This window comes from Marinobacter sp. LM1, from assembly GCF_042763285.1.
Classification (GTDB): Bacteria; Pseudomonadota; Gammaproteobacteria; order Pseudomonadales; family Oleiphilaceae; genus Marinobacter; species Marinobacter nauticus.
This window is the reverse complement of sequence record NZ_CP114373.1, coordinates 345683-459675: the sequence shown is the minus strand read 5'-3', so window position 1 is coordinate 459675 and position 113993 is coordinate 345683. Positions and strand designations below refer to the sequence as shown.

Sequence of the window (113993 nt, the reverse complement as noted above, 5' to 3'; positions counted from 1 at the left end):
AAGCCGTCCAGCCCGGTACAGCCAGGGGACGAGGTAGCCTTCTTCCCACCGGTCACCGGAGGTTAAGATGATTTCAATCCAGACCGACGATTTCGATGCGGGTGCGGAATATGAGGCGCTCCGGTTGACCGGGCCGGGCACCGGGGCCATTGTCACCTTCTCGGGCCTGGTACGGGATTCCGGGGATCTGTCCGGGGTGACGGGGCTGTTTCTGGAGCATTATCCGGGGATGACCGAGCAGGTGATTCAGGGGCTGATTGATGAGGCTGGGCGGCGCTGGGATGTGCAGCGGGCCCGGGTGATTCACCGGATCGGACGCTTGGCGCTGGCCGACCAGATTGTATTTGTGGGGGTGTGCAGTGCCCACCGGGGCGATGCGTTTGCGGCCTGTGAGTTCATTATGGACGCGTTGAAGACGTCGGCGCCGTTCTGGAAAAAGGAGATTACCCGCGAGGGAGAGCATTGGGTGGAGCAGAAAGAGTCTGATGTTGCCCGGAGTCGGAACTGGGAGTGAGGCGCTTATTGGAGTTTGCCGCCCGGCCACTGGTCTGGTGGGGCCTCCGAAAACCGCTGTGAATACGTCCCTGTACGCTTGCTCTCCGCCATCCATGGCTCCGAGCATTTTCGGAGGCCCCACCAGACCAGCGCCCTACGTATGCAGTCAGTTGATCCTGCAGCGATCGGATTAGCGTTCCAAATCCCTAAAATTGTTGCGATTCTTGAACACTTCGTCAGCTTCCGGACAATCTACCGCCACCGCCCCCACCGATTCGGCAAATCCCATCACCCGGCGATTGTCCGACGCCAGCCAGCGGTCCAGCTCCACCATTACATTTACAGGATACACACCGTGCAACGGGTGCAGGCGGCCGTTATGTTCGGCAATAGCCGGGCGGTCGGGCTGGGTTTGCCAGGCAGTGACCAGGGCGCTGAGGGTTCCCGGGGTGATTCCCGGGGTATCACAGGGGCAAACCAGCACAGCTTCGGCACCCTGGGCTTCCGCGGCTTTCAGGCCCGTGAGCAGGCCCGCCAGAGGACCCTGGTCGCGTAGTTCAGGAGGATCCTGCAGGATGCGGCCGGGCGCCAGGCGTTCGTAGTCCGGCAGCGAGCGGTTGGCGCTGATGAAGACGGCCGGGGTGATGGTCCTCAGGGCCTGCAGCACCCATTCGGCCATGGCTCTGCCTTGCCAGGGTACGAGGCCTTTGTCCTGGCCGCCCATGCGGGTGCCTTTGCCGCCTGCCAGGAGCAGGCCGATGATTCTGTCGGGTCGGGTCATGGCATAAAAAAACCGCCCGTGAAGCGTTGTTCAGGGGCGGTTTCCTTCAACAGCGGATCAGAGGTTGCTGTCGAGGAAGGCGGCCAGCTGCGATTTGGACAGCGCGCCTACTTTGGTGGCATCCACGTTGCCGTTCTTGAACAGCATCAGGGTCGGGATACCACGGATGTTGAACTTGGGCGGGGTCTGTTCGTTTTCGTCGATGTTGAGTTTGCAGACCTTAAGCTTGCCTTCGTATTCGTCAGCGATTTCTTCCAGAACCGGAGCAATCATTTTGCACGGGCCACACCACTCGGCCCAGTAGTCTACCAGTACCGGAACGTCGGACTTCAGTACATCCTGCTCGAAGGAAGCGTCGGTGACATTAACGATATTTCCGCTCATTACCTTTTCCTGATTCAGGCGCTCCGGGGCTTGGATTCCGGCCCTTCGGGAGTCGCTGTTGACTGTAGTGGACGGTGTTCTCTTTACGGACCGGCCGCCCACCCGGATTAAGACAGACTATTACTTTACGCGATTGCCCGCCCTGATGTGAAGCCGGTTGTATCTACCCCCGGGTTGATCCGTGTCAGTAATGTCCGCAGCCAATTACTGACACGGCCGGGAAGTTTCACTTATAGTACGGCCAAGTTCATATCACACAGGACGCCTATCAACGTGACGGCCGCATCCCCTGCCGAGAAGCCTGAAACCTCCCCGGACATGCTGGCAGCCATCGATATGGGCTCCAACAGTTTTCATATGGTCGTCGCCCGTCTGGTGCATGGCGAAATCCGCACGGTTGAGAAGATGGGCGAGAAAGTCCAGCTTGGCGCGGGGCTGGATCAGTACAATCGGCTGACCGAAGAAACCCAGCTGCGGGCCCTCGAATGTCTGAGCCGGTTTGCCCAGCGCCTTCAGGGCATGCCCCGGGAAGCCGTCCAGATCGTCGGCACCAATGCCCTCCGGGTCGCCCGCAATGCTCACGATTTCATTGCCCGTGCCGAGGAAGTGCTGGGCTATCCGGTAGAAATCATCGCCGGGCGTGAGGAAGCGCGGTTAATCTATCTCGGTGTCTCCCATACCCTGTCGGACGATTCCGGCCGGCGGCTGGTGATTGATATTGGCGGCGGCAGCACGGAATTCATCATCGGGCAGCGTTTCGAACCCCAGGAGCTGGAAAGCCTGCACATGGGGTGCGTCTCGTTCCGCAACCGCTACTTTCCCGATGGCAAGATTACCCGGCGCCAGATGGACAAGGCCATTACCCACGCCGAGCAGGAACTGCTGAATATCCGTCAGCACTATCGTTCAGTGGGGTGGCAGAGCGCGGTGGGCTCTTCCGGCTCGATCAAGGCGATTGCCAACGTGCTGGCAACCCTGAAGATTACCGACGGCTCCATTAACCGCGACGGCATGGAAGAGCTGCGCAAGCGCCTGGTGAGCATGGGCAAGGTGGAGAAACTGGCCGAACTGGGGGTAAGGGAAGATCGCCAGAGCATTTTCCCCGCCGGCTTTGCCATTCTGATGGCGGCGTTCCGTTCACTCGACATCCAGACCATGACCTTTGCCGACGGCGCCCTGCGTGAAGGCCTGCTGTACGACATTGTCGGACGCATCCAGCACGAGGACGTTCGTGAACGCACGATTGCGGCGCTGCAGGAGCGTTACCACGTAGACCAGGCTCACGGCGCAGCGGTCGAGAACACCGCAATTGCCGCCTGGGAACAGGTGGCGGGGCAATGGGGCCTGCGCACCGCCGCCGATGAAGACGTGCTGCGCTGGGCCTGCCGGCTGCACGAGATCGGCCTGACCATTTCCCACAGCCAGTACCACAAGCACGGCGCCTACCTGTTGCGTTATTCCGATTTACCCGGCTTCAGTCAGCCGTTCCAGAAGGATCTGGCCACTCTGGTCCGGGGCCATCGCCGGAAGTTCTCGTCGGCGGTTTTCGAGGGTATCGAGCCCGAGGACAAACCCCGCCTGACCTACCTTTGCGTGCTGGTGCGGCTGGCGGTGCTGATCCAACACCCACGCAACCTGGAAGAACCCCCCGCCTTCACCCTTCACGGCCACGATAACCGCCTGGTGATCGAGTTCCCCGAGGGCTGGCTGGACAACCGCCCGCTGACCCTCGCAGACCTGGAGAACGAACGGGACTACCTGGCACGCCAGGACTTTACCCTGGAGATCTCGGGCCGGTAACGCCGGCTCAGTTCAGCCGGCCAGTTCCGCCTCCAGATTCTCCACGGTTTCGCTGACCTCCAACCACTCGGCTTCAACGTCTTCCAGCTCTCGCTTCAGTTCGGTCTGCTCCGCCAGCAGTTCCTTGAGTCGAACCTTTTGCTGGTCATCGTAAAGCCCTGGGTCGGCCAGGTTTTGCTCCATCGTGGCGAGCTTTTGCTGCAACTGCTCCATACGGGTCTCAAGCGTTCCCTGTTTTTTCCGCCACGGGCTGAGTTTCTGTCGCAGTTCAGCTTCCTGGCGCTTGCGGGCCTTGCGTTCATCCGCCGTCAGGGTCGCGGCTCCGGCGGTATTCACCGACTTTTCCTGACCCTCGGCCACTTCACGCCGGGGTGGCGATTCCTCATCTTTCCGACGTTCCGCCAACCAGCGTTCGTAATCCTCCAGGTCGCCCTCGTACTCGCCAACAGCGCCATCGCATACCAACCAGAACTCATCCACCGTGTTGCGCAGCAAGTGGCGGTCGTGGGATACCACCACGATGGCGCCCTCGAAGTTCTGGAGCGCCATGGTCAGGGCCTGTCGCATTTCCAGGTCCAGATGGTTCGTGGGCTCATCCAGCAACAGCAGATTGGGTTTCTGCCAGGCGATAACGGCAAGCGCTACCCGGGCCTTCTCACCGCCCGAAAACGAGCGAATGGGCGCAAGTGCTTCGTCGCCGTGAAAATCGAAGCCGCCCAGGAAGTCCCGGACTTTCTGCTCCGATGCGGTTGGCGCCAGACGCTGCAGGTGCAGGAACGGACTGGCGTCGAGATCCAGGGACTCCAGCTGATGCTGGGCGAAATAGCCGATGGCCAGGTGTTCGCCACAGGTGCGCTCACCACTGAGCAGGGTTCCGGTGCCGCGAAGGGCATCCATAAAGGTGGACTTACCGGCCCCGTTCGGCCCCAGCAAACCAACCCGGGTGCCGGGCAACAGGGTGACATTGATGTTCTTCAGAATGGGCACATCCCCATGGCCCGCGACCCCGTGGCGAATGGACAGCAATGGATTGGAGACCTTGTCCGCGACCGGGAACTCGAAACTGAAGGGTGAGTCCACGTGCGCGGGCGCAATCTTTTCCATCCGCTCCAGTGCCTTGACGCGGCTCTGGGCCTGCCGGGCTTTGGTGGCTTTGGCCTTGAAGCGATCAATAAAGCGCTGGATTTCGGCAATTCTGGCTTGCTGGCGTTCGAAACTGGCCTGCTGCTGGGCCAGTCGCTCGGCGCGCTGACGCTCGAAGGCTGAGTAATTTCCCGTATACAGCACCAATTGCTTCTGATCGAAATGCACCAGATGAGTAGCCACCCGGTCCATGAAGTCCCTGTCGTGAGAAATAAACAGCAAGGTACCCGGATACTTTCTGAGCCAGTTCTCCAGCCACAGACAGGCATCCAGGTCCAGGTGGTTGGTGGGCTCATCCAGCAACAGGAGATCGGATGGACGCATCAGTGCCTGGGCCAGGTTCAGTCGAATACGCCAGCCACCGGAAAATGCGGAAACCGGGCGCTCGGCATCGCTGTCGGCGAAGCCCAGGCCCCTGAGCAGTGTCTCTGCCCGGCGCGGTGCGGACCAGGCTTCGTGAATATCCAGCTCCCCGTGCAGACGGGCAATGGCATGGTCATCACCACCCGCTTCCGCCTCGGCCAGCGCCCGCTCCATTCGCCGCAACTCGGTGTCGCCATCCAGCACAAAATCCCGGGCCGAACGGGACGAAGCGGCCACTTCCTGAGCCATATGGGCAATCCGGCAGCCGCCAGGCAACGCCACACTGCCCTGCTCGGGCGCAAGCTGCCCCAGCAAGAGCTGGAAAAGACTGGACTTTCCGGCACCATTGGCACCGACAATGGCAACGCGCTGCCCCGGTTGCACGGTCAGGTTCACGTTTTCTAGCAACCAGACGCCGCCCCGTTGTAAACTGAGATCGGTTATCGTTAACATAGATTTAATCTATCCATGGATTACTGCCAGGGAAGCGCCATCATGACCGTTCAACAAGCGGAGCCGCTGGAACTTCCAGAACACATGGAACCAGACAATCCGTTATGGCGTTATGCCCTCGCTCAATGGCAGGATCCGCAAGTGGCTGAGGCCTGTCTTGAGCTGCAGTCCGAGGGATGGAGCGTAAGCCGCATCCTCTGTGCCGGCTGGCTGGCCACGCACGGTCAGTCGTTCTCTGGCGTTGAGGACGCTAAGGTAACAGAGTGGCGAAGCCGTGTAACCGGTTGCCTTCGCTCCGCCCGCAAGTCTGTTCCCCGGGCCAATGATCATGGCCGGGAGCTACGGGACACTCTGGCCAGGGCAGAACTGCTAGCCGAACAGCTGGAGCTGGCTCTGGCCTGGCAAACGTTGAAAGAATCCGAAGCGGAGCGCGGAAACATGCAGAAATCAGGCACCATCATCGAGCAGAATCTTGTCGCTGCCGCGCCGTCCCGCGACATACCCGTGCGGGTAAAACCTCACCTTGAACTTCTGGCCCGCCGGCTTGCTGGCCAGACCACCAGAGGCGGCCCATCATGTTCATGAAATGGCTGATCCGGCTTTCATTTCCGGCGCTCGGCCTTTTGCTGCTGCTGATTTTCTTCGGCCTTGGCGATCCTGACCAGGTCTCGGAACCGGTGAAAACCGAGCAGACGACGACGATTCCCTCATTCGAGGGTTTGCTGCCGTCGCCAATCCCCACCGAGGGCCCGGACATCGTGTTCAAATGGCAGGACACCGATGGCAACTGGCATTATGCTGATCAGCCCCCGGCTCAGGGTCCCTGGAATGCCCTGGCCATTGAGCGCCCAGACCCCGTGCCCCGGAAGCCGCAGACCATCAGCCCGGAAGATGACTGGCAGTCCCCCTACCAGGCCCCCTATTCGCTCAATGGCTCACCCGCCAGCGGTTCCTGACGCGGGTTGCGCATTGCCGCGAAATGAGTCTCTGATTAACACATGTTCAGTGGCATCCCGCTGCTGAACCCGTTACCTTGTTCACTTTCAGAATCCAGGGTCAGAGAGCCCAGAAACACGTGAAAAGGATGAAATGATGAAGAAAACGCTTTTGGCTATCGCCGTTACCGGCCTGATTGCCGGTTGCTCAACAGCCCAGGAGCCGGCAAATGACCCGGCCCTTGAAACCACCCCTGAGAAAGTCAGCTATGGCATGGGATTGGTGCTGGGTGAGCGCATGAGCAATGACTTGCCGGATCTCCAGATGGACCAGTTCCTTCAGGGCATCCAGCATGGCCATGCCGGTGACGAAGACAGCAAGCGACTGACCCGCGAGCAGATCCAGGAAGCGCTGATGGCCTACCAGCAGGAGCTCCAGCAAAAGCAGGAGCAGCAACTGGAAGAACTCGCGCAGAAGAACAAGGATGCCGGCGAGGCTTTCCTGGCAGAAAACGCCGAACGTGAAGGCGTTGAGACCACAGAATCCGGTCTCCAGTACGAAGTGATTGAAGAAGGTAACGGTGAGCGCCCAACCGCCGAAGATCAGGTGGAAGTCCACTACACCGGCGAACTGATCAACGGTGAGGTATTCGACAGCTCCCGTGAGCGCGGGCAAACCGTGACCTTTGGCCTGAACCAGGTGATTCCTGGCTGGACAGAAGGCCTGCAGCTGATGAGCGAAGGTGCTCGTTACAAGCTTTATATCCCGTCTGACCTGGCCTACGGCCCGGGCGGCAACCAGGCTATTGGCCCCAACGAGACCCTGGTATTTGATGTCGAGCTGATCGCCGTGAATCCGGGGCAGGACGACGCTGGTTCAGACGAATAAGCTCTGGCCAGCACTCCGGCAGGCAATAAAAAACCGGCGCCATTTCTGGGGCCGGTTTTTTATTGCGGGTAATGCGGTTCCGGGTAGAGGCAATCAGGCCGAAGCCACCTTGCCCGCATGGGCGTTATGCAGATTCTCAATCAGGAAATCTTCCATCTCAAAGCGCGACTCCAGCACTTCTCCAAGCCGTGACAGCTCGTTGAACAATTCCCTGACGTCGACCTCGGACAGCTCCCGGCCATCCAGACGATCATTAAAGTTCAATGCCACTTCCGTGGTTTGCTCGATCCGGGGATAGAGCTTTGCTGCCAGTTCGAGGCCGCCGTCGTTGAACTCACGGGCCTCCTGAATCAGCTGTTCGTAGACTTCAAAGTGACCGGCCGAAACATAATCCACCAGCACTTCGCACAGGCGGACAAATTTTTCGCGGAGGGCATCAGTCTGGGAAAAATCGCTTTCTCCAGACAACTCGCAATACTGAACCAGAAGCTCCTGGCGCTCTTTCAGCCAGCGATCAATCAGCTCGCTGACACCACCCCAACGTTCCCTGGCATTCCGGCAATTCTCCAACATGACGCCTGTCTCCCCTCGGTCAATCCGCCAGCTCTCTGGATCTAGTCTTGATAATTATTATGTTGGATTCAAGTTACCCCATGGTCATGGTCAGCCGCAACTGTTTCAGCTCTGCAACCAGTCCCGGGGAGAATAGCGTCGCAGCATCACAAACAGCCCCAGCACAATCAGCAGGCTGAAAAAGACCGCGGTCCATCCGGGGATACTCAGACCGAGAAAACGCCAGACCACTTCGGCGCAATCACCAGTGCCTTTCAATGCGGTTTGCAGCACTTCAAACCAGGGTAGTACCTCGAGCATGTAATCAACCGAAGGGCCACAGGCAGGCACCTGGTCCGCCGGCAGACTCTGTAACCATAGCTGACGCCCCGCCACCGCCAGACCAGCGCCAGCGGCAACAATCAGTAACAGCCCGTAGACCCGGTTGCCGAACCCGCGGGGTCCGTGCAGAAACGCCAACAGACTGACCAGCCCCGCACCCATAAATCCGAAACGCTGCAACCAGCACAACGGGCAAGGCTCCAGACCCATCACGTGCTCCATGTAAAAGGCCACCGCCAGCAACCCGGCGCACACCAGAAATACCAACCCGAATATCCATCTGCTTGTCAAAACGCTACCCCGGAATCATGATGTGGACTGCACAAGCTTCCATGGCCTGATATTCTCAGAGAAAAACCAGCGTGCCATGAAACACTGAACCAATCCTAACCCATGACTAACGCCAAGCCTATGACCATTCTCAGAAAACTGACGCCGGCCCTGTTACTGACCCTGTGCGCACTGATGCCTTCCCTGCCCACCATGGCCGAGGAAGCTGATGAAGAAACCGAAGTGAAGGGGGTAACCGACTATATCGCCATGGAACCGGCATTCGTCACCCATGTCGGCAAACCGGATGCGAAAGTGGCCTATCTCAAAGCCTCCGTAACCATTCGGGCCTCCCGCGAAACCACCCGGCCGGCGGTAGAAGCGCACATGCCCAGATTACGGCACGAACTGGTGATGCTGTTTGGTGAGCAGACGGATCTTGACCAATTGTCTTCCATGGACGGCCAGCAGGCGCTGCGGGAAGAAGCAACCAAACGGATAAACGGAGTGCTGGAGGAGCAGCAAACCGGTGAGACCATTACCGGAGTGCTGTTTACCGAGTTTGTGGTTCAGCGCTAGTTGCCGCATCCACCGGGCGGTGGCACCGGATCAGGCGATGCGTGAGAACAGATCATCATCCTGTTGCGGGCGCTGTTTCCGGGCCTGACCGGCATCATCCCAACCGGCTTCCCAGGCGGCAATAATGACCTCACCACGGTATGGACAGCGGGTTTTGTCCATGCCCATCTCTCCGGCCATGTATCCCTGCCGGTAGGCCTTGTTCAATGCTTCTACATCCCAGCCGAGCTTGATATCCGTTGCCATGGGCCACCTCCTTACCTGATGTAATAGAAAGTAACAGCAGGTAACAGATCCAGCAAACCGGACAGCCGGTTCTGTGCGTCACGTCCCTTTCCGGACGTGACGCAAGCGGCGTCAGGATTTCAGGTAGGCCTCCAGAAACTCCGGAAATGGCTGACTGTCCGCAGCTTCCTGCTCTTTCTGCTCGACCAGGGACTGCGCACTCATGGCACGGAAGTCCGCCAGCACCTCCGGTGCCAGTGGCTCCGAATTCAGGGTTTGCTGGTGTTCACGGGATATCGCCTGTACCCAGTCGCGATGGCCCAGGCCTGACTGCCCCATGGCCTCAAGCACTCGGGCGGAAGGCACCGCCCAATCATTGCCCTCGAGTTTCGACCGTTGAGCCGCCAGCGCCGACCTGTAGGTATCGCTATGATTCCAGCCATCCAGCAGCTCTGCTAGGGGCTGCAAGCGCTCCAGCCATTCAATGGCGGCCTCGCCCACAGGCACACGCTGTCCACCCCGGCACAGACTGAGTGAATGCAGGCGACCGCTGGCGACGACGTCCTTGTAATTGTCATCAAGCCGTTCGCACTCATCGTCTTCAATACGGGGAGAATCGGTGAGCAGGCAATCCAGCAGGAACAGGTCGAGGAAATCGATCTGCTCGCGGTTCACGCCCACCGGCGAGAACGGATCCAGGTCCAGACAACGCACCTCAATGTATTCCACACCCCGGGCATCCAGAGCCTGGATCGGCTTTTCACCCCGCTCGGTGGTGCGCTTGGGACGTACCGCGCTGTAGTACTCGTTCTCAATCTGAAGCACATTGGTATTGATCTGGACAAACTCGCCATTGCGCCGGGTGCCAATGGCTTCATACGCTGGCCAGTTGGTGTGGATGGCGCGATCCAGTGTCCGGGTATAAGTGCTCAGCTCATTGAAGCAGATATTCAGCGAGGCCTGGGCATTGTTGTGGTAACCCAGATCCCCCATGCGCAGAGACGTGGCGTGCTGGCCAAACCAGGTGCGATCATCGAACCGTGCCAGGTCGTGCCGGACGCCGGCCACAAAACTGGCATCCAGTGCCGGCGAGGCGCCAAACAGCAGCATCAGCAACCAGCTGCGGCGGCGGAAATTCCGGATCAGCCAGAAGTACTGGTCTGATTTGAAATCCCTGAGGCTATCCTTGTTGCCCACCAGTTCCTGCCATTTGCGCCAGAAACTGTCCGGCAGGGAAAGATTGTAATGGGCGCCGGCAATACTCTGCATAATCCGGCCATAACGCACCGCCAGACCCTGACGATACACATGCTTGAGCCGGCCAGTGTTGGAGCTGCCGTACTCGGCAATGGGAATGCTGGCATCGCCGTCAATCTCGCAGGGCATGCTCGCGGCCCAGAACACTTCGTTATCCAGGTTCTGCTGGACGAACCGATGTATATCCCGCAACGAGGCCAGCATAGCTTCAGTATTGTCGAAGACCGGCGTGATCAGTTCCAGCAGGGCTTCCGAGTAGTCGGTCGTGATACGGGGGTGGGTCAGTGCGGAGCCCAGGGCTTCCGGATGTGGTGTCTGGGCAATGAAGCCATTGGCATCGACGCGCAGGCCTTCCTTTTCGACCCCTTTGAGGAAACCGTCCCAGTCACTGGCGGCAAACTGTTGGAACAGGGAGTGGCGGGATTGTGCCATGTTGAGCTCCTGTTGCAGCCGTTACGCCCTTGTGAGACGTAACGGCTGTGAATCAGTGGAAGGGGTTAACGGCCGTTCTTACGGGCAGAGGCCATAGCCTGGGCCAGAGCGCCAGCCATGGCACCTTGAGGTGCGCCCTGGCCGGCCTGAGGTTTGCGCCCTGCACTGCGGCCAGAGTTCCGGTCTGCGCCCCGGGCTGGCTTGTTGTCCGCCCCCGGCTGGTCATCCATACGCATGGACAGGCCAATCCGCTTACGGGGAATGTCCACTTCCATCACTTTGACCTTGACGATGTCACCGGCCTTGACCACTTCTCTCGGATCTTTCACGAAAGTATGGGACAAGGCCGAGATGTGCACCAGGCCATCCTGGTGAACGCCGATATCCACAAAGGCACCGAAGTTGGTGACGTTGGTTACCGAGCCCTCCAGCACCATACCGGGTTTGAGGTCGTTGAGGGTTTCCACCCCTTCCTCGAAATGGGCAAAGCGGAATTCCGGTCGCGGGTCCCGGCCCGGTTTTTCCAGCTCGGAGATAATGTCCTTGATGGTCGGCAGGCCGAACTGCTCGGTTACGTAGTCCTGTGGGTTAAGACTGCGCAGGAACGCGGAATCGCCAAGGATATCCTCCACCCTCTTGCCATTTCGCTCAGCAATGGCCTCAACCACACCGTAGGCTTCCGGATGCACGGATGACCGGTCCAGAGGGTTTTCGCCCCCGGCGATACGCAGGAAGCCCGCAGCCTGTTCAAAGGTGCGATCACCCAATCGAGACACCTTCAGCAGCTGTTTGCGACTGGTGAACTTGCCGTTCTGGTTCCGGAAATCCACGATGTTCTGGGCAATGCTCGGATTCAGGCCAGACACCCGGGTGAGCAGCGGTACCGACGCGGTATTCAGATCCACGCCCACGCCGTTTACACAGTCCTCAACGACCGCATCCAGGCTACGGGACAGCTGTACCTGGGACACATCGTGCTGGTACTGCCCCACGCCGATAGACTTGGGCTCGATTTTCACCAGCTCGGCCAGCGGATCCTGCAAACGGCGGGCAATGGACACCGCACCACGGATGGTGACATCCAGATCCGGCAGTTCCCGGGAGGCAAATTCCGAGGCGGAATAGATTGATGCCCCGGACTCATTCACCACAATGCGGGCCAGCTTCAGTTCGGGGTAACGTTTGCAGAGGTCGCCCACCAGTTTCTCGGTTTCCCGGGAGGCGGTACCGTTGCCGATAGCCACCAGTTCAATTTTGTACTTCTGACACCAGGCTGCCATCTGGGCAATGGACTGATCCCATTTGTTCTGGGGCGCATGGGGAAAAATGGCGCCGTGATCCACTACCTGGCCGGTGCCGTCGATTACCGCCACCTTGACCCCGGTACGCAGGCCGGGATCGAGCCCCAGCGTTGGCCGCGGACCTGCCGGAGCGAGCAGGAGCAGATCTTTCAGGTTGGCAGCAAAAACGTTGATGGCTTCGGTTTCAGCCGCTTCACGCACCTGGGCGATCAGATCGGTTTCAATCTGTGTCGACAACTTCACGCGCCAGGTCCAGCGCACCACATCCGACAACCATTTGTCGGCGGCCCGGCCGTTATCCCGAATGCGCCAGTGGGCGGCAATTCGCTGCTCGGCGGGATGGGGCTGACGGCGATCCTCCTCAGCATCGCCCATAACAATCGAATAGGCCAGAATGCCCTCATTGCGGCCCCGAAGAATGGCCAGCGCCCGGTGCGACGGAACCTTTCTCAGCGGTTCAACGTGGTCGAAGTAATCCCGGAACTTGGCGCCTTCATTTTCCTTGCCTTCTACCACAGTGACTTTCAGCTGGCCTTCCTGCCAGACGAAATCCCGCAGGGCGCCAAGCAATTCAGCATCTTCGGCAAAACGCTCCATCAGAATGTAGCGGGCACCGTCCAGAGCGGCTTTGATATCCTCAACGCCGACTTCCGGGTTGAGGTAACCGGCAGCGACGGTTTCCGGATCCTGGTCGGGATCGTCGTAGAGGGTATCGGCCAGCGGCTCCAGACCTGCTTCCCGGGCAATCTGCGCCTTGGTGCGGCGCTTGGGCTTGTAGGGCAGGTAAAGATCTTCCAGGCGGTTCTTGGTGTCGGCAGCTTCGATGGAGGCCCGCAGCTCGTCGGTCAGCTTGCCCTGCTCCTCAATACTGTTGAGGATGGTGCCCCGGCGGTCTTCCAGTTCGCGCAGGTAGCGCAACCGCTCTTCCAGGGTCCGCAGCTGGCTATCGTCCAGGGAACCCGTTACTTCTTTTCGGTAGCGAGCAATAAAGGGAACGGTAGCGCCTTCATCAAGAAGGGTAACGGTGGCATTAACCTGCTGTTCACGTACGCCGAGCTCTTCGGCAATGCGCCGGGAAATACTGTTCATGCTGCCTCGATCTTGTATCGCATTCGGAATTAATGCGCAAAGGTACAGCGGCTTACTTCTGCAGGCAAGCGGACTGGTTCTGGCGGTTCATGAATTTCACCAGATCGTTCCAGGGCATCGGGCGGGCGTAATAGTAGCCCTGGATTTCGTCGCAGTGTTGCTGGCGCAGGAATTCCAGCTGGCCTTCGGTTTCCACCCCTTCGGCCACCACGCTGATCTGCAGGCTGTGAGCCAGACTGATAATGGCACGGATAATATGCTCGGCATCGGCAGACTGGCCCAGTTCCTGGACGAAGGACTTGTCGATCTTCACCAGCGAGATTGGCAGGTGCTGCAGATTGCTCAGGGAGGAAAAGCCGGTGCCGAAATCGTCCAGCGCAAAACTGATACCCAGTTGGTTGAGCTCCCGCAGGCAGCGCTGGGCGTATTCCGGGTCGTGCATCATGGCACTTTCGGTCAGCTCCAGTTCCAGCAGGCTGGTATCGACGTTGGCGTTGAAGATGATACGGAAGATGGTTTCGGTCATCTTGCGATCATGGAACTGCCGGAACGACAGGTTGACCGCAAATACCAGCCCGGGGAAACCCAGCTCAGTAGACTCCTGCAACCGCTTGCAGGCCTGCTCGATAACCCAGTAGCCGATGGGCACAATCAGGCCACTGCGCTCGGCCACCGGGATAAACTCGTCGGGGCCCACCAGGCCTCGCTCCGGGTGATTCCAGCGCAACAGGCACTCGACCCCGCGCACCTCCTCGGTCGCCAGGTCAATCCGTGGCTGATAATACAGCTCCAGTTCCTTGCCCCGCAGGGCATTGCGAAGGTCGGCTTCGAGCCGGAGCTGATAGCCCGCGGAAATGTGCAGCTGCCGGTCGTAAAACCGGTAACTGGTACCCGGATCGCGTTTGGCTTCGAACATCGCCCGGTTGGCCCGCCGGAGCAGCTCTTCCGGGCTGTCACCGGCCTCCGGATAGGTGGCCACGCCCAGGCTGGCGCTGACTACCACATTCTGGCCATCCACCATCACCGGCTCATCCAGCGCCGAGACCACCTTGCGAATGATCTGGGTGATATCCAGCGAGTCTTCCACCTTCTCGACAATGATGGCCAGTTCGTCACCACCGATGCGCATTAACGAGTCCACCCGTCGCAACGTTTGTCGCAGCCGCTCCGCCAGCCGAAGCATGAGCTGATCACTCTTCTGGTAACCAAAGGATTCGTTGATGTTACGGAAATCATCGATATTCAGGTGCAACAGAGCCAGGCGATGATTCGCCCGCTCGGCCCTCAGCACCGCCTGCTGTAGCCGATCGAAGAACAGGTCCCGATTGATGAAGCCGGTGGCCACTTCACGGCCAAGCTGGCCATTTGTCGACTGCGTGAGCTGGGAGCGGTACCACAGGCATTTGATGGAGCGTCGGAAATTCCAGGGATCTAACTCACGGCGGCTCAGATAGTCCGATGCACCATTTTCAACCAGGTACCGGGCTTTTTCTCCGCAGGATTCGGCGCTCATGGCCAGAATGGGCTTGTCCTCACTGGATACCGACAGGTATTGCAGAAACGACGCTTCCGAGCCGCCATGGAACACGCAGTCCCACACGATCACATCAAAGCTGGCGTTGGAAATCAGATCATCACAGTCCACCAGATCCGGACACCAGGTGGCGTCGCTGCAGATTTCGGAATCATCCGCGAGCATGGCGCTGAACCAGAGATAGTCGGCGTATTCCGGTGTCAGCACCAGAAGGCGCAAACAATCAGGCCTGGTGTCGGTGGGCAGTGTCATCTGGCGAGATCCATATGTCGGTACAGAACAGCGTAGTCCATTACATAAAGAATAGCTGATAGATCGGCAAGGTACAGCATGCCGGCCTGGTGTAGAATAGCCAGACGCTAAAAATCCATGCCCCGTTCCCCTTTGGCATCAACACTGTGAACAAGCTCAACCCCAGACAACATGAAGCGGTACGCTACGCTGACGGCCCCCTGCTGGTGCTGGCCGGTGCCGGTAGCGGCAAAACCAGCGTGATTACCCGCAAGATTGCCTATCTGATTGAGGAACTGGGCATTCCGGGGCGCCACATTGCCGCCGTCACCTTTACCAACAAAGCCGCCCGGGAGATGAAAGAGCGTGTGGGCCGCATTGTTGACCGGGGCAAAACCCGGGGCCTGATCGTATCAACATTTCACAATCTTGGCCTGAACATGATCCGGGAGGAGCACACCCACCTGGGCTACCATCCCGGCTTCTCCATTTTCGACGCCGAAGATGCCAAGGCGTTGCTGCAGGATCTGATGATGCGCGAAGCCAGCGCCGAAGCCGGCGACGAGCTGAACGATGTGCAGATGACCATCTCGTCCTGGAAAAACGCCATGCGCAGCCCTGCGGAGGCCTACAGCAAAGCGGCAGACGAGCGTGAGCAGCGCATTGCCATCGTTTACAAGCACTACAACGAATACCTGAAAGCCTACAACGCGGTGGATTTCGACGACCTGATTCTGCTGCCGGTGCAGCTGTTCCGGGACAACCCGGAAGTGCTTGCCAAGTGGCGCCGGAAAATCCGCTACATGCTGGTGGACGAGTACCAAGACACCAACGTGTGCCAGTACGAGCTCGTAAAACAGCTGGTGGCCGAGCGGGCGGCGTTTACCGTGGTGGGCGATGACGACCAGTCCATCTACGCCTGGCGCGGCGCCCGGCCGGAGAACCTGGCCCAGTTGAAAGATGACTTCCCGAGCCTGAAAATTGTCAAACTGGAGCAGAACTACCGCTCCACCAGCCGGATCCTGCGCTGCGCCAACACGGTGATCGCCAACAACCCCCACGTGTTCGAGAAGGCGCTGTGGAGTGACCACACCATTGGCGAGGAAATCCGCATCATCCGCTGCCGCAACGAAGATGCCGAAACCGAGCGGGTGGCCACCGAGATCCTCGATCAGAAGCTGAAAAACGGCCTCGACTTCAGGGACTTCGCAGTCCTTTACCGGGGCAACCACCAGGCACGGCTGCTGGAAATGAAACTGCAGGCCTACCAGATTCCCTACCGCATCTCCGGCGGTCAGTCGTTTTTCTCCAAGAACGAGATCAAGGATGCGATGTCGTACCTGCGGCTGATGATCAACCCGGACGACGATGCGGCCTTCCTGCGGGTGGTGAACGTGCCGCGCCGGGAGATTGGCCCACGCACGCTGGAACAGCTCAGTCACTATGCCCGGTCGCGCAATGTCAGCCTGTTCAAGGCCCTGGGGGATATGGGGGCGGAAACCCACGTCACCGAGAAAGGTCTGGACCGACTGAGACGGTTCGCCCACTGGGTCGACAAAACCTGCGAGCGCCTGTTCTCGGAAGACCCGATCCCGGTCATCAAACAGTTATTCACAGACATCGAGTACGAAGAGTGGCTGCACCAGCATTCCGGTAGCCCGAAACAGGCCGAACGCCGGATGGAGAACATCTGGTACCTGGTGGAGTCGATCCAGCGCATGCTGGACGACGGCAAGGGCACCGCCGACGAAATCGGCATTGAGGACGCCATCGCCAAGCTGGTACTGCGGGACATGATGGAGCAGCGGGAAGAGGAAGACGACAGCGACAAGGTTCAGTTGCTGACTCTGCACGCTTCCAAGGGGCTGGAGTTTCCCCATGTGTTCATTATGGGCCTGGAGGAAGAGATTCTGCCGCACCGCAGCAGCATCGAGGAAGGCAACATTGAGGAAGAGCGCCGCCTGATGTACGTGGGCATTACACGGGCCAGGGAAACCCTGGCGCTGACTTACGCGGCCTCCCGAAAACAGTACGGGGAAAAACTGGAGACCATTCCCAGCCGCTTTCTGGATGAGTTGCCGGAAGAGGATGTGAAATGGGAGGGACTGGGCGACCAGGACAAAGAAGCGAACCAGAAAAAGGGCAAGGCGACTCTCAGCGCCCTGATTGGCGATCTGGGCCTGTAGAAACAACAAACCCCGCTCGGGGCGGGGTTTGTCCGGTCGTTACAGATTGCTTACTTGCTCTGCTCAACCATATGCTCAACGGCAGCGGTGATTTCCTCATCCGGGCAGTTGGAGCAGCCACCTTTGGCCGGCATGGCGTTGAAGCCATTGATGGCGTGATCAATCAGGGTATCGATACCCTTCTCAATGCGCGGAGCCCAGGCAGCGGTATCACCGATCTTGGGAGCGCCGGCTGCGCCGGTGGTATGACACGCCATGCACACGGCGTCGTAGACTTCACTGCCAGAACGCGGGCCGGAGCTGGCTGTCTCAGCAGGTGCAGCAGCCTCGCCACACTCTTCACCCTGCAGACACACTTCGCCCACCGGCTTGATGCGCTCGCGGATTTCGTCTTCAACACTTGCCACTGCGGCGCCGGCGGCCAGGCCAAAACCAAGCAGAACAACAGCCAGGACTCTCTTCATCTTCACAATGCACCTCGCATTTGAGCGTTATAATCTTTCAGTCGCCGCATTATAGCGATTGAGCCTCCGCAAAAAAACCAGAGAGCAAAATCAGAATTTGATTTCAACCATTTTAATGACAGTTTCGTAGGTTGTAGCTCCTTTGCCATGGATTCCGGTTACCATAGCGTTCATTCACTCAAACCCAGAGTCGCCGTATGAACCAACAGCAACAGACGACCCCGGACAAGCGCCGAAAAACCTTACTGATCCTGGAGTTTTCCAGCCTGGCGGTACTGCTGATCTCGATGGCCTGGTTCAGCAACCAGTCAAGCGATGGCACCCCACTTTCTGCCGGCTGGCTGCTGATTCCGGCGTTTGCCAGCCTGGGCGTTTTTCTGAGTTTTATCGGGTTGATGTATCTACGCTGGGTCGCCTCGGCGAACGACCAGCGCCGCCCCCGCCATCGCACGATCTTCGCCCTGCTGACCCTCACCCTGCTTGGGGTCTGGATTTACGGCATTGCCAATACCTGGATAAGCCTGAGTACCGCCCAATAAGGAGCCCCTATGACCCCCAGCTTCAAGCTGCTACCCCTGATTCTGTTGGGCACGGCCAATCTGGTTGTTGCCCAGGATCGGCCAGAGGAACCCGATGTTAACTGCGCGCTGATCAAGGAAGGTGTGCAACGGCTGGCCTGCTATGACGCCAAGTATAACCCTCAGGCCGAGCGGGACCGGGCCAGCGAGGAGCAGCTGGAAGAGGCCGAGGCGGATGCAGAGGAGCTGGTGGCGGACAAGAAAACCCGGGAGAAGATCGTGGGCAATGCCCTGGAAGACGATCCTGATGACGGGGTGATGGCCGCGCTGGTGGACAACTATCTTTCTGCCGAGCGGGCGATCTTCTCGTTTACCGGCAGTTTCGTGACTCATCAGCCCAATTACATTCTGCCGATCACCTGGGTGGACGACCCCAATGCCTTGCCCTCAAGCCCGCGACTGGGGGCTATCGATTATGACTACAACCTGGAAAACGAGGAAGCCAAGTACCAGATCAGCTTCAAGGTTCCGTTGCTGACGGGCATTTTCGACGACCGCACAACCTTCTGGTTTGGCTACACCCAGAAATCCTTCTGGCAGGTCTACAACCAGGATGAATCGGCGCCTTTCCGGGAGACCAACTATGAGCCGGAGCTGTTTTTCCGGCACGCCCTGAACTGGGATCTCGGTCCCGGCACGCTCAGTGCGGTGTCGGTGGGCTTTAATCACCAGTCAAACGGACAGCCTGACCCCCGGTCCCGGAGCTGGAACCGGATTATGGGTTCCGTTGCCTATAGTGTGGATCGCTGGCTGTTTATGGTTCAGCCCTGGTATCGCTTGCCGGAAAACAGCAGCAGCGACGACAACGAAGACATAGAGAGCTATCTGGGCCACGCCAGTTATCACGCAGTTTACAAGCTGACGGAAGATCGGACGTTTTCATTGAAGCTGATGAACAATCTGCGGTCGGATAACCGGACGTCGGTGGAGTTCGGGTACAGCTTTCCCATGGGGGATACGCTGAAGGGGTTCTTCCAGTATTACAACGGGTATGGGGAGAGCCTGATTGACTATAACGAGCGAATTGAGCGGGTCGGGTTTGGCATTATGCTGAATGACTGGCTCTAGGCGCTGGTGCAAGACCAGGATGGCGGTACCCCCTTCTGAAACACGCTCCTTCGGCACATCCTTGTGACGCTTGAGCTCCGCCATCCCTGGCTCCGCACAGTTCCAGAAGGGGGTACCGCCACCCTGGCCCCACAAACTTCAGGGGCCTTCTAACACTGCCAGCCTTTTAAACGTTCAGCCTTTTCATTTCTTCCAGCAGTTCTTCAGTTTTCGCTTCCATCAACGCTTTATCTCCACGGGCCTCAACATTCAGGCGAACCACCGGTTCAGTGTTGGACATGCGCAGGTTGAAGCGCCAGTTGTCGAATTCCACGCTCAGGCCGTCGACATGGCTGACGGATTTCGCGCCCACGCCGTACTTGGCTTCGATGGCGGCGATGACTTTCGGGGGATCGCTGATGGTGCGGTTGATTTCACCGCTGGCCGGGTAGGCTTCGATGCGGGCGTCGATCAGGGATGACAGGGTCTGGCCGCTCTGGCACAGGCGTTCGGCCACGAGCAGCCAGGGAATCATGCCGCTGTCGCAGTAGGCGAAGTCGCGGAAGTAGTGGTGGGCGCTCATTTCGCCGCCGTATACGGCGTCTTCGTCGCGCATTCTTTGTTTGATGAAGGCGTGGCCGGTTTTGCTTTCGATGGCTTCGCCGCCGGCGGCTTCTACCAGGTCCAGGGTGTTCCAGGTGAGGCGGGGGTCGTGGATGACTTTTCCGCCGCCGGTTTTTCTGAGGAACTGGTCCGCCAGCAGGCCGACGATGTAGTAGCCTTCGATAAAACGGCCGGTTTCGTCGAAGAAGAAGCAGCGGTCGTAGTCGCCGTCCCAGGCAATGCCCATGGCGGCGCCATTCTGGAGTACGGCATCGGCAGTCGCGGAACGGTTTTCCGGCAGGATCGGGTTGGGCACACCATTCGGGAAGTGGCCATCGGCTTCGTGATGAACCTTGGTGAAGTCGAACGGCAGATGCTGCTCCAGTTCGTCGATCACCAGGCCAGCACCACCGTTGCCGGCATTGCAGACGATGGTCATGGGCTTCAGTGAGCCAGCATCAATATAGCCCAGCAGATGGTCAACGTACGCGCTCATTACTTCCAGGGTTTCGTATTTGCCCTGCTCTGCGGCGTCAGAGAACGGCTCCAGCACCCGGTCCCGGATGTCGTTCAGGCCGTTGTCCGAACTGATCGGCCGGGATTCCGGGCCCACCATTTTCATGCCGTTGTGGTCTTTGGGGTTGTGGCTGGCCGTCACCATGATACCGCCGTCCATCTGGTAGTGACTGGTGGCAAAGTACACCTGTTCGGTGCCGCACAGGCCAATATCAAACACATCGGCGCCGGCCGCCATCAGGCCGGAGCTCAACGCTTCTGCTATTTCAGGGCTGGACAGCCGGATGTCGTAACCGACGATGACTTTTTTGGCGCCGGTGATTTCAACGTAGGCGCGGCCGATTTTCTCAGCCAGGATTGGGTTTAGCTGGTCAGGTACTCGGCCACGCAGGTCGTAGGCTTTGAAGCAGGACAGGTCCATTTCAGTCTCCGGAGTGGTTTATTAACCGCGTTGGGCCAGAATATCTGGCCGATCTGGGCGACTATTCTACCTGTTTCGACAGGCAATCGGGGAAGCACCCGGAAAAAGGCAGGGGGAACAGAGTGAGAGAGCGCGCCACCGGCCCGCAGAGTGCGCCGGTGGCCGGAAAGCCGGGGAGTTTACTCAGCAGCCGCGGACTGCAGCTGGATATAGTTCTGGATGCCCATCTGGGAAATCATTTCCAGCTGGGTTTCGAGCCAGTCGATGTGTTCTTCCTCGCTGTCGAGGATGCTCCGGAACAGTTCACGGCTGGTAAAGTCCTGAACCTGCTCGCAGTAGATGATGGCTTCTTTCAGGTCTGTATGCGCGGTGTGCTCGAGCTTGAGATCGCACTCGATCATTTCCTGAACATTCTCGCCAATCAGCAATTTGTTCAGATCCTGCAGATTTGGCAGGCCCTCAAGGAAGAGAATTCGCTCGATCAGCTGATCGGCGTGTTTCATTTCATCGATGGATTCTTCGTATTCTTTCGCCGCGAGCTTGGTGATACCCCAGTCTTTGTACATTCTCGAATGCAGGAAGTACTGGTTAATGGCCGTCAGCTCGTTGGCGAGGACCTTGTTCAGATGCTGGATGACTTTTTTGTCGCCTTTCATAACCGGATTCCTTGTGTCGCGAAAGCGTTAACTCACAAGGATAGTCGGTTTAACGGCAATAAAAAATCACGGATGTGAAAGAGGTGCAATTGCAATATGTGGACAGGCCCGCCTGGTCAGGCGGGTTGCGCCAGCATGTTGGCGAGCGCCATATAATCCGGTGACCGGGACTCTTTCAGAATTTCCCGGGCAGTGCAGGCGCAACGACCACACTGACGGCCGACGCCAAGTTCCTTGCCGAGCTGGCGCATGGAACTGACACCGCTTTCAGCGGCTTCGCGGATTTCTCTGTCTGTTACCCCGTAACACAGGCAAACGTACATAGGGCGCTCTCACTAACAGCACTAAAGTTAGTGATAATTATTGTTATTAACAAACAGGATTGCAACCCTTTTGCAGTCAGTTTTTGTAGTAAAAAGTGACTATTCGCATTCTCGCGTTAAGTTCCGGGCCCCGGCCGCTGTGACCACCACATTATCTTCAATCCGGATTCCACCACAGCTCTTCAGTTCATCAATCAGCGCCCGGTTCAGATACTGGGCTTCAGGCCCGTTCAGCAAAGGCTCCAGCAGCGATGGAATAAAATAGAGCCCCGGCTCGATGGTGACCACCATGCCGGCTTCCAGGGTGCGGGTCAGGCGCAGGAACGGCGCATCTTCCGGGGACGGCGTCGGTTTGCCGGCGACATCGTGCACCTGAATGCCCAGAAAATGCCCTATGCCATGGGGAAAGAACGCCCGGGTAATGCCCTGCTCCACCATGGCTTCATCCGCTAAACCGGACACCAGCCCCGAAGCTGATAGCAGGGCCGCAATGCCCAGGTGAGCCTTGCGGTGAATGTCCACGTAGTCCACGCCGGGCGACACCATCTCGCATAGCCGCAGCTGCAGTTTCTCCAGCCCGTGAACCAGCGCGGTGAATCTCGGCTCATCCGGCCCGGCGGTGGTGCGGGTTATATCTGAACAGTAGCCACGGTAGCGCACCCCGGCATCAATCAGCAGACTGCGGGGCCCGCGGGGTGGCTGCAGGTCGTAGTACTGGTAGTGCAGTGTGCCGGCATGTTCGTTCAAACCGATGATGCTGTGATAGGGTGCCTCCACTTCCCGCTGGCCGGTGGCCTGCTGGTAGGCGAGACTGATACCGAATTCGCTGTCGCCGGCCAGAAACGCCTCTCTGGCCGCCCTGTGACCGGCCAGGGCAATCCGGTTAGCGTGTGCCAGGCATTCAATTTCGTACGGAGTTTTGTGCACGCGGGTTTCTTCCACGGCTGCCACCAGTGCCGCCGGGTTATGATCTCCCGGCACGCCTTCTAGCACCAGCGGATCACCGATTATCGCCAGCCTCCCCGGGCTATCTAGCTCCGGGGCGCCAGCCTGCTGCCGGCTGCGAACGTCTACAACCTCCAGCCAGGGCTCTTCAGCCATCACCGGGTTGGCGTGCCAGAAGTCCACCGGCTGGTATAGCCAGAGCACCGGTTTCTGGCCGGGCCGAACCAACAGCCAGCTGTGCTCCTGGCCAGCCAGCCCGGTCCAGTGCAGAAACGGGCCGAAGCCCTGGAATACATAGGCCTGATCATCCCGATACCGGTAGGGCGCCGCGCCCGAGGCAATCAGCAGGCTGTCATAACCGTGGTCAGCCATGGCCCGTTCGTACCGGTTCTGCAGCTCACGGATGTGGGCAGGCTGCAGGTCGAGGATGTCGTGATTTGGCATATCAGGTTTCCAGTTGTTTCCAGAGATTCAGTATGTCGTCTGAGCGGGCGTCACTCAGGCGGATCAAACGTATTTCCAGCGGTACGTCCCAGCGCTCATCACCAGCCCGTACCAGGCGACCGAACTGTTCGCTTTTTTCCGTCATCCGCTTGGGCAGCCAGCCCATGCCGAAGCCCTGTTTGACCAGGGCTTTGATACTCGCGGACTGGGTATTCTCGTTCAGTGGCAAAAGATTCGCCGGCAGCTTGCCGCGTTGCAGATGCCCGTCGATAGCCGACTGCAAAAAACCACGGCTGTGGTAGGCAATCAGGGGCACAGGCTGTTCATCGGTGCCCGGCAACCGGTAACGGGGCTCGCCCTGTTCGTTGGCGATACTTACCGGTACCAGCGTCTCCTGGCCGATGGTCTGCCAATGGAACTTGTCACCGGTCAGGCGCTCGGCAATGCCCATCTCCGTCGCCCAACCCTGATAGAAATGCGAAAACAGCCCCTGGGTAGAACCAACGCTGATGCGGGCAGACGCTTCCGCATCCAGAGCGGCTATCCGGTCCCGGGTGTCCCGGACATCCCGGGTGATGCGTTCACACAGTTCCTGAAACACTTCTCCGGCCGGGGTCAGGGACAATGGCAGAGTCTGCCGATTGATCAGGGTGGTGCCCATGGATTCCTCCAGCAGCTTGATGCGCCGGCTGAACGTAGGCTGGCTCACGTGCTGCTGTTCGGCAGCCCGTGAGAAGTGGCGCGTGCGGGCAAGCGCCAGAAAGTCTTCCAGCCAGCGTATTTCCATGGGAACCCCTGAGGTTTGGCAATGATCACAACCGGTACGTTGCTGCAGGCATGATAGCCTATGCGCGCCCGGCTGTTACAAACGCCCTTCCTCAACGGCGTGACAGGCCACCTGCGCCCCGCCGTCGGTGGCGATCAGCTGTGGAACTTCCTGCCGGCAACGCTCATTGGCATAGGGGCAGCGACCGTGGAACACGCACCCCGAGGGCAGATTCACCGGCGTGGGCACCTCGCCCTGAAGGCGAATGTGATTGGGCCGGTCATCCTCGAGTTTCGGGATGGCCGACAGCAACGCCTGGGTATAGGGATGCCGGGGCGTGGCGAACAGGGTTTTGGTGTCTGCCAGCTCACACACCCGGCCCAGGTACATGACGGCCACCCGGGTACCGAAGTGTTCTACCACCGCGAGATCGTGGGTAATGAACAGGTAGGTCAGACCGCGGCTTTCCTGGGCATCCATCAACAGATTCAGCACCTGGGCCTGGATAGACACATCCAGGGCCGAGATGGGCTCATCGGCAACGATAAATTCAGGGTCCACCGCCAGGGCGCGGGCAATGGCAATCCGTTGGCGCTGACCACCGGAAAACTCGTGGCCAAAGCGACTGCCCCAGTCCGGGTCGATACCCACCGAATGCATGACTTCGTGAATCTTGTCCCGTACCTGAACCGGTGACCAGTCCGGATGGTGGAACCGGATCGGCTCTTCCAGGGTCTGCTGAATCGTCATTCGCGGGTTCAGGGAGGCATAGGGATTCTGGAAGATCATCTGCATCTTGCGGCGGTAGGGCAGCGCAGCCTTACCTTCCAGATTATCAATCCGCTGGCCGCCATAGTGGATCTCTCCGGCGCTCGGCGAGAGCAACCCCATTACGGTGCGGGCGACGGTGGATTTGCCACAACCGGACTCGCCGACCACACACAGGGCCTCGCCCTTCTGCACCTCCAGGTTCACACCGTTGATGGCGTGCACCGCTTCCTGTTTGCGGCGCAAACGCCCACCTTCAAACCGGAGCTGTTCAAGGAAGCTGCCAGAGAGGTCAAAACGTTTTTCCAGACCGCGGATACTTACCAGAGGGGAGGTCATGATTCGGCCTCCTGCATGCGTTTCTCCTGCTCAATCAGGTTGGCAACTTCGTAACAGGCGACATCAACGTTGCCGGAACGCACATATTCCGGCATGGCGCGCTTGCACTGGTCGGTGGCGAAGTTGCAGCGGGGATGGAACGGGCAACCCGAAGGCACATTCTTCAGGGATGGCATGGAGCCCGGTATCTGGAACAGCCGCGCTCCCGGTTCACCCATCTGGGGCAGCGCGTTGATCAGCCCCTGGGTGTAGGGATGCTGGGCATCGTTGATGATTTCCCGGGTCGGGCCCTGTTCGATGGTCCGGCCGGAGTACATGACCAGCATGCGCTGGGTCACCTGCGAGACCACACCCAGATCGTGGGTAATCAGCATCAGCGCCACGTTTTCCTGCTCACACAGGTTCAGTAGCAGGTCCATGATCTCGGCCTGGATGGTCACATCCAGGGCGGTCGTGGGTTCATCGGCAATAATGATTTCCGGGTCCAACAGCAGGGCGATGGCAATGATCACCCGCTGGCGCATGCCCCCTGACAATTCATGGGGATACTGGTCCAGCCGCTTTTCCGGCGAGGGAATCTGCACTTTCTGCAGGCGATCCAGGGCAATGGCTCTCGCCTCTTTCTTGCTGATCTTCCGGTGTGCCAGGATCGCCTCCACCATCTGGGTGCCGATGGTGAGCACCGGGTTCAGGGTCATCATCGGATCCTGGAAAATCATGGCGATGCGGTTGCCACGGATTTTGCGCAGCTCCCGCTCGCTCATGGCGGCCAGGTCTTTGCCTTCAAACAGAATCTGGCCACCGGCGATATAACCGGGCTTGGCAATCAGGTTCAGGATAGAGAAGGCCGCCACTGATTTGCCCGCACCGGATTCACCCACCAGGCCCAGCCGCTCGCCCTTGTCCAGGCTGAAACTGATACGACGCAGGGCGGTCAGATCGCCACCGCGCACCGCGAAACGTACATCCAGGTTTTTCACTTCCAACAGTGCCATGGTGTTACCCCTTGTACAGCCGTGGGTTCATCACATCCCGCAACCAGTCACCCAACAGATTGATGACCAGCACGAGCACCACCAGCACCAGGCCGGGGATCAGGGTGATCCACCAGGAACCGCTCTGGATGTAGTCAAAACCGGACTTGATCAACGAACCCAGTGACGGCTGGGTTTCCGGCATGCCAAGGCCGAGGAACGACAGCGCCGCTTCGGAGATAATGGCATTGGCAATCTGTACCGTGGCAATCACAAAAATGGGCGACAGGGTATTGGGCAGGATGTGCCGGAACATGATGCGTGGCGTACCGAACCCCATCACCTTGGCCGCGTCCACATACTCCTTTTTCTTCTCCGCCAGCACCGAGGCCCGCACGGTACGGGCAATCTGCGGCCATTCCGCCACGCCGATGATGAAGATCAGCATGTAGATGGCAATCTCACCGAACATCAGGTTGCCAAAACTGGCCTTGAACACCGCGCCGACAATGATCGCCACCATCAGGGTAGAGAACGACAGCTGCACGTCGGCAATGCGCATCAGGATGGCATCGACCTTACCGCCCAGATAGCCGGCCAGCAGGCCAAACAGGATACCCAGCGCCGCCTGCAACACCACGGCACCAAAGCCAATCATCAGCGACACCCGGGTGCCGTAAAGTATGGTGGAGAGCAGATCCCGGCCCTGGGCATCCGTTCCCAGCGGGAACGCGGGATCAGCTCCGTCCAGGCCCACCGGTGGAAGCTCGGAGTTCATGATGTTGATCTGCGCCAGATCATAGGGATCGGCGGGCGCCAGCCAGGGCGCAAACACCGCCGCCAGCACCATGGCCAGCAGCACCAGAAAGCTCGCAATCGCTACCTTGTCGCGTTTGAAGCTGTACCAGAAAAAGGACTCGCGGAAGCGGTCCCAGCGGGAAACCGTTGCCGTTGTCATGCTTTCTTACCTGTCAGTTTGACGGTGGGATTGACCAGTCCGTAGATCAGGTCCACCAGTGTGTTGGTCACCACGAAGATCAGGCCCACTACCATCAGGTAAGCCACAATCAGGGGAATATCGCTGCGGGTGATGGCCTCCAGGAACATCAGGCCCAGGCCCGGCCACTGAAACACCGTCTCGGTCAGGATGGTGTAGGCCACCATGATGCCGATCTGTACGCCACCCACGGTAATCACCGGCAGCATGGTGTTCTTCAGGGCATGCAGGAAATTGATACGGCCCGCGCTCAAACCCTTGGCCCGGGCATAGCGGATGTAATCGCTTTGCAGAACCTCCATCATCTCTGCCCGGATCAGGCGAATAAACAGAGGCAGCATAATGGACGCCAGCGACACGCAGGGCAGCACCAGATGGGCCAGGCCTTCGCTGGTAAACAGGCCGGATTCCCAGGTGCCGAACAGGTGCACCAGGTCATCACCACGGCCATAGGACGGCAGCCCACCTTCGGTGGTAAAGAAATCGTTGAGCCACTGGCCCCAACCGGTATCGGCCGGAAACCAGTTGACCGTCACACCAATGGAGAACAACTGAATCAGAACAATGGCCGTGAGAAACACCGGTATGGAAATACCGACCGTACTCACGCCCATGAAGAATTTGGACAGCCAGGCCTGGGGTCGGATGGCGGCATACACGCCAATGGGTACCGACAGGAAGATGATGATCAGGCTCGCGCCGATCACCAGCTCCAGGGTCGCTGGCAGATGTTCGGCAATCACTTCCAGCGCCGGCTTGCTGTAAAAATAGGAATTGCCCAGGTCGCCCTGTATGGCATTACCCGCAAACCGCAGGTACTGGACCAGGAAGGGGTCGTTCAGCCCCAGCTCCTCGCGAATGGCTTCCCGCTCTTCGGCAGAGACGGACATGCCCACCATTTCCTGAAGCGGGTCCCCTAGGCCATCCTGAATGGCAAAGGCGATGATGCTGATCACAAACATGACCAGCAGCGCCTGGGATATCCGCTGAACCAAAAACGCTAGCATGAAGGATTTACCGTTGATGAATACGTGAAAGCCTCTCTCCCGCACCGGGAGAGAGGTTGGGTCTCAGGGAGCACGCTCCCCTTATTCGATAACCAGATCGCCCAGGTAGGGGAAGTTCATGACATTGAGCACCGGCTCGATGTTCACGCCCTTGCGAGAGGCCCAAGCCAGGTCCTGCCAGTGCAGCGGTACAAAGGCTGCGTCGTCGTACAGACGCTGTTCCACTTCCTGCAGCATGGCCGCACGCTTGTCCAGGTCGGTCTCCACGTTGGCTTTTTCCACCAGGGCATCGATTTCCGGGTTGCAGTAGTTGCCGGCGTTGTACTGACCATCACCGCTGTCAGCATCCGGGCAGAAGGTGAGGAATTCGTAGAAGTTGGCCGAATCCTCGGTGTCTGCGTGCCAGCCAATCAGCATCATATCGGCGGCACGGTTGTCATACTCCGGCCAGTACTGGGCTTTCGGCAGGGTTTTCAGATCCACCTTGATGTTGATGCGCGCCAGCATGGCCGCCGCTGCCTGTGCGATCTTGTCGTCGTTCACGTAGCGGTTGTTGGGGGCCATCATGGTGATGGTAAAGCCGTCTTCATAGCCGGCTTCTTTCATCAGCTGCTTGGCTTTCTCAACATCGAAGCGAGGCTTCAGGTTTTCGTTATGGCCCTGGTAACCCGCTGGCGACATCTGTGCTGCCGGCGTGGCAAAGCCTTTCATGATCTTGGCAGCAATACCTTCCTGGTTGATGGCGTAGGCGATCGCCTGGCGAACTTTCGGATTCTTGAAGGCTTCCACCCGCTCCTGATTCATATGGAACAGGATGATACGGGTGCCGCTCATGGTCACCAGTTCGCTGTTGCGGTCGCGCTTGATGCGGTCCAGATCATTGGGCGGAACCGGAGCGATGAAGTCGACACCACCGGAGAGCAGAGCGGATACCCGGGTAGCGTTTTCCTTGATGGGAGTCAGCACGATCTTGCCCACGTTGCCCGGAGACTCAGTATCCCAGTAATCATCGAAACGCTCGAACTCGACACGCACGCCCTGTTTACGCTCGGTTACCGTGTAAGGACCGGTGCCGGACAGGTTCTCGGAAGCGAAGGAGTTGCCGTGCTTGAGGATGGCGTCCTTATCTTTGCCATCTTCGGTCTGGCCGGAATAGAACTCACTGTCCAGCGGGAAAATGTAGGTGGCGGTGTTCAGCAGCAGAGGGTAAGGCTCGCTGGTGACCAGCTCGAAGGTGTAATCGTCGATCACATTGATGGCGCTGAAGGGTTTGAAAATCGCCTTGAAGTCCTGGCTTTCCTTCAGTCGCTCAAAGGTGAACTTCACATCGGCCGTGGTCAGTTCGTTACCGGAATGGAACTTCACACCCTCGCGCAGCTTGAAGCGCATGGTTTTGTCGTCCACACGCTCCCAGCTTTCTGCCAGGCGCGGCTCGAAACCCAGATCTTTGGTCCAGCGCAACAGCGGATCAAAGGTCATGTGGGACAACTGCAGAATGCCGCCAGACAACTGCTCATGAATATCGAGGGTTACGGGATCGGCGTCATACGCCATTTTCAGTTCTTTGGTCGCGTCGGCTGCCAGGGCCAGAGGCGCAGACGCCAGGGCCATGGAGCCAACAAAAGCTGCCAGTATCTTTTTCATCGCGTTTTCCGTCGCTGTTTTAGGAATTTTCACGGAACATCGGTGCAGGACGGCACCGATTGCCTGGCAAACAAGCTAGTCTCGGAAAACCCTTACGGCAATCGAAATTGCAACATGGACCTATTCGTATGGTGAATGACCCAAAAAGCAGCAGCCTCAGAACGGAAAGACAAAAGGCAAAAACAGCGCCGTAAACACACCCGTCAATCCCATCCCCAGGGAGGCAAAAGCGCCCGCCGTGGGGCTGATCTCAAATGCCCGGGCAGTGCCAATGGCATGGCCATTAAGCCCCAGGGCAAAACCCACCATCCGGTCATCGGAGATCTTCATCCATTTGGCACCCCAGTCCACAAATACCGAGGCCAGTACGCCTGTAATCAGCAGACCGCCGAGGGTGAGCGCAACCGAGCCACCCAGCTGTTCTGCAATACCCATGGCAATGGGCGCGGTAACCGACTTCGGCGCCAGCGACGCCAGTATGGAAAGCGGAGCGTCCATCAGCCAGGCAATACCCACCGCATAGACAGCTGCCAGACTGGCCGCCAGTGGCAAGGTGCACAGAATTGGCCGCCAGAGCGCGCGAATATGGTGCATCTGCTGATACAAAGGCACACCCAGGGCCACGGTCGCCGGCCCCAACAATACCGTTAACCAGCGCGCCCCCTGCTGATAGGTTTCATAGCCAATGCCACTGGCCGCCACCGCCGCCGCCAGAATCACCGCTGCCATCAGCACCGGCGGCATCCACAGGGGCCGCCCCACCCTCGCAAACAGCCAGTTTGCCGCCATAAACGCCGCCAGCGTCAGGGCTATGGAAAGCATCGGGCCTGCGGTCCAGACCAACAGCAATTCCTGCATTCGTCCGTCGAACTCAGTCATGACTGTGCCCCCGGGTGCGATCTCCCGCCGTTTTCTTCATCAGCCACAGCGTGGTCACAGAACTCAGCAAGGTACCCGCAACCAAAGCCACCACAACGGAAAGCCAATGGCCCGCAAAGCGATCAGCAATAAAGAAGACACCGACGACACCCGGCGAAATCAGCAGCACCAGCACCGAGATCAACCCGCGACTGGCTTCCGCCAACTGATCACTGACCCGCCCCCGCAGCATCAGAGTGGCCGTGACCATCACCATCCCCAGCACGCCACCACTGATGGGCAGGCCGACCAGTACCCGCAGTGCCTCACCCAGCAGAAAAAACACCACCAGAACCAGAAAACCCCGCAACAACACCATGCTGCTATGCCCCGCCACGCTCAATATGCTCTACACTAACGCCCTGACCCGCCCAAAGACCACAGGACTATTCATTCAATGGCACTGAAAGCCACCATCTTCAAAGCCACCCTCCATATCGCCGATATGGACCGGCACTACTACGCCGACCACCATCTGACCGTTGCCCGCCATCCCTCTGAAACTGACGAGCGGATGATGATCCGGCTGCTGGCCTTCGCCCTCAACGCCGACGATAACCTGGAATTTACCAAAGGCCTGAGCACAGACGACGAGCCGGAACTCTGGCAAAAATCCCTGACCGGAGACATTGAACTCTGGGTGGAACTGGGCCTGCCCGAGGAAGACCGCCTGCGCAAAGCCTGCAACAAGGCCAACCAGGTCATTCTCTATACCTACGGCGGGCGTGCGGTGCCGGTGTGGTGGGACAAGCACCATAACAAGCTGGAACGATTTAGCAACCTTACTATTGTCGACCTTCCGGCAGAAGGAACAGCCGCACTGGCGGCCCTGGCAGAACGGTCCATGACCTTGCAGGTAAGCATCCAGGATGGCGAAGTGACCATCAGCAACGAGCAAAATCTGGTCAACCTGACGCCAGACCAGCGGCTACCTCGAATTTGAACGAAACGCTTGATGGCCGGGGCTGGACAGAAGCCGCCGGCACACGTAAGATTGCGCACTCGAAATTGACGAGCACTCGTTATTTCGAATGCGCCCGTAGCTCAGCTGGATAGAGCGTTGCCCTCCGGAGGCAAAGGTCATAGGTTCGAATCCTATCGGGCGCGCCATGAATATCAAGGACTTGCGTGAGAGCGCAGGTCCTTTTTTTTTGGTTTGTGCCCAAATGGTGCCCTGACAGTGCTCGGCGTTCACTGGCTGATCAGTAAATTGGCGGGCACAACGACGCTCACCAGCTGTTAACGCGTCTTTCAAGGTACCGGATTGAATCGATAATTTCCCCAAAGCTCGGAGGTGTTGAGTACATCATGCCCGCACCCACCATTTTTTCATAATCAGCACGCAAGCTTTCCAGAGTATCCGTCTCCGGCAATAGCTTCAGCCGCCCATCCAGACATGCGTCATAGTTCGCGTAGCCCGTATGAAAGAAAACTTTCTTGTGTCGGACAACCTCCTCAAACAGTTCCCGGTTTTCAACGGCTGACTGACCGGCAGGATGTGCTGAAAGCATGACCAAGTCGTACCAATGCCTGGAAAGCCTTTCAGCACTCTCCCTAAGCTTGCCCCTGTTGCATTCGACATGTATGAGCGTGGCTTTCTCCCAGAAGGTCCGTTCCGGAGATAGAACCACGACCTCACTGCTCGGATAGACCAGGCCTTGCGTTAGCTCGGCGATGTACGGGGAGACTATATGAGTTTCGTTGGGATCGATAACGTTCCTGCCACCCAGCTCAATGAGTACCTGGGAACGGATGTATTCGTCCGTACCCTCTACAACCGATGGGTAAGTGACCCAGATCTTTTCACCGCCATCGTCTAACTCAACGGTATGCTGCTCAGCCGTTGGCAATTTGGCCAGCTCACTTTCGAGGTATGGAACAACCACTTCGGTCGCATAGGCCAAGACATAACTTTTCAGTCGGTCACTGAACTGCTTGGTTTTGGTCCGACTCACCCCCTCCGCGAAAGGATCAAAGCCCTCATCGAAGGCCCGGTAATCCAACGTGATATCAACGTCCTCGGAAAAGCGATCAATGACACCGTATACCTTGGAGAGTGATGTACCTCCTTTGAAAGCCATCGGATGCGTTCCAGGCATGGAGAACAGAGCCTGCAAGGTCCAGCAGACCCATATATCCTTCTCCAGCACCGAGGCTCCGCGAGCCAGTTGAGGCGCAACAGTTTGAAGGATATCGCTTTGTTCTTCTGCGGACAGGTCCCCCTCTGTCAGCCTAGTTGTCCAGTTGGCGATTTAGCCTGAATTTCACTAGTCGGGGCGGCATGGGAGCATTCATGCCACGTTATTCCGAAGAACGTAAAGCGGCCGTTTTGAATAAGTTGTTACCTCCGCAAAACCGAAGTGTTGTGTCGGTGGCAGCAGAGGAAGGCATATCCGATGTGACTCTGTATAGTTGGTTGAAACAGTGTCGACAACAAGGAATGCCCGTGCCAGGTAATCGTACCGGGGAAGATTGGTCCCCCGAAGCCAAACTGGCCGTTGTAGTAGAAACGGCCTCTATGTCTGAAGCCGAACTCAGTGCCTATTGCCGCGAGAAAGGCTTGTATCCGGAGCAAGTACAGCGCTGGAAGGAAGCCTGCCTTCAGGGTGCCGGCATGCAGGGTGAGCGTCAGAAAGCGGCTCAGAAGCAACAGCGAGACGCCCGTAAAACAATCAAGAAGCTGAAGTCGGAAGTTCGCCGTAAAGACAGGGCGCTGGCTGAGACCACGTCACTTCTGGTGCTGTCAAAAAAGCTCGAAGCCTTGTACGGCGAGGATCCGGACAGCAGCGAGGACGACTGACGCCGCTGGACGAACGTGCAAGGCTCCTGGAGCTATTTGATGAAGCCGTTGCCGGTGGTGCTGCTCGATACAAGGTGGCAGAGATAATCGATATCAGCGAGCGCACATTGAAGCGCTGGCGATGCTCTGATGGCCAGGTTGCTGAAGATCAGCGCCCTGAGGCAGAGCCAGTCGAACAGCCCCACAAACTCACACAGGCCGAGGAGCTGGCCATTCTGAGCGCATGTAATCAACCTGAATACCGGAGTTCGCCACCGTCGCAGATCGTGCCGTCACTGGCTGACAAGGGCCTTTATCTGGCCTCGGAATCGTCGTTCTACCGAGTGTTGAAGAAGCACCAGCAACAGAATCACAGAGGGCGCATGAAGCCGCCACGCAAGGTGCCAGAGCCGACTAGCTTCACCGCGACAGGCCCGAACCAGGTGTGGAGTTGGGACATCAGCTATTGCCCGTCAGCGGTGCGTGGCCAGCATTGGTATCTGTACCTGATCATGGACATCTACAGTCGCAAGATCGTTGCCTGGGAAGTCCATGAGGCGGAGTCTGGCGAGCTGGCCCGGAAACTGGTTGAACGCGCCCTGTTACGAGAGGGCTGCTGGCATAATCCGCCGGTTCTGCACTCTGACAACGGAGCGCCGATGACCTCTTATCTGCTCAAGGCCCGACTGGCTGAGCTGGGCATGTTGATGTCTCACAGCCGGCCTAGAGTCAGCAACGATAATCCTTACTCGGAATCATTGTTCCGGACAGTCAAATACTGCCCGGAGTGGCCGTCAAAGGGCTTTGAATCGCTCACGGCGGTGCGTGACTGGATGCTGGCGTTCGAGTACGCCTACAACGAACAGCACCTGCACAGCGGCATCCGGTTCGTGACACCGGCTGACCGACATCGTGGTGTTGATCACGAGCGCCTGGCGCACCGGAAACTGGTTTATGAAAGAGCAAAACGCCAGAATCCACGGCGCTGGTCTGGCAATACCCGGAACTGGGAAGTAACCGGACCGGTATCGCTCAACCCTGGCAAATTGCAGGAAATAGAGCGCAATAAATTGGCCGCTTAAACGCGGTCATTTGGACAACTGGGTTGAAAATCGCCGAGGTCGAGAAACACCTGCTCAGCCACGGGCACGCCCTGTCTCATATTGCCTGAACGCCTCGCTCATCCACGCTGGCATACGTGAGGAAAGCAGCGTCTCGAACTCTTCTTCGCTCAGTCTTTCCTGGATCCGCTTCACTACCTCGGTGCTGATATTGTTTTTACCCAGGTACCAAAGCGCGGAGAGGGCCAAACCAGGCCTCTTGCCTGCATGCTGAAGCTTCCTCTGACTGCTGGTGTGCATGAGCTTCACCTTAAGATTCCCGATGCGAATTTCACGGGTAGGTCCATTGGTGTAGTAGACCGGCGTCGTTGGCATTTGCGTACTTAGCTTGAAACGGCGAGCCGCTTCGGCCCCATGGACCTGTATGGTTTCTCCATGATCCCTAGCGATCACCTCGACCACACGTGAAACATCCGGCATGACATTGCCGACGAACCGGCTTTGTTTGGGACGGACGAAAACACCCCGTGCGACCCGTTGGATAGCGCCTTCTTCTACGAGCCTGGACAGGGCTTTGTCGACAGCAGCACGCGACCCCAGCCTCAGGAAACGGCTGTTGGTAAAAGGTTCACCTTGCGGAACTTTGGCGATCTGACGCTGAATAGACTCTGTAACGGACATGGCATTCACCTTTAAACAGATGTCAGAAAAACTACCATTTTTTCTGACATAGTTCAAAATATAATCGGCGCTTGCCTACAACGACTGCGACACGACATGCGCATTAGCTTGATGACGATATCTTGCTGTGTTCTTGAGCTCATAGTTTAGCCGGCCGTTGGTGCTGAAGAGTGCCCACCTTCTTTGCTAGGTAGTACTGACACCATCGGGAATTCCGGCTGGCTTCCGGGCTAAAAGAACGTGTCGAACTCAAGCAGCATAACTATGGAGTGGGCGGCCCAGCGATTGGCGGAGGTACAAACGCAAGCTATGGTCGCAAAGCGAACATTCGGATTTGGGGATAACTCCCGGCTCACTCGCTACCTCCACGCCTATTCCAGACAGATTCGCGCCGTGCATTTCGTCGTTGACGTATGGCTACACAATAAAAATATGGCGAAAGCACCTCATTTTTCGTAACACTTCCACGAATACGGTAATAATTTAATCCGCGTCGTTACCACCGAAACAAAAATGTCACACCGCTGACATATTTCAGGACGACTCTATTACTGTATGGAATTTAGTCAGCCTCGCATCGAAAACATTCCGCGCATGAAGCTTCATGCAGCAGGGGAGGCCAGAAATGGACGAAATAACTCCGAGAGCCCTCACTGCATCAGAGATTGAGTACATGGGTGAGCTACTGGAAGATCTCACCAATCTTCGAGATCGCCTTTGCTCTATGGCTGCCCAACCCCCATTTAGCCTCAACGAACTCGACTCTGGCTATCGTATAAGCGCCGAAAACCTTCTGCACTACCTCGCGTTGCGCCGACAGGATATCCGACTGCTCCAGCAGCGCCTTGTTACGCTTGGATTTTCCTCATTGGGTCGTTCGGAATCCTGCGTACTGCCGACACTAGACATCATCATCCGCACACTTTCCTTACTACTCGGACAGCCACTAAAAGCAGATTGCGGCGAAACCTCCACGATCACGATTCAGGATGGCCCCCTGTTACTGCTGCAGCATTCGAAAGAACTACTTGGGGCCACGCCCGAAGCTAGAAATGTACGGATCATGGTCACCATGCCAACGGAATCGGCACAAGATCCCTCAATCATTCGCGATTTGCTGAAAGTCGGGATGAATTGCATGCGCATAAATTGCGCCCATGATGACCCAGAAACCTGGCTGAAGATGATCAATAATCTGCAAACTGCAAAAGAGGAGTTCGGACAGAGTTGTCAGGTTTTTATGGATTTGGGTGGGCCGAAGATACGCACGGGTGAGATCGAACCCGGACCGCACGTTGTGCATGTACACCCCAAACGTAATGAATACGGAATCACCGTTTTCCCTGCGCGCATACTGCTGGTGCCGGAGGGAAGTTCAGCACCGGAAATTAGCAATAACCAGACTGTTTTCGGTGTTCCCAAGAGTTTTCTACAAAAGCTCAAGAGATTTGATGAGATCCGGCTCCTTGATGCACGCCACAAGTCCCGGAAATGGACCGTTGTTGAAGTTAGCGACTTTGGATGCCGGGTTGAGAGCATCAAAACCTGTTACGTAGTGCCCGGAACGCCCCTTCAGCTGAAAGAAAAACAACGCCCGAAAATCACAGCCAAGATTACCAGTGTCCCCAAGCAACCCGGGTTTATAGTCCTCCGCCAAGGCGATTGTCTTGTAGTTACGGCCGACTCGAATGCCGGACATTCCAAGCATTTAGACACCCAGGGAAATCTTGTTACTCCCGCTACGATAAGCTGCACGATGCCCGAGGTCGTTTCTCAAGTTCATCCGGGCGAGAGCGTCTGGTTTGACGACGGGAAAATTGGTGGTGTCATTGAAAAAGTAGAGACAGACCGATTCTGGGTAAAAATCCAACACGCTCGCCCAGAAGGCAGCAAACTCAGAGCCGGTAAAGGCATGAACCTTCCGGATAGCCAGCTTAACGTCAGCTCTCTGACGCCGACCGACATCAGCCACCTGACATTCATCGCTAAGCATGCAGATGCCGTCCAGATGTCATTTGTAAACTCCGCACATGACGTCACATTGCTTGACGAAGCACTGTCCCGGGTAAAGGGGGATCACTTAGGCATCGTCCTCAAGATCGAAACCCGAAGAGGATTTGAGAATTTGCCCTCTATGCTGCTGACCGCTATGCGCCGACCCAAGGTGGGCGTCATGATTGCAAGGGGCGATCTTGCTGTTGAGTGTGGATATGAGCGACTGGCAGAAGTCCAGGAAGAGATATTGTCAGTGTGTGAAGCCGCCCATGTACCCGTTATCTGGGCAACTCAAGTACTAGAAAACCTGGCTCAGAAAGGCATGCCCTCTCGCGCAGAGATTTCAGATGCAGTCATGGCGCACCGTGCAGAGTGTGTCATGCTGAACAAAGGGCCGCACGTTATCGAAGCGCTTGGTGTGCTCGACAGCATTCTCAAGCGCATGGAACAGCATCAAACCAAAAAACGGGCACTACTCAGGGCACTGAGATTGGCCCAGAACGGACGGTAACAAGTGGATACCGATGAAGGATTGCTAGCCAGCTATCTAAAACGGAAGTTGTCTGCCCATGAAGCGGTCGAGACCATTTCAGGCTGCAGAAACCTGATTCTCGGAATGAGCGCCGCGCAACCGCCGGCATTGATGGCAGCCACTGCAGATGCCCTCAGAGATCGATTGATTGGTCCGTTAAACGTCTATTATCTGCATGGTACGGAACATCTTCAGCAAACTCTTTTAGCTCCAGATCTCATTGATCTCGTAACACCCCGTCCACTCTTTCTAAGCCATTCAGACAGGGCTGCCATTGCACAATCTCACTCTACAAACTGGATTGAATTCGTACCCGCAATGCTTCACCAGGCCGGCCGCCTGCTGACAGAGCACATAGATCCGGAATGTTTTTTTGTGACCGTATCGCCGATGGATCGCCATGGATATTTCAGCCTCGGCACCAACGCTGATTACGGTGCGTCGGTGATCCGAAAAGCAAGGAAAGTCATTGTCGAGGTCAACCGGTATATGCCTCGAACCTTTGGTGAATGTTCCGTCCATATTTCAGAAATAGACCACATCATTGAGCACGATCAACCGCTGGTAGAGGCAATCCCCAAGGCGCCCACAGAGGTCGATAGAAAGATTGCGCAGCAGATCATCGAACGGATTAACGATGGGGACACCTTACAGATCGGAGTGGGCGGAGTACCAAATGCCGTGCTCTCGGGGTTGAAGCAGCACAAAGATCTGGGGCTACACAGCGAACTGTTCTCCCCGGCAATGGTTCCCCTGATTCAGGCCGGGATCTTGAATGGTCGACGCAAGACATGGATGCAACACAAGCACATTTTCACCTTCGCTCTCGGAGACCGTGCGCTCTACGAGTTCCTTGACGATAACCCTGCTATCGTTGGATACCCTGCGTCCTGGGTAAACAATCCAGACATCATTCGGCTTAACGACAACATGGTGTCTGTAAATTCAGCACTCGAAATAGATCTGACTGGCCAGATCAATTCTGAACAAATTGGCGATCGCCCCTTTTCAGGCACCGGTGGCCAACTCGATTTTGTTCGTGGTGCTTACGCTGCAAGAAACGGCCGCTCTTTCATTGCATTAAGGTCAACCGCTCAATCGGGCTCTGTCAGCCGTATCGTCCCGCGTCTACTCAGCGGTGCCGTCACAGACCCCCGGAATGATGTGCAATTCGTAGTGACGGAATATGGCTGTGTTAACCTCAAAGGCCTTTCTATTCCTCAAAGAGCCAAGGCTCTCATACAACTTGCATGCCCCGAATTTCGCGAGCAACTTGAGCGAGAGGCAACATCACTTGGATGGATATAGGCACTATAGATCGGACCACTGAAATCAGAGCGCTGGATAATACCAAGCTAGTTGTTTAGAACGGCCTCAATCGCCCGGTAATCATCATATGTCACGAGGTTTATTCCCACCGCTCGCTGAGTATTCAGGTATTCCGAGAGCATTGGCGAAGGCGTTGTCAGTAGATTAATGACCCGGCTCCGAACGTCCTCGCAAATTCCACTGCGGAATACAAAAGGGTCATAGTGTAACGGTACCGAACGCCAGAGAACCGTTAGGGTGTCCTCCGCAATCATGCCGCGCCTGAGCGCTTCATCTGCTCTTGAGCTGGAGACAAAGGCAGCCTCCGCCTTGTTGTCCAGCAACGCCATCAATGCCTTGTCATGGCTACCCGCGTATATGTTGGCTCCAAAGAAATCGGAGAATGGCTCGCCGATCGTGGTTGCAAACTCGTTTTTGGGAATGAGAGCCCCTGATGTACTGGAAGGATCTGTCAGCAGTATCCTGGTATTTCTCAGGTCCTCAATGCTGTTTATCCCCGCTGCCGTTGGAACTACCAGTAACGAATAATAGAAACTCCCCTCGGGTGTAAAGAGCCCGGCCTCGGTGGTTAGAGAAGCGAAGGCATCCAGCCCCGGGTCTGTTCGATGGGCGATAACATAGGATGCCGGCCCCATAACGGCCAGGTCGACACCGCCCGAGAGTACACCGTCCATCACGCTCTCGTAAGAGGTGGCTCTAACCAGTTCTACCGGCATCCCAAGCCCCTGCTCTAGCAGCGTAATCAACGGCTGATATTCAGAGGCCTGCTGGTCGATATCTTTTTTTGGGATCATCGTGAAGGTCAATCTGTTCATGTTGCAGTTTTTGACCTCTCGGACGGCTCCCGAACTATAAAACGATGCAAAGGCGAGCGATGCGAACGCGAGAATTAACGTCAGCAACCTCATGCTCTGACTTCCTCTTCTGCGAAGGTTCTCAGGAACTCAGGAATCTTCTCCGCTGGCATGGGGCGCCCCAGGTGATAGCCCTGTGCAATGTCACAGCCGGCGACTTTCAGGTGAACCAGCTGCTCACGGGTTTCCACGCCCTCGGCCACCACTTTGAGCGCCATGCGCTTGGCCAGAATAATGGTAGAGGACACGATCGGACTGTCATCATGGCTGTTTGAGATGCGGTTAATCAGGCTTCGGTCAATCTTGAGCTTGTCTACCGGTACCGCCTCCAGGTGGGCAAACCCCGCGTAACCGGTGCCGAAATCGTCAAGACTGAGGCGGATACCTGCCGCCTTGAGGCAATGCAGGCTCTCAACTGCCCGGCCTTCCAGCATAGCAGTTTCCGTGATTTCCAGTTCCAGCAAGTCGGTGGTCAAACCGTAGTCCGCCAACGTCGCCAGAACGTCTTTGCAGAAACCCGGCTGAGCAAGCTGTATCGGAGAAACATTGACTGCGACTGGCTTCGAAATCCCATGTTTCTGTTGCCAGTCGGATATCTGGGCACAGGCCAGTCGAACCACTTCCATGCCCAGGGCCACGACAAAGCCGGTTTTCTCGGCCACCGGAATAAATCGGTCTGGATACAGCAGGCCGAAGCCCGGATGTTGCCATCGAACCAGAGCCTCATACCCAATAATTTCCATAGCCTCCAGGCAAACCTGGGGTTGGTAATGCAGAACAAACTCCCGGTTTTTGAGGGCCTCTACAAAGGCTTGTTCCAGGTGAAATTCTTCCACATCACTCACATTCAGTGACTGGTCGAAAAACCGGTACTGGCCACGGCCAGCTTTCTTGGCCGAATACATCGCGGCATCAGCACATTTGGTCAGTTCATCAATACTCTGGCCGTCCCGAGGGCTGATGGCGATACCAATGCTAGGACTGGTATTCAGCTCTGTTCCTTCCAACATGTAGGGGGCGGACAAATGCGCGGTTAAAGCTGCGGCCCACTGCTCGATGTCGGCCTCACTGCGATCACCCACCAACAGCACCACAAATTCATCACCGCCGAAACGAGCGGCAATATCACCTTTACCCAGCATGCGTTGAATGCGACCGGCTACGGCCTGCAGTAGCAGGTCACCGATGTGGTGGCCAAGAGAATCATTAATGGATTTAAAGCGATCCAGATCGATAAACAGCATGGTTGACAGCTTCCGCTGTCGACGCTGTTCCAGTACCAGCGAATCTGCCACATCGAGAAACTGGCGACGGTTGAACAGACCACTGAGATGATCAATCGAAGCGGCACGGCTACTGCGGGCATGTTCGGTTTCAAGGCGCTCAATCAGTTGCTGGTTGTTCCGCTCCGACAACCGCAATGCCTCCAACACTCTTTGCTGTCCGGTCAGGCTCCGGATCAGCCAGAACACGATACCGAAAACCAGTAAGGTCATTACGCTGTTGGCAATCAGTTGCTTATTCTGGCCAGGCGTAAGCGGTGCAAAGATCTCGTAGTAAGGCTGGGCCACACTGACTGTAAAACCATTCGCTGGACGGGTCACGAAAACATATTGGTATTGCTCGCCCGCCAACTCCATCGTGGCTTCGCCGGTCACAACACGGCCTTCAGCCGCAATCTGCACTTTTGGCACCTGAGGCCCTCCAACCACAATGCCGCTTTCATTGGCCCGCATCCACTCATCCCCCCTGGAATCCAGAATCTGAATAAAGCCCGAGCCCAGCTCAACATTCTGTAGAAGCCCAGCCAGGTAGGCGATGTCCAGCTCAATCAAGATCAATCTTGAGGAGCGAGACAAATCTGCCAGTCTGAGTGGAACCAGGAATGGCAATCGCCAGGCAGGCTCTGCGGGTACGTATGCCGGATCCGCAACTCGTTCGGGAAGCACTGGCACAAATCCAGTTCCTGCAAAGTGGTCCTCAGTTCCAGACAACCAACTACCGAGCTTTGAGCGTGCCGAACCCAAATGACTGGTGTAAATCAGATCTCCAGACAAATTGTAAACACTGAGCCGGTTGAAAACGGGGTCTTCTGCCAGAAGCGTCAAGAGCCTGGTTTCTGCTTCTTGATGTGCGATGACATCGTCACTCACCAGGCTACCCATGGCTTTGGCTCGATCAGTCATCTGCTTGAGGCTCTCCGACACAATCAACGCCAGATTGCGGTTCTCGAAGAGTCTTGCATTGAGGGTTTCCGCCCTCGTTGCAGATGCCTGCCAAAGGAATAACACCCATAGGAACAAAACGATAACAACCCCGAGTGCCAGCATGGTTAGCTGAACGCTATTCAAGGGAGTATCAGACTTCGCTGTCATCAAGCTAGAACCTGGAGAAAAGGGATAGGTAAAAGTCAGCCTCTCCAGTGGCCGGATAAATCCTGTGAATCGGGTGAGGCATTTCGCCAGCAAAACCCAGATCCTTCGAAGCCTAGACGTCAATTATGGCAGTTACATGACAGGCCGAAATTGTTAACGGGCTCACACTTTTGAAACAGGAACTTCATTTCTCAATGTTAAGTGTACGGCTCCCATCCATAACGGAGCAGCAGTAATGTCCGGTCAATCATCCCTTCTGGTAGAAAAGCTCTGGCGCCTTAAACGCCGCATCGACAAAGGCCAATGCCCCGGTGTCGACTTTATTCATCTGAACGTCCTGCTTAGAGAGCCTGCTTATCGGGCCGATGTTCTCAGGCGGGTAGAAACAAACGGCTCGCCCGAACTCCAGGCGCTTGCCCGGGAAATTATGGCAAACGATCCCGGTGAGCCGCTGATGGCGAAGTCTCCAACGGAAACACTGGCGAAAACGTCAGCTGACAAGGCGCAACGACGTAGCTGGCTTACTCGCAATAGTATCGTCGTCATCCCGATATCGGCGGCCTTTGTGGCAGCGATTGCCGGTTTTACCGCTTTTGAGAATCGAGCTGTCCGTGTTACTGACGATATTGTCTCTGATACCGTCTGGCAAAGTGGCCGTCGCTACATTCTGGATGACGTTATCTATGTGGATAGCGCCAGGCTCACCATAGAACCGGGCGCAACCATCGAAGGCGAACGCGGTTCTGCTCTCATCGTCACCAAGGACGGCCGACTCTTCGCCCGGGGAACCCGGGAACAGCCCGTTGTGTTTACCAGCCACCAACCCGTGGGCCAGAGAACCCGAGGCGACTGGGGCGGCCTGGTTCTGCTCGGCAAAGCGCCGGTTAATCAGCCCGCCGCAGCCATAGAAGGTGTAACGGAGGCGGATCTCCGTGGCCAGTTTGGCGGTACCGACCACAGCCACAGTTGTGGCGTACTGCAATTTACCCGCGTCGAATTCGCCGGCTTTGAGGTCTACAAAGACAACGAACTGAATGGTCTTACGCTGGGTGGTTGCGGCTCAGACACCATTGTCGAAAACGTGCAGGTACATCGCGCGCTGGACGATGGCATTGAGATGTTCGGTGGTACCGTAGACCTGAAAAACATTCTGGTAACCGGCGCCGCTGATGACAGCATCGATTGGGATTGGGGTTGGACCGGTAACGTCCAGTTCGCGGTCATCCAGCAATATGGTGATGTGGGTGACAATGGTTTCGAGGGCGACAGCAATGGTTCTGACCACAACGCCTTACCTCGATCAGAGCCCACCTTCTACAACGTAACGATGTACGGCGCCGGCCGTTCCGCTAAACAGCACCGTGCCATGCTTCTGAGAGAAGGTTCTGGTGGCCATTTCCACAACATGATCATCGACAGCTTTGCCATAGAGGCCCTCGATACACGGGATGAGGTCAGGCCACTCGTGGCAATGGAAAAACTCACCTTTAGCCACAACCTTATCGCCAACAATGGCCGTCTCGGCAATCTGACAACAGAACCTGAGGCTGACGACGATGATTTTGGCTTTCAGGAGGAGGTGTGGATTCAGGACCCGGCCAACCGCAATCATCAGCTGGCGGAAAGTGGCTTGCAGCCAACCGTGACAAGCACGACTTCACCGAATTTCCGATCCAGAGGCCTTATTCGAAATATGGAAGCAACACGACCACCCAAGTCGGAGTTTTTCGACGAATCTGCTGACTACCTGGGCGCTATTAATCCTCGCTCCAGTGACACCTGGCTGGATGGCTGGACCGCGTTTCCGGAGTCATAAAGCAAAGTCGTCCGTGCGTCTATGGTTAGCCAAGGTATAGCCTGCCCTAAAATCGTCAGAAATGTGGACGAGATAGTAGCAGGGCGAGCGTGGGCTGAGCGGTACAAGGACTCCCGGTTCCGCCTCTGCAATGGTTGTCACAAAAATATCATCAAATAAGCTTACCGTGGCAACCGGCGAGTCTGTTCAAGTCTGGAGCCGCAAAACGCGCAGCGAACTCGGCGGACGGGCACATCCAGCCAGACACGATATTGGAATAGGTCTAGTTCGCAAACCAGCGATGAACCATAAAAAAGCCCTACACGGAGGCAGGGCTTCTTTACGTATAGCTAGCAACAAAGTATCCGGACTCTTACCGGATACGGCGCGCTATATGGCAGTTTATGCCGCTTTCTTGAGCTTCTTTTTCAAGCTCTTCAGCTTGCCTTCCTGCTTGGCGATCTTCGCCTTACGGGCTTTGATTTCTTTTTTCAGGCTGGTTACTTTCTTCGTAGTTTTCTTGGCCATGATTCACTCCTGGTGTGTGATTGCTCGATTACCGCCCTCAGTCGTCCTTATGGGTTCGCACGAAGTTGCGTATGAACTTTCGTACCTCTCTGGCGGCACTGGTATCCAGCTCTTCACACAATGAAATGAATTCATCGCGCTCTGCACTGTTGATCCGAATCAGTAGCTGAGAGTCTTTTTTCCCTGCCTTTTTCTTGCGTGGCTTCAACTGCTTTTCGGAAATACTATCGGCTGCCATGGGTCATCCACTCACTGAGAACACTTTTAGTATATACACTGTATATAGAAAAGATAGACTCAGGCGCCCAAGTTGTCGCAGTCAGATGTCGTGTTGCTTTCGAAAGCTGTTGATCTCTTCCACGACTTTGCGGGCGACTGTGTAGTGATCCAGGCGATCAAAAAGCCTTCTAAGAATTTCCTTTTCTTTGTCGTCGACTACGCCGTCTTCCAAAGCTAATCGCTCGATCATGGCGAGCTCTTTCTCGTCTATGGTGTCGTCGTTGGCGAAGACCACCAGGAAGGAATACCCCACCAGTTCTTTTGCCCGTGATTTCTCTGTCATAACGTCACCCTATCTGATGCATCATAAATGCCCAGCAGGCAACGCCAAGAGCATTTCCAGGTATCGCCTGGCTGCATATTCGCTTTCCGATTGATACAGCGGTTCCTCACCAGGTATGCGCACCTCGTATCGAAACGGCCGGCAAAAGCCGCTCGGCTCTTTGAAGCTTAGCTCAAGAAGTTCAACCGGTAGTTCTTCACAGGACCAGCAACAACGAATTTCAACGGCTTGGATAGCCTTACTCATACCAGACACATATGCCCCCAGGTGGATCAGTTGCACTACAAAAGCAACAGAGGGCTCATCCTGAGCAGTACACGCGGATTGCGTTCCGCCTCATCTAGGCGATGACAGAATTAAAGCAAGGTGATGTTGCGGTGGCGTGACGGGGATAAAAAAACCGAGCCCCGGGACAGGGACTCGGCAAACAATCATGATCCTAATCCTGATTGGCCGACAATCGTAACCTTCAGCTGTTTCAATTTCATTTCAGGAGAACAGGGTTCATTCACCAATCCTGTTTCTGCTTGAGGAGCTCATTGTTGTAGGGACCAATGGTTTCAAGCAAAACGGATGATCTTGAGAACTGGCCTCGACCCCAGGCAATGTCATTTTGCCATTCGTCCTTCAACGCCGATTCAATGGTCCACTGCTTCAGGGATGAATAAACAAGCCGCGCCTGAGCCGTAACACGGCTTTCTGTCAGGTTCTGGAATGGGAAGAATTCAAACTTGTCGCACTGAACCAGAAGGGTCGTCTCAAGAGTACCCGCTGCCAAAAACGACGCATCATAGAGTAGCTGGAAAATGATGGACTCTTTCACTGTGCCCAATGGAGAGCAGGAAAAGGCGTTGAGACGGACGGACAGGGAACACTGGCTATCTTCCAGTTCAATGTGCGGCCTAATCCATGGGCCTACGAACGTAGATCTGTGAAACGCCAATAGGGCTCGGTAGTGGTCCTCTCTGGGGTTCATTTCATTAACCTCAGATCGGGACTGTCAACGTCCTTTTGAACAGACCTTGGGGGAGAAAAAACGCCGGGGTTGAACCCCCGGCAATGCGAGAGCACCTGGTACTTATCGTACTTCAGGAACCCTCACTATAGGGTTCTAACGTTACAAACGAATTTCAGGCTACGTTCCCTAAGAGACCTTGCGCCTTTCCCTCATGACCTTCCAGTCAATGACGTTTCCCGCAGAGTCGAAATGGACATAGCCAGCATAACCATCCGATTCTTCCCAGGTTTTGATAAAGCCAACAACCTCGCCGTTCTCTGTGCACATTTCGTAGGACGTTTTACTAGGGTCTATCTGGCGCGATTCATCGACTTCAGGCTCGACCTCCCGGAGTATCTGGTCTTTTTTGAGAGACAAGGTGGTTTCAATCCAATCGGAACTCATGGGGCACCTCTTTACTGGGTAAGGGACAGCACTTATCTGGCTGTTTATTCTATGCTCAATTTAATCGGCTATTTTGATGTGTCTCAAGTTGATTTTGGTCTTAAAAATTGATCTGAAATAGCCTGCATTCGGTTGCCTAGTAGCCCAGATAACCGTAGCCGACCGTATCCCGATATTTTTCAATGTGTCGTACGTTGATTGCTCGGACAACGCCTTCTGCTTCAAGCTCACTGAAGCACGCATTGAATGCATCACGGTGTTCTTTTTTACGAAACGAGGCTCTATAGGGCGTCGGGGCAAAAATCGGAATGAACATCACTTTCTGGTGCAAATCAGCCTTATCCGCATAGGTTCGGTCCGCGCGCAAACGGTGGTTAATCTCCGCAAAGATAAGACCATCCGCAAGCACCACATCCACGCGATTCAGAAAGAGCATTCGCGAGTGGATGCGCTGGTCTGCAAACTCGGAATATGAGGCAAAAGACTCAATGTGAGATTCAATACCCAGCAATTGGGACGCACCGGCAAAGGAAACAACACGCAGCCCTTTTAAATAGCGAAGATGGTAAGGCTTGATGTTCGTGGACTCCAAAACGGCGGCGCCATTCTGATAATACACGTAGGGAGTGCTTTCAAAACTTGGCGTGTCCATATCGGGAGGCACGGTCATTACCGCATCGCCCAGCCCCTCATGAGTGAAATTCCGGAGGTGCCGTTTGAAGGGGTAGAAATGAAAGTGAACATCTATGTCACATCGATCCATGACTGCAGCGAATATCTCGATATCGCGCCCAGCCGGCCCCTGTTCTGATGTTGCCGGGAGGTAGGGAGCTAGTACGAGAAGTGGCTCTGGCTCTGATGCTGCATTGGCCTGAGTGGCCAAAGTGCCAATAGCGAACGCCAGAAGTAACCATTTCATTTAGATGCCACGTGATTATCGAGAAACTACAACTACTTCCCTGCACCTAAACTCAAGGTTACCGCTAATTCCATTTTCAGAATCACGATATTACTACATTAGTGTTTCAGCTCTGTGACAGTGACGCGCTCGCCTTGTTTACCACACTGATGAATACCTGGCTGGTCACGGTTCTTATCGATTCGTTCCGCAAATCGCCGGCCCCAACGTGTCCACAAAGTGTCAGCCGTGTTTAGCGTAGAGACTCTGGAAGAAAGCCCTGTTTCGAATGTTCGCTTTTGTTTAGGTGCTGGTCGCAAAGCGAACATTCTGGGGTCAGTTCACGAAACGGAAAAAATTGTACGCTAAGCCTTTGGCATCAATGATATCGACACCATTTTTTCCACAATTCATAAAGTTGCGCAGTAATTAGTCGACGACTGGCCCTTGCTAAATAATTTTCATTTCAGCATGAGTTGTGCTTTAAAAATTCAATTCTGCAACTACACTCATTGGGCGAACAGAGCGAGAAATCCGCCGTTAATTCCAATAGCGGGTACGCGAATGAATATCAGCTCTTAGGGGAATATTATGTTAAATTGTCTATTCACCGCTGAAGAACTAACCCCCCAATAACCCCTGCGCAAAATGCCCAGTAGCAAACGCCAGCCCCGCTGCGGCCGTACCCATGATCAAAGTCCGGAGTCCTGATCGCATTGCTGGTAAGCCATAGACGATACTTTTAAGCATTCCGATACCCAAGAAGACGACGCCTGCCAAACCAAGACTCGTCAGGAACTGAATCTGACTCTCCATACCCGGGATGGCATAAGGCAGTAAAGGTAAAGCACCAACCGACAAAAATGCGGCGAAGGTAGTCAACGCGGCTCGGCGTGGGCTGAGTCCGGCACCCGAGAGTCCGTACTCTTCTCGCAACATGGTTGCTACCCACACATCGGGATTACGACTGATAGCCTCCACTACTTGCTCCAGCAATTCGCCGTCGAATCCCTTCGCCTGAAACAGCTGGCGAATTTCCTCACGTTCACCTTCTGGCACAGCACGGATATGTTCACGTTCTGTGCGTTCAGCAAATTTGATCTGATTCAACTGCGCCTGGCCCGCTTCGTAATTACTTACCGCCATGCTGAAGCCGTCTGCAATCAGGTTTGCAAAGCCGAGTACCAACGCAACCTGTGGCGAGAAACCTGCGCCGAACGCACCCGATACAACCGCAAACGTTGTAACGCAGCCATCGATGCCGCCAAGCACAGCATCTGGTAGCGTCGAGGCCTTAACGGGACCAGCAAGCCGTGCACGAACGGCATTAGGCTGGTGCTCGCTGAGCAGTCTTTCATTTTCTGTGGATGGCATCTTTCAGCTTCCTGTTCAGGACGCGATTTGGTGCTTTGGGATTATAGGCTCAGTTCGACCTTGTCACTTTATCTGTCAATATACATCTTCAAGATAACGTCCCTGGCCTCTCAGAGTTTCAATATCGATGTGCAAGGGTTTGATAATGTCTTCTATAACCTGCCGCACAGCCGCCGCCATATCCCGGCCACCACAGACCAGTATCTGCGCACCGGTGTTAACCATCTGTCGCACGGCTAATTCATCCTGTTTGAGCTTATCCTGCACGTAGGCGCGCTCGTCTGTTCTTGAGAAGGCTGTGTTCAGCCCGCTCAGTCGATGATCCTCAAGATAGCGCCCAAGCTCAGGTTGGTAGAGAAAATCTGACCTGGCATCGCGACCGCCCCAGTACAGATACATAGGGTTGCAACTGGTATTGTTTCTGATGAAACCGGTTAACGGACCAATCCCGGCACCTGCACCGACAAGAATCACTGGTCGGTTACCGGTAGCTGGCCGAAAGCCTGGATTGGGGCGGATGAAGCCATCGATACAATCACCCGGCTTGAGGTCATGCAAATAACCGGAGCAAAGACCGCCGGCCTGCTTACGGACGCATATCTCAACAATTTCGTCATTTGCCGAGGACGCGAGCGAGTAGAACCGCGGGGGTTGACCGTGTGGGGGAATAACCCCCAAAAGGTCTCCCGCCTCGAACGGTGGCAGCGCTTTAAATCTTCTTGGAGAAGCCGTTAGCCATCCGCCCTGCTCCGCCGGTTTGAACCGGAAGATACTGGTGGGCGCCTGAACCGCAATCCCGTAATCCGCCCTTTCTACCAGTTCCAGTTTGACCGTTGCTGGCTGCAATGCACAGTAGTTCAAGAAAAGCGGAGTACCGATAACCTCACCAACCCGGTTTCCCCACTCACTGAATTGCGAGGCAGAACACCGATCAATCAGTTCAATGGCGTGCAAACGGCTGACGCCTTTACCGGCGAGCGCAGCATCCACCGACAAGGCAAACTGACAGAAGTTCGGAAACTGCCGGTCACCAAAACCCAGTACCGTGTATCGCAGGTTCTTCTCAGCCCGGAATTCTTTGAGCCTGGCCATAAACTGCCGGGCCGATGCGGGTGCATCACCATCACCGTATGTCGAAGTCAGCACGAACAGCCTGGAAGCCTGCGGATACTGCTTAGCCAGGGCATTCATCTCGCTGCAATGCACGCGGAAACCGGCCTTATTCAGGCTGCTATGGAGTTCCTGGGCAAATCCCCAGGTGGCATTACCTTCGGAGCCGACCAGAATAATTGTATCCGCCTGAGCGGCATCGGCGTTGTCAGGAAGCTGCCCTGAAGACCGGCGACGCTGCCACCAGATGGTTGCACCTGTTATCGAGAGAGCTGGCACAGTCAGTGCCGCAGCGCCAAGAATCAGGCCAAGCCACCATAGGCCTTCACCGGTGTGCAAACGTACAATCCAGTCCTGCAATACGCCGCTGTCAGAGCGCGGCTGGAACTGCAGCAACTCGCCCGTAGCCTGGTCCACGAATCCGGAGCCGCCGGCGGTTGACAGCGAATAGACGTCCTGCGGATCACCGGGATAGGGAAACACCAGTTCCCGGAGTTCGCCAAGATCGAAATTGCCTAGCGCTTTTAAGGTGCCCACAGGCGATGGTTGCCCGCCCGAGACCTCAGCCGGAAACCCTGGCCCTGTGTCAGGCGCTTCCGGCAGCAAACCAAAGCGCTGTGCCGACATATAGCTACCGGTCAGTGCGGATAACAGTAGGCCGAGCACGGCAAACCGGGCCAGCTCGGCATGGATTCGTTTCCCGCCTGAGCCGGAAAGCGGTCTTAGTATATTCTTCCAACCCCCGGTACGCCGGGCTATCAACAATATTCCCGAAAGACACAGAAGTACCATCAAAGCAGCTAATACGCCGGCCAGCGCTCTACCGGCATCATCCAGCATAAACGCACGGTGCAGGTCCTTGACCCAGCCAAAAAATGCGGAAGGTTCGTAGGGTGCGGTGCCCTCACCTGTTACCGGATTCACCAGATCCGCACCGGCCTGGCCGTCACGGCTGTAATAGACAATGACCTTGCCAGAAGGCTCTCGCACGATCTGCTCAGTCCCGGGATAGTGAGCAACGACCCGGTCTGCCAGCTCGGCAATACTGACTTCACCGGAAGCCGGAATGACCGCTGACACTCTATCCAGCGTCGGAGCCAAAGCCAACACAGCTCCCGTGACCGAGAGAACGATCAGGAACACGCCTGCAAGCAAACCCGGTAAACTGTGGAACTTGCGCAACATAATAGTCGATGCTCCTGGTGAATTATTGAAGCTCGTAGGTCAGAGCGCGCACGTAACCACGTCCTGAAACCGGCTTTCCGGACCCTTCGGTGGTCAGGGGGGCTATCACATCGGCTCTGATATCGCGCATATCTTCAACAGCAGAGTCGACTCGAACCTCATAGCCGTTGTCGATCAGCGAATCATCGAGGTTCAGAGTCACTTTCAGCGTGCGGCCACTGGTAACACTGGCGCCAGTCAAGCCGTCATACTCTGCAGGATCAAGCCCACTGCCCCGGGCCCAGCCTCCCAGGTGTTTGTAGTATTTAGATTTCTTCCCGGAAACCCAAAGGGTACCCTGATACTCTCCGGCGGCATCGGTAAGATACAGCGCCAGATAGGCTCCATCGCCGCCGTAATTCTGTAGTTCCGTAGTGAAGGTCACGTCACGGGCCTGGGCGAATACCGGTAAAGCCAAGGCGGCGAAAAGGCTGCAAGTGAGAACAAACGTTTTCATAAATGGTCTCCAAAAACCTGATGAACGTTAAAGGAACAGGGCAAATTCGCTGAGTTACTCAACGGTAACCGTGGGACGCCCCTTGACGATGCCGTTGCGTGGCGCCTGACTTTTGGGATTGTCCTGTCCATTTTTCCTGTTGCCGCGGTCCCTCTCCTCATCGTCACTGTCTTCACGCTCCCATTTCATCATGGTCAATGAAGCGGGCGCGAAAGAGGCTTCTGCCCTGACCCCATCGGCATCGAGGCCCCGGACTTCATAACAACCGTCGTCAACCTTTATTCGGTGAACTGTCCAGCCTTCGGCTTCCAGCTTTTCACGCAGATTTTCACGGGGCTGCCAACTCGCCACCGGATCATCGCAGTCGTCATCGGCCACTGCGGTACCGCTCAGAAGTAACAAAGACAGGCTCAGAATAATGGGTTTGGTCTTCATGGTGTCTCTCCTGCTGGTTGTGTTAAATCCACTCTAAGGCGCTAACCTGACAACGACCTGAACAAACGAGGCCATTTCAGCGGAACTGAAAAGCTTCTTTATGGAAGCGAGTCAGGCGGAAGGGTGCTGCCCGCAAGCCGTTTCTAATGGCTTCCCCCAGCCCTGCCGGGCCGCAGAACCAGACCTCTGCGCCTGCTGCCGAGCGTCCGTTGGTAGACAACGTCTCGGCAGACAACCTCTGCCCCTTGCTGCTGTCATGAATCTCGAGGTGTATCCCGGGAAAGCCATCGCAAAGCGCCCGAAGTCGATCCACCATGGGATCCTGGCCGGCGTTGCGCGTGCAGTAATGCAGATCGGCTTCAGGCACGGTGGCGTCGGTGGCGCTGCTTAGAGCTTCGAGCCAGGCCAGAAACGGCGTGATCCCGATGCCACCGGCTATCCAGATCTGGTGGGATTTGCGGTTGCGGCGATCGAAGTTAAAACAGCCGTAAGGGCCTTCTATATTTACGGTTTGCCCCACGCTGATTTTTTGGCTCAGATTGCGGGTGAAGTCGCCGAGCGATTTAATGATGAACGTAACCGTGCCATTTTCCCTATCGGCACTGGCAATCGTGAACGGGTGCGCGCCCTCTAGTCGGTCGAAGGTCACAAAGGCGAATTGCCCCGCACGGTGACCGGGCCATGCCGGCCCCATGTGGCAGGTAACTTCGGTGACGTCCCGGTCTGGTGTTTTGATCGCGGTGACCATGCCGCGAACCTGGCGACGACGACCAACTCTGCCGGTCAGGGATAGCCCGCTGGCGATGCTGCCGCCAAAGAGCAAAATGGCCATCAGCACACCGATTGGCTGCTGCCACCATTGCAGCGGAGTAAGCCACGCCGCGTGGAAAGCGAGCAACAGATAAAGCACCGGCATGCCGCGATGCAAATAGCGCCAGTATTTGTAGGGGAACTTGCGCAACAAGGTGATCAGCAGCATGGCGAACAGCAGATAGATGGCGAACTCCCCTACCTCTTCCGCCGCATCGCGCATGGTGTCGATGAACCCGGAATAATCCTGATCGTGCAGCTTGCCGGCTTTTCCGAACACCGACTCTATTACATCGTCACCCATTTCAATCAGCCAATGGGCGGCGGCGAATACCACTGCCAGAATGCCCGCCCATTTGTGGGTGCGATAGATCTGATCCAACCCGCCCAGCGGTCTCTCCAACCAGGCTGGGCGCAGTGCCAACATCATGGCTAGTGACATCAGAGCAATGGATAACAGCCCACTGAGCAGCAGGCTCTGGTCATAGACTGCCCAGGGAGAACCGGCCCCAGGACCTGCAAAGAGGTTCCAGGCCCATAGGCCCAAAACCAACACAACGAAAGGAAAAATCATCCGCATCATCACATCTCCTGCGATCGGTACCTGGAATATTCCCCCGAAGGCTAGCGCCCAAACCTGACAGCCAGCTGAAGGTCGGTGAAGAGAGATCGAAGCGTTATTGACCATTCAGGCTGTTGTCAGGTTCGAGCTGTAGTATCTTGATTTCAGGGCTGGGTCAGAGGTGAACAATGCGGGTTCTTTTGGTGGAGGATACGGCGGGATTGGGCGAGGCGGTCCGGGATCAGATTGCGGACGACGGCCACGCCGTGGACTGGGTGCAAACTCTGCGCTTTGCTGAGGCGAGTATCAGGACCACAGCCTACGACCTGATTCTGCTGGACCTGATGCTGCCCGACGGCCATGGCTTCGGCTTTTTGCGAACGATCCGGGCTACCGGAATAACAACACCGGTGATCATTCTGACCGCCAGGGATCAGGTGTCTGACCGGATTGAAGGATTGAATGCCGGTGCTGACGACTACCTGGTCAAACCCTTTGATCTTTCGGAGTTGTCGGCCCGCGTGGCCGCGGTGGCTCGCCGATATCGCGGCAATCCAAGCCCGATCATACAAGTGGGCGAGCTGATGATTGATCTTGGCGATCACCGCATCAGTCGCAACGGCCTGCCGGTAGAACTTACGGCACGGGAGTGGGCATTGTTTGAGGGCTTTATCCAGCGACCCGGAATGCTGTTATCGCGATCGCAACTGGAGGATCGTCTATACGCTTTCGGGGCCGAAATCGAAAGTAACACCATCGAAGTTTATGTCAGCCGTCTGCGTAAAAAGCTGGGGCGGGACGCCATCGTAACCGTCAGGGGAATGGGCTATCGCCTGGAAACACATGGCCATTAGAACCAGTCTGCAAAAAACACTCGGTATCGGCCTGACGCTCGGCGTCACCCTCCTCTGGCTGCTGGGCGTGACCGCTTCGGGACTGGTGGCGCAGCACGAAATGAACGAGGTCTTCGACAGTGCCCTGGAAGAAACCGCCCAGCGAATACTGCCACTGGCGGTCACCGACATCCTGAACCGGGAGAACGGAGCGGGCAATCAAAAGGCCCCAGCCCTGAAAGACCATGACGAATATCTGACTTATCTGGTACGGGATGAACACGGAAATATTCTGCTCCAGTCCCACGATGCAGACCCTGGCGTGTTTAGTACAATCCCCGCGGAAGGGTTTTCAGACACTCTGACCCACCGGCTATATGGCGTATCTGCAGTCAGTAATACCATCTATCTTGAAGTGGCCGAACCCTTGGCGCACCGGCGTGAATCCGCCCTGGAGGCGGGTTTGGCCTTACTGATGCCTTTAATGGTTTTGATTCCGGTCAGCCTGGTGGGTGTCTGGTGGATTGTCCGGCTTTCCCTTCGCAAGGTGGTCGATTTTCAGCAAGACATTGAATCCCGCGGCGCGGGAGATCTGTCCCCTGTTGTAGAAAAGCACTTACCCCGTGAATTCGAACCAATCGCTATTGCCGTCAACCGACTGCTTGAGCGATTACACCGTGCACTTGAATCGGAACGGAGCTTTACCGCCAACAGTGCCCATGAACTGCGGACACCTCTCGCAACAGCACTCGCCAAAGTGCAGCGGCTGAAAACCAGAATGCCCGATGATTATCTCAAGAATGATGTTGCAGAAATTGAAGAAGCGTTACGCAGTCTCTCGGTGCTGTCCGGAAAACTGCTCGAGTTGGCAAAAGCAGAAGGTGGCGGTGCACTCTCACAAAGTCAGCAGGATCTTGTGCCCATCCTCGCGATGATTGCCCGGGATTTTGAGGCCCAGGCACCCGGGCGAGTTGTTTTATCCCTGCCGGAGCGCGAAGTGAACTCCTTTCTTGATCCCGATGCCTTCGCCATCCTGGTGCGTAACCTGATCGAGAATGCCCTTAAGCATGGTTCCCGTAGCGAGCCGGTGAAGATCAACCTGAACGATAATGGGGTTTTAAGGGTCTGCAATGGCGGTGCAAGAGTGCCACCGGAACAGCTCGCTCTTTTAAGAAACCGGTTTGCACGCGCCAAAACGGACGCTGCAGGTTCTGGCCTGGGCCTCGCGATTGCCGATGCGATTGCTAAAGGTGCCGGCATGACCCTGCATCTCAGATCGCCGGCAACAGGACGGCAGGATGGTTTTGAAGCGGAGCTGAATCTGGCATGTATCTGACACTCACCGACATTGTGCTGCTGACGAGCATCATTCAATCGCTGGCTCTTGCCGTTTTTCTCCTACTTCCATCCAACAGTGGGCTCATATCTAACCGACTCCTGGTTGCCACTCTGGTGTTCTTCGCCGCCGGGCTGGGAGAGATCTTCCTCTATGGCAGCGGGCTTGCGCTCCAGTACCCAAACTTCGCCTACCTCGGAACACTCATCGGACTTCTACAAGCCGGCTCGCTCTATCTATATGCGCAATCGCTGATGTATCAGAATTTCCAGTTACGCGGGAAGCATCTCGTGCACACGTTGCTCTTCTGGGTGGTCGGCGCAATTTTTCTGATTGAATATTATTTACAGCCAAGCGAGACCAAAGTTCAGATTCTGCTTGAACGGGACCACCCGGGCGTACTTACCTCTCCCCTTCTTGCAGTCGCTATTCACGCGGTCTTTCTGGGCTACCTGTACGCGACGATTCGTGCGATTAACCGTTTCGGCCTTGGTATTCGACAGATTTTCTCGAGTATTGAAAACAAACAACTTGCGTGGTTACGGACGCTTCTGATCGGCTATGCAGTGGCTTGGACCGTGAGCATGATGTACTGCCTTACAGCGCATGTGTTTAGAAGCGTGCCTGGAACCGAGTGGGTGGCCGGCGCTGGCGCTGTAACGGGCTTCATTTTCATCAATTTTCTGATGATAAACTCTCTTCGCCAACCCGTTGTTTTCTCTGGATTGGCAGCAGACCAGGCCGCCTTGCTGGAAGAAGAGCCCACGCCGCAGTTTGATCAAACTTTAAAGGTCAGGCTCCAACAGTTAATGCACCAGGAAAAGCCCCACTTGCACCCCAACCTGACCCTGGAACAACTTTCACGGAAATTGGGCGCCCCTTCAAGAGAGGTTTCACGGGCCATTAACCAAGGCTTTGGCTGCAATTTCTTTGAGTTCGTCAGTCGCTATCGCATCGACGAGGCGAAATCGCGCCTGGCCGATGCAGCCAATCAGGCAAATATTCTGCAAACTATGTATGACTCTGGCTTCAACTCGAAGTCCGTATTCAACACTGCTTTCAAGAAAGAGACAGGATTTACCCCCAGTGAATATCGCCGACGAGCCCTGCAGGGCGATATCCGACCCTAGCCACGATCCTGAACCTGGCTACCCGGCGTTCGAGTACGCTCTCACCCGATACTGAAACCTCTATCCTTTTGAATTATATATTTTATTTCCAAACCATGGAATCGGTTCGGTTTCGTACCTGAGAACGCTTCTTTGACCTCCCTTCCGTACTCTGATTGCCAAGCGACACCAAACCCGGTGCTCGTGAAGCTCAACGCAATATGAAGAGGTCATGTATGAAAACCAAATTACGCAAAACCGCTGTTCCCGCAGTGGCCGCAGCAATCTTCAGCCTGATGTTTGCCGGTAGCGCCCAAGCTCATTGTGATGCTCTGGACGGTCCCGTGATTACCGAAGCCCGTGCGGCACTGGAGTCAGGCAATGTTAAGCCCTTGCTCAAATGGGTGCCGGCAAAGGATGAGGCCGAAATCAAAAGGGTATTCGCCGATGTGCGCCAAGTCCGCGGGCAAAGCGAAACTGCGAAAAACATTGCCGATCAGCATCTGTTCTCGACGCTCGTTGAGGTTCATCGTGCCTCCGAAGGCGCACCCTTTACCGGCATCAAGCCTTCCGGACAGATTGATCCGGGTTTAATGGCGGCGGATGCGGCGTTGGAAAACGGGCAAATTGATCGCCTCGTGGCAAATATAACCCGCAAGATCGAGAACGGTATTCGTGAGCGTTATCATGAGGCTCAGCGTGCAAGGGCCATGGCTGATCAAAGCAGCGATAAGGGGCGTGCCTTTGTCGCTGACTACGTCAATTACATTCACTATATAGAGGGCGTGCATGGCGCTGCTGGAGGGCAGGGGCACTAATTCCTATCTTCACGCAGACGCAAAGCAGGCTGACGGCCTGCTTTGCCGTTGTATTCATTTCCAGTTTCGCCTTCGGCTGAATTGGTACCATCATTCTATTAAGGCGCATCAAAAAACATAAATGAAGCCAACACCAATCTCCGCTTCATAATCATTCCGGGATATCGGGCAGCCATATTACTAACTGAGGGGCGTGCTGTGTTTTATCTAATTTCGGTATTTCCGCAATTAGAGAAAAAAATTCCAAGCGCCAGGTATGGAAGGCGTATCAGCGCGTTAAATCAAATCGAGGTGCGGCCGGTGTAGATGGCCAGACGATTCAGGACTTTGATCGAGACTTGAGTAAGAACCTCTATCTAATTTGGAATCGGATGTCCTCCGGCAGCTATTTCCCACCGTCCGTCAAAGCAGTTCCAATTCCGAAGAAAAGTGGAGGAGAAAGATTGCTCGGGGTACCCACGGTTAGCGATCGTATAGCGTAAACTGTGGTTACTATGACGCTGGAACCTATCCTGGAACCTGTCTTTCATGTGGACTCGTACGGGTATCGGTGCGGGAAATCCGCGCATGATGCGCTTGTGATCACGCGAAAGCGGTGCTGGGAAAGGGACTGGGTGCTGGAGTATGACATCCGTGGCTTGTTTGATCATATTGATCATGAGCTATTGCTCAAGGCTCTTGACCACCATTGCTCTGAATCCTGGGTGCTGCTGTATGTGAGGCGCTGGCTAACGGCACCGATGCAGACGAAAGATGGTAAGCAGGAACGACGGAACGTTGGCACACCACAAGGTGGCCCGTTATCGCCAGTTCTGGCAAACCTGTTTCTGCATTATGCATTGGATCGTTGGCTGACCGTTCGTCATCCGGATATCCCATTCTGCCGATATGCAGATGACGGAATACTGCGTTGTCGAAGTGAGCGTGAGGCTCAGTATCTGCATTCCCAGCTAGATATGCGTGAGGTGGACCCAATAGCTATTCACAGAGATGCCCAACAAACGAGTATACTGGCCTGTGTTTGTCCAGGCTGCTCGGATAAATCACCATCAGCTCCTTGCTAAGGCCAGGCTCACTCACGGGAATAGCCACCAGACTTCCATTTTGGACCTCCTCCCGTACAGAACTTTCAAGCACCAACGATGCGCCAAGTCCGACCTTAACCGCTTGCTTGACGGCTTCGGTGCTACCCAGCTGCATAGATACCGTCGGAAATGGCCCATGCTCACCGAAGTAGGTCGCCAAAAGCCGGCCAGTGCCGGTGCCGGGTTCGCCGCCGATCAGAGCCATGTTAGACAGCGTATCGCGGTCGATATCGGTTCGACGGGCTAACGGGTGACCAGGCGGAACGATTAGAACAACGGGCTCGTTACGCCACGCCTGAGCATGGAATCCGGGTAGATCATGCCACCACTCCATAATCGCCACGTCCAGCTCACCGTCCGATAAATGCCGTGCAATAGTCGGATTGGAATCTATTACCACATCCACCTCGGGCCCTACGCCCAGCTCCTTGTAACGACGGATGTAGGGCTGGAGCATATAAATCCCAATATTGGAGCTCGCCCCAACGCGAAGTCGAGCCTCCATAATGGAAGATCTCGCCTGCTCCTCCAGCCGGAGCAGACTTCGGGCAAAAGGCAACAAGGTTAAGGCAGCCCGGGTTGGCTCACAGCCAGAGCGCCCCCTGTGGACCAATAAAACGCCAAGTTGGTTTTCGAGTTTTTGAAGGTGCTGGGACAGTGTGGGTTGTGCGATGTCCAACTGGCGGGCTGCGGCCTGAAACCCGTTGTGGTCCAGCACCGCCACGAAACTCTTCAGCCAGACAAGATTCAGCATGGGCCGCTCTCGCGGCCACTGGGATCATTGATCGCATCACCCGGCCGCTCACCCCGAAGCACTTGCAGAATGTTCCGAGCAGCGCGTTGCTCGATAGCCAGACGCACCTGGCTGACTGCCGATCCGATGTGAGCAGTAAACAGCGTGTTGGGGTGGGCCCTGAGCCCCTGGGCGATCTCCCTCGGACGATCTTCTCTCGCCCAATCTTCCATCTCAAACACATCAGCGGCGTACCCCCCCAACTGACCGGATTGAAGCGCTTGCAGAACACTACCCTCATCCACCACAGATCCACGGCAGGGATTGATAAGGAATGCGCCCGGTTTCATTCCTGTTAGCGTTTCGCGATTAATGGTGTGGAGGGTTTGCTCATTGAGCGCCAGTGCCAGGATCACAATATCTGACTGGGCCAGCAGCATCTTGAGGGGAGTATGGGACAAACCCAGTGCCTGCTCATGCTGCACGGGTAAACGTTCCGGCTGGGAATAGATTAAATCCGCTCCCCATCCGTTCAGGCGCTGCGCCACCGCTTGGCCGATGGCCCCCATACCCACAATACCAATCCGTGAGCCTTCGATCCCCTGCCCATAGAAGCGTGGTGTCCAGCCAGTAAATTCACCGGATCGAACGAAGTGGTCCGCCGCCTTGACTTGTCGGGTGAGACTGATCGTCAGCCCGACCGTTAGCTCTGCAGTAGGCACGGTTAGCAAATCCGGTACAAATGTCAGCCAAACCCCATGACGCGTGCAGGCATCCACATCAAAGTTGTCATAGCCTTTCAGGGCTGCACCAATCACCTTCAAGCGCGGACACCCCTGTAGGAACTCCACTCCAACTCGGTCTGGCATGAACGCCATCATCGCATCAGCGTCTGCAACGCGCGCAGCCACTTCCTCCTGGGGCAACGTGGCGCCGGATTGGTTGGTGACCAGCTCGCAATCTTGGGCAAGTTCATCCAGAACACTGTCATGGATCTTATGGGTTATCACAACCTTGGGTTTCATCGACGTTCCTTATTTGAATTTCTTACGAAGGCGGCCACTGAGACTGTCCACGACGGTGACCATCAACAAGATGACAATGAGAATGGCGCTGACTTCCTGATACTGCATGATTCTCAGCGAGCCCATCAATTCGAAGCCAATACCACCGGCACCCACCATGCCCATTACGGTCGAGGCACGGAAATTGTATTCCCAGCGATAAATGGACACGTCCGCGAATTGAGGAAGTGCTTGTGGCAGCACGGCGTGATAGAGCACCTGCAAGCGAGTAGCGCCGGCAGCATCGGCCGCTTCCACTGGCGCCTCATCTACATGCTCAATCGCTTCGGCAAAAAACTTTCCAACCATGCCAATGGAGTGAAGACCGAGCGCCAGTACGCCAGGCAACGCCCCAAAACCAACAGCAGCCACGAAGATGATGCCCATGATCAGTTCCGGGACTGAACGCAAACCGTTTAAAAGGGTTCGAGTTACTTGGAACACCACCGGATGTGGAGAGGTGTTGCGCGCAGCCAGGAATGCCAGTGGCACAGACAAGGTTACTGCAATGGCAGTACCGGCAATGCTCATCGCAAGCGTGTCGATTAACGGCGACACCCAGCTGGCCACATTGGTGAAGTCAGGTGGAAGAGATTCGCCAATGAGTGTGCCTATGGCTGGCACGCCATTGGCAAGTGTATTGAAATTGAGCAGCCCTACGTACCAACTTGCGACAAAAATGATGAGCAGCACTAACAGCGACTGTCCGAGTTTTTTCCGCCAGCCTTTCGCGTGCTCATCCAGCACGGAGGCCGACGGGGCCGGCGACAGAGTCGCCGGTTCCGTCGTTGTATAGTTCATGGGGCACTCCTCACATTTTTGCGAAATCAAGATTGAGCAGGCCACCCATAGCGCGGATGACATCGTAATCTTCGTCGGTAATTGCCGCGAATCCCTCAGCCTTCAGGTTGTCGAGAATCTCCGGGTCATCGATCTGCAGAAAGGCTTTCTGAATGTTGCTCTTCAGCTCAGGGGCCAGGTTCGAACGCATGGCCCAGGGGTATTGAGGAAAGTCACCGCTGTAGCCCAGCACTTTGACCTTGCTCCGATCAATCAAACCGCGGTCCATCACATGCTCGAAGATAACTTCGGACAACCCTCCGGCGTCGGCATTGCCATTGGCGACGTTAACCGCAACAGCGTCATGGCTACCGACGAAATGAGCCTCATAGTCCTTTCCGGCTTCGAGCTCTGCCTTCTCAAGGAGTACGGTCTTGGGGATCAGGTGGCTGGAAGTGGATGCGCGGTCACCGTAGGCCATTTTCTTGCCTTTGATATCCGCGAAGGAGCCAACGCCAGAGTCCGCATTGGCAATAATGATGGAGCGATAAGTCGGCTTCCCGTCTACCACCATGGCGGCAAAGGGTTCAATGTCACTCTTACTCTTGGCCATCACATAGGACAACGGACCAAAGTAAGCCAGGTCAATTCGGCCAAAACGCATGGCTTCGATCATGGAGGAGTAATCGGTGGTAACAATCAGTTCTACTTCCTTACCAAGAGTGGTTTCCAGGTAATCCTTCAAAGGTTGGTTTCGCTTGATCAGTTCTGACGCGTTCTCATCCGGCAGCAAGGCAACTTTCAAAAGATCAGGGTCTGTATCTGCGGCATGGGCTGACCAATGGATGCCGAGCATCATTATCAGAGCCAGCAAAGAGTGAATCATTGTCTTCATTGTGCTATCTCCAGTACGTCTGTCGTTATCGGGGTGGTCTTAGGTTTATGGATGGCTGGTTTGCCTTCCGCAGCTACCACGCTGGGTGAACGGTGGTAAATCTCGTCCAGGTGTTTCGATTTCAGGTTTTCAGGAGCATCGTCAAAAACGATATGAGCGTTCGAAAGGCCGATGATCCGGTCTGCAAAACGCTGGGCGTATTCCAATTGGTGCAAGGAAATAACCGCGGTGATTCCATCTTCCTGACAAATATCGCGCAGTAGGCCGAGTACCTTTTCAGAAGTGGCCGGATCCAGGCTGGCAACGGGCTCATCGGCAAGAATCATGGATGGTTGCTGCACCAATGCTCTGGCGATTCCAACCCGCTGCTGCTGGCCGCCGGACAACTGATCTACTCGGGAAAGCGCTTTGTCAGCCAGACCTACGCGGTCGAGGCATTGCAGAGCCAACTCCAGGTCCTGCCGGGGCAGGGGAAGCAGGCTTCGCCAAGTACCGTGATACGCAAGTCTGCCTGTCAGCACATTCTGTAACGCGGTGTATCGTTCGATCAGCTGGTGATGCTGGAACACCATGGCGGTGCGGCTGCGGTGCTGTCGCAGGATTCTACGGTTGGTCAGTTCACCAAACTCGCCAGACACAACCTTCCCGGTTGTGGGCTTAACCAGGTGATTCAGTGAACGAAGCAGAGTGGATTTACCCGCGCCTGAAAGTCCCAGTAGCACGGTGAATTCGCCCTTGTGAAAGTGAACGTTGGTGGGTTTGAGCGCGAGGACGTTTCCCGGGTAGGTTACGCCCATACTCTCGACTCGAAGCATCACATTGGTTGATTGAGTTGGGGCCACAGGATCACCTTTTGCAATAAATAAGCTCGCCGTATTGCGAGTTACAATTGAACGATAAAGCTGAGAGATGACACCGTCGTGTCACTGACGTGACAGTTTGATGAAGTGCTTTTGGTTCGCAAGGATTTTCCGAAGGGCTCTGTGAAATACATGGAGCTCAGCCAAAGTGGAACGAGCCACCCAGGAGCTTAAGCAACAAAAATTGCGTTCCACCGTCAGTCGGCGAATCTCACGGTACAGTTCGTCCGTGCTGAGTTCATCGAATTGCTTACCGACTATACTCTTGCCTTCGAGGAGGTCGGACGCGCTCTCCAATAGGTCGCGCTTCCAGGTGCTGACTATGGTGGGGTGGATCTGGAAACGGGCAGCAATTCAAGGTGTGGCCTTAAGGGTGGGCAAGGACAGCCTTGCACTTACTAATTCGAAATAAAGTAAGCGAACATTACCCGGAGATATAAGCCAAATCCGGATGGCCAAAAAACGATTTCAATAGTCGTGGCAATTTTTGCAAACGTCGAAGCTGCCGGTAAACAGTGCTCCGAAGTTGTTCTTTGCTGTTAATGATCTTTTTACCGACGTGATGGTATTTGATATAGCCCCAAACAGACTCGTCAGGATTCAGCTCCGGCGAGTACGGCGGCAGGAAGAACAACCTGAGCTTGCCGTCGAGACTCTCAACATAGTCTCGAACCCGACGAGCATGATGAACCGGGTGGTTATCGAGGATCAGGAAAACCGGCTTGTCAACGTCTTGCACCAGAGCCTTGAGGAAACCAAGAAACGCATCGGTGTTCATGTTGCCCTGAATGGTCTTAAAGCGAAGCTCGCCGCGAGGCGAGATGGCCGAGATCAGATTGATGCTGAAGCGACTGCCCGTATTACGGATGATCGGAGTTTCACCCCTGGGTGCCCAGGTGGTGCCACTGTGATAATCAGACCGAATGCTGGCTTCATCGCCGAAATAGATGGTGGCGCCGACTTTTTTTGCTTCCTTGCGAATTTCCGGGTAGGTCTCTTCTTTCCATTGTTTCACGGCCTCTGGCTTTTGCTGGTAGGCCCGATGCAGGGGTTTCTGAGGCGTCAGCCCCAGGTTTCGAAGCAGACGACCGACCGAGACATCGCTTAACCGGACGTTGAACTTTTGCCGGATGAGCTCACGCACTCGGCCCCGAGTCCACAGGGCAAAATCAAACTTCAACTGGTCCGGCGTAAAGGTCGTTATCCAGATATACAGCTCCCGGATCTGAGCACCGCTCAGTTTCTTGGGACGACCGGAAATCTGCTTGGCCTTGAGCGCGTCAAAGCCACCCTCGCGGTAGGCAGCCAGCCATTCATAGATTCGTGCTCGGCTCATCCCCAGCGCTTTGATGACGACTTCTGGACTCTCGCCATCCATGACCCGTTGAACGGCGCGAACGCGAATGGCTTCTAATGTTTTGTGATCAAGTTTACGACCGTCATCGTGGCGCATGTGTGTAAATATCCGATAAGCTTGGCGAACGGAGCCTACATTATAAATGATGTTCGCTTACTTTCGAACCCATTAGTAAATGGCTTTATTTTTTTTTTGCTGCTGTCGCGCAGAAATTCCGAAATCGTCTATTCTTTAACCTGTGAGGAAAGGGATTGTTCTCGCAGGCTGCCTGATATTGCCACCTCCCTGAATAACCTTTTCATTGAAACCACACCCCGATTAAAAAGGTATGGAGCGCCTGAGAGAGGCCTATGGGACTTGTGGCTGTTCGTTACAAAACAAACTGGAACTGGGCAACGGGACAGCGATAATCGCCGCCCCACCGACAACAACCGGCCAGGCTGAAAAGGACGAACCTCGTGCGACAGAATCTACCCATAACCGGGAACGAAAGAACGTTTCCGGAATCGCAAAAACTGATTTCCTCAACGGATCTGCGGGGAAAGATCTTGCACTGTAACGACGCTTTCGTGGCGGTCAGCGGTTTTTCCCGGGATGAGTTGATTGGTCAACCGCACAATATCGTTCGTCATCCGGATATGCCTCCGAAAGCCTATGAGAACATGTGGTCTCACCTCAAGGCCGGCCGACCGTGGATGGGCCTGGTGAAAAACCGCTGCAAGAACGGCGACTTCTATTGGGTCAGTGCCTACGTCACACCGGTGACCGCAAATGGCGAGGTTGTCGGTTATGAATCCGTTCGCTCTTGCCCGGGCCGGGAGGATGTGGCCAGGGCTGAGAAACTCTACAAGTCGATTCGGGAAGGGAAAACCGGGATCCCGTTCTGGCAGCGGGTGGCGCCGAGCACCTGGTGCCTTTTTGGATTGTTGATGGCAGCCGGAGGATTATTTCTCTCAGGCCAACAAGTGTTGTCGGAGCTTTTGCTGTCGGTGGGTGTGCTCGCCTATGCGATCTGGATGAATATAGCTAGGCACCGGTTGATTCAGTCGGTTACCGATATGATGGGTAATACCTTTACTGACAACCTGGCAGCGCGAAGCTACACCGATGATGACCTGCAGTTGGGGCGCATCAAAGTGGCGGTCAGAGCGCAACAAGCCCACCTTGACGCCGTGTTGACCCGGATTGAAGATTCTGCCGCCGGCGTAAAGACTGCCGCAGTCAGAGGTCTGGAATACTCCTCTCAGGCCCAGGACACCATGAGGAAACAGCAGGCCGAGACCGAGCAGGTGGCTGCTGCAGTTCATGAAATGTCGCAGACCATCGGCGAAGTCTCCGAAAACGTGCAGCGAACCGCCGACAAAGCCGATGGGGCCAGGGTATTGGCGGAACAGGGCAGCCAGGTTATCGCCTCGACCAGGCAGTCTATTGAAGAACTGAAAACCACCGTTCATGGCATCAGTCGCTCCGTCGGTGAGTTGGCGACGGAGAGTGAAAAGATTGCAGACGTGGCGAAGATCATTGAAGACATCGCCGAGCAGACCAACCTGCTGGCTCTGAACGCCGCGATTGAAGCTGCCAGAGCCGGGGAACACGGGCGTGGCTTCGCGGTGGTGGCGGATGAGGTCCGGAACCTGGCCCAGCGTACCCAGGATTCCACTCGGGAGATTCACGGGATCATCGACAAGCTTCTCTCAAGGTCGTCCGAATCGGTGAGGGTCGCCGAACAGGGTAATCTGGCTTCAGACAGTGGGCTGGACCGTATGCTGGATGCGGAAAAGACCCTGAACCAGATCGCGGACTCAGTGAATACCATTGCAGAAATGGCGATTCAGATGGCCACCGCTGTGGAGGAGCAGGCGCAGGTTTCAGACCAGATTAACGAGCAGGTCGAGAGCATTTCCTCGCTCGCGTCGGTGAACTTTGAGAAAGGGGCGCAGTCGGCCGCCAGTGTCGAGAAGATGGAGAAAATTGCGGCTGAGTTGCATGAGCTGGTGGTGCGGTTCAAATAAGCCAGATTCGCCGCTTTTGAAAACGCTCGAAACACTTTGGGCAAAGACAAACAAAAAAGGCCTGCGTTCTCACGCAAGCCTTCGAAAATAATGGCGCGCCCGATAGGATTCGAACCTATGACCTTTGCCTCCGGAGGGCGCCGATTGGGGGCGGTTTGGAGTGAGGTCGGTGGGTCTAAATCGTTGTTCGTCAGTAACTTGCAGGTCGGGCGGAAGCTCAAAAAAATTCTTTTAACACCGCTAGTTACACGATTTATCCCAGGTTTGGGCACACACTTGTCAGGTTAGAGATGGCTCTAACAGGACAGAATGACCGCTGCTCCAACTTAGAAAAGCGAGGGAAAGCGACTTAGTCTGCACATCTGATTGAGTGGCCGTTGTAACGGTATGACTCGACATAGGCCATGCTTGTTAACTCTTGTATCAACCGGAGAGACTGGATTTGAGTTGTCGCTGCGGATGTGCCCTCCTGCTGTTTTTCGTCATTAGTGTTTTCCCAACCAGCCTGAAGGCTGAAGTCGTGAACCTGTCCTGGGATAACGACCTGCTTACCGGAACCGATCGCGGCTATACAAACGGGGTACGCTTTTCGTATCTGACGGACACCGCTGACGAGAACGATGGAAAGTCGGCAAGATTTGCCCGGATTCTGCGTGATGAGCTGCGCTTTCTGCCAGGTATTGGAACTGCTGATTCAAAGCAGGCGGTAAGCCTGAGTTTGCGGCAATTCATGGTTACGCCTGAAGATATTACGGTTGAAGGTCCGCAGTTCGACGACATTCCCTATGCCGGCCACCTGTCGCTCAGCGGCACTCTCTGGAGCTGGAACGCCGATACGATTACCGGCTTTGGTGCTCACATTGGCGTTATTGGGCCCGAAAGCGGTGCCGAGTCGGTTCAGAAATGGGTGCACGAAGCCACTGGAAGCGACAAGCCGCAAGGGTGGGGGAATCAGCTTGGAACCGATGTGGTGGGTGGCATACAGGCTGCGCATGGCCGAAAACTCCTGCAACTCGGGCAGGGCGGCAACATTGAACAGCGTGTGTCGGTGGTTGGATCCGGACTACTGTCGAGTTTTCGGACTTCCGCTAAAACCGGGTTGGTCTGGCAGCTTGGCAGACACCTTCCTATAAATTCTGTGCCGGACTACGCTGGTACATCCTCAACCATCGCTTTGCCGGGCTCGTTCAAGGATTCAGGCAGTAGCTGGTCAGTATATGTGGGGCTGGGGCTGGAGTATGTAGGCTATTCCTACATCGATGACAATGCCGGGGCTTACCGTTTCGACAAAGGGCCGCTGATTGGTCAGCTTGGTCTGGGTGCTACCTGGCAGTGGGATCACCTGCTGGCCGCGGTCACATTGCGTGCCTCGACCAGCGAAGACGAGCGCCATAAAGACAACTTCAGCTTTGGAACACTGTCAGTTTCTTGGGCAATATAGAAAGGTCGGTTTTGACCGTTGCTTACGGGATGTGGTGGCGCTTGTTCCTGCTGTTAAACATAAGCGAACATTCACGGCTGCTCTTTCGCACACGCTTCTTTCAACAAAAACACTTCGATATTTATCAAATCGTCTAACTGAGAAGCTGGCTTTTTGGTTTGGCTATGTACTGCAAGAAGGCCCGGGCTGTTCTTGGCGTTTGGAATGTCTTGTCAACAGCGCAAAGAAAAGCAGAACAATCAAATTGCCTCTTGCACATCTACCTACTAATAGGTAGATTAATTGGCGCATGTTTAATGACCAACAGAGGCAATCAATGAAAATCTACGATATCGAAGGCTTCCCGAACCCGCTCCGCGTTCGCATCGCTCTGGCAGAAAAAGGCGCAACAAACCAGGTGGAATTCGTCCCGGTCGATGTCATGGGCGGCGAGCACCGTTCCGAGGCGTTCAAGACGAAAAACCCGGATGCCACCGTGCCCATGCTGGAACTTGACGACGGCACCTGCATCGCCCAGTGCAATGCCATCACCGAATATATCGACGGCGTCTTTGATGGTCCGTCCCTTATGGGTACAACCCCAGCGGAGCGTGCCCGTATCGCAATGATGAATCTGCGGGCAGAAAACGGTCTGATGAACGCCGTGGGTGCCTATTTCCACCACGCGACCCCGGGGCTTGGTCCGGATCTGGAAACCTGGCAATGCGCTGAGTGGGGTAATAAACAGAAAGAAATTGCCAGCGCAACCATGGCCTACCTTGACAGCGTTCTGGCGGACAACGAGTTTCTCGCAGGCGACAGCTTCTCGGTCGCAGACATCACCGCCTTTGCCGGCCTGGGGTTTGCGGATTTCGCGAAGGTTGACATTCCCGAGTCTCTGACCAATCTCCAGGCCTGGCGCGCAAAAGTCGCAGCCCGTCCTTCAATTGCCGGGTAATCCGAAACCTTCGGATTTAATGCAAGCGCTGAAAACATGAAGGGCACAAAAGGGAGGAATATCATGGAGATTAATGCAGATTTCTCCAAACCGGTGGTTATGCATTCCGACCAGATTGAATGGCAGCCCTCGCCCATGAAAGGGGTGGAGCGGCGCATGCTGGACCGGATCGGGGACGAAGTTGCCCGCGCCACGACCATCGTGCGTTATGCGCCGGGCAGTCATTTCTCGGCGCATACCCATACCGGTGGAGAAGAATTCATCGTACTCGATGGCGTGTTCCAGGACGAGCACGGTGACTTCCCTGCTGGCACCTACGTGCGCAACCCCCCAACCACGTCACATATTCCGGGCTCTGAAACGGGCTGTACGATATTTGTGAAACTGTGGCAGTTCGACCTGGCCGACCGCACCCAGTTCAGCAAGAATATGGAGGCCGAGCTGGGCGCCCCAGTGGGCGGCGTTGCCACCGCAAAGCTGCATGAGGACGATCGTGAGATCGTGACCTACAGCCAGCTCGATGCGGGGGCGACACTGACCTCTGAGGCGCCCGGCGGAATCGAACTGCTGGTGGTCGAAGGTTCGGCTATCAGGGATGGCGAGGTGCTGGCCAGGCATGACTGGCTGCGCCTCCCTGAAGGACACAGGTTGTCCGTGACGGCCGGGGACGACGGCGCCAAGATCTGGATGAAAACGGGGCACCTGCGATTTGCCGGGGCACCGAGGGTATAAGCCCGGCAATAGCGGGATTGAAAAGGCAGACAGGTGAACAACCATGAACCGTGATACCAGAACAGCCCTGATGGATCTTGCCGAGCACACCGTCCGGTCACGGGGCTTTGACGGGTTCAGCTACGCGGATCTGGCCGAGGCCATCGGCATTCGAAAGGCCTCGATCCATTATCATTTCCCCACCAAGGCGAAGCTCTCCGAAGCCTTGATCGAGCGCTATCAGACCAGTCTGCAGCAGGGTCTGACCGAGATAGACGCAGCCCATGCCAGCGCTGGCGCGCGCCTCAAGGCACTCATTGCCCTGTACCGCGGGGCGTTGCATGATGGCCAGACCGTGTGTCTGTGCGTTGCCTTTTCGACCTGCCGCGAAAGCCTGTCCGACACCGTTATTGCCAGAGTCGGCGCCGTTCGCGCAATGGTTCTGCAGTGGATTACGGCAACGTTTGAACTGGGACAAAGGGATGGATCCGTCTCGGCCATCCTGGGTCCCGCCGATGAAGCGCAGGCGACCCTGGCGATGCTGGAAGGGGCCCACCTTGCCGCGCGCACCGAAGAAGACCTCGCCGTGTTTGATGCCGCAACGCGACTGCTGCGCGCCCGCTGCCAGTAACGACGGGACAGGAATCGCGCTTTGATGTACAGAATCGCTACGCAAATTGACTCATAACGAGCGAAAAGGAGCAAACAGATGATGAGCACCCTGAAAACAGCACTGGCAGCAGCCACGCTGTCACTCACTGTTGCAAGTACGCAGGTACTGGCAGAAACGCAAACCAGAACCATCGAGTATCAAGTCGGCGACGAGACCTTCACCGGCTACATGGCCTGGGATGATGAATTCGGGCAAAAGCGTCCGGGGGTTCTGGTGGTCCATGAATGGTGGGGGCACAATGAATTTGCCCGGAATCAGGCAGAACGACTTGCCTCGGCCGGCTATACGGCGTTTGCGCTGGATATGTATGGCTCTGGCAAACAAGCCGACCATCCCGATACCGCCCAGAAGTTCATGCAGGAAGCCACTCGGGACATGAGTCAGGTCAAGGCGCGCTTCATGAAGGCGATGGACATCCTGAAGAACCACGAAAGTGTTGATGCGTCCCGAATTGCGGCACAGGGTTATTGTTTTGGCGGCGCCGTGGTTCTCAACATGGCGCGCATGGGCGTCGATCTGGACGGCGTTGTCAGCTTCCACGGCGCGCTCGGCAGCCCCCTCACGGCTGAACCCGAGTCCGTGAAAGCCAGGATCCAGGTGTACACCGGCGGTGCCGACAAGCTGGTCCCCTCGGATCAGGTCGCGGGCCTGGTCAAGGAGATGCAGGATGCCGAAGTCGACCTGACACTGGTGAGCTTTCCCGGAGTACTGCACTCATTCACCAACCCAGGCGCCGACAAGATCGCCGAGGAGTTCGGCATGCCGGTTGGTTATGATGAAGAGGCTGCCAGCCGTTCCTGGGATGGCACCATGCGTTTCTACAAGGCCATCTTCACCCAGTAACACAAGCGAGTGCAAACAAACCGAAACCGGCAGTATTTACAGTGAATTCTGGAACACCAACCGAAAAGCATGATGAGGTGCAACATGGCAACTGAGAGTTTACCACTGTTCGATGGAGACAATCGTCCAGGCTACAAGTCGCTGGGCAACTCGGGGCTGTTCGTATCCGAACTGTGCCTGGGCACCATGACCTTCGGCGGCGATGAGGACATCTGGGGCCTGATCGGCCAGTTGCAGCAGGAACAGGCCGACGAACTCGTGAAGATCGCCCTGGAGGCGGGGGTCAACTTTATCGATACCGCCAACATCTATGGTTTCGGCGCCAGTGAGCGCATCGTCGGCCAGTCCCTGAAGAATCTCGGCGTTCGCCGCGAAGATGTGGTGCTGGCGACCAAGGTGCTCGGCCCCATGGGCGCAAGCCCCAATGCCCGTGGTGCTTCCCGCGGCCATATAATGAGCGAATGCAAGGCGAGCCTGGCGCGCCTGCAAACGGATTATATTGACCTGTACCAGATCCACGGTTTTGACCCGGCCACGCCGATCGAGGAAACTCTGGAGGCACTGAACACCCTGGTGCAGCAAGGCCATGTGCGTTACGTGGGCCTGTCCAACTGGGCCGCCTGGCAAGTGATGAAAGCCATCGGCATCACCCGGGCCCGCAACCTGTGCCCGATCATATCCATGCAAGCCTACTACACCCTCGTAGGTCGCGATCTGGAGCGGGATATTATTCCGATGCTGAAATCTGAGAACGTTGGTCTGATGGTGTGGAGCCCACTGGCCGGGGGTTACCTGTCCGGTAAATACGAGGGGCCGGACGTTTCCGAAGAAAACCGGCGCGCCAAGTTTGACTTTCCACCCGTCAACCGCGAGCGGGGCAGCGAAGTCATCAAGGTTATGCGGGAGATTGCCGATGGCAAACAGATCGACGGCGAACCGGTCAATGTGGCACAGATTGCCCTGTCATGGCTGCTACACCAGAAGCCTGTGACCAGCATCATCGTTGGCGCCAAGCGGCCCGAGCAGCTCAGGGACAATATCCGCGCGGCCCAAATCCGCTTGTCCGACGATGAACTGATAGCCCTGGATGAAGTCAGCCGCCTGCCCGAGGAGTACCCGGGCTGGATGATGGCAATGATGGCCGGGTACCGAAACTCTACCGAGTCCTGATTCCAAAACCGACCCAACCCAACCCAACCTTCACATCGTGCTGCGCCCCGACGGCGCAGCCGCTATGCTGGAAAAACCGTTAATGCTGTCAAAACTTAGACGTCCGTGCCTACTGGCCACTTCGACGACTCTCCTGGCTGCTTCAACACCTGACTTTACCGGTTCTGGTGTTGGCGGCAAAACAGGTCGTGTCTAAGGGTTATTTCAGAACTCAATCACCTTCCTGGAAGACTTAAGTGAAATGTAATTGCTAACAAAATTGGCGCTCATTCAAACCTACCTCAATCTTCCATCTGTAAGCGAAACCAAAGAGCATAAAGCGCCGGCACAAACAATAGCGTGATCAGAGTGCCGACCGCCACGCCACCGATAAGGACATAAGCCAGCGGCCCCCAGAACAGGTCAAAGGTCAGAGGAACAAACGCCAGAACGGCCGCCAGGGCGGTGAGTACCACGGGTCGGGCACGCTGGACTGCCGCCTCGACAACGGCTTCCCGGGCAGCCATCCTTGCTTTGAAGTTGTCCTGCACCTGCTGCGTCAGAATCATGGTATTTCGCATCAGGATGCCGCCCAGGCCAATCAGCCCCAGCAGCGCGGTAAAGCCAAAGGGTTGATTAAACAGCAGCAAAGCCAGCACAGCCCCGATCAGACCCAGTGGCGCGGTGGCAAGAACAGTCAATGTGCCGATAAAGGAACGCATCTGAAGCATGATAAAGATCAGCATCAACGCCAACATCACCGGTTGTAATGTCTGGATTGAAGCATTGGCTTTGGCTGATTGTTCCACCGTACCGCCGATTTCAATACGGTAACCCTCCGGCAACTGTTCGCGCAGGCCCGTCATCGCACTCCATATCTCCTTGGTAACATCCGGTGGCTGGGCACCTTCTACATCGGCCTGAACGGCCAGGAAGGGGTCACGGTTGTAACGCTTTATGACGGGGTCCTCGTAACGAACCTGCCACTTGCCCAGTTGCTGTACGGAAAGTTTGCGGCCGTCGCGGGTTTTGATCTCAAGATCTTCCGGCATGATCACTTCGCCACGGGCATTACGCGCCACCAGTTGAACGCTCCTTATGCCCTGGCGCAGTTCGGTGACGGCCACTCCGCGGAGTTGGAACTGCAGTTGCCGGGCAACTTCCGCCGGGGTCAGGCCCATCCAACCCAGGTTTTCCGGGTCCATATCAAGATAGAGAGTGGGCACACGCTCATCCCATTCGAGATGCGGCATGACGATATTCGGATGCCCGGTCATGAGAGTGCGGATCTGGTGCGCGATCTCTCTGAGTTGATCGGATTCCGGACCCAGCACACGAAAACTGACCGGCCAGACCACCGGGGGACCGTACAGCAAACGCGTCACCCGCACTCGTGCCTCCGGAAATTCACCCGCCGCGATTCTGGTTTCCAGCGCCGAGATGATGCGATCGCGCCCTTCAACGTCCTGCCCAATGGCAATCAACTTGGCAAATGCCGGGTCCGGCTGCTCGGGGTTGGCCGATACGAAGAATCGGGGTGCACCGGCACCGATGTAAGCGGAAAGGCTTTTCACCTCCGGCATGTCCATCAGAATCGCTTCCAGGCGTCTGACACTTTGATCCGTGGTGGCAATAGCGCTCCCCTGCGGAGCGTAGACACTGATCAGAACTTCGGGGCGATCAGAACTGGGGAAAAATTGCTTCTGCACCTGGGTTGCCATCCCGAAAGCACTGATCGCCAGCAAACCCACTGTGATAAAAACGACGGTTTTCCGGTACTGTACACACGCTGTGATCACTCTACGCAACCGCTGATAAAACGCGCTTTGGTAGAGGTCCTGGCCCGTATGCCCGGTGTAATCGGGCAAGAGCTTGACGCCCAGATAAGGCGTAAAAGTTACCGCCACCACCCAGGAAATCAACAACGAAAAAGCGAGCACCCAGAAGATGTTGCCGGTGTATTCTCCCACTCCGGACTGGGCAAATCCGATGGGAACAAATCCGGCCACCGTCACCAGCGTTCCAAACAGCATGGGCGCGGCTGTTACGCTCCAGGCATGACTGGCTGCCCGTACCCGGTCCCAGCCGCTCTCCATCTTCACAATCATCATTTCAATGGCGATGATCGCATCGTCCACTAACAGACCCAGTGCGATAATCAACGCACCCAGGGTGATGCGGTCCAGGTTTATGCCCGCCATTTTCATCAACAAGAAAGTCAGGCCGAGGGTCACAGGAATCGCAATGCCCACCACCAAACCCGCGCGCAGACCGATCGCCAGTATGCTAACCCCCATCACCACGACCAACGCAACCAGAAACTTGACCTGAAAAAGATCAACCGCCTGAGTGATGGCTTCCGCCTGATCGGTCAGGGTCTGTATTGACATTCCCAGCGGCAGCCTGCCCTGTTCGGCACTGACAAACTCGCGCAGCCGCTCACCAAACTCCAGGCCATTTTCACCCGCGCGCATGACGACACCTAACAGGATCGCATCCTCACCGTTGGAGCGGACGATGTAGCTCAAAGGATCTTCATAACCTAAACGCACCTCGGCCAGATCAGACACGGTGATAAGCTGGTCTCCGATACGCAGAGGTACTGAGGTGAGGCGCTCAAGGTCAGACAGGTCGATGTTGCTGCGGACATAAACCCGCGGGCCGGCAAGATCAACAAAGCCAAGAGGCTGAAGACGGTTGTTGGCCTCTATCGCCTGCAACACCTCTTCTGCCGACAAACCGAGGTTGTTGAGCCGGTCCTGATCAAATTCGAGATACACCCGCTCAGGACGCTCCGCCAGGAGCTGTGCTTTTTGCAAGCCGGGCAGCCGTTGCAAGCGATCCCGTATCGATTCTGCCTCTCGGGTCAGTTCACGCATTGGCATCCCGGGTGCCGTCAGCGCCAGCAGGGAGAAATACACATCCGCGAAATCATCGTTGACGATGGGGCCGATCACACCCCGGGGCAGATTGGGCCTCTCATCGAGCATGCGTTTGCGGACTTGATAGAAGAGGTCCGGCACTTTTTCGCTGGGCGTAGAATCCTGGAATCGGATAACCATGGCGGCCTGCCCGGGCCGGATGGTTGTTTCAATGGTATCGGTATACGCCACCTCCTGAACTCGCTTTTCCAGACGATCCACGACCTGATTCTGCAGCACCTCAGGGGTTGCTCCTGGCCAGACGACAGAAACCACCATCGCCCGGACGGTGAACGCAGGGTCTTCCGCCCTACCAAGGGAGGAGAACGCGTAGAAACCGGCAACAACGGACAGCAAAAGAAAAAAGAGGGTGACCGAACGCTCGCGCACTGCCAGCGCGGAAAGATTCGGTAAGCTCATTGAGCCAGCTCCCGCACCGCCATGCCAGGCGTGAGCAGGTGTGTCCCCAACGCGACGATGGGCGTTCCCGCGTTGATATCGGCCTTGATCTGCGCATACTCTTCACCCAGATCGATCACCTCGACCGCAAGGGGCTTCACCGTGCCATCGGAGACCAACCAGACCTGCGGCGTTTGCCCTCTCTCATCGAGGGCACCCAGCGGTACGCGATGGCTGGGCGCGGTTTGCTTCTGTGCTAACTGGACACTCACCACCGAACCCAGGGTTAAAGATGAGGGGTAGGGCCCCTCCAGGCTGTATCGGGCACGCCAGCTCCGGCTTGCCGGGTCGGCAGCCCCGGCAATCTCTCTCAGGCTCACAGCAAGCTGTTCGCCATTGGGTAAAGGAACATAACCGCGCCTGGGCGGGCTACTGCCCTCTGGCAAAAAAACCTCGACTTCCAGCGATTGATCTTCGGCCAGAACGGCAAGGGTTTGACCGACACCCACAACCTGGCCGGGTTCAACGATGACCTCAGTGACCACGCCTGCATGGGCGGCTTTCAGTTCCGCATACCCCAGGGCATTCTGAGCCTGCTGATTGCGTGCAGAAGCCGTTTGCACCTGGCTGCGCGCCTCACGCTCTGCCAATTCAAGGCGTTGCAGGGTTTGTTCGCTGACAAACTGACGCCCCACAAGTTGCTGTTGGCGCTGGAGCTCATTGGTGGTAATTGCCAGGGCCGCTTCTGCACGCTTCAGATCCGCGGCGGCTCCCTCCGCCGTTGCTACAAGGTCTCGTGTATCGAGTTTGAACAGTAAGTCGCCTTTTTCCACGCGTTGACCGGCATCAATGTAACGATGTTGAATCCGACCGGCGATCTGAAAGGCCTGAGGAACTTCGTGGCGGCCTCGCAGGGTTCCTGAAAATCTGTGCGTTGTTGGGCCGGCGTCCTTTAGTTCAACTGTTTTTACCCAGGGGATAGGGGCGCGGGCCTCTGGGGGCGGTTCCGAAGACTGCTGACAACCAGACAGAATGAGCAGCGAGATAAACAGTGTCAGCATACAGCGCATGGCAGGTGTCCCGATTGGCAAAATCAAGGTGTGGGTATCAGTTCTCGCGGTGTCTGGACAAAGCAAGTTGCAGGATGGCATCGCGAACGGCTTCCTTCTGTTCCATGGGCAGAAAATGAGTCGTACCCTCAAGAACCCTCACGTCAGCCGAGGGCAACAAGGTCTGCAGACGTTTTTGCGCCGCCGGCGAGAAGGTTGACCCGCGTTCCGCCGCCAGCGCGATAACCGGGCACCGCAACTGACGAATACCGGGCCAGGGGTTGTGTTCGGTATGGGCAAAGGTGGTGCTCTCCCACTCCGGCGCACACGCCAGGCGAACTTGATCGTCCTGCGGCAGAAAAGCGTGTTGGATGTAGGCCTCCAGCCATGCATCGGGCCAGGTCTTGAAGCCACCGCGGCCCCGATAGTTGTCCAGCGCAGCAGCGTGCGAGTCGAATACCCGGCGCCGACGTGCGGCTCCGGCGGCCAGTGACAACCGATGTGACTGGCGTAGCAGCTTGGCCAGCCACAACTTCAGGCCCTGCCCCGGATCCATGATCACCGGTTCCGCCAGAATCAGGCCCAGCACTTTGTCTGGCCGTCGGGCAGCGGCCATGATGCTGGTGGTGGCACCGATAGAATGGCCGGCGAGCCAGACCGGCTCGTCCAGGCTACCCAGCAGAGCGGTCATGTCGCGATAGTAGGTTTCCCAGCCCCGGAATGTCGAAAAGTTCGCCGCACCGGCGCTGGCCCCGTGCCCCCGCATGTCCCAGGCCAGGACATTGACGTCCGTGGCAAGCCCATCAAGGAGGGGGCGGTACAGGCGGCCATGGAAACCCGTTGCATGCGCCCAGTGCACCGTGGGGCGCGCTTTGGATTGCGGCCAGCGCCACAGTGCGATCTCCGCGCCATCCGGCGCCTGGAATTGGTCGCGTTCAGGGTTGTTGTGCTTATTGTTCATGAAGATCTGCTTCTTTGGCCGCCACTGTCGGGAGCAACAACTGAACCTGACCGCTGGCGATCGGTTTGCGCTTATCGCCCTGCCAGCAGGTCACCCGGACCAGGCTGCTCCGCCTGCCTTGTCGAACAATTTCGGCGCTGGCGAACGTCGATCGGGCCTGCGCGGAACGGAGGTAGTTAATGTGGCTGTCGAGAATGCGTGGGCAACGTTTGTCGGTATCCTGGCTTTGCGCAGCGACCCGCGCGGTGAGTTCGATCAGGGCGCCAAGCACGCCGCCATGGAGGGCGGGTAGCATAAAGTTGCCAATGAGCGCTTCACGACACGGCATATGAACCACTAGACCTACATCGTCGCGTTGAACCTCAAGCCCAAGGTGCCGTGCGTAGGGAATGCGCTCCAGCAGAGCCTGCCAGTCGGAACATTCTTTCCCGCTTTCGGTAGGGCCTGAGATGGGTTGTGCCGAATCGCCAGTCGTGCTCATGCGCCCTCCTTTTTTCGTCCACCGGCCTGGAATCGCTGGCCCTGGGTGTTGCGCATGAAGGTGGCGTTTGCCGTCGCTAACAGTGCACTATCGCTCTCGCTGAGGATGTCGCAATGGATGAACGCGACCTCGTCCGTTAAATGACGACAGGTGGCCACCGCCAAGAGGGCACGGTCGCCGATGGCGGGCCGCAGATAATCCATGCGCAGATCCAGCGTGGCAATGGGCATCAACTCCAGGGCCCCCGCGAATACCGCCAAGCCTCCGGCGGAGTCGGCCAGCGAGTAGAGCACGCTGGTGCAGATTTCTTTTGTATCCTCTTCGGCGAACATCCACGGCTGTGGGGTCAGGCGCATGCAGACCTGGTTTCCGTTCACAGAGACAACCTGCATACCCAGATCCCTGCCGTGGGGAACCTGTTCGGTGAACTGCCACGCCGTCGTCACAGCGTCACTGTGCTGAGCTCTGTTCGACTCCGTCATCAGATCTGCCCACCCCGGTTTGCATTTCGCACAGGGGCGGAAGTGGCGGGAAACAGCTGATTGTCATATGTCATTGCCATGTCAGTTTCTTCCGAATAACATTGTTGCTGGATTTTGGTTGGTTAACCAACCAAAAGTCAAGAATCTGTTGAGGCAAATGGCACGCCACCCGTGCAATGGCGTACGATCAGTGTAACAAGTCAGGTGGTGGCCGCTCTGATGAATAACGAACTGGCTTGCTGAGGAGATACTTAAGCGATGGTTAACAGACAGATGGCTCCTCCAAGCAAACTGGGCGACCAGGGCGACGTTTTGTCTAACGCAGCCAGGCTTTTTCGTGAGAAAGGCTTTGAAAGGACGTCGCTCAAGGAGATTGCCGAGGCCTGCAATATGCTGCCCGGAAGTCTGTATTATCGTTACAACAGCAAGGAAGCGCTGCTTGTCGAGCTGATGCGCCGGGGGGTGGACCTGGTTACCGCAGAGGTCGAGTCGGCTTACGCCAGTTCGGATGACCCGGTTGAGCGTTTACGTCTTTGTATCAACGCGCATCTGCGAGCCCTGTTGGTCGATTCGGACGCGGTTTACGTGCTGCTGTTTGAATGGCGGGCGCTGGGCCCGGAGGCTCGCGAGGAAATCATCGAACTGCGTGACCAGTACGAGTCCCTGTGGGCCGGTATCCTCGAAACAATGATTGCGCAGGGCGTGGTCCGCAAGAATATTGATGGCCGCCTGCTTCGCCTGATCGGCCTTGGGGCGCTCAACTGGGTTGCAACCTGGTTCGACCCGAACGGGGCTCATTCACTCGACACCATTGGCGACTTGATCTGGCAGATCGCTATGGACGGTGTGATCAATAAAGGGGGGCAGGCATAGGTTCTGGCTTCACAAACGCAAGCAAGTAGCCTCTGTTTATGATCGCTAATCATGCGGATGCACGGTTTGTGATCTGACATTTTGCCTGAACTGCTCAGGCGACTGGTCAAACCAGCGCTTGAAGGCGCGTCTGAAATTGGCACTGTCGTGATAGTTCATCAACGCGGCAATGGCCTCGATTGACAGCTGGCTGTCACGCAAGTAGGTCGCTGTCTGCTGGGACAGAATCTCGTCGCGAACTTTCCGAAAACCGCTGCGTTCCTGTTTGAGTTTGCGTGCCAGGGTGCGTTTGCTCATGAACAACGAGGCTGCTGCTTCGTCTTCACTGAGCGTTCCGGGCGGTCGGGACAACATCATCATCTTCAGCTGGGTCTGATAGCTCGGTTTATCCGACTGAAGTTGCGCAAGCATCGATTCACACTGTTGCAAGGCCAGACGATAGTTTTCGTGATTGGCGGAGGCATTCGGTTCCTGACACAACGACATCGGCAACGTAAGTTTTAACTGGTCGCAATCAAAGCGAATCTGCCCGGGCAAAAAATCGGCATACATTGCCTGATACGGGGGTTCAGGATGAGCGAAGCATATTTCAGCCTCATGCAAAGGGCGACCAATTATAAACTCGCCAAATTCAAAAAGGGCCTTAACCATCGCATCCGACAGGCACCGCTGTATGTCATCGTCCAGCGACTCCTGGTAGTCCAGAATACATTCCAGGCGCTCGTTGACTTGCCGCAAATGCAGTTGGATGAAGCTCGCGCGCGTGGGCAGAAAAGTATGAATCGCTTGCAGCGCAGTGAGAAAGTCGGGGCTGCTGTAGGCCACGAATCCCATCGCACCATGGGTTGCCGGGGTCAGTCGCTTGCCTAGCCATAACCCTAATTCCGGCTGGCCGGACAAATCCAGTGCGTTGCGCAGAATCCGCACCTGCTGCGCTGCGGTAAGCAGGCTTTCCTCGCTCAGGAATTGCGTCACACCAAGCCCGGTGCCGAGCAGCAGACGTGGCAGTTGTTTGGCTGTTAAATCGAGCTCACGTGCAATGAGCCGTGAGTAATTCGATGGAATACCGGGACCGGATTTTTGCAAATCACCCGTCTTCTGCGTCGTCATCATCGATCTTCCCCGTCCTAAATGATCGTCATTTTGTCTTTAAATGACCTCAGCTTGTCAAGAAATGACCTGACAGGAGTGTCGTCAGACAGACAATATCTATTACTGAACACTACTGGCAGGAGAACAATAATGGGCAAGATTACTTTTATAGAACATGATCAAACTGAACATGTTGCTGAATTCAAAGCTGGTTCCTCGGTAATGCAAATCGCCGTTGACAATCTGATTCCCGGTATTGACGGGGATTGTGGGGGAGAGTGTGCCTGTGGTACCTGCCACGTGATCGTCTCGGACGATTGGTTCAGAAAGACAGGTACGCCTGGTGGTGAGGAAGAGCAAATGCTGTCAATGACCCCGGAGCGGGCAAGCACTTCGCGCCTGGGCTGCCAGGTGGTCATTACTGATGAAATGGACGGCATGACCGTGCATTTACCCGAGTTCCAGATGTGATCATAGGAGGACGCATGCCAACACTGTCCAAAACATTTGACGACATTCAGTCCCGAGTGATTAATGCTACCTCCAGGGTGGTGCCGATGCACAGGCAGATCCAGGGGCTGAAACTGTTAATGGGCGCCAAGAAGAAGGCCTTCGGCCCACGCCGGCCCGTGCCCGAATTTGTTGAATCAGCCATCCCGGACGTTAACACGCTGGCCCTTGAGGACATCGATGTCAGCAATCCGTTTTTATATCGGCAGGATCAGTGGCGCGCCTATTTCAAACGGTTGCGTGATGAGGCTCCGGTCCATTACCAGAAGAACAGCCCCTTCGGCCCCTTCTGGTCGGTGACTCGCTTTGAAGACATCATGTTCGTGGATAAGAGTCACGACCTGTTTTCCGCCGAGCCGCAAATCATTCTGGGTGACCCTCCAGAGGGGCTGTCGGTGGAAATGTTCATAGCCATGGATCCGCCAAAACACGATGTGCAGCGCAGCTCGGTTCAAGGCGTGGTGGCACCGAAGAACCTGAAGGAAATGGAGGAGCTGATCCGATCGCGTACCGGCGATGTGCTTGACAGCCTGCCTCTGGGCCAGCCCTTCAACTGGGTGCCCACTGTATCGAAGGAACTCACCGGTCGCATGCTCGCAACCCTTCTGGATTTTCCTTACGAGGAACGTCACAAGCTGGTTGAGTGGTCGGATCGGATGGCCGGGGCAGCATCGGCAACCGGCGGCGAGTATGCCGATGAAGAGATCATGTTTGACGACGCGGCTGACATGGCCTGGTCCTTCTCCAGGCTCTGGAGGGATAAGGAAGCGCGCCGCGCGGCGGGCGAAGAGCCCGGTTTCGATTTGATCAGCCTGCTACAGAGCAACGACGACACCAAAGATCTGATCAATCGCCCGATGGAGTTTATCGGCAATCTGACGCTGCTTATCGTTGGCGGCAATGATACCACTCGCAACTCAATGAGTGGTGGCCTGGTGGCCATGAACGAATTCCCAAAGGAGCTCGAAAAACTGAAGGCAAAACCGGAACTGATTCCGAACATGGTGTCGGAAATCATCCGCTGGCAAACGCCGCTGGCCTATATGCGCCGAGTCGCCAAGCAAGATGTTGAGCTGGGCGGCCAGACCATCAAAAAGGGCGATCGCGTTGTGATGTGGTACGCCTCGGGCAACCGTGACGAGCGCAAGTTCGAAGACCCCGATCACTTCATTATCGATCGCAAGGACGCACGAAACCATATGTCATTTGGCTACGGTGTTCACCGTTGCATGGGCAACCGCCTGGCCGAATTGCAACTGCGTATCCTATGGGAAGAGATTCTCAAACGCTTTGACAAGATCGAAGTCGTCGGCGAGCCGGAGCGCGTGCAGTCCAACTTCGTGCGGGGCTATTCGGAGCTGATGGTCCAGCTGACACCAAAAAGTTAATGAACAGGCTAACCAGGATGACGACCGAACAATTTGACTATGTCGTGGTTGGCGCGGGCTCGGCCGGATGTGCTGTCGCCAGCCGCCTGTCGGAGAGCGGTCGCCATTCTGTGCTGCTGCTTGAAGCCGGTCCGGAGAGCCGCCGCAACCCTTTCGTGAACATGCCGCTGGGTTTCCTGCAGCTAATGTTCAGCCGCCGCTACAACTGGCAGTTCAATACCGAACCGCAGCGTCACATGCACGACCGGGCGCTTTTTCAGCCGCGGGGCAAGATGCTTGGCGGTTCCAGCGGCATGAACGCGCAGGTCTATATTCGCGGGCATGCCCGGGACTACGACGAGTGGGCACGGCTGGGGTGCAAAGGGTGGTCATACGCCGAGGTGTTGCCCTACTTCCGCCGATCGGAACATTTCGAGCCCAAACTTACGCCGAATGAGGCAGAATTTCATGGTCAGGGTGGTCCGCTGAACGTTGCCGAGCGCCGCTATACCAATCCGCTGAGCACGGCGTTTGTCGAGGCGGCGACCCAGGCAAAGTACCGGCTCAATACAGATTTCAACGGCAGTGAGCAGGAGGGCGTGGGCTTCTACTACGCCTACCAGAAAGACGGCACACGCTGTAGCAACGCGCGGGCCTATCTCGAACCCGCCACGGCGCGTTCCAACCTGACGGTTTGCAGCGGCGCGTATGTCACCCGGGTGCTACTCGAAGACACCCGCGCCACCGGTGTCGAATACCGCGATACAAAGGGGCTGACGCAGGTTCGTGCCGGGCGCGAAGTTGTGCTCTGCGGCGGCGCGTTCAACTCGCCGCAACTGCTGATGCTGTCCGGGATCGGTCCGCGGGAGGAGCTGTCCCGGCATGGCATAGAACTGCGCCATGCGTTGGAGGGCGTCGGGCAGAATCTCCAGGATCATATCGACGTGTTCGTGCGCGTCAGCGCCCGCAGCCGCCAAAGCATCTCGATGCATCCGAGCTACTGGCTCAAGGGGCTGTGGGGCGCTTTGACGTATCTGAGCGGTCGGCGGGGCGTGCTGTCGAGCAACGGCGCCGAGGCCGGCGGGTTCATCCGCTCCCGGCCCGAGGAGCCGGTACCCGACCTGCAGCTGCACTTCGCGCCAATGCTGTACGACGATCACGGGCGAGACCTGAAGACCGCGATGAGCGGTTATGGCTACGCGGTGATGATCTACGGGCTTAGGCCGTCGTCGCGCGGGCGCGTCGGTCTGCACAGTGCCGACCCGTTTGCCGCGCCGCTGATCGACCCCAACTACATGGCCGAGTCCGCCGATGTCGAGCGACTGGTGCGCGGTGTCCACCTGGTGCGCAAGATCCTGGCGCAGGCGGCGTTTGCCCCGCACCACGAGGTTGAGGTCTTGCCCGGGCCGGCGCTGCAGAATGACGACGATCTCGCCGCATGGGTACGGCGCAGCGGTGAATCAGCGTACCACCCGGTTGGCACCTGCAAGATGGGTGTTGATCCGATGGCGGTGGTCGATCCGCGCCTGCGCGTGCATGGCCTGCAATGCCTGCGGGTGGTCGATGCCTCCATCATGCCGACGCTGGTCGGCGGAAACACCAATCAGCCGGCAACCATGATCGGCGAGAAAGGTGCCGCGATGATACTTGAGGATGCCGGGGAGATGGTCGGCTGAGCTCCGCGCGCGCGGGCGTCACAGGGCTCAGTTGGCATCTGGACTTCTGATCAATCTGATTCCAAAGAACAGTAGAAAGAGACAGGCTATGGCAAACCAACAGAAAGAGACGACAGTCATCGTTGGCGGCGGGCACGCAGCAGGTGCGCTCCTGACAACCTTGCTGCAAAAGAAATATCAACATGAGGTGGTCCTGGTGGGCGAAGAGCCACATCCACCCTATCAGCGGCCGCCCCTGTCCAAGAACTACCTGGCAGGCGAGGTGGATCAGGAGTCGCTGTACCTCAAGCCGCGCTCGGTGTACGAGAACGCCGGCCATCAGTTGCGGCTCGGTGTACGTGCCGAACAAATTGATCGGGACAACAAGACCATCAGTTTGTCGGACCAGAGCACATTGAAATACGATCGACTGGTCCTGGCCACGGGGTCACACGTTCGACGCCTGAACGCACCCGGGGCTGACTTGAAGGGCATTCATTACCTACATGACATAGCTGACTCGGATGCCCTGCGTGAACAACTGGTTCCGGGGAAACGCTTGGTCATCGTGGGTGGTGGTTACATTGGCCTTGAAGTGGCAGCCAGCGCTACCAAAAAAAGCGTTGATGTCACGGTACTGGAAGCGGCCGAGCGTCTTATGCAGCGTGTAACAGGCCCGGAAATGTCGGAGTTTTTTTACACCAAACACAGTAACGCTGGCGTGGATCTACGCCTGAACACGGCGGTAACCGGTTTCGAAGCTAGCGATCAGGGGCATGTGGCTGGCGTGACATTGGCGAGCGGCGGCACTGTACCGGCCGACATCGTGCTCGTTTCAGTGGGTGTTGTGCCGGAAACCGCGCTGGCTGAGGCCGCCGGCCTGCCCTGTGATGACGGCATTATTGTTGACGAGTTTACCCGCACAGAAGATCCAGCCATCCTGGCGATCGGCGACTGTACCCGCCACCGGAATCTTTTCTTCGAGAAGATGCAGCGCCTTGAATCTGTCGCCAACGCGGTTGATCAGGCCCGGACAGTGGCGGCAACCCTGATGGGCGAGAAGAAACCCTATAATAGCGCTCCATGGTTCTGGTCGAACCAGTATGACGTGCGTCTGCAGATGGTGGGGTTGTCGCAATATCATGATCAGCGTGTGCTGCGCGGAAGCCCGGAAGACAAGGGATTTGCGGTGTTCTATCTCCGCGATGGCTGTGTCATTGCTGTTGATGCGGTCAACCTGCCCATCGCTTTTATGGTCGGCAAGACCCTCGTTCAACAACGCAGGCAGGTCAATCCTGAAATGTTGAAGGATCCGGATATTGAACTGAAGTCCTTGGTGAGCGGTCAGTCCATAAATTGAAATTGACGACCGAGTAGAGCTGTGCCCTTAGTTTGCCCAAAATTGCGAAAGCAATGCACAACTCATACGGCCTATGGATATCATATCCTACGACCGACAGCTTTCAGTGAGCGCAAAGGATGCGTGAGCCACAACCGGCGGAATTTCCCGTAGCCAGACACATTACTGTTGCTCTGGTAAACCGAGAGCACCATAGCGAATGATATGGACTCCCCCTGCTCCCACGGCATCGATGTGCCACATTGAAGGTGTCTGACATCTTCAATCAAAAGCAGGAGGAGTCATCATGAATGTTACAACCATTGGCATCGATCTGGCGAAAACTGTGTTCAGTATTCATGGCACCGATCAACACGGCAAGGTCGTGGTTCGCAAACGACTGAACCGGCCCAAGCTGTTGCCTTATATCGCTCAGCTCCCACCCTGCCTGATTGGCATGGAAGCCTGCTCGGGTGCCCACCATTGGGCTCGGGAAATGACCAAACTCGGCCACGATGTCCGAATCATTGCACCCCGGTTTGTCGCGCCCTATCGCAAGAGCAGCAAGAACGACGACAACGATGCCGAGGCCATCTGTGAGGCAGTAGGTCGGCCGAATATGCGGTTTGTTCCAATCAAGACCGAAGACCAGCAAGCCGTACTGTGCCTGCATCGTATTCGCCGTGGACTGACCAAAGAACGCACCGCGCAGATCAATCAGATTCGTGGGCTGCTGGCCGAGTTCGGACTGATCATTCCCCAGGGCCGTTACGCCGCACGGCGCCGGGTTCCCGAAATCCTGGAGGATGCCGAAAACGACTTACCCATGCTCGCTCGCCGCTTAATCAACAACATCAACCAACGCATTCGACAGCTCGATGAAGAAATCCTGGCTTACGATCGGGAGGTCGAAGCGATGGCCCGGAGCGATGAGCAGGCCAAGCGCCTTATGGCCATACCGGGTATCGGACCACAGACCGCAACAGCCCTGCTGGCCAGTGCGCCTGACCCCAGACAGTTCAAAAGTGGGCGACACTTTGCCGCATGGTTGGGTCTGGTGCCCCGACAATACTCGACCGGTGGCAAGGTGCGACTTGGCCGAATCACCAAGCGCGGGGACAAATACCTGCGAACGCTGCTGATCCATGGCACCCGGGCAGTGATTGCAAAATTACCGGATAAGAATGATCGACTCAGTGACTGGGCCAAAGACCTGGTGGAACGACGTGGATACAAGCGGGCCGCCGTTGCGATGGCGGCCAAGAACGCCCGGATTATATGGGCACTACTCATGAATCAAACCGAGTTTAAGACACAGCCTGTGGAGGGCTAAAACCGAGCACCAACGACAGGCAGAACAAGCCTGCCAGAAGAGTCTTGCAACGGCAAGCGATGACGGAACGGTCAGACCGAGAGTGGGAGAACCTGTTTATTTCTGCGGCTCAGCGAAGCCGACTAACGAATAAGGTCCCCGCTCACACGCATCATCATCCTGGCCCGGGCAAAAACGCCCACAAAGAGGCCGAATGTAGAGCCGCAGTCTCAAACCGCTTCGGATTCAAATGGCGTTGCTTGACCGCAGGGGGAGTCCATGTAGGTGAAATAATTCTCTATATGTCCCACTAATAACCTCACCTTGCAATTACCGACGAAAATATGAACTTGATTTTACCCACAAAGAAAAAGCGAAGTCTCTATCGGCCATTATGGGTAGAGGTTCCGATCACTCAATCCTTCATAAGCAACATCGCCCATTCGGTGTCGACCTCTTGTTTTGGTTCATCTGAGCATATGCTTTTTCATGCGGATGGGTGGTGGCAGCCAAGACAGGGCTTTTCAGACTGCAAGCTTCAAGCGGTGTGTAAATCAAACACAGTAAGATTCCGGCTTATTGATGGTGGACATCAAGAACCGATAGTTACGAGCGGTATTAATGTTAAGACACTTGCTCGATTAAATGAAACTTGCGGGACTACTGAAAAGGTTTTCTATAGTAAGGACGTGCCGGTCCTGATGGCTATATACTACTCGACTAAACGATACGAGACCTTTAAATGATGCATAAGGCTGGGGCTATATACCTAAGGAAGATCTGAATAACCGCTGGTTTTTGCCCCTTTTCCGCAATCTTGGCGGAAAAGGGGCGCATTGGTCTTACGCTGCAGGTTTTTTATCAATCAGCAGGTTGCTGAAAGCGACCAGCAAATGCAGACGGTTGGTATACTTGGCATTTAAAAGCGATATGCAACACCGATGCTCACGATAGTGGGGTCCACTTCCACTTTTGCCTGAACAGGGGCCGGGCCCAGGTTACCGGTGATATCCGCCTCGAAGGGTGCATATCTAACGTCAAAATTTGCCGACCAGTTGAGAGGATTCGAACCTCTGACCTCTGCCTCCGGAGTGCACAGATTCTGGTCGGGGCTGAACGGCATAATAGGGGCTGATTCGAGACTGTTCAAGCAGATACAGTAAGAAGACCTGATTGCATGAAGCCCTTATCCTGAGCGGTTTTCACCGATTAACGCCATTTTTGGGCACAGATGTGTCTGGAATGGATTGACCAAATTCGGACACTTCGACCTTTGTTCCGCGCATCAGTATTTCGATGAAACGCCATTGTCGCACGCTTTTGAGCGACTTCAAATTGTCGGGTTTGAGTTGTCCCATTGAGGACATTATTACTCACCTATCAACGAGCTGACTTCATATCTGCGTCGATGGCTCACGGCAGACTTATCTGTCGGCCATGAGCTACAGATATCAGCAGGGGCTTGTTACCACTTAAAAGTCGTAGCTCAGTGACAAGCGAAGGTTGCGTGGTGCGCCCCACCAGGCCTGGCTATAAAATCCGACCTGATCGTGGTACTCCTTGTCTAACACGTTGTTCAGGTTCAGTTGAGCACTGATATCAGGAGTAAAGTCGTAACGGGCCATCAGGTCTATCACGGAGTAACTGCCCTGGGTAACACGTGTTGTGCCTGCCGGTCCTCGAGTATCCCGGTAGATGTCACTCTGCCAGCGCAGGCCTCCGCCAAGGCGAAGCGGACGCCAGTTACCGGTAAATTGATAGCTGGTAAACAGTTTGGCTTGCCGGTGAGGGTGTGTGGTATTCATGCGATCCCCATCTGCATTTTTCGGATTTGCCAGAGTAAAGCTGGCATTGAGGTTCCAGCCCGGCGCCAATTGCCCAACCAGCTCGGTTTCAAGCCCTTCAACGGTGGCGCCATCGGCGGCCCGATACGCCTGGGTGTCCGGGCGACCGCTCACCGTTTCACCCGGAATGGCTTCACCCAGGCCGTCCTGTTCACTCCTGAAAACGGCCACGTTCATGTCCAGCGCATCCGCCAGCGTCGCTTTCAAGCCCAGCTCATAGTTGCGGCCGGTGATAGGATCAAGCAGAGAGCCGTTTGTGGAACGTACGTTCTGAGTCTGAAAAATTTCGGTATAGCTGACATAGCCACTGAACCGGTGATCAAAGTCATATATCAGCCCGGCATAAGGTGTGAGTTCATCGCTGTAGGAATATTTCCTTGAGCACCTGGATCCGGGTTTCATCAGCTTGCAGGTAATTACTGCCATTCTGGGTTTCCCGCATCAGGGTCATCAGCGGTTTGAACACGTCGTTCAGGCGGATGATCCAGTGCGCCATGCTGGTTCGGCTGACTTCGTGTCCCAGGCGCTTGAGCATTTGCTCCTGGCGGTACAAGGGCAGGCCGTCGGCGTATTTGGAGGTAATCAGGTAAGCCCGCAGTGACGGTGTCGCAATGCATTTGCCCAGTGGGTGGGCTGAGCGCGGTGCAGCCACAATATGCTCCTGGCCACCCTGCTCGAAGACGGCTTTTTCCTGCCAGTATTCCAGCACCTTCAACTGTGCGGGAATGTACTCCAGCTCTTCTTTCACCTTGGTCGCTAAGCGGACATTCGGGTACGACGTTTGACAAAAAGCGTGAATGCCTGGCGAATGGACATTTGCCAGCCAACCTCTTCAGCGATCCGGCCGCGGCAGTTCAGGTAACATGGCCTCTACGTCAATCGAGTAGGTAGCGAAAAAATCTTCCGCCGCCTCAATGAGAGCTTTCTCGGTTTTGAGTATCCCAAGATAGACCGGCCATTCTGAGTCTATCAGTTCCGTGCTGTAACGCTCCGGATCAATGCCCCCCATCATTGTCAGAAACCGGAACTCCGTTTCGTTCATGACGATGTAATCGCAACGTTTGCGCAAAAACATTAGCAGCATCTGCTGTGTGTTGTATCCGTCATGGCGCACCAGCTGAGTCCCTATCCGCCGCTCGAGCTGGTCACTGTATACAAACCATCTACGAAGACAGATGCTTCCCGAGATATCATCGAAGGAATCCGTTGGCATGCCAGGCTGCGCGAACACCCGGTCGCGCCAGGTTAACACCGGCCCTACAGCGTGCATTTGGTCCGGCAAAGGCATCCAGTGCGGGCTGGCGAAAACCGCGTTGGCGAGTCCTCGTTGCAGGGCCCAGATCTGGCGTTTGCGGGCCATCGGGCGGAAGTCGGCTTCGATACCAGTCTCCATGGAGAAGTCTTTGATCACCTCGACCAAAACTCCCTCGCTGAGACCTTTGCCATAATAAAACGGCAGGAAGCCCTCGTCCGAACCCATAATCTGAAGGGTTTGGGAGGAAACCGGGAAGAACCAGAATGCCGTGATGATAAACAGGACTACTCTCATTCGGTCCTCGTTGGACTGATTAATCGGGCAAGGCCGTCGTTTGCCCGACTCTGCCTCGCCAGTTAAAGACAGTTTGGCTCGGATTCTGGCCAGATGCCATGAGAAAGTCGATATCGCGGCGAATCATCCCGGCGGTCGTGTCCGCATCTATTTAGTTAGGGATACCCCAGTTTTTACACAGAAACCTATTCCCAGCGCGCCTGCGAATAGCTGAACACCGGCAGCGACAATTGCCAGCGGATGGCGGCCATGCGCAAGAGCAGGCCAACACTGAAGGCAGCCAGTAACGTGATGTTCTCGCTCAGGCCCTGGTTCAGCAGCTCCAGATAAAGCAATGCCACCACCAGAGAGACACTGGCATAGAGTTCGTGACGCAGAACCTGAGGCGTGCGGTTACAGAGGATGTCGCGGAGGATGCCGCCGAATATGCCGGTGGTAATGCCCGACATCACCACCACGATGGTGTCGTAACCCAGTTTCAGGGCGACATTGCAGCCAATCACGGTGAAGGCCACCAGCCCGGCGGCGTCCAGTACCAGAAACAGCTGGTGCAGGTGGCGCATGAGGCGGGCAATGGCGATAGTGAGCAGGCCACCGGTGATGGTCATGTAGATGTAGCGAGGGTGCTGGGTCCAGGTCACGGGAAAGTTACCCAGCAGGATGTCCCGAACGGTGCCGCCACCTAGGGCGGTCAGGAAGGCTATCAGGGCCACGCCGAACAGATCCATGTTCCTGCGCCCGGCGGCCAGCGCCCCGGACATGGCTTCCGCGGTAATGGCAATCATATAGATAGAGGTCAGCACACAGGTCTCCTGCGTTTCTGTGGCCTCTCCCCCTGTCCCTGATACCTGAGAGTTTACAGAGCCCGGCTCTGCTTGCCCCTTCGGTGGACTGTGTCGACAGTCTCTCTCCAGACGGCGTTATCGAATGCCCGCAGTACCTGTGCCTGAGCGTTTATGGGAGTTTGCGCCTTCGGCGGGGCCAGCCGGCCCACTCTCCTGCGGAAGGCGCGCATTATAGGCACACCTTCTGGCTACGTCGAGCGAGCAAAGCTGCGGGACTCCCCGACGCTGCCTGAACCGGCTTGCGCTCTTCAGCCCTTGAAACCCTTGGCCACCAGATACACCTCCCGGGACCTGGCCCGGGACGAATCCGGCTTGCGAATCACCACCTTATCGAAGGACTCGCGCACGGTTTTCACATACTCATCATAGCCTTCACCATGGAACACCTTGGCAACAAAACTGCCTTTGGGTTTGAGCACCTGGCAGGCCATATCCAGGGCCAGTTCCACCAGATACATGGAGGCTGCCTGGTCTGCGGCGTTTACGCCACTGATGTTGGGGGCCATATCCGAGATCACGACGTCGGCACGGGCCCCGTCCAGTATCGCCATGATCTGGTCGAAGACCTCCTGTTCGGTGAAGTCGCCCTGGATGAATTCAACGCCGGCAATCGGATCCATCGGCAAAATGTCAGACGCCACCACACGGCCCTTGTGGCCCACCAGTTTCGCCGCCACCTGGGACCAGCCGCCCGGGGCCGAACCCAGATCGACGACCAGGTCCGTGGGTTTTATCAGCCGATCCTTGTTGTTGATTTCCAGCAGTTTGTAGCTGGCACGGGAACGATAGCCATCCTGTTGCGCCTGTTTTACAAAGGGGTCGTTTACGTGCTCTTCGAGCCATCGGTTACTGCTTTTCGAGCGTGCCATCGCCTGCCTTCTGTTCACTGCGGGAAAAACGGCATTGTACGCCGCCGCCAGTGACGCCGCAAAAACCAGCCACTTCCTGACAAGCCAGCCACGCCCCCGTACAATAGCGCCTGATCACATGCCTCATTAAAAACATCATCGCCCGGCCCCGGCCGTGCCAGGCACCATGGAAAGCAGACCGTGAAACTGGACGACATCAAAAAGCTGCATCAAAAGAAATACCGCCAGTCGTTCGGACAGTTTCTGGTGGAAGGCGAACATCTGGTACTGGAGCTGGAAAAAGCGGCGAAGCAGGTGCCCCACTGGCGCAACGCCCAACTGTACGTAACCAGCGCCTACGAGCACTGGCCCAGCCCCTGGCCCACGCACGTCATCAGCGACCGGCAGATGGCCCAGCTATCCGATACCAGAACGCCTCAGGGCATCCTTGCGGTGGTGCCACTGCCAGCGGCTGCCAGCGGCCAAACCGCTCCCAAGGAAAAAGCCATCTACCTCCACGAAGTGCAGGATCCCGGCAATCTGGGCACCATCCTGCGCACGCTGGCCTGGTTCGGTGGCTTCCGGTGCCTCCTTAGCCCCGGCAGCGTGGATCCGTTCAATCCGAAAGTGGTGCGCGCCAGCATGGGCGCCATATTCCATGTACCGCTGGAGACCGAGGTTGCCCTGGACACACTGGGGCAGCGATACGCCCGCATCGCCTGCCTGGACATCGGCGGCGATTCTATCACCAAGCCCGAATTCCAGGCCCAGGACTGCTACCTGTTTGGCAATGAGGCCCGCGGCGTGCCGAAGCAAGTCCTGACTGAACTGGGTGCCCGCGCCTACACCATTCCCGGTGCGGCCGCTATCGAGTCGCTGAACCTGGCCTCCGCGGTCAATATGGCGGTTTACGAGCTGAACCGCGTCTGAGTCCCCCGGATTAATTCCGGCCTTTACTTGCCAGTCGCTGAACCGGTTACCTATGGTGGAACGTAATCCCGTAGGACATCATTCACTGGAAGGATCGGTTCAGCCATGGAGTTCTCCAACCCGACTGCAATTCTCGAACGCCAACATGCCATCGGTTTAACCCGCACGCCCAATCTGGCCGAGGGGGCCCCGGACACCAAGCGCCACGAAATCGCGCGTTATTTCACAGACACCTTCGACACCTACACGCGCCTGTTCGATTGCCTGGCTGATGACTCCGGGTATTACCAGAAATCTATCCCGCTCCGGCATCCGCTCATTTTCTACCTTGGCCACACCGCCACCTTCTTTGTGAACAAACTGGTGCTGGCCAAGATCCTGAAAGAACGCATCAACCCCAACATGGAATCCATCTTCGCGGTGGGTGTGGATGAAATGAGCTGGGACGACCTGAACGACGATCACTACGACTGGCCCGCTGTCCAGGAAGTACTGGACTACCGGGCACAGGTGCGCCAGACCGTGCTGGAGTTGATCGAAACCATGCCGCTGTCGCTGCCGATTGACTGGGACAGTGCCTGGTGGCCCATCGTGATGGGCATCGAACATGAGCGAATTCACCTTGAGACTTCCTCCGTGCTCATCCGCCAGCACGCGCTGGAACGCGTTCAGCCGCAACCGGAATGGGCGCCCATCCGGGAAACCGGCGAGGCACCGGAAAACGAGTTGCTCACCGTTCCCGCTGGCAAAGTGCACATTGGCAAGCCCTGCGACGATGCCTTTTACGGCTGGGACAATGAGTACGGCGAGCACCAGGCCGACGTCGCCGAGTTCAAGGCCAGCCAGTACCTGGTAAGCAATCAGGAGTTCCTGGAATTTGTCGAGGCCGGCGGCTATCAACAAGACGAATACTGGAGCGAGGAGGGTCTGGCCTGGCGAACCTTTGCCGAAGCCAAACACCCCACCTTCTGGCGCTGGCAGAATGGCTGGCAGCTGCGCCTGATGACTGAAGAGGTGGAGATGCCCTGGGACTGGCCGGTCGAGGTCAACTATCACGAGGCCAAGGCGTTCTGTGAGTGGAAACGAGAGCAAACTGGCAAACCCATCCGTCTGCCCACGGAAGACGAGTGGTATCGCCTCTGTGACGAAGCCGGCGTCCCGGAAGTGGGTGAATCCCCGGCCAACGCCAACCTCCACCTGGACCATGGTGCCTCGTCGTGTCCGGTAACGCGCTTTCGCCACGGCCAGTGGTTCGATGTGGTTGGCAACGTCTGGCAGTGGACCGAAACGCCCACCTATCCGTTCGACAACTTCAAGGTGCATCCACTGTACGACGACTTCACCACACCCACGTTCGACGGCCAGCACAATCTGATCAAAGGCGGCTCCTGGATTTCCTGTGGCAACGAAGCAAGGCTGGCCTCCCGTTATGCCTTCCGTCGGCATTTCTTCCAGCATGCAGGCTTCCGCTATATCACCTCCGAGGCCGAGGCGGTTCAACCCAACGCCTACTACGAGAGCGACCGGCTACTCACTGAATACGCCGAGTTCCATTACGGCGACCGTTGGTTCGGCGTCGCCAATTTCCCGAAAACCATGGCGGAACTGGCCCTGGACGCTATGGCCGGCAAAAAGACCGGGAAAGCGCTGGATCTGGGCTGTGCCTGTTGCCGGGCAAGTTTTGAGCTGGCGCGCCAGTTTGACGAGGTTGAAGGTGTCGATTTCTCTGCCAACTTCATACGTCTGGGGGTGGAGATGGCCGAGCAGGGCGCCATCCGTTATTCACTGACCGAAGAAGGCGAACTGGTCAGCTACCACACCCGCACCCTGAAAGAACTGGATCTCGAAGATACCGCCGCCAAGGTGGCGTTCTATCAGGGCGATGCCTGCAACCTGAAGCCCCAGTATTCCGGTTATGACCTGGTATTGGCCGCCAATCTGATCGACCGCCTGTACCGGCCACGTCGTTTCCTGGAGTGCATCCACGATCGCATTAACGAAGGCGGGCTGCTGATTATTGCCTCCCCGTATACCTGGCTTGAAGAACACACCCCGAAAGAGGAATGGCTTGGCGGTTTCAAGAAGGATGGCGAAAATCACCGAACGCTAGACGGCATTCGAGAGTGCCTGGGAGAGCACTTCAGGATGGTGGGCGAGCCCCGGAAAGTGCCCTTCGTGATCCGCGAGACCGAGCACAAGTTCCAGCACACGCTGTCTGAAGTGACCGTGTGGGAACGCAAACCCGCCAGGAGCTGAGTGTGATGCCGGCGTTACCAGCTTCTGCTTACGAGGCTGGTAGCGCCGCCAAGGCCGACAGGCCACGCTCGCAACCACCCAGATACCCACCACCGAACAGGTTGTAGTGGTTGAGGTAGTGGTACAGGTTATAGATTTCACGCTTGGTGGCGTAGACCTCAGTGCGCGGGTATACGCGATCGTAGGCACGATAGAACGCCGCGCCGAAACCGCCAAACATCTCGGTCATGGCAAGGTCCGCCTCCCGGTCGCCCTGATACACCGCCGGGTCAATCAGCCAGGGGCCATTACGGTCAAACATCACGTTGCCGTTCCACAGATCGCCGTGCAGCAGGCTCGGATGTTCGCAATGCTGATCCAGCCAGTTGGCCAGGCGGGCACCACAGGCTTCCAGGGTGCGCTCGAACCTGGCTCGCACCTCGGCATCTGAGATCCGGCTGACCTGATACTTCAGCCGCTGCTCCAGGAAAAACCGGCCCCAGGAATCTGTCAGCGTATTGGGTTGAGGTGCCAGGCCAATGAAGTTGTCGCGGCGCCAGCCATATTGATCCCGAGCCAGCAGGTGCAACTGCGCCAGCCCCTCCCCCAACGCAGTGAGGCACTTGTCGTCGGGCGGTGCTGAGTCAATCCGCCTGAGGGTAAGTCGGTGCTGGCTCACCTCCATAACCTCCGGAATACGGAGTGCTTCAACCCCTGCCTGTTGCAACCCGTCCCGAAGAGATTCCAGACCCTCAGCTTCGCAAATCAGCGCATCGGCATAGCCCGTGGTATTGGTTTTAACGTGCATATTGACTCCTGATTAGCGCGGGTATGGATCTGTTTGCGCCATAAAACCGTAGCAGGGTTCTGCTAAGATACTTTGCATCCTACCCTCACGGAGTCCATTCCCAGTGCCCATCCGAGCTCTTTTTGCCCGCATTAGCCTCTTACTCGTGCTAGCCCCCGCTTCCGCCAATTCAGAACAGTTCAACCTTGCCTGGGACAACGATCTATTCACTGGCAGCGACCGGGGCTACACCAATGGCGTGCGCCTGTCTTACCTTACCAACACAGCCGAAGACTCCGGCGGAGGCTCAGCCCGACTTGCAAGGGCAGGCAGAGATAGTCTGTCATTTCTGCCCGGCGTCGGCGACGTCGCCAACAACCATGCAATGAGCGTCAGTCTGCGTCAACTCATGGTGACACCGGCAGACATTAGCCAGGAAGAGCCTCAATTCAATGATATCCCCTACGCCGGTCATCTCTCCCTGAGCAGCACCCTCTGGAGCTGGAGCGCCGACAGCATTACGGGGTACGGCGCTCACATTGGCGTGGTTGGTCCTGAAAGCGGCGCCGAAGCCAGCCAGAAATGGGTACACAAAATCACCGGGAGCGAACGCCCCGAAGGATGGGACAACCAGCTAGGGACCGACGTGGTTGGCGGATTTCAGGCGGCCCACGGGCGCAAACTGTTGCAAGCGGGGCAACGCGGCGACCTTGAACAACAGTTTTCAGCGGTAGGCTCCGGCCTGCTGTCCAGTTTTCGAACCTCCGCGACCGTTGGCGTGATCTGGCGGATGGGCAGAAACCTTCCGGCCAATTTTATACCGGATTACGCCGGCAGCTCCTCTGCCATCGCGCTACCCGGATCTTTCAGTGACGCGAAAAGCGCCTGGTCAGTATTCATAGGCCTGGGGGCGGAATACATTGCCTATTCCTATCTGGAGGACAATTCCGGGCCCTACCGGTTCAGTGAAGGCCCCCTGCTCGGCCAGCTAGGCCTGGGCGGCACCTGGCAGTGGGACAACCTGCAAGCGGCGCTGATTTTGCGGGCCACGACGGGGGAAGAACAGCGTAACCAGGATAACTTCAGCTTTGGCACGCTGTCATTCAGCTGGGCACTGTAAGCGCCTAGCCCTCCCGGACTTCAGGCTTCGCCAACCACTCACGCCCTTTGAGCATACCGTGCCAGTACAAAGTGGGCAGCTGCTTGGCCTTGAGCCACCAGGCAGCGCGTGTGGCTTTGGTGCCATCATTCACCCACTGCGGGAAACTGGGCTGAAGCACGCCGTTGTAGCCAAATTCGGCCAGCACGATGCGGCCGTTCTCTACCGTCAACGGGCAGGAGCCGTATCCGAGGTAAGCCGCAGGCAGGGGCTGATTCCGTAAACTTGCAATAAGGTTTTCCGCCACGACCGGCGCCTGCTTTCGAACGGCTGCGGCGGTTTTGGCATTACCGGTGCCGCTCACGTCGCCAAGTCCGAATATATTGACAAAGGTTTTGTGTTGGAGCGTATCGTCCGCCAGATTCAACCAGCCACCGTCGTTGGCGAGGACGGACTCACGGATAAAACCGGGCGCCCGCTGGGGTGGCACCGCGTGCAACATATCGAAATCCAGTTCCCGATCCTGGCTGTTACCTTCAGCGTCCGTAAGCCGGAACGTGGCTTTCCGGGCGGGGCCGTTAACAGCTACCAGATTGCTCTGAAAGTTGACCTGAATACCGTATTTATCAATGTATTCCTGAAGTGCCGGGACATAAGCCGGCACACCGAACAGAACCGCTCCGGCACTATGAAACTGAATATCGAGTTGGCCAAGAACTCCGTTTCTGCGCCAATGGTCGGAAGACAGATACATCGCTTTCTGCGGCGCCCCGGCACATTTGATAGGCATGGGTGGTTGGCTGAACAGGGCCCTTCCCTTTTTCAGGGCCTGTACCGTTTGCCAGGTGTATTGCGCCATGCCTTGACGGTAGTTGGAAGTCACACCATTGGACCCAAGCGCCGATTCCAGGCCATCAATGGCAGACCAGTTCAGCTCCAGCCCCGGCGCCAGCACCAGTGTCTGATAGGAAATACTCGAACCGTCCGCCAGCCTTACCTGATTCTGCTCCGGCATTACGCCCGAAACCGCCTGCTGATACCAGGAGACAAAACCCGGCATCACCTGTGACATGGGCCGGGAGGTAACCTCCGGCTGAAAAACGCCGCCACCGACCATGGTCCAGCCTGGTTGATAGTGATGGGTCGCGGATGGTTCCAGGATCGCGATATCCAGACGGCGGTCCCGTTTGTGCAGGCTGGACGCCACCGAGATACCGGCAGCGCCGCCACCAACGATAACAACGCTGTGGTGCCGATCGGCCCCCGCCGGTTCTGTTCTGCTGTTCATGCCTCTACCCTCTTGTGTTTATTTGCACGGCATTTCATCTTGATACATATCAAATCCTAACACCATTTTAGATATATCGTTATATCATAAAGGAATATATCGCCGCGCAAGGTCTTCCTGTCTCATAGCGCGCAGGGTGGAGAAGAGCCCGGTGACAGACAGAACAGTGACATTGTCACTGAAGCTCCAATAGCCCCGCGTCTAGGATTGGCATGTGAACCATCAAAACTCAGGAGTGACCCAATGACGAATGCCATCAAGACTTTTGTACTGTCGCTGTTGTTCGCGGCTCCACTGACAGCCGTTGCGGAGAATCAAAAGGCGAACAACGGCAGTAAAGAAAACACCGTAGACGAGGTTCTGGTGATTCTTTCCAGCGACTCCCCGCAAACCCAGGGTATGGCGATGGTGCTGTCCAACACCATGGCCCAGAAAGGTGCCAAGGTGAATGTGCTTCTATGCGACGAAGCCGGCGCCCTGGCCCTGAAAACTTATGAGGCCAAGCCCCTGGCACCGAAAAACGTCACCCCGGGCCAGATGTTGCGCGGTTTGATGAAAGCCGGTGGTACGGTGAATGTGTGTGCGCTGTACCTGCCCAACAGCGAACACAGCAAAGAAGATTTGATGGAGGGTGTCGGCGTTGCAACCCCACCGTCGATGGCGAACCAGATGCTGGATCGCAAGACGAGGGTTTTTACTTTTTGACTGAAGTGATTGAATTTCTGTCCTGGAGCGGAGTGGCCGCTCCAGGCTGACAGCCGTGTTGGTCAGGTCCCTGATGCCGGGAAACGATAGATTTTCTCGGGGTTGGCCTTGGTCGACCAGGGCAGGCCAGAATTCTGCCAGCCGTTTTGCACACGGAATCCTTTCTTTTCGCCGTCCTTCACAGTACTGCCCTGGAAGCCGTTGTCGATGTACTTCACGTTGGTAAAGCCACGTTCCAGAAGGTAATCAGCACTGGGCTTGCCGCGGGCGGAACCGGAGCGGCACATGGTGATGATCAGGGAATCCCGCGTCAGTCCCTTTTCCTTCAGCGCGGCATCAACCTGGGCAACAAAATCCTCGTTGATATCCATGGCGAAGACACCTTTCTCATCGTTCCAGCGCGTACGATCCACCAGCTGGAACGGAATGTTTCGGTCCACCGCATCGGTAAAGCCGATGAACATGATTTCCACCGGATCCCGGACATCAATGAACAGCAGATGGTCACCTTGCTCCTGAACCGCGTCCCAGGTCTGCTCCGGAGTCACAGACAGTGCATCTTCCGCTTGGGCTGACATGGCAACCGTCAAAAAGAAAAGCACAGACACAACAATCGGTTTCATAACGCGTACTCCTGCCTACTTTTAAATTTCTTCTGAGTATAACTTTATAACCTAAATGAAAACGGGAGAGCACGGCTTTTCTGCGCGACGAAATGCCGCAGAAAGATCCAGAAATTGCAGACCGGAATCAAACTTGATGAACGTCAAGCTCAGAACCAACTCTCGCGTTTTTGCGATGAACCGCGCTGCCACTCTGTTACGTTGGAACCAGATGGATACCAAGTTGTTCTCAAAGGAGAAAGCGACATGATCAAGCATCCACTGGCAAAAGCACTCACCCTGAGCCTGGGCGTGGCAGCAGGCTCCGCCATGGCGGACAACCTGATGGAGCGGGCCAACAGCATGTTCGAGCCCATTCCCAAATACCCACCGGTGATTGATGGCAATGAACTCACTCAGGCCAAGGTTGAACTGGGCAAGATGCTGTTCTTTGAACCGCGCCTGTCTTCCAGCCACCTGATCAGCTGCAACACCTGCCACAACGTCGGGCTGGGCGGTGATGACGAGCTGCCTACCTCTATCGGCCATGGCTGGCAGAAGGGTCCCCGGAACTCGCCGACGGTGTTCAACGCCGTGTTTAACGCAGCCCAGTTCTGGGATGGCCGTGCCGCCGACCTGGCCGAACAGGCCAAAGGGCCGGTACAGGCGGGTGTCGAGATGAGCAGTACGCCGGACCGGGTGGTGGCTACCCTGAAGAGTATGCCGGAGTATATCGAGCGCTTTGAGGACGCATTCCCGGGCCAGGAAAATCCGGTCACCTTCGACAATATGGCTGTTGCCATTGAAGCCTATGAAGCAACACTGATCACCCCGGAAGCACCTTTCGACAAATATCTGCGCGGCGACACCTCCGCGCTGAACGAGAGTGAGAAAGAAGGTCTGGCGCTGTTCATGGACCGCGGCTGTACCGCCTGCCACAGTGGTGTGAACCTCGGCGGTCAGAGCTACCATCCATTCGGGCTGGTTGCCAAGCCGGGTGCCGAGATCCTGCCAGAGGGCGATAAAGGCCGCTTCTCTGTCACCGAAACCGCGTCTGACGAGTATGTGTTCCGCGCCTCTCCGCTGCGTAACATCGAGCTGACCGCGCCCTATTTCCACTCTGGCGCCGTCTGGAGCCTGGAAGAAGCCGTTGCGGTGATGGGTACGGCCCAGCTGGGCACCGAGTTGAACGACGATGAAGTGAAATCCATCGTCGCCTTCCTCAAGACCCTGACCGGCAATGTTCCGGAAGTAACCTATCCGGTACTGCCACCAAGCACCGCCAATACGCCCAAGCCGGTGGACATGATCCCGTAAGTCACGGGCTCTGCGTTCACCCTCAAAGGCGCGCTTTCCCGGCGCGCCTTTTTTGTTGAGGTTGGTCATACTATCCGGACAACTACCCACCTTTGTCCGCTTGTGCGGTTGCTGATGAGCAAGCTATCGTCTGTTTTCTCTCTTAAAAGACAGGCTAGAGGCTATGAATCCGACCATTGAACTTCTGAAATCCCACCGCTCTATCCGCAAGTTCAAGGACCAGCAAATCCCACGGGAACTGTTCGAAGAGCTGATTCGTGCCGGCCAGAGTGCCGCCACCTCCAATCACGTTCAGGCCTATTCCATCATCCATGTGGTCAACCCGGAGAACCGCCGTAAGATCGCCGAACTGGCCGGCGGCCAACCCTACGTGGCAGACAGTTCCGACTTCCTGGTCTTCTGTGCCGATATGAAACGCGCGACCGAAGCCGCAGAGCGGGCCGGTGCCGAGGTGATACGAGGTATGACCGAGCAACTGCTGGTTGCCACCATCGACACCGCCCTGATGGCACAGAATGTCGCCATTGCCGCGGAATCCGAGGGTCTGGGACTGTGTTACATCGGAGGTATTCGTAACAACCCGCAGGACGTGAGCGAGATTCTGAAACTGCCGGAACATGTCTACCCGGTATTTGGCATGTGTCTCGGCTACCCCGATCAGAACCCCGAAGTTAAGCCCCGGCTGCCACTTTCCGCGATTCTGAAAGAAGACGCCTACACCGATGCCGATGACACCGCACTGGTGACCCGTTTCGACCAGACCATGAATCAGTATTACCAGGCCAGAAGCAGCAGCAACAAGGACACCACCTGGTCCGAACAGCTGAAGCCACTGTTTACCTCAAAACTGCGCCCGCACATAAAAGCTTTCCTCAACGGTCGCGGCTTCGGCACCAAATAGATCGATTTTTTCGATGCATTTACCTCAGTAAATACGATTCTTGGAGCAACCGCCTTAGACTAAAGTATGCCCCCTTTGTTCGTTTGCTACTGAAAGGGGCATACCCATGGCGGGCTTTGACACCGATATTCTTCTGATTGGCGGCGGCGTTATGAGCGTCACGCTGGCCTCTCTGATTCAGCAGCTGGACAGCTCCCGGTCGATCACCCTGGTCGAACAGGGACAACAGTTGGCCGGCGAAAGCTCGGACGCCTGGAACAACGCCGGCACCGGTCACGCCGGTTATTGCGAACTCAACTACACCCCCGCCAACCCCGATGGCAGCGTTTCCGTAGAGCGGGCGCTCGCCATCAACGAGCGCTTCGAGCTCTCACTTCAGTATTGGAGCAGCCTGGTTGAGAAGGGGCTCTTGCCCGCACCGGCCAACTTCATTCGCCGGGTGCCACATCTGAGCTGGGTTGAGGGTGCCAGGGCCTGTGAATTTCTGAAAACCCGCCACAGAGCCCTCGAGGGCCAACCGCTGTTTCAGGAGATGGAGTTCAGCGATCAGCCAGACACCCTCGCTCGCTGGCTCCCGCTTATCCACGGTACCCGGCAAGCCTTTGAGCCGGTCGCAGCTACCCGCGTCGCCCACGGCAGTGACGTCAATTTTGGCGCACTGACGCGCCTGCTGGGGCGCTCCCTGGCCCAGCACGCCTGTGATATTCAGCTCCAGTGCCAGGTAACCGATATCAAGCGCGAAGCCGGCGGCTGGCGCGTGAGCCTGCATCACCTGGGCAGCGGCGAGAAACGCAGCATTACCAGCCGTTTTCTGTTCATTGGCGCGGGCGGAGCGGCCCTGTCATTGCTGCAGAAGACCGGTATTCCGGAAATTCGCGGCTACGGGGGGTTCCCGGTATCCGGCCTGTGGCTGGCCTGCGATAACGAAGACATGGCCCTGTCACACAACGCCAAGGTCTATAGCCAGGCACCGGTTGGCGCCCCACCCATGTCGGTGCCCCACCTGGACACCCGGTTTATCAATGGCAAGGCGGCGCTGCTCTTCGGCCCCTTCGCTGGCTTTACCACCCGCTTCCTCAAAAGCGGCGATCGATCGGACCTGATCCGCTCAGTTCGCAGCCACAACCTGCGGCCGCTGATCGACGTTGGCGTGCACAACTGGCCGCTGACCCGATACCTGATCAAAGAAGCTCTCAGCCCCAAATCGGCCCGCCTCGGCGAACTGGCGCGCTTTATGGAGGACCCGGATCCGGCTCAGTGGCAATTGGTGCGGGCCGGGCAGCGTGTTCAGGTTATCAAGCCAACGGCCTCGGGCCGGGGCAGTCTGGAATTCGGCACCGAGGTTTTGAGCACTGAGGACCGATCCCTGGCAGCCCTGCTGGGCGCTTCACCGGGCGCCTCCACCTGCGTCTCCGCAATGCTGGAGGTTATAGAACGTTGTTTCCCGGAACTGATTCAGGGCCAACCGCTGCAAACCCTGCAATCGCTGATTCCGAGCTACGGTCAATCGCTTCAGGCCAACCGCCAACTGCTAGCCGATGTCCGCCGCTACACCCTTAACACCCTGGGACTGAACACCGGGGCAGAACAAACTCAAACTGAACGGAGCCTGTACGCATGATGATAGGGATTCCCAGAGAACGACAAGACGGTGAAAACCGTGTGGCCATTATCCCATCCGGAGTTTCCACCCTGCTGGAGGCCGGCTACGAGGTGGTGGTCGAGAGTGGTGCTGGCAGTGCCGCCCATTTCACCGATGACGACTATCGCCACGCCGGGGCCATCATCGCCGACAATGCCGACGCTCTGTATCGTCAGGCCACAGTCATCCTCAAGGTTCGGGCGCCCTCATCAGAGGAAGCGCGACTGATTCAGCAAGACGCCACCCTGATCTGCCTGCTCGATCCCTGGTTCAACCAGCCGCTGCTGGAACAACTGGCCGGGCAAAACGTGCAGGCATTTGCCCTGGACCTGGTGCCCAGAACCACCCGGGCCCAGTCCATGGACGTGTTGAGTGCCATGGCGGGCATCAGCGGGTACCGCGCCGTCCTCAGCGGCGCCATGGCCCTGCCCCGTTACTTCCCCATGCTGATGACCGCCGCCGGCACCATTCATCCGGCCCGGGTACTGGTTATTGGCGCCGGTGTTGCAGGTCTGATGGCCATTGCCACCGCCCGCCGTCTGGGCGCAGTGGTCGAGGCCTACGACCTTCGCCCTGAGGTGAAAGAGCAGGTGGAGAGCCTGGGCGCCGATTTCATTGAAATCGAAGTGCCTGCATCCGATACCACCGGAGACAGCGGTTATGCCAAAGCGCAGAGCGAAGCGTTCTACACCGCCCAAAGACAGCAACTGGCAGACTGCGTCGCCCGCGCCGACCTGGTAATCACCACGGCGGCGGTACCCGGAAAACCGGCTCCCAAACTGATTGACCAGGAAATGATTCACCGAATGAAGAGCGGCTCGGTCATCGTGGATCTGGCGGCCGACAAAGGAGGTAACGTGGAAGGCACCGTTCTGAACCAGAAGGTGGATGTGGACGGCGTTACCCTGGTCGGCCATGCCAACCACCCCTCCCGCGTACCGGTGCACGCGTCCCAGCTGCTCACCCGCAACATTACCGCCTTTTTGCTCAACATGACCGAAGACGGTCGTGTGGTACCCAAGCTGGAGGACGAGATTGTTGCGGCCACACTGGTGGTCCAGCACGGCAGCGTCCGCCACAACGCCGAGACTCGAGACACTCCGCAAACTTCAACCCAAAAGGACACGGACTGATGGAACTGTTTGCACTCAGCTTTACCATTTTCATTCTGGCATTGTTCGTCGGGGTAGAACTGATCAACAAGGTTCCGCCCACCCTTCATACCCCATTGATGAGCGGCACCAATGCCATCTCCGGCATCGTAATCGTCGGCGCGATCATCAGTGCGGGCAGCACAGAGCTGTCGCCTAATGTCGCCGGCGTTCTGGGCTTTATCGCTGTCACCCTGGCCAGCATCAATATCGTAGCTGGCTTTCTGGTGACGGATCGCATGCTGAATATGTTCAAGCGGAAGGGATAACCATGTTTGCATTGATCAATCTGTCTTACCTTGCAGCTGCTGTCTGCTTCATTCTCGGCATCAAGGGCATGACCCGCCCAAAAACAGCGGTACGTGGCAACCAGCTGGCCGCCATCGGGATGCTGATTGCGGTCGTCGCCGCCCTGTTGCACCAGGAAATCATCAGCTACGCGGCCATCATCGCTGGTATGCTGCTGGGCGGCTCGATCGGCGTCTGGCTCGCAAAACGGACCGCAACCACGGAAATGCCGGAACTGGTGGCGAGCCTGAACGGTATCGGCGGGGGCGCCTCCGTTGCGGTGGCCGCCAGTACCTGGATGCATGCGGTTAACGCCACCGGTGCCGGAAGTAGTGGCTGGACCGCCGCTATTCTGGCCTCCATCGTCATCGGCTCAGTGACCCTGACCGGGTCGGTCGTAGCCGTTCTGAAACTCAAGGGGAATATTGGCGACAGCCGGAACAATCGCCTGTGGCACAGTGTCACGCTGGTTACTCTGATTGCCGCCGTGACCGGAGCGGTGCTGTTTGCCACCAGCGGCAGCACCAGCCCGCTGGCCCTCGCGGCCCTCGTAGGGCTCTGCCTGCTACTTGGCATTGGACTGGTCCAGCCTATCGGTGGTGCCGACATGCCGGTCGTCGTCGCCCTGCTTAACGCCTATTCCGGCCTGGCGGGTGCGGCCACCGGGTTCGTGCTGGGCAACCAGGGGTTGATCATTACCGGTTCCCTGGTGGGTGCCTCCGGCCTGATTCTGACCGCCATCATGTGCAAGGCCATGAACCGGTCCCTGCCCAACGTTCTGTTCGGCGGTGTACTGGGCGGATCAGACAGTACGGCGAGCCAGCAGGATGAAGGGGAGTTCTACGATGGCAAGGTGAAATACGCCACCCCTGACGATCTGGCCCTGTTGCTGGATGGTGCCCGCAAGGTGGTCATGGTGCCCGGATACGGCCTGGCGGTGGCTCAAGCCCAGCATGCGGTGAAAGAACTCGCCAACCAGCTTGAGGGCCGTGGTGCCAAGGTCAGTTACGCGATTCATCCGGTGGCAGGCCGGATGCCAGGGCACATGAACGTGCTGCTGGCCGAAGCTGAAATCCCTTATGACCAGTTGAAAGACATGGACGCCATTAACCCGGAACTGCCGCAGGCGGATGTAGCCATCGTGCTCGGCGCCAACGACGTGGTAAACCCGGCCGCCGCCGAAGACCCGAACTCGCCCATTTTTGGCATGCCGATCCTCGATGTGCACAAGGCGAAAACCGTGGTGGTGGTCAAGCGCAGCCTGTCCGCTGGCTTCGCCGGCATTCCCAACGGTCTGTTCATTCGCGACAACAGCCTGATGGTGAAGGGCGACGCCAAGGAAGTCCTGCAAGCCACCACCAGCGCGATCAAGGAACTCTGATCAGCCGTCCTCAAGGATGAGGACCACCAGCTCCTTGGGGCCATGGGCCCCATAGGCAAGCACCTGCTCGATGTCCGCCGTCTTGGACGGACCAGATACCAGCAACAGGTTCGTGGGCAGACCCGCGGACCAGTTGTGCTTCTGCATCATCCCATACAGGTTGTCTTCCACCTCACTGGCCTTGAGCAACGCGATATGCAACGGCGGCAGAAGACTCATCAGCCGCGGCTCGTGACGATCCGGCCACAGTACCAGTGAACCGGTGGCAGCAATCCCGCCCACCGTGCCCGTCACGCTGGCATCCACCTGCCAGAACAGCTCCTCCTTCCATTCCTCAATCGGACGGTCATAGACCAACAGCTCCGGTCTGGGCTCCGCACGCTGCCAGTGCTCCGCCAGCTGCTTGCCGTGCCCGGTACCCGGGGCATAAAGCACATTCTTCAGGCCGCGGCTCTCCAGCAATTCCTGAACCTTTGAGGGCCACTCCTCGGTCGTCAGCTGGTGGATTTCGGTGTGCACCGCTTCCATCAGAGAACGCAGGCGAGTAATCCGGTCCTCCGGCGCATACTGCCAGGGGCGGGTTACCAGACCCTCATCGAAATCGTCCGGCCGGGGCGTGGTGCCGGCCAGACCGGCACGGAGCTTGTTGAGAATATTGCTGCGGGCACTCATCACCGGTCTCCCTGATTCAAATGGGCTTTGGCCAGATCATGCAAAGACCGCCGGGCCGGTACCGGCGCCGAGTGGTTCTCGGTCCAGGGGCCGACGTTTTTCGGTGCAAGTTTGCCAAAACGGGTCGCGCCCCACAGGAACAGGCGGTAAAACACCGGCGCCGTATTCAGCCTGGCCCAGAAGCGCCAGATTGCCCGCTCCTTGCGGGAATACTTGGCGCCGCCATCTTTCACTTTCGGCTGTTCGGCGGGGTTCTTCACGTTTTCCTGGCGCAAGCGCTGCAGCATTTCCGGGATCGGAATCTTCACCGGACACACCTCACCACAGGCGCCACACAATGAAGACGCGCTGGGGTGGTCCGGTACCTTGTGCAACCCGACCATGTGCGGCGTAATAATCTTGCCGATCGGCCCCGGATAAACCTCACCGTAGGTGTGGCCACCCACACGGGTATAGACCGGGCAGTGGTTCATGCACGCACCGCAGCGGATACAGTTTAATGTCTGGCGCAGCTGGGCATCGGCGAAAGCACCACTGCGGCCATTGTCCAGCAGAACCAGATGCACTTCTTCCGGACCATCCAGCTCATCCGCCTTGCGCGGGCCGGAAATCATGTTCACGTAAGTAGTGATCGGCTGACCCAACGCGGAACGGGTCAGCAGCGACAACAGGGGCACCACGTCCCGCAGGTTCTCTACCACTTTTTCGATGCCGGTGACGGCAATGTGCACTGGCGGCGCCGTGGTGCTCATGCGGCCATTGCCTTCGTTCTCCACCAGCAGCAAGGTGCCGGTTTCGGCAATGGCGAAGTTGACGCCGGAGACCCCAACATCCGCTTCAAGGAATTTCTGGCGCAGGGTGCGGCGACCAATCTGGATCAGTTCGTTCACATCCTCGGTCTCATCCACGCCCAATTTGTCGTGGAACAGTCTGGAGACCTGAAAGCGGTTCTTGTGAATCGCCGGCATGATGATGTGGGAGGGCTTTTCGCCATCCAGCTGGACGATGTACTCACCCATGTCCGACTCCAGGCACTCGATGTGGCGTTCAGCCAGGTAGTCGTTCATTTCCATTTCTTCGCTGACCATGGATTTACCCTTCACCACCTGAGAGCCCTGCTTCGCCTCAATGATGGAGTGGACAATTCGGTTGGCCTCCTCGGTAGTCTCGGCCCAGTGAACCTTGACACCGTTATCGGTCAGCTTCGATTCCAGCTGCTCAAGCAAATCCGGCAACCGGGACAGCGCCCGGGCCTTGATATGGTTGCCGAGTTCCCGCAGTCCTTCACGCTCTTCCTCGTCCGGAAAAGCATCGGCCCGCTTTTTCATCAGCGAGTCCATGGCGACGCGGAAGTTGGTGCGCAGCTGGTCGTCAGCCAGGGCGCCCACCGCTCGGCCACGGAAGCTGTCGGTGAGTTCTTTAACCGGTATTCGCTGGCTCATGATTTCACCTCTCCACTCACCCGCTCCCACAGAAAGCTGGCCAGATGCCGGCCCCGGAACGTCTGTTTCTGTTTTTCCAGGGAGCCGTTGATGTTGAGCAGGCAGCCGCCATCAGCGGTTACCATTTCCGCTGCACCGGATTCCCGCAACGAACGGGTTTTATCGAGCACCATGGCCCCGGACACTTCCGGCATGCGCACAGAGAAGGTGCCACCAAAGCCGCAGCATTCGCTTTCATGATCGTGGTCCAGCCGCTCGACATTCGCCAGCTTGCCCAGCAACTCCCGCGCATGCAGGTGGGTGTTCATTTCCCTGCGGGCGGAACAGGAGGTGTGCAAGGCAATCTGTGTGGGCTGGCCGAGATCCTGCCAGTCCACCTTGCATACATGCAGCAGAAACTCGGTCAGCTCGAACGTTCGTTCAGCCAGATCTTCCACACGTTTAAGGGTATCTGGTTCTTCTGCAAAGACTTCCCGGTAATGCTGTCGGAACATACCGGCACAGGATCCGGACGGCACCACCACCGGCAAGCCGTTGTCGAGTAGATTGAGCTGTGCCCGCGCCACCTCCCGGGCCTCGTTCACGTAGCCGGAGGTCCAGGCAGGCTGACCGCAGCAGGATTGCTCGTGTGGAAAATGCACGCGAATGCCTTCCCGTTCCAGCAGGCGGATAGCATCCAGCCCGGCCTCGGGAAAGAACAAATCCACCACGCAGGTGCCGAACAAAATGACCTCGGCCGGCTTGGCCGGATACGTTCGTGGCCTGGAGCGCTCTGGAGCCACGCGGGTAGCATTGGGGGCGGCGTCGTAAAACAGCTCACTCATCAGTCATTGCCTCCGGGCGGTCCGGCCGGCAGCCGGCCACCCGTTGTGGTTATCCCAGTGTTTTCAGTTCAGTAACGGGTCCGTCAGCCCCAGGCCGTAGGCGGCCAGCAGCGCAATCGAACCGGTCATCACCAGGTAGTATAGGGTCGGCCACACCGTCTTGCGCAGTGTCTGACCTTCACGGCCCAGCAACCCGACCGTAGCAGATGCTGCCACCACGTTATGGATGGCCACCATATTGCCTGCCGCAGCACCCACGGCCTGCACCGCCACCATCAGTGCGGTGGACAAACCAAGGCTCTCGGCAACGCCAAACTGGAACTGGCTGAACATCATGTTGGAGACCGTGTTGGAACCGGCCAGGAACGCACCGAGCGCACCCACCGTGGGGGCCAGCAACGGGTAAATGCCGCCAACCGCATCGGCAGCCCAGGTGGCCATGGCCAGCGGCATGCTCGGCAGGTCCGACAGGTTAACGCCGGAGTTGATCAGTATTCGCACCATAGGCACGGTGAACAGCAGCACGAAACCGGCACTCAGCAGCACGCCACCGGATTCTTTCACCGCCGAATTCAGCGCTTTCAGGTTCATCCGGTGGATGAAGAAAGTTGCCAGCACTACCATCACCAGAATACCGCCCGGCAGGTAAAGTGGCTGGATCCCGGCATTAATACCTGCTTCTCCCAGGATGTTGGAGAACGACACGCCAACGCTGGTGAAAGCTTGCTTGATCGGTTCAACGGTGCGGCTCAGAACCAGTACCACGCCGACCAGCACGTAGGGTACCCACGCCCGGAAACCGCTCATCGGTTTGGCGGCGATGTCTTCCAGTTTCATCTCAATGCTGCCCAGCCACTCACTGGGCCAGTCTTTGCTGTCGGCAAAATCCCAGGTCCGCTTCGGAATCAGGAAGCCTTTTTTGGCGGCAGTGGTCACAATCGCCAGACCAATCAGGCCACCCAGCAGAGACGGGAACTCGGGCCCCAGAATCACCCCGGTCAGGGCGTAGGGCACAACAAACGCGATGCCGGCAAACAACGCAAATGGCAGGACCTCCAGCCCCTCTTTCCAGCTTTTGTTCTTGCCGAAGAAGCGGGTCATCATCGTCACCATCAGTACCGGCATAACGACACCGACAATGGCGTGGGTGATGGCCACTTCCGAGGTGATCAGCTGCAGGTAGGTATCCCAGTTGGAGCCCAGGGCTTCCAGTCGCTCGGTAATGCTGGCCCGATCCAGCCCCGTTGTCACCCCCACCACAATCGGGGTGCCCACGGCACCAAAGGATACCGGCGTGCTCTGCACCATCATGCCCAGCATGACCGCGGCCATGGCAGGAAAGCCCACCGCAACCAGCAAGGGCGCGGCGATGGCCGCCGGTGTACCGAAGCCAGACGCACCTTCAATAAAGCTGCCGAACAGCCAGACAATGATGATGGCCTGAATACGGCGATCCGGGGTGATGTTGGTAAAGCCAGCCCGAATCGTGGTGATGGCACCGGAATGTTTCAGGGTGTTCAGCAGCAATATCGCGCCGAAGATTATCCACAGCAGGCCAATCGTAATCACCAGCCCTTGCAGGGTGGAGGCGAGGATACGGTTCAGGGTCATATCCCAGGCGCCGTAGCCGATCAGCGCGGTGACCAGAAATACCACGGGCATGGCATGGCGGGCGGGCCAACGCATGCCAATCAGCAGCACTCCAGCCAGGAGAATGGGCGTAAACGCCAATAGGGCGAGCAATCCGGACGACATCATGTTCTCCAGGGTCTTGTTGTTGGATTCTGTTTTTGGATAATTGGTATTACCAATTTACAAACCTGTGCCGAGTACGTTATTTGAGCAGGCCTTGTGGTGTCAAAACCGCCCACTCATACATTAGTCGTATTGCCTTGAAGTTTTGTTGTAAAAACAAGCGTAGACGCAGGTAAGATTTATTGGTATGACCAATTTTTAGACACACAAGTGAGGCATCATGCCCATCAATCAGATTGCTCCCAAGCGGCTGGCCGACACCATTGTCGAGCAGCTGGAGACCATGATTCTGGAAGGAACCCTGGAGCCGGGGCAGCGCCTGCCGCCGGAACGGGTACTGGCGGAGCAATTCGGCGTATCCCGCCCGTCACTCAGAGAAGCCGTGCAGCGCCTGGCGGCCAAAGGCCTGCTGAAAAGCCGCCAGGGCGGCGGCAATTATGTGGCGGAGAATCTGGGAAGCAGCTTCAGCGACCCACTCATCCCGCTACTGGAAAAGCACCCGGAAGCACACCGGGATTTGCTCGAGTTCCGTCGCACACTGGAGGGCGACTGTGCCTTCTACGCGGCCCTGCGCGCCACGGAAGTGGATCTGGCACGGCTGGGCAAAGCCTGGGAAGAGCTCCACGCCTGCTACCAGAATTCCACTGCCCACAATCTGGAAGAAGAAGGGGCTGCCGATGCCCGCTTCCACATGGCTATTGCTGAAGCCAGTCACAACGTGGTGCTGCTGCACACCATGCGCAACCTGTTCAGCATGCTCAAGAACAACATTGTCACCAACATCGGTGGCATGTACTCCCGCGAGGTTCAGACCCGCCAGGGCCTGATGGACCAGCACCAGAAGCTGTATAACGCCATCGTTGAAGGCCGGGAAGAAGACGCCAGGGCCATCGCCGGGGAACACATACAGTTTGTGCAGCAAACCATATCGGAACGCAGCGAAACCGCGCGACGGCGTGAACGGGCGTTGAGAAGGGAAGGGAGCGGCGAACACCGGGCTCCATAAAAAAGCCGGGGCAAGCCCCGGCATAAGCAATCACACGATGCATCAACACAATGCATGTCGTCCTGATGAGCCTTCACACTAACCGGAAGAGATGACGCTTGTGTGACAGGGCACGCTAATCCGGCAACTTCTCCCAGATTGTGAGCTCCGAAAAACTGTGCTGGAACTTGTTGCGGGTCTCCCGGATCACGAAGGGCAGGCTCCGGGGCTCTGCCAGCAAGCGGAAACGGGGGGATAACGCCGCCTTGAGCCCATCCAGGGTGGTGAATGGCTCACCGTCTTTCAGGAAACCACCGAGCCAGTCCTGCCTGGGCGTGTACTCCTCCAGCCAGGTATAGGGTGAAGCAATCACCAGCAGCCCCAGCGCATTGATACGCTCATGGATCTGTTCCAGAAACAGGCATGGGTTGTAGAGACGGTCAATCAGGTTGCCGGCCAGCACCAGATCGTAGTCCCGGTAATCAGCGCCGAGATTGCAGGCATCGCCCTGATGGAACGCCACGCGGCGGGCAGCCTCAGTCAGACCCAGGGCTGCCAGTGACCGCTCCTGGTAGCTGACCAGCTCGCCCTCTTCGGGCCGCGCATACCGCGCAACCCCCTCCCGCACCACCTCACGGCATTTGCCGATAAAGGTTTCCGAATAATCGACCCCATCGACATGGTCAAACTGGCGGGCCAGCTCCAGCGAGGTACGTCCTACCGCACAACCGATATCCAACGCCCGGCAGGTGGCGCGGCCATCCAGCGCTCCAAGCGCGGCATCGGCCAGTTCTTTCGCGAAGTTGGCTTCACCATGCCAGCTTTCACCGAAGTGAAACTCCAGATACTGGGCCAGGGTGGTGTTGCTTTCGTAGTAGCCGGACGGCTCATTCATGATTGTCTCCTGGCGCCGACAGGCCTTTCCCTTGTTCCGTCGACCTTGGGTAAAACGGTTGTACCAACGGCGCAAGCCCTTTGGCATCATCTATGAACAGTTGCAGGTGCGGGAAAGGTATTTCAATGTCCGCTTCGTCCAGGGCCTCTTTAATCTTCTCAAGCACATCAGCCATAATTCTGGGCTGAACCTCCAGATTGTCCGGTGTAATCCAGATCTTGACCTCCAGATCGACTGAAGAGTTGCCCAGGGTCTTGACCACCACTCGCGGCTCCATACCCGACCCCTGCAAGACTTCAGAGTGCGCCAGCAGAACCGGCATTATCACGTCCCGCGCTGCCCTGGCAGACTCCTTGTAGGCAATGCCAACTGGAATGTTCAGGCGCGTCGCCCCTTCGGCGCTGTAATTGATGATCTCCGAGGACGCCACGTTATCGTTCGGGATCATGGTAAAGATATTGTCCCGGGTACGCAGCCAGGTGGTCCGCAGGGCGATCTTCACCACCTTACCATCCTGGCCGTTGATGGTGACCCAATCGCCAATCCGGAAGGGGCGCTCAATCAGCAACGTAATACCCGCAATAAAGTTCGACAGCGTGGACTGGGCCGCAAACCCGACGGCAATCCCCACGATCCCCAGACCCGCGACGATGGAGACCACATCGAAACCGAACTGGGACAGCACCGTAACGGCCGCGAAGGTAACGGTGAGCACCGAGAACAGATTCTCGACCAATTGGCGGATAGAGGGTTCCAGACGGTAGCGATTCATCGTCTCCCGCAGCAGACGACCAATCGCCAGCCAGCCCACAAAAAAGCCCAACGCCATCAGGCCCGCCCTGGCCATGCCCTTCAACAGCTCCGGCGAGGCCTCGAATTGCGCCATAATCACCAGCAATCCGCCCAGCCCGAACAGATAACGGATGCCAGTGCGCAACTGACCAAACCAGGGCTTCGAGCTGCGTCGGCTGCCGACGACAAGGCGTACCAGGCTGATCAGAATGGCATAGACCAGCAACAGAATGCCGAGGTAGATCACCGAAATCAGCAGTTGACTGAGAACATGCCCGGCCAGGGCCACCCAATCGGTCTGTCCGCCCGCGAGAGCGTCCAGGGTAGCCGAGAGATTCTGTGCTATCTGGCTTCGTACGGATTCAAACAGGGCTTCTGCCATAGGGCATCCTTTTCCAAACACTGCATACTACACCCGGAGCGGTGAACAACCTTTGCCTTCAGAATAGACTGCTATCCGCAAACCGGCCGGGGATTACAGAACCGATTCCAGGGCCTGAATCAACCGGGCATCTTCGGGACGCACCTGGCTCGGGAAACGGGCTGCCACCTTACCCTCACGATCGATCACATACTTGGTGAAGTTCCAGCTTGGCGGCTGGCTCTGGCGATTGATTTCCTGAAACACCGGATTGGCCTGCTCACCGGTCACTGCGCTCGGCGCGATCATGGTAAAACTCACACCAAAGTTCACAAAACAGACCTTCGCGGCTTCTTCTTCGGAA

The 113993-nt window shown here is 56.8% G+C and carries 107 protein-coding genes, 1 tRNA gene, 2 pseudogenes and 2 riboswitches (2 of these 112 running past the window's edge); of the genes and pseudogenes, 46 read left to right on the top strand and 64 right to left on the bottom strand.

Annotated features, from left to right (window positions below; all coding sequences use genetic code 11):
- A protein-coding gene (gene moaD / locus OZ656_RS02080; RefSeq protein ID WP_222447609.1) for a molybdopterin converting factor subunit 1 crosses the window boundary here: on the top strand, positions 1 to 66 show its 3' end. The gene continues 195 nt to the left of window position 1, outside the view; the window shows 66 of its 261 coding nt (coding positions 196–261); the start codon falls outside the window, past its left edge; it ends in the stop codon at positions 64 to 66.
- Position 67: 1 nt separating this feature from the next.
- A complete protein-coding gene (locus tag OZ656_RS02075; RefSeq protein ID WP_278351189.1) occupies positions 68 to 514 on the top strand; it encodes a molybdenum cofactor biosynthesis protein MoaE in 447 nt (148 codons plus the stop codon).
- A 171-nt stretch (positions 515 to 685) separates the two neighbouring features.
- On the opposite strand, the gene mobA is transcribed toward OZ656_RS02075, so the two are convergent.
- Positions 686 to 1276 carry a molybdenum cofactor guanylyltransferase MobA gene (gene mobA / locus OZ656_RS02070; RefSeq protein ID WP_278351188.1) on the bottom strand — a complete coding sequence of 197 codons (591 nt, stop codon included), beginning with the start codon at positions 1274 to 1276 and terminating at the stop codon, positions 686 to 688.
- Between the two features lie 57 nt (positions 1277 to 1333).
- Positions 1334 to 1660 carry a thioredoxin TrxA gene (gene trxA, locus OZ656_RS02065; protein WP_014420340.1) on the bottom strand — a complete coding sequence of 109 codons (327 nt, stop codon included), beginning with the start codon at positions 1658 to 1660 and terminating at the stop codon, positions 1334 to 1336.
- Between the two features lie 318 nt (positions 1661 to 1978).
- Here trxA and ppx point away from each other — a divergent pair, with 318 nt between their 5' ends.
- Positions 1979 to 3460, top strand: coding sequence for an exopolyphosphatase (gene ppx, locus OZ656_RS02060; RefSeq protein WP_222447685.1), 1482 nt, complete (start codon positions 1979 to 1981; stop codon positions 3458 to 3460).
- 12 nt (positions 3461 to 3472) lie between these two features.
- On the opposite strand, the gene OZ656_RS02055 is transcribed toward ppx, so the two are convergent.
- The gene (locus tag OZ656_RS02055) at positions 3473 to 5419 is read right to left on the bottom strand and encodes an ATP-binding cassette domain-containing protein (RefSeq protein WP_379944908.1); all 1947 of its coding nucleotides are present in this window, start codon (positions 5417 to 5419) and stop codon (positions 3473 to 3475) included.
- Between the two features lie 42 nt (positions 5420 to 5461).
- Between OZ656_RS02055 and OZ656_RS02050 the strand changes: the two genes are divergently transcribed.
- From OZ656_RS02050 to OZ656_RS02040, 3 genes are all read left to right on the top strand, one after another.
- Positions 5462 to 6004: a DUF2390 domain-containing protein gene (locus OZ656_RS02050; RefSeq protein WP_278351185.1), complete on the top strand. Its 543-nt coding sequence runs from the start codon at positions 5462 to 5464 to the stop codon at positions 6002 to 6004.
- On the top strand, positions 5995 to 6375 hold the full coding sequence (locus OZ656_RS02045) for a DUF4124 domain-containing protein (protein ID WP_278351184.1): 381 nt from the start codon (positions 5995 to 5997) through the stop codon (positions 6373 to 6375). Before OZ656_RS02050 ends, OZ656_RS02045 begins: the two co-directional genes overlap by 10 nt.
- 136 nt (positions 6376 to 6511) lie before the next feature.
- The gene (locus tag OZ656_RS02040) at positions 6512 to 7243 is read left to right on the top strand and encodes an FKBP-type peptidyl-prolyl cis-trans isomerase (RefSeq protein ID WP_022992112.1); all 732 of its coding nucleotides are present in this window, start codon (positions 6512 to 6514) and stop codon (positions 7241 to 7243) included.
- Positions 7244 to 7336: 93 nt separating this feature from the next.
- On the opposite strand, the gene OZ656_RS02035 is transcribed toward OZ656_RS02040, so the two are convergent.
- Both OZ656_RS02035 and OZ656_RS02030 read right to left on the bottom strand, forming a co-directional pair.
- Entirely contained in the window at positions 7337 to 7816 is a 480-nt protein-coding gene (locus OZ656_RS02035) for an Rsd/AlgQ family anti-sigma factor (RefSeq protein ID WP_014420335.1), read from the bottom strand.
- A gap of 105 nt (positions 7817 to 7921) precedes the next feature.
- Positions 7922 to 8428: a disulfide bond formation protein B gene (locus tag OZ656_RS02030; protein WP_011784013.1), complete on the bottom strand. Its 507-nt coding sequence runs from the start codon at positions 8426 to 8428 to the stop codon at positions 7922 to 7924.
- Between the two features lie 102 nt (positions 8429 to 8530).
- On the opposite strand from OZ656_RS02030, the gene fliL reads away from it, so the two are divergent.
- Positions 8531 to 8986, top strand: coding sequence for a flagellar basal body-associated protein FliL (gene fliL / locus OZ656_RS02025; protein WP_011784012.1), 456 nt, complete (start codon positions 8531 to 8533; stop codon positions 8984 to 8986).
- Between the two features lie 30 nt (positions 8987 to 9016).
- Here the strand turns inward: fliL and rmf are convergent, their stop codons facing one another.
- The 4 genes from rmf to OZ656_RS02005 all read right to left on the bottom strand — a co-directional run bounded on the left by rmf (position 9017) and on the right by OZ656_RS02005 (position 15076).
- Positions 9017 to 9232, bottom strand: coding sequence for a ribosome modulation factor (rmf, locus tag OZ656_RS02020; protein ID WP_011784011.1), 216 nt, complete (start codon positions 9230 to 9232; stop codon positions 9017 to 9019).
- Positions 9233 to 9343: 111 nt separating this feature from the next.
- Positions 9344 to 10900 carry a glutamate--cysteine ligase gene (gene gshA, locus OZ656_RS02015; RefSeq protein WP_278351183.1) on the bottom strand — a complete coding sequence of 519 codons (1557 nt, stop codon included), beginning with the start codon at positions 10898 to 10900 and terminating at the stop codon, positions 9344 to 9346.
- Between the two features lie 65 nt (positions 10901 to 10965).
- Positions 10966 to 13290, bottom strand: a complete 2325-nt coding sequence (locus OZ656_RS02010; protein ID WP_278351182.1) for a Tex family protein — start codon at positions 13288 to 13290, stop codon at positions 10966 to 10968.
- Between the two features lie 52 nt (positions 13291 to 13342).
- Positions 13343 to 15076, bottom strand: coding sequence for an EAL domain-containing protein (locus OZ656_RS02005; protein ID WP_278351181.1), 1734 nt, complete (start codon positions 15074 to 15076; stop codon positions 13343 to 13345).
- 146 nt (positions 15077 to 15222) lie between these two features.
- Between OZ656_RS02005 and rep the strand changes: the two genes are divergently transcribed.
- Positions 15223 to 17241, top strand: coding sequence for a DNA helicase Rep (rep, locus tag OZ656_RS02000; RefSeq protein ID WP_011784007.1), 2019 nt, complete (start codon positions 15223 to 15225; stop codon positions 17239 to 17241).
- Positions 17242 to 17291: 50 nt separating this feature from the next.
- Here the strand turns inward: rep and OZ656_RS01995 are convergent, their stop codons facing one another.
- Positions 17292 to 17705, bottom strand: a complete 414-nt coding sequence (locus OZ656_RS01995) for a cytochrome c5 family protein (protein ID WP_278351180.1) — start codon at positions 17703 to 17705, stop codon at positions 17292 to 17294.
- Between the two features lie 197 nt (positions 17706 to 17902).
- Between OZ656_RS01995 and OZ656_RS01990 the strand changes: the two genes are divergently transcribed.
- Positions 17903 to 18244: a hypothetical protein gene (locus OZ656_RS01990; protein WP_222447599.1), complete on the top strand. Its 342-nt coding sequence runs from the start codon at positions 17903 to 17905 to the stop codon at positions 18242 to 18244.
- A 9-nt stretch (positions 18245 to 18253) separates the two neighbouring features.
- Positions 18254 to 19351 carry a phospholipase A gene (locus OZ656_RS01985; protein WP_278351179.1) on the top strand — a complete coding sequence of 366 codons (1098 nt, stop codon included), beginning with the start codon at positions 18254 to 18256 and terminating at the stop codon, positions 19349 to 19351.
- Between the two features lie 166 nt (positions 19352 to 19517).
- Here the strand turns inward: OZ656_RS01985 and OZ656_RS01980 are convergent, their stop codons facing one another.
- The 12 genes from OZ656_RS01980 to OZ656_RS01925 form a co-directional block, all read right to left on the bottom strand.
- Positions 19518 to 20870 (bottom strand): phosphomannomutase, encoded by a 1353-nt coding sequence (locus OZ656_RS01980; protein WP_278351178.1) that lies wholly within the window; start codon positions 20868 to 20870, stop codon positions 19518 to 19520.
- Positions 20871 to 21049: 179 nt separating this feature from the next.
- Positions 21050 to 21526: a bacterioferritin gene (gene bfr / locus OZ656_RS01975; protein WP_014420324.1), complete on the bottom strand. Its 477-nt coding sequence runs from the start codon at positions 21524 to 21526 to the stop codon at positions 21050 to 21052.
- Positions 21527 to 21642: 116 nt separating this feature from the next.
- Entirely contained in the window at positions 21643 to 21849 is a 207-nt protein-coding gene (locus OZ656_RS01970; RefSeq protein ID WP_011784001.1) for a bacterioferritin-associated ferredoxin, read from the bottom strand.
- 99 nt (positions 21850 to 21948) lie between these two features.
- Entirely contained in the window at positions 21949 to 23238 is a 1290-nt protein-coding gene (pepQ, locus tag OZ656_RS01965) for a Xaa-Pro dipeptidase (RefSeq protein WP_183580061.1), read from the bottom strand.
- A 1-nt stretch (position 23239) separates the two neighbouring features.
- The gene (locus OZ656_RS01960) at positions 23240 to 24025 is read right to left on the bottom strand and encodes a LysR family transcriptional regulator (RefSeq protein WP_273031250.1); all 786 of its coding nucleotides are present in this window, start codon (positions 24023 to 24025) and stop codon (positions 23240 to 23242) included.
- A gap of 75 nt (positions 24026 to 24100) precedes the next feature.
- Positions 24101 to 25111: an ABC transporter ATP-binding protein gene (locus OZ656_RS01955; protein WP_113879518.1), complete on the bottom strand. Its 1011-nt coding sequence runs from the start codon at positions 25109 to 25111 to the stop codon at positions 24101 to 24103.
- Entirely contained in the window at positions 25108 to 26106 is a 999-nt protein-coding gene (locus tag OZ656_RS01950; RefSeq protein ID WP_278351177.1) for an ABC transporter ATP-binding protein, read from the bottom strand. The genes OZ656_RS01955 and OZ656_RS01950 overlap by 4 nt, the downstream gene beginning before the upstream one ends.
- A 4-nt stretch (positions 26107 to 26110) precedes the next feature.
- On the bottom strand, positions 26111 to 27043 hold the full coding sequence (locus OZ656_RS01945; RefSeq protein ID WP_011783996.1) for an ABC transporter permease: 933 nt from the start codon (positions 27041 to 27043) through the stop codon (positions 26111 to 26113).
- Positions 27040 to 28089, bottom strand: a complete 1050-nt coding sequence (locus OZ656_RS01940) for an ABC transporter permease (protein ID WP_011783995.1) — start codon at positions 28087 to 28089, stop codon at positions 27040 to 27042. The genes OZ656_RS01945 and OZ656_RS01940 overlap by 4 nt, the downstream gene beginning before the upstream one ends.
- A gap of 81 nt (positions 28090 to 28170) precedes the next feature.
- Positions 28171 to 29733 (bottom strand): ABC transporter substrate-binding protein, encoded by a 1563-nt coding sequence (locus OZ656_RS01935; RefSeq protein ID WP_011783994.1) that lies wholly within the window; start codon positions 29731 to 29733, stop codon positions 28171 to 28173.
- Positions 29734 to 29889: 156 nt separating this feature from the next.
- Positions 29890 to 30612: an LrgB family protein gene (locus OZ656_RS01930; RefSeq protein ID WP_278351176.1), complete on the bottom strand. Its 723-nt coding sequence runs from the start codon at positions 30610 to 30612 to the stop codon at positions 29890 to 29892.
- The gene (locus tag OZ656_RS01925; RefSeq protein ID WP_278351194.1) at positions 30605 to 30970 is read right to left on the bottom strand and encodes a CidA/LrgA family protein; all 366 of its coding nucleotides are present in this window, start codon (positions 30968 to 30970) and stop codon (positions 30605 to 30607) included. Before OZ656_RS01925 ends, OZ656_RS01930 begins: the two co-directional genes overlap by 8 nt.
- Positions 30971 to 31048: 78 nt before the next feature.
- Here OZ656_RS01925 and OZ656_RS01920 point away from each other — a divergent pair, with 78 nt between their 5' ends.
- Complete coding sequence (locus OZ656_RS01920) at positions 31049 to 31594, top strand: YaeQ family protein (RefSeq protein ID WP_278351175.1); 546 nt, start codon at positions 31049 to 31051, stop codon at positions 31592 to 31594.
- A 90-nt stretch (positions 31595 to 31684) separates the two neighbouring features.
- Positions 31685 to 31761 (top strand) — tRNA-Arg (locus OZ656_RS01915).
- 119 nt (positions 31762 to 31880) lie between these two features.
- On the opposite strand, the gene OZ656_RS01910 is transcribed toward OZ656_RS01915, so the two are convergent.
- Complete coding sequence (locus OZ656_RS01910) at positions 31881 to 32801, bottom strand: nucleotidyl transferase AbiEii/AbiGii toxin family protein (protein WP_278351174.1); 921 nt, start codon at positions 32799 to 32801, stop codon at positions 31881 to 31883.
- Positions 32802 to 32944: 143 nt separating this feature from the next.
- Between OZ656_RS01910 and OZ656_RS01905 the strand changes: the two are divergent.
- Positions 32945 to 34512 (top strand): annotated as a pseudogene (locus tag OZ656_RS01905) (IS3 family transposase).
- A gap of 54 nt (positions 34513 to 34566) precedes the next feature.
- On the opposite strand, the gene OZ656_RS01900 reads toward OZ656_RS01905, so the two are convergent.
- Positions 34567 to 35172, bottom strand: a complete 606-nt coding sequence (locus OZ656_RS01900; RefSeq protein ID WP_278351173.1) for a DUF6088 family protein — start codon at positions 35170 to 35172, stop codon at positions 34567 to 34569.
- A 625-nt stretch (positions 35173 to 35797) separates the two neighbouring features.
- Between OZ656_RS01900 and OZ656_RS01895 the strand changes: the two genes are divergently transcribed.
- Both OZ656_RS01895 and OZ656_RS01890 read left to right on the top strand, forming a co-directional pair.
- Positions 35798 to 37678 carry a pyruvate kinase gene (locus OZ656_RS01895; protein WP_278351216.1) on the top strand — a complete coding sequence of 627 codons (1881 nt, stop codon included), beginning with the start codon at positions 35798 to 35800 and terminating at the stop codon, positions 37676 to 37678.
- Positions 37679 to 37681: 3 nt separating this feature from the next.
- Entirely contained in the window at positions 37682 to 39007 is a 1326-nt protein-coding gene (locus OZ656_RS01890; protein WP_278351215.1) for an acetyl-CoA hydrolase/transferase family protein, read from the top strand.
- Between the two features lie 47 nt (positions 39008 to 39054).
- Here OZ656_RS01890 and OZ656_RS01885 read toward each other — a convergent pair whose 3' ends face one another.
- Positions 39055 to 39936, bottom strand: coding sequence for a phosphate/phosphite/phosphonate ABC transporter substrate-binding protein (locus OZ656_RS01885; RefSeq protein ID WP_121207273.1), 882 nt, complete (start codon positions 39934 to 39936; stop codon positions 39055 to 39057).
- Complete coding sequence (locus OZ656_RS01880; RefSeq protein WP_278351214.1) at positions 39933 to 42257, bottom strand: bifunctional diguanylate cyclase/phosphodiesterase; 2325 nt, start codon at positions 42255 to 42257, stop codon at positions 39933 to 39935. Before OZ656_RS01880 ends, OZ656_RS01885 begins: the two co-directional genes overlap by 4 nt.
- 235 nt (positions 42258 to 42492) lie before the next feature.
- Here OZ656_RS01880 and OZ656_RS01875 point away from each other — a divergent pair, with 235 nt between their 5' ends.
- Positions 42493 to 44073, top strand: a complete 1581-nt coding sequence (locus OZ656_RS01875; protein ID WP_278351213.1) for a hypothetical protein — start codon at positions 42493 to 42495, stop codon at positions 44071 to 44073.
- 381 nt (positions 44074 to 44454) lie between these two features.
- On the opposite strand, the gene OZ656_RS01870 is transcribed toward OZ656_RS01875, so the two are convergent.
- The 4 genes from OZ656_RS01870 to OZ656_RS01855 all read right to left on the bottom strand — a co-directional run bounded on the left by OZ656_RS01870 (position 44455) and on the right by OZ656_RS01855 (position 45965).
- Complete coding sequence (locus OZ656_RS01870; RefSeq protein WP_022991524.1) at positions 44455 to 44580, bottom strand: hypothetical protein; 126 nt, start codon at positions 44578 to 44580, stop codon at positions 44455 to 44457.
- Positions 44581 to 44617: 37 nt separating this feature from the next.
- Positions 44618 to 44818 (bottom strand): hypothetical protein, encoded by a 201-nt coding sequence (locus tag OZ656_RS01865; RefSeq protein ID WP_011786676.1) that lies wholly within the window; start codon positions 44816 to 44818, stop codon positions 44618 to 44620.
- A gap of 81 nt (positions 44819 to 44899) precedes the next feature.
- A complete protein-coding gene (locus tag OZ656_RS01860) occupies positions 44900 to 45142 on the bottom strand; it encodes a hypothetical protein (protein WP_011786677.1) in 243 nt (80 codons plus the stop codon).
- 508 nt (positions 45143 to 45650) lie between these two features.
- On the bottom strand, positions 45651 to 45965 hold the full coding sequence (locus OZ656_RS01855; RefSeq protein WP_141067130.1) for a hypothetical protein: 315 nt from the start codon (positions 45963 to 45965) through the stop codon (positions 45651 to 45653).
- A gap of 384 nt (positions 45966 to 46349) precedes the next feature.
- On the opposite strand from OZ656_RS01855, the gene OZ656_RS01850 reads away from it, so the two are divergent.
- Positions 46350 to 46655, top strand: a complete 306-nt coding sequence (locus tag OZ656_RS01850; protein ID WP_156509990.1) for a hypothetical protein — start codon at positions 46350 to 46352, stop codon at positions 46653 to 46655.
- A gap of 25 nt (positions 46656 to 46680) precedes the next feature.
- On the opposite strand, the gene OZ656_RS01845 is transcribed toward OZ656_RS01850, so the two are convergent.
- The 6 genes from OZ656_RS01845 to OZ656_RS01820 form a co-directional block, all read right to left on the bottom strand.
- A complete protein-coding gene (locus tag OZ656_RS01845) occupies positions 46681 to 47463 on the bottom strand; it encodes a transporter substrate-binding domain-containing protein (RefSeq protein WP_068351453.1) in 783 nt (260 codons plus the stop codon).
- 600 nt (positions 47464 to 48063) lie between these two features.
- On the bottom strand, positions 48064 to 48816 hold the full coding sequence (locus OZ656_RS01840; protein ID WP_011784790.1) for a VIT1/CCC1 transporter family protein: 753 nt from the start codon (positions 48814 to 48816) through the stop codon (positions 48064 to 48066).
- 75 nt (positions 48817 to 48891) lie between these two features.
- Complete coding sequence (locus OZ656_RS01835; protein WP_011784789.1) at positions 48892 to 51111, bottom strand: PepSY domain-containing protein; 2220 nt, start codon at positions 51109 to 51111, stop codon at positions 48892 to 48894.
- Between the two features lie 22 nt (positions 51112 to 51133).
- Positions 51134 to 51607 (bottom strand): DUF2271 domain-containing protein, encoded by a 474-nt coding sequence (locus OZ656_RS01830; protein WP_011784788.1) that lies wholly within the window; start codon positions 51605 to 51607, stop codon positions 51134 to 51136.
- A 54-nt stretch (positions 51608 to 51661) separates the two neighbouring features.
- Positions 51662 to 52042 carry a PepSY domain-containing protein gene (locus OZ656_RS01825; protein ID WP_011784787.1) on the bottom strand — a complete coding sequence of 127 codons (381 nt, stop codon included), beginning with the start codon at positions 52040 to 52042 and terminating at the stop codon, positions 51662 to 51664.
- Between the two features lie 76 nt (positions 52043 to 52118).
- Entirely contained in the window at positions 52119 to 53435 is a 1317-nt protein-coding gene (locus OZ656_RS01820; protein ID WP_011784786.1) for a ferric reductase-like transmembrane domain-containing protein, read from the bottom strand.
- A 167-nt stretch (positions 53436 to 53602) separates the two neighbouring features.
- On the opposite strand from OZ656_RS01820, the gene OZ656_RS01815 reads away from it, so the two are divergent.
- The 5 genes from OZ656_RS01815 (at position 53603) to OZ656_RS01795 (ending at position 58574) form a co-directional block, all read left to right on the top strand.
- The gene (locus OZ656_RS01815) at positions 53603 to 54268 is read left to right on the top strand and encodes a response regulator transcription factor (RefSeq protein WP_011784785.1); all 666 of its coding nucleotides are present in this window, start codon (positions 53603 to 53605) and stop codon (positions 54266 to 54268) included.
- On the top strand, positions 54258 to 55583 hold the full coding sequence (locus tag OZ656_RS01810; protein ID WP_023009203.1) for an ATP-binding protein: 1326 nt from the start codon (positions 54258 to 54260) through the stop codon (positions 55581 to 55583). The genes OZ656_RS01815 and OZ656_RS01810 overlap by 11 nt, the downstream gene beginning before the upstream one ends.
- A complete protein-coding gene (locus OZ656_RS01805; RefSeq protein WP_011784783.1) occupies positions 55574 to 56713 on the top strand; it encodes an AraC family transcriptional regulator in 1140 nt (379 codons plus the stop codon). The genes OZ656_RS01810 and OZ656_RS01805 overlap by 10 nt, the downstream gene beginning before the upstream one ends.
- A gap of 215 nt (positions 56714 to 56928) precedes the next feature.
- Positions 56929 to 57510 (top strand): DUF6448 family protein, encoded by a 582-nt coding sequence (locus OZ656_RS01800; protein ID WP_011784782.1) that lies wholly within the window; start codon positions 56929 to 56931, stop codon positions 57508 to 57510.
- Positions 57511 to 58004: 494 nt separating this feature from the next.
- Positions 58005 to 58574, top strand: a complete 570-nt coding sequence (locus tag OZ656_RS01795; RefSeq protein WP_081432065.1) for a reverse transcriptase domain-containing protein — start codon at positions 58005 to 58007, stop codon at positions 58572 to 58574.
- Here the strand turns inward: OZ656_RS01795 and OZ656_RS01790 are convergent.
- The 6 genes from OZ656_RS01790 to OZ656_RS01765 all read right to left on the bottom strand — a co-directional run bounded on the left by OZ656_RS01790 (position 58489) and on the right by OZ656_RS01765 (position 64380).
- Positions 58489 to 59349 (bottom strand): LysR family transcriptional regulator, encoded by an 861-nt coding sequence (locus OZ656_RS01790; protein ID WP_011783503.1) that lies wholly within the window; start codon positions 59347 to 59349, stop codon positions 58489 to 58491. The two genes, OZ656_RS01795 and OZ656_RS01790, sit on opposite strands and share 86 nt — an antisense overlap.
- Positions 59343 to 60353: a phosphonate dehydrogenase gene (locus OZ656_RS01785; RefSeq protein WP_011783502.1), complete on the bottom strand. Its 1011-nt coding sequence runs from the start codon at positions 60351 to 60353 to the stop codon at positions 59343 to 59345. The genes OZ656_RS01790 and OZ656_RS01785 overlap by 7 nt, the downstream gene beginning before the upstream one ends.
- A 9-nt stretch (positions 60354 to 60362) precedes the next feature.
- Positions 60363 to 61193, bottom strand: a complete 831-nt coding sequence (gene phnE, locus OZ656_RS01780; RefSeq protein ID WP_011784781.1) for a phosphonate ABC transporter, permease protein PhnE — start codon at positions 61191 to 61193, stop codon at positions 60363 to 60365.
- 10 nt (positions 61194 to 61203) lie between these two features.
- Positions 61204 to 62067, bottom strand: coding sequence for a phosphate/phosphite/phosphonate ABC transporter substrate-binding protein (phnD, locus tag OZ656_RS01775; protein ID WP_011784780.1), 864 nt, complete (start codon positions 62065 to 62067; stop codon positions 61204 to 61206).
- Entirely contained in the window at positions 62064 to 62909 is an 846-nt protein-coding gene (gene phnC / locus OZ656_RS01770; protein WP_011784779.1) for a phosphonate ABC transporter ATP-binding protein, read from the bottom strand. The genes phnD and phnC overlap by 4 nt, the downstream gene beginning before the upstream one ends.
- A gap of 442 nt (positions 62910 to 63351) precedes the next feature.
- Positions 63352 to 64380: an IS630 family transposase gene (locus OZ656_RS01765; RefSeq protein WP_054645368.1), complete on the bottom strand. Its 1029-nt coding sequence runs from the start codon at positions 64378 to 64380 to the stop codon at positions 63352 to 63354.
- A 452-nt stretch (positions 64381 to 64832) separates the two neighbouring features.
- Here OZ656_RS01765 and OZ656_RS01760 point away from each other — a divergent pair, with 452 nt between their 5' ends.
- From OZ656_RS01760 to OZ656_RS01730, 7 genes are all read left to right on the top strand, one after another.
- On the top strand, positions 64833 to 66296 hold the full coding sequence (locus OZ656_RS01760) for a PAS domain-containing methyl-accepting chemotaxis protein (protein ID WP_278349851.1): 1464 nt from the start codon (positions 64833 to 64835) through the stop codon (positions 66294 to 66296).
- Positions 66297 to 66816: 520 nt separating this feature from the next.
- Positions 66817 to 67737, top strand: coding sequence for a lipid A deacylase LpxR family protein (locus tag OZ656_RS01755; RefSeq protein ID WP_379944907.1), 921 nt, complete (start codon positions 66817 to 66819; stop codon positions 67735 to 67737).
- A 316-nt stretch (positions 67738 to 68053) separates the two neighbouring features.
- Positions 68054 to 68674, top strand: a complete 621-nt coding sequence (locus tag OZ656_RS01750) for a glutathione S-transferase family protein (protein ID WP_041654905.1) — start codon at positions 68054 to 68056, stop codon at positions 68672 to 68674.
- 63 nt (positions 68675 to 68737) lie between these two features.
- Positions 68738 to 69406 (top strand): cupin domain-containing protein, encoded by a 669-nt coding sequence (locus OZ656_RS01745; protein WP_008170339.1) that lies wholly within the window; start codon positions 68738 to 68740, stop codon positions 69404 to 69406.
- Positions 69407 to 69449: 43 nt separating this feature from the next.
- On the top strand, positions 69450 to 70016 hold the full coding sequence (locus OZ656_RS01740; RefSeq protein ID WP_008170337.1) for a TetR/AcrR family transcriptional regulator: 567 nt from the start codon (positions 69450 to 69452) through the stop codon (positions 70014 to 70016).
- 78 nt (positions 70017 to 70094) lie between these two features.
- Positions 70095 to 70901, top strand: a complete 807-nt coding sequence (locus OZ656_RS01735) for a dienelactone hydrolase family protein (RefSeq protein ID WP_008170335.1) — start codon at positions 70095 to 70097, stop codon at positions 70899 to 70901.
- Positions 70902 to 70985: 84 nt separating this feature from the next.
- Positions 70986 to 72071 (top strand): aldo/keto reductase, encoded by a 1086-nt coding sequence (locus OZ656_RS01730; protein WP_058091238.1) that lies wholly within the window; start codon positions 70986 to 70988, stop codon positions 72069 to 72071.
- A 281-nt stretch (positions 72072 to 72352) separates the two neighbouring features.
- Here OZ656_RS01730 and OZ656_RS01725 read toward each other — a convergent pair whose 3' ends face one another.
- The 5 genes from OZ656_RS01725 to OZ656_RS01705 are packed head-to-tail and all read right to left on the bottom strand — an operon-like array spanning position 72353 to position 78343.
- The gene (locus tag OZ656_RS01725) at positions 72353 to 75391 is read right to left on the bottom strand and encodes an efflux RND transporter permease subunit (protein WP_058091239.1); all 3039 of its coding nucleotides are present in this window, start codon (positions 75389 to 75391) and stop codon (positions 72353 to 72355) included.
- Positions 75388 to 76440, bottom strand: a complete 1053-nt coding sequence (locus OZ656_RS01720; protein WP_058091240.1) for an efflux RND transporter periplasmic adaptor subunit — start codon at positions 76438 to 76440, stop codon at positions 75388 to 75390. The genes OZ656_RS01725 and OZ656_RS01720 overlap by 4 nt, the downstream gene beginning before the upstream one ends.
- Positions 76441 to 76477: 37 nt before the next feature.
- Positions 76478 to 77380 (bottom strand): alpha/beta fold hydrolase, encoded by a 903-nt coding sequence (locus OZ656_RS01715; RefSeq protein WP_014422286.1) that lies wholly within the window; start codon positions 77378 to 77380, stop codon positions 76478 to 76480.
- Positions 77370 to 77861 carry a PaaI family thioesterase gene (locus OZ656_RS01710; protein WP_014422287.1) on the bottom strand — a complete coding sequence of 164 codons (492 nt, stop codon included), beginning with the start codon at positions 77859 to 77861 and terminating at the stop codon, positions 77370 to 77372. Before OZ656_RS01710 ends, OZ656_RS01715 begins: the two co-directional genes overlap by 11 nt.
- A complete protein-coding gene (locus tag OZ656_RS01705; RefSeq protein WP_014422288.1) occupies positions 77858 to 78343 on the bottom strand; it encodes a PaaI family thioesterase in 486 nt (161 codons plus the stop codon). The genes OZ656_RS01710 and OZ656_RS01705 overlap by 4 nt, the downstream gene beginning before the upstream one ends.
- A gap of 258 nt (positions 78344 to 78601) precedes the next feature.
- Between OZ656_RS01705 and OZ656_RS01700 the strand changes: the two genes are divergently transcribed.
- Complete coding sequence (locus OZ656_RS01700) at positions 78602 to 79216, top strand: TetR/AcrR family transcriptional regulator (protein WP_014422289.1); 615 nt, start codon at positions 78602 to 78604, stop codon at positions 79214 to 79216.
- 45 nt (positions 79217 to 79261) lie between these two features.
- Here OZ656_RS01700 and OZ656_RS01695 read toward each other — a convergent pair whose 3' ends face one another.
- Positions 79262 to 80329, bottom strand: coding sequence for an AraC family transcriptional regulator (locus OZ656_RS01695; RefSeq protein ID WP_014422290.1), 1068 nt, complete (start codon positions 80327 to 80329; stop codon positions 79262 to 79264).
- 129 nt (positions 80330 to 80458) lie between these two features.
- Here OZ656_RS01695 and OZ656_RS01690 point away from each other — a divergent pair, with 129 nt between their 5' ends.
- The 5 genes from OZ656_RS01690 (at position 80459) to OZ656_RS01670 (ending at position 86512) form a co-directional block, all read left to right on the top strand.
- Positions 80459 to 80779, top strand: coding sequence for a 2Fe-2S iron-sulfur cluster-binding protein (locus OZ656_RS01690; protein WP_008170311.1), 321 nt, complete (start codon positions 80459 to 80461; stop codon positions 80777 to 80779).
- Positions 80780 to 80793: 14 nt separating this feature from the next.
- The gene (locus tag OZ656_RS01685; RefSeq protein WP_041654913.1) at positions 80794 to 82206 is read left to right on the top strand and encodes a cytochrome P450; all 1413 of its coding nucleotides are present in this window, start codon (positions 80794 to 80796) and stop codon (positions 82204 to 82206) included.
- Positions 82207 to 82223: 17 nt separating this feature from the next.
- Entirely contained in the window at positions 82224 to 83861 is a 1638-nt protein-coding gene (locus tag OZ656_RS01680) for a GMC family oxidoreductase (protein WP_225316732.1), read from the top strand.
- Between the two features lie 88 nt (positions 83862 to 83949).
- Positions 83950 to 85200, top strand: coding sequence for an NAD(P)/FAD-dependent oxidoreductase (locus OZ656_RS01675; RefSeq protein ID WP_041654915.1), 1251 nt, complete (start codon positions 83950 to 83952; stop codon positions 85198 to 85200).
- 286 nt (positions 85201 to 85486) lie between these two features.
- Positions 85487 to 86512 carry an IS110 family transposase gene (locus tag OZ656_RS01670; RefSeq protein WP_008170306.1) on the top strand — a complete coding sequence of 342 codons (1026 nt, stop codon included), beginning with the start codon at positions 85487 to 85489 and terminating at the stop codon, positions 86510 to 86512.
- A gap of 898 nt (positions 86513 to 87410) precedes the next feature.
- Here OZ656_RS01670 and OZ656_RS01665 read toward each other — a convergent pair.
- From OZ656_RS01665 to rlmE, 6 genes and pseudogenes are all read right to left on the bottom strand, one after another.
- Positions 87411 to 87614, bottom strand: a complete 204-nt coding sequence (locus OZ656_RS01665; protein ID WP_278349848.1) for an OmpW family outer membrane protein — start codon at positions 87612 to 87614, stop codon at positions 87411 to 87413.
- Positions 87615 to 87963: 349 nt separating this feature from the next.
- Positions 87964 to 88737, bottom strand: coding sequence for a TonB-dependent siderophore receptor (locus tag OZ656_RS01660; RefSeq protein WP_023008775.1), 774 nt, complete (start codon positions 88735 to 88737; stop codon positions 87964 to 87966).
- Positions 88709 to 89089: pseudogene (locus OZ656_RS01655) on the bottom strand (transposase); the annotation flags it as partial. The gene OZ656_RS01660 and the pseudogene OZ656_RS01655, both read right to left, overlap by 29 nt.
- A gap of 78 nt (positions 89090 to 89167) precedes the next feature.
- On the bottom strand, positions 89168 to 89884 hold the full coding sequence (locus OZ656_RS01650; RefSeq protein ID WP_199453699.1) for an ABC transporter substrate-binding protein: 717 nt from the start codon (positions 89882 to 89884) through the stop codon (positions 89168 to 89170).
- A gap of 185 nt (positions 89885 to 90069) precedes the next feature.
- A complete protein-coding gene (locus tag OZ656_RS01645) occupies positions 90070 to 90669 on the bottom strand; it encodes a trimeric intracellular cation channel family protein (RefSeq protein WP_278349855.1) in 600 nt (199 codons plus the stop codon).
- A 40-nt stretch (positions 90670 to 90709) separates the two neighbouring features.
- Positions 90710 to 90808, bottom strand: a riboswitch (glycine riboswitch).
- Positions 90809 to 90895: riboswitch (glycine riboswitch) on the bottom strand.
- 82 nt (positions 90896 to 90977) lie between these two features.
- On the bottom strand, positions 90978 to 91598 hold the full coding sequence (rlmE, locus tag OZ656_RS01640) for a 23S rRNA (uridine(2552)-2'-O)-methyltransferase RlmE (RefSeq protein ID WP_224850972.1): 621 nt from the start codon (positions 91596 to 91598) through the stop codon (positions 90978 to 90980).
- Between the two features lie 180 nt (positions 91599 to 91778).
- On the opposite strand from rlmE, the gene OZ656_RS01635 reads away from it, so the two are divergent.
- Both OZ656_RS01635 and ovoA read left to right on the top strand, forming a co-directional pair.
- Complete coding sequence (locus OZ656_RS01635) at positions 91779 to 92507, top strand: RNA methyltransferase (RefSeq protein WP_278349847.1); 729 nt, start codon at positions 91779 to 91781, stop codon at positions 92505 to 92507.
- A gap of 105 nt (positions 92508 to 92612) precedes the next feature.
- The gene (gene ovoA, locus OZ656_RS01630; protein ID WP_379944906.1) at positions 92613 to 94763 is read left to right on the top strand and encodes a 5-histidylcysteine sulfoxide synthase; all 2151 of its coding nucleotides are present in this window, start codon (positions 92613 to 92615) and stop codon (positions 94761 to 94763) included.
- Positions 94764 to 94791: 28 nt separating this feature from the next.
- On the opposite strand, the gene OZ656_RS01625 is transcribed toward ovoA, so the two are convergent.
- Positions 94792 to 95550, bottom strand: a complete 759-nt coding sequence (locus OZ656_RS01625; RefSeq protein ID WP_278349845.1) for a fructosamine kinase family protein — start codon at positions 95548 to 95550, stop codon at positions 94792 to 94794.
- Between the two features lie 103 nt (positions 95551 to 95653).
- Between OZ656_RS01625 and OZ656_RS01620 the strand changes: the two genes are divergently transcribed.
- Positions 95654 to 96649, top strand: a complete 996-nt coding sequence (locus OZ656_RS01620) for a lipid A deacylase LpxR family protein (RefSeq protein WP_278349844.1) — start codon at positions 95654 to 95656, stop codon at positions 96647 to 96649.
- Between the two features lie 4 nt (positions 96650 to 96653).
- Here the strand turns inward: OZ656_RS01620 and OZ656_RS01615 are convergent, their stop codons facing one another.
- Positions 96654 to 97916 (bottom strand): FAD/NAD(P)-binding oxidoreductase, encoded by a 1263-nt coding sequence (locus tag OZ656_RS01615; RefSeq protein WP_153739853.1) that lies wholly within the window; start codon positions 97914 to 97916, stop codon positions 96654 to 96656.
- 243 nt (positions 97917 to 98159) lie between these two features.
- Here OZ656_RS01615 and OZ656_RS01610 point away from each other — a divergent pair, with 243 nt between their 5' ends.
- Positions 98160 to 98621: a hypothetical protein gene (locus OZ656_RS01610; protein WP_153739852.1), complete on the top strand. Its 462-nt coding sequence runs from the start codon at positions 98160 to 98162 to the stop codon at positions 98619 to 98621.
- Between the two features lie 62 nt (positions 98622 to 98683).
- Here the strand turns inward: OZ656_RS01610 and OZ656_RS01605 are convergent, their stop codons facing one another.
- Complete coding sequence (locus OZ656_RS01605) at positions 98684 to 99244, bottom strand: rhodanese-like domain-containing protein (RefSeq protein WP_153739851.1); 561 nt, start codon at positions 99242 to 99244, stop codon at positions 98684 to 98686.
- Positions 99245 to 99490: 246 nt separating this feature from the next.
- Between OZ656_RS01605 and OZ656_RS01600 the strand changes: the two genes are divergently transcribed.
- The 6 genes from OZ656_RS01600 (at position 99491) to OZ656_RS01575 (ending at position 105903) form a co-directional block, all read left to right on the top strand.
- Positions 99491 to 100540 (top strand): cytochrome-c peroxidase, encoded by a 1050-nt coding sequence (locus tag OZ656_RS01600; RefSeq protein ID WP_011783925.1) that lies wholly within the window; start codon positions 99491 to 99493, stop codon positions 100538 to 100540.
- A 163-nt stretch (positions 100541 to 100703) separates the two neighbouring features.
- Positions 100704 to 101441 (top strand): oxygen-insensitive NADPH nitroreductase, encoded by a 738-nt coding sequence (nfsA, locus tag OZ656_RS01595; protein WP_224850981.1) that lies wholly within the window; start codon positions 100704 to 100706, stop codon positions 101439 to 101441.
- A gap of 106 nt (positions 101442 to 101547) precedes the next feature.
- Positions 101548 to 103062: a malate dehydrogenase (quinone) gene (mqo, locus tag OZ656_RS01590; protein WP_278349843.1), complete on the top strand. Its 1515-nt coding sequence runs from the start codon at positions 101548 to 101550 to the stop codon at positions 103060 to 103062.
- Positions 103059 to 104216 carry a Re/Si-specific NAD(P)(+) transhydrogenase subunit alpha gene (locus OZ656_RS01585; protein ID WP_113879529.1) on the top strand — a complete coding sequence of 386 codons (1158 nt, stop codon included), beginning with the start codon at positions 103059 to 103061 and terminating at the stop codon, positions 104214 to 104216. Before mqo ends, OZ656_RS01585 begins: the two co-directional genes overlap by 4 nt.
- Positions 104216 to 104503, top strand: a complete 288-nt coding sequence (locus OZ656_RS01580) for an NAD(P) transhydrogenase subunit alpha (RefSeq protein WP_011783921.1) — start codon at positions 104216 to 104218, stop codon at positions 104501 to 104503. The genes OZ656_RS01585 and OZ656_RS01580 overlap by 1 nt, the downstream gene beginning before the upstream one ends.
- Before the next feature lie 2 nt (positions 104504 to 104505).
- Positions 104506 to 105903 (top strand): NAD(P)(+) transhydrogenase (Re/Si-specific) subunit beta, encoded by a 1398-nt coding sequence (locus tag OZ656_RS01575; protein ID WP_153739847.1) that lies wholly within the window; start codon positions 104506 to 104508, stop codon positions 105901 to 105903.
- Here OZ656_RS01575 and OZ656_RS01570 read toward each other — a convergent pair whose 3' ends face one another.
- The 4 genes from OZ656_RS01570 to OZ656_RS01555 all read right to left on the bottom strand — a co-directional run bounded on the left by OZ656_RS01570 (position 105904) and on the right by OZ656_RS01555 (position 110596).
- Positions 105904 to 106575 carry a lactate utilization protein C gene (locus OZ656_RS01570; protein WP_113879531.1) on the bottom strand — a complete coding sequence of 224 codons (672 nt, stop codon included), beginning with the start codon at positions 106573 to 106575 and terminating at the stop codon, positions 105904 to 105906.
- Positions 106575 to 108017 carry a LutB/LldF family L-lactate oxidation iron-sulfur protein gene (locus OZ656_RS01565; protein ID WP_153739846.1) on the bottom strand — a complete coding sequence of 481 codons (1443 nt, stop codon included), beginning with the start codon at positions 108015 to 108017 and terminating at the stop codon, positions 106575 to 106577. Before OZ656_RS01565 ends, OZ656_RS01570 begins: the two co-directional genes overlap by 1 nt.
- On the bottom strand, positions 108014 to 108841 hold the full coding sequence (locus tag OZ656_RS01560; protein ID WP_153739845.1) for a (Fe-S)-binding protein: 828 nt from the start codon (positions 108839 to 108841) through the stop codon (positions 108014 to 108016). The genes OZ656_RS01565 and OZ656_RS01560 overlap by 4 nt, the downstream gene beginning before the upstream one ends.
- 63 nt (positions 108842 to 108904) lie before the next feature.
- Positions 108905 to 110596: an L-lactate permease gene (locus OZ656_RS01555; RefSeq protein WP_153739844.1), complete on the bottom strand. Its 1692-nt coding sequence runs from the start codon at positions 110594 to 110596 to the stop codon at positions 108905 to 108907.
- Positions 110597 to 110816: 220 nt separating this feature from the next.
- On the opposite strand from OZ656_RS01555, the gene OZ656_RS01550 reads away from it, so the two are divergent.
- Positions 110817 to 111602, top strand: a complete 786-nt coding sequence (locus OZ656_RS01550; protein ID WP_153739843.1) for an FCD domain-containing protein — start codon at positions 110817 to 110819, stop codon at positions 111600 to 111602.
- Between the two features lie 115 nt (positions 111603 to 111717).
- Here the strand turns inward: OZ656_RS01550 and OZ656_RS01545 are convergent, their stop codons facing one another.
- The 3 genes from OZ656_RS01545 to OZ656_RS01535 form a co-directional block, all read right to left on the bottom strand.
- On the bottom strand, positions 111718 to 112476 hold the full coding sequence (locus OZ656_RS01545; RefSeq protein WP_014420283.1) for a putative 4-mercaptohistidine N1-methyltransferase: 759 nt from the start codon (positions 112474 to 112476) through the stop codon (positions 111718 to 111720).
- Complete coding sequence (locus tag OZ656_RS01540; RefSeq protein WP_199453668.1) at positions 112469 to 113650, bottom strand: mechanosensitive ion channel family protein; 1182 nt, start codon at positions 113648 to 113650, stop codon at positions 112469 to 112471. The genes OZ656_RS01545 and OZ656_RS01540 overlap by 8 nt, the downstream gene beginning before the upstream one ends.
- Before the next feature lie 93 nt (positions 113651 to 113743).
- Positions 113744 to 113993, bottom strand: the final stretch of a protein-coding gene (locus OZ656_RS01535) for a glutathione peroxidase (protein WP_041654477.1). 299 nt of this gene lie beyond the right edge of the window; the window shows 250 of its 549 coding nt (coding positions 300–549); its start codon lies beyond the right edge, outside the window; it ends in the stop codon at positions 113744 to 113746.

Excerpts from the sequence above, each read along its gene's own strand:
- OZ656_RS02075 (WP_278351189.1), top strand. The coding sequence starts at position 68 with ATGATTTCAATCCAGACCGACGATTTCGATGCGGGTGCGGAATATGAG.
- mobA (WP_278351188.1), bottom strand. The coding sequence starts at position 1,276 with ATGACCCGACCCGACAGAATCATCGGCCTGCTCCTGGCAGGCGGCAAA.
- trxA (WP_014420340.1), bottom strand. The coding sequence starts at position 1,660 with ATGAGCGGAAATATCGTTAATGTCACCGACGCTTCCTTCGAGCAGGAT.
- ppx (WP_222447685.1), top strand. The coding sequence starts at position 1,979 with ATGCTGGCAGCCATCGATATGGGCTCCAACAGTTTTCATATGGTCGTC.
- OZ656_RS02055 (WP_379944908.1), bottom strand. The coding sequence starts at position 5,419 with ATGTTAACGATAACCGATCTCAGTTTACAACGGGGCGGCGTCTGGTTG.
- OZ656_RS02050 (WP_278351185.1), top strand. The coding sequence starts at position 5,462 with ATGACCGTTCAACAAGCGGAGCCGCTGGAACTTCCAGAACACATGGAA.
- OZ656_RS02045 (WP_278351184.1), top strand. The coding sequence starts at position 5,995 with ATGTTCATGAAATGGCTGATCCGGCTTTCATTTCCGGCGCTCGGCCTT.
- OZ656_RS02040 (WP_022992112.1), top strand. The coding sequence starts at position 6,512 with ATGAAGAAAACGCTTTTGGCTATCGCCGTTACCGGCCTGATTGCCGGT.
- OZ656_RS02035 (WP_014420335.1), bottom strand. The coding sequence starts at position 7,816 with ATGTTGGAGAATTGCCGGAATGCCAGGGAACGTTGGGGTGGTGTCAGC.
- fliL (WP_011784012.1), top strand. The coding sequence starts at position 8,531 with ATGACTAACGCCAAGCCTATGACCATTCTCAGAAAACTGACGCCGGCC.
- rmf (WP_011784011.1), bottom strand. The coding sequence starts at position 9,232 with ATGGCAACGGATATCAAGCTCGGCTGGGATGTAGAAGCATTGAACAAG.
- gshA (WP_278351183.1), bottom strand. The coding sequence starts at position 10,900 with ATGGCACAATCCCGCCACTCCCTGTTCCAACAGTTTGCCGCCAGTGAC.
- OZ656_RS02010 (WP_278351182.1), bottom strand. The coding sequence starts at position 13,290 with ATGAACAGTATTTCCCGGCGCATTGCCGAAGAGCTCGGCGTACGTGAA.
- OZ656_RS02005 (WP_278351181.1), bottom strand. The coding sequence starts at position 15,076 with ATGACACTGCCCACCGACACCAGGCCTGATTGTTTGCGCCTTCTGGTG.
- OZ656_RS01995 (WP_278351180.1), bottom strand. The coding sequence starts at position 17,705 with ATGAAGAGAGTCCTGGCTGTTGTTCTGCTTGGTTTTGGCCTGGCCGCC.
- OZ656_RS01990 (WP_222447599.1), top strand. The coding sequence starts at position 17,903 with ATGAACCAACAGCAACAGACGACCCCGGACAAGCGCCGAAAAACCTTA.
- OZ656_RS01985 (WP_278351179.1), top strand. The coding sequence starts at position 18,254 with ATGACCCCCAGCTTCAAGCTGCTACCCCTGATTCTGTTGGGCACGGCC.
- OZ656_RS01980 (WP_278351178.1), bottom strand. The coding sequence starts at position 20,870 with ATGGACCTGTCCTGCTTCAAAGCCTACGACCTGCGTGGCCGAGTACCT.
- bfr (WP_014420324.1), bottom strand. The coding sequence starts at position 21,526 with ATGAAAGGCGACAAAAAAGTCATCCAGCATCTGAACAAGGTCCTCGCC.
- OZ656_RS01970 (WP_011784001.1), bottom strand. The coding sequence starts at position 21,849 with ATGTACGTTTGCCTGTGTTACGGGGTAACAGACAGAGAAATCCGCGAA.
- pepQ (WP_183580061.1), bottom strand. The coding sequence starts at position 23,238 with ATGCCAAATCACGACATCCTCGACCTGCAGCCTGCCCACATCCGTGAG.
- OZ656_RS01960 (WP_273031250.1), bottom strand. The coding sequence starts at position 24,025 with ATGGAAATACGCTGGCTGGAAGACTTTCTGGCGCTTGCCCGCACGCGC.
- OZ656_RS01955 (WP_113879518.1), bottom strand. The coding sequence starts at position 25,111 with ATGACCTCCCCTCTGGTAAGTATCCGCGGTCTGGAAAAACGTTTTGAC.
- OZ656_RS01950 (WP_278351177.1), bottom strand. The coding sequence starts at position 26,106 with ATGGCACTGTTGGAAGTGAAAAACCTGGATGTACGTTTCGCGGTGCGC.
- OZ656_RS01945 (WP_011783996.1), bottom strand. The coding sequence starts at position 27,043 with ATGACAACGGCAACGGTTTCCCGCTGGGACCGCTTCCGCGAGTCCTTT.
- OZ656_RS01940 (WP_011783995.1), bottom strand. The coding sequence starts at position 28,089 with ATGCTAGCGTTTTTGGTTCAGCGGATATCCCAGGCGCTGCTGGTCATG.
- OZ656_RS01935 (WP_011783994.1), bottom strand. The coding sequence starts at position 29,733 with ATGAAAAAGATACTGGCAGCTTTTGTTGGCTCCATGGCCCTGGCGTCT.
- OZ656_RS01930 (WP_278351176.1), bottom strand. The coding sequence starts at position 30,612 with ATGACTGAGTTCGACGGACGAATGCAGGAATTGCTGTTGGTCTGGACC.
- OZ656_RS01925 (WP_278351194.1), bottom strand. The coding sequence starts at position 30,970 with ATGGTGTTGTTGCGGGGTTTTCTGGTTCTGGTGGTGTTTTTTCTGCTG.
- OZ656_RS01920 (WP_278351175.1), top strand. The coding sequence starts at position 31,049 with ATGGCACTGAAAGCCACCATCTTCAAAGCCACCCTCCATATCGCCGAT.
- OZ656_RS01900 (WP_278351173.1), bottom strand. The coding sequence starts at position 35,172 with ATGTCCGTTACAGAGTCTATTCAGCGTCAGATCGCCAAAGTTCCGCAA.
- OZ656_RS01895 (WP_278351216.1), top strand. The coding sequence starts at position 35,798 with ATGGACGAAATAACTCCGAGAGCCCTCACTGCATCAGAGATTGAGTAC.
- OZ656_RS01885 (WP_121207273.1), bottom strand. The coding sequence starts at position 39,936 with ATGAGGTTGCTGACGTTAATTCTCGCGTTCGCATCGCTCGCCTTTGCA.
- OZ656_RS01880 (WP_278351214.1), bottom strand. The coding sequence starts at position 42,257 with ATGACAGCGAAGTCTGATACTCCCTTGAATAGCGTTCAGCTAACCATG.
- OZ656_RS01875 (WP_278351213.1), top strand. The coding sequence starts at position 42,493 with ATGTCCGGTCAATCATCCCTTCTGGTAGAAAAGCTCTGGCGCCTTAAA.
- OZ656_RS01870 (WP_022991524.1), bottom strand. The coding sequence starts at position 44,580 with ATGGCCAAGAAAACTACGAAGAAAGTAACCAGCCTGAAAAAAGAAATC.
- OZ656_RS01865 (WP_011786676.1), bottom strand. The coding sequence starts at position 44,818 with ATGGCAGCCGATAGTATTTCCGAAAAGCAGTTGAAGCCACGCAAGAAA.
- OZ656_RS01860 (WP_011786677.1), bottom strand. The coding sequence starts at position 45,142 with ATGACAGAGAAATCACGGGCAAAAGAACTGGTGGGGTATTCCTTCCTG.
- OZ656_RS01850 (WP_156509990.1), top strand. The coding sequence starts at position 46,350 with ATGGACATAGCCAGCATAACCATCCGATTCTTCCCAGGTTTTGATAAA.
- OZ656_RS01845 (WP_068351453.1), bottom strand. The coding sequence starts at position 47,463 with ATGAAATGGTTACTTCTGGCGTTCGCTATTGGCACTTTGGCCACTCAG.
- OZ656_RS01840 (WP_011784790.1), bottom strand. The coding sequence starts at position 48,816 with ATGCCATCCACAGAAAATGAAAGACTGCTCAGCGAGCACCAGCCTAAT.
- OZ656_RS01835 (WP_011784789.1), bottom strand. The coding sequence starts at position 51,111 with ATGTTGCGCAAGTTCCACAGTTTACCGGGTTTGCTTGCAGGCGTGTTC.
- OZ656_RS01830 (WP_011784788.1), bottom strand. The coding sequence starts at position 51,607 with ATGAAAACGTTTGTTCTCACTTGCAGCCTTTTCGCCGCCTTGGCTTTA.
- OZ656_RS01825 (WP_011784787.1), bottom strand. The coding sequence starts at position 52,042 with ATGAAGACCAAACCCATTATTCTGAGCCTGTCTTTGTTACTTCTGAGC.
- OZ656_RS01820 (WP_011784786.1), bottom strand. The coding sequence starts at position 53,435 with ATGATGCGGATGATTTTTCCTTTCGTTGTGTTGGTTTTGGGCCTATGG.
- OZ656_RS01815 (WP_011784785.1), top strand. The coding sequence starts at position 53,603 with ATGCGGGTTCTTTTGGTGGAGGATACGGCGGGATTGGGCGAGGCGGTC.
- OZ656_RS01810 (WP_023009203.1), top strand. The coding sequence starts at position 54,258 with ATGGCCATTAGAACCAGTCTGCAAAAAACACTCGGTATCGGCCTGACG.
- OZ656_RS01805 (WP_011784783.1), top strand. The coding sequence starts at position 55,574 with ATGTATCTGACACTCACCGACATTGTGCTGCTGACGAGCATCATTCAA.
- OZ656_RS01800 (WP_011784782.1), top strand. The coding sequence starts at position 56,929 with ATGAAAACCAAATTACGCAAAACCGCTGTTCCCGCAGTGGCCGCAGCA.
- OZ656_RS01795 (WP_081432065.1), top strand. The coding sequence starts at position 58,005 with ATGACGCTGGAACCTATCCTGGAACCTGTCTTTCATGTGGACTCGTAC.
- OZ656_RS01790 (WP_011783503.1), bottom strand. The coding sequence starts at position 59,349 with ATGCTGAATCTTGTCTGGCTGAAGAGTTTCGTGGCGGTGCTGGACCAC.
- OZ656_RS01785 (WP_011783502.1), bottom strand. The coding sequence starts at position 60,353 with ATGAAACCCAAGGTTGTGATAACCCATAAGATCCATGACAGTGTTCTG.
- phnE (WP_011784781.1), bottom strand. The coding sequence starts at position 61,193 with ATGAACTATACAACGACGGAACCGGCGACTCTGTCGCCGGCCCCGTCG.
- phnD (WP_011784780.1), bottom strand. The coding sequence starts at position 62,067 with ATGAAGACAATGATTCACTCTTTGCTGGCTCTGATAATGATGCTCGGC.
- OZ656_RS01765 (WP_054645368.1), bottom strand. The coding sequence starts at position 64,380 with ATGCGCCACGATGACGGTCGTAAACTTGATCACAAAACATTAGAAGCC.
- OZ656_RS01750 (WP_041654905.1), top strand. The coding sequence starts at position 68,054 with ATGAAAATCTACGATATCGAAGGCTTCCCGAACCCGCTCCGCGTTCGC.
- OZ656_RS01745 (WP_008170339.1), top strand. The coding sequence starts at position 68,738 with ATGGAGATTAATGCAGATTTCTCCAAACCGGTGGTTATGCATTCCGAC.
- OZ656_RS01740 (WP_008170337.1), top strand. The coding sequence starts at position 69,450 with ATGAACCGTGATACCAGAACAGCCCTGATGGATCTTGCCGAGCACACC.
- OZ656_RS01735 (WP_008170335.1), top strand. The coding sequence starts at position 70,095 with ATGATGAGCACCCTGAAAACAGCACTGGCAGCAGCCACGCTGTCACTC.
- OZ656_RS01730 (WP_058091238.1), top strand. The coding sequence starts at position 70,986 with ATGGCAACTGAGAGTTTACCACTGTTCGATGGAGACAATCGTCCAGGC.
- OZ656_RS01725 (WP_058091239.1), bottom strand. The coding sequence starts at position 75,391 with ATGAGCTTACCGAATCTTTCCGCGCTGGCAGTGCGCGAGCGTTCGGTC.
- OZ656_RS01720 (WP_058091240.1), bottom strand. The coding sequence starts at position 76,440 with ATGCGCTGTATGCTGACACTGTTTATCTCGCTGCTCATTCTGTCTGGT.
- OZ656_RS01715 (WP_014422286.1), bottom strand. The coding sequence starts at position 77,380 with ATGAACAATAAGCACAACAACCCTGAACGCGACCAATTCCAGGCGCCG.
- OZ656_RS01710 (WP_014422287.1), bottom strand. The coding sequence starts at position 77,861 with ATGAGCACGACTGGCGATTCGGCACAACCCATCTCAGGCCCTACCGAA.
- OZ656_RS01705 (WP_014422288.1), bottom strand. The coding sequence starts at position 78,343 with ATGACGGAGTCGAACAGAGCTCAGCACAGTGACGCTGTGACGACGGCG.
- OZ656_RS01700 (WP_014422289.1), top strand. The coding sequence starts at position 78,602 with ATGGTTAACAGACAGATGGCTCCTCCAAGCAAACTGGGCGACCAGGGC.
- OZ656_RS01695 (WP_014422290.1), bottom strand. The coding sequence starts at position 80,329 with ATGATGACGACGCAGAAGACGGGTGATTTGCAAAAATCCGGTCCCGGT.
- OZ656_RS01690 (WP_008170311.1), top strand. The coding sequence starts at position 80,459 with ATGGGCAAGATTACTTTTATAGAACATGATCAAACTGAACATGTTGCT.
- OZ656_RS01685 (WP_041654913.1), top strand. The coding sequence starts at position 80,794 with ATGCCAACACTGTCCAAAACATTTGACGACATTCAGTCCCGAGTGATT.
- OZ656_RS01680 (WP_225316732.1), top strand. The coding sequence starts at position 82,224 with ATGACGACCGAACAATTTGACTATGTCGTGGTTGGCGCGGGCTCGGCC.
- OZ656_RS01675 (WP_041654915.1), top strand. The coding sequence starts at position 83,950 with ATGGCAAACCAACAGAAAGAGACGACAGTCATCGTTGGCGGCGGGCAC.
- OZ656_RS01670 (WP_008170306.1), top strand. The coding sequence starts at position 85,487 with ATGAATGTTACAACCATTGGCATCGATCTGGCGAAAACTGTGTTCAGT.
- OZ656_RS01665 (WP_278349848.1), bottom strand. The coding sequence starts at position 87,614 with ATGCCGTTCAGCCCCGACCAGAATCTGTGCACTCCGGAGGCAGAGGTC.
- OZ656_RS01660 (WP_023008775.1), bottom strand. The coding sequence starts at position 88,737 with ATGAAACCCGGATCCAGGTGCTCAAGGAAATATTCCTACAGCGATGAA.
- OZ656_RS01650 (WP_199453699.1), bottom strand. The coding sequence starts at position 89,884 with ATGAGAGTAGTCCTGTTTATCATCACGGCATTCTGGTTCTTCCCGGTT.
- OZ656_RS01645 (WP_278349855.1), bottom strand. The coding sequence starts at position 90,669 with ATGATTGCCATTACCGCGGAAGCCATGTCCGGGGCGCTGGCCGCCGGG.
- rlmE (WP_224850972.1), bottom strand. The coding sequence starts at position 91,598 with ATGGCACGCTCGAAAAGCAGTAACCGATGGCTCGAAGAGCACGTAAAC.
- ovoA (WP_379944906.1), top strand. The coding sequence starts at position 92,613 with ATGGAGTTCTCCAACCCGACTGCAATTCTCGAACGCCAACATGCCATC.
- OZ656_RS01625 (WP_278349845.1), bottom strand. The coding sequence starts at position 95,550 with ATGCACGTTAAAACCAATACCACGGGCTATGCCGATGCGCTGATTTGC.
- OZ656_RS01615 (WP_153739853.1), bottom strand. The coding sequence starts at position 97,916 with ATGAACAGCAGAACAGAACCGGCGGGGGCCGATCGGCACCACAGCGTT.
- OZ656_RS01610 (WP_153739852.1), top strand. The coding sequence starts at position 98,160 with ATGACGAATGCCATCAAGACTTTTGTACTGTCGCTGTTGTTCGCGGCT.
- OZ656_RS01605 (WP_153739851.1), bottom strand. The coding sequence starts at position 99,244 with ATGAAACCGATTGTTGTGTCTGTGCTTTTCTTTTTGACGGTTGCCATG.
- OZ656_RS01600 (WP_011783925.1), top strand. The coding sequence starts at position 99,491 with ATGATCAAGCATCCACTGGCAAAAGCACTCACCCTGAGCCTGGGCGTG.
- nfsA (WP_224850981.1), top strand. The coding sequence starts at position 100,704 with ATGAATCCGACCATTGAACTTCTGAAATCCCACCGCTCTATCCGCAAG.
- mqo (WP_278349843.1), top strand. The coding sequence starts at position 101,548 with ATGGCGGGCTTTGACACCGATATTCTTCTGATTGGCGGCGGCGTTATG.
- OZ656_RS01585 (WP_113879529.1), top strand. The coding sequence starts at position 103,059 with ATGATGATAGGGATTCCCAGAGAACGACAAGACGGTGAAAACCGTGTG.
- OZ656_RS01580 (WP_011783921.1), top strand. The coding sequence starts at position 104,216 with ATGGAACTGTTTGCACTCAGCTTTACCATTTTCATTCTGGCATTGTTC.
- OZ656_RS01575 (WP_153739847.1), top strand. The coding sequence starts at position 104,506 with ATGTTTGCATTGATCAATCTGTCTTACCTTGCAGCTGCTGTCTGCTTC.
- OZ656_RS01570 (WP_113879531.1), bottom strand. The coding sequence starts at position 106,575 with ATGAGTGCCCGCAGCAATATTCTCAACAAGCTCCGTGCCGGTCTGGCC.
- OZ656_RS01565 (WP_153739846.1), bottom strand. The coding sequence starts at position 108,017 with ATGAGCCAGCGAATACCGGTTAAAGAACTCACCGACAGCTTCCGTGGC.
- OZ656_RS01560 (WP_153739845.1), bottom strand. The coding sequence starts at position 108,841 with ATGAGTGAGCTGTTTTACGACGCCGCCCCCAATGCTACCCGCGTGGCT.
- OZ656_RS01555 (WP_153739844.1), bottom strand. The coding sequence starts at position 110,596 with ATGTCGTCCGGATTGCTCGCCCTATTGGCGTTTACGCCCATTCTCCTG.
- OZ656_RS01550 (WP_153739843.1), top strand. The coding sequence starts at position 110,817 with ATGCCCATCAATCAGATTGCTCCCAAGCGGCTGGCCGACACCATTGTC.
- OZ656_RS01545 (WP_014420283.1), bottom strand. The coding sequence starts at position 112,476 with ATGAATGAGCCGTCCGGCTACTACGAAAGCAACACCACCCTGGCCCAG.
- OZ656_RS01540 (WP_199453668.1), bottom strand. The coding sequence starts at position 113,650 with ATGGCAGAAGCCCTGTTTGAATCCGTACGAAGCCAGATAGCACAGAAT.